The following is a 111,081-nucleotide window of genomic DNA, read 5'->3' as shown; positions in this document are numbered from 1 at the left end:
CATCACCTTCGGCTCGCGTGTGGGCGACAAGTAGGCGTCCGGGCCACGGGCTCAACTGGCTGGATGGGAGGGGCCGCAGGCGGGATTCCGCCTGCGGCCCCTCCCAATATCCGCTTATGCTTCAAGGGTGTTCGATTCGCGGCACATACGGACCTTCCACGAAGTGGTGGCCTCCGGGTCCTACTCGGCTGCCGCGCGCGTCCTGGGGTACACCCAGCCTGCGATCACCCAGCAGATGAAGGCGCTCGAACGCGCCGCCGGAACCCCCCTGTTCACCCGTGTCGGGCGCCGCATGCAGCTCACCGAGGCCGGGGAATCCATGGCCCGGCACGCTGAGTCCATCCTCGGCAGCCTCTCCGCCGCCGAGGCGCAGCTGAAGGCCTACGCCCGGCTGCGCACCGGCCGCGTCCGGCTCTGCGGATTCCCCAGCGCCAACGTCACCCTGGTCCCGGAAGCCCTGAGCGGTCTGGCCAAGGACCACCCGGGCATCCAGGTCGGGCTGCTGGAGGGCGAGCCTCCGGACTCGTTGCGCAGGCTGGAGCGCGGCGAGTGCGACATCACCCTGGCCTTCACCTATCCCGGGCTGCACGAGGAGATCCCGGAGGCAGTGGCGGAGGTCAAGCTGCTGGAGGACCAGCTGACGGTGCTGCTGCCGACCGGGCACCCGCTGGCCCGGCGGCGGGCCGTGCACCTGGCGGACCTCGCCGAGGAGCGGTGGATCGCGGGTTGCCTGCGCTGCCGGGCGAACCTGCTGCACGAATGCGCGGAGCTGGGCTTCGTCCCCGACATCCGCTTCGCCACCGACGACAACCTGGTCGTGCAGAGCCTGGTCGCGCAGGGGCTGGGCGTCGCCATGATGCCCGCGCTGGTACTCCCTTCGCTCTCCCTGACCAAGGTGTGCGGACGACCTCTGGAGCCGGCCGCACGCCGCCACATCTCCGCCTACGTGTACCGCGACCATCTGCGGATCCCGGCGACGGCGGTGGTCCTGGACGCCTTGAGGCAGGCGGCGTCGAACCGGGTCGGCTGCTGACAGGGCCGGAAGATCCCTTCGCCAACCCATAAGCGGGACTTGGGAATTCAGCTCGGAACTGTCGTTGGACGTGATGGGTGGCCTCGCGGACGCTCCCCGTATGACCACCACCACGCCGCCGGCCCGAACGACCGCGAGGATGGCCGCCCTCGTCGATGAGATCCGTACGGTCGTCGAACGGGGTCTGCCCCCGGACCTGACCGCCTACCTGGTCGGTGAGCGGCTCGCCCCGCACCTGGGGATGCCCGGCCTGCTCGCCGCCGAACAGTGCGAGGGTCACTCCGACCGGTACCGGCAGCACGTCCTGCACGCGGAGCCGGACGGCAGCTTCTCGGTGGTGGCCCTGGTGTGGCTGCCGGGTCAGGAGACCGCCATTCACGACCACGTCTCGTGGTGCGTGGCCGGTGTGCATCAAGGCGAGGAGAGCGAGCTCCGCTACCGCCTCGCCCCGGCCACGGCCACCTCCGGAGCCCGGCTGGTGGCGACGGAACACGTGGTCAACGGCCCCGGGGACGTCTGCGGGTTCGCCCCGCCAGGAGACATCCACAAGGTCCGCAACTCCTGTCGCACGAAGGCGATATCCCTCCACGTCTACGGGGCCGACGTCGTCCGCCTGGGCAGCAGCGTCCGCCGCGTCTACACCCTCCCGGTCGACTGATGGCCCTGCTGCACCGCCCGGTGAGGGTGGCGGGCCCGTCGGTTCCAGGCGACGTTTCACGTGAAACATCCACTCCGTGGCCCGGGTTGGGGCTGGCGGCGGCCGGAGTCCTGGTGGCCTGGTCCGTCCACAGGCTGGTTCCGTGGGTCCCGATGCTGACGGCGTCCGTGGTGCTCGGCATCACCGCCGCGCACCTTCCGGGCCTACGGGGCTTCGTACGGGGATCAGCGCGGCCGGGCCTCTCCCTGGCCGGGAGGCGGCTGATGCGGCTCGGCATCGTCCTGCTGGGCCTGGCGCTGGGCCTGGACCAGGTGCTCCGGCTGGGCTGGGCCACAGTGGCGATGGTGGGCGCCGTGGTGGCGGCGACCTTCTTCGGCACCCTCTGGCTGGGCCGCAGGCTCGGCCTCCCGGGCGACCAGCCGCTGCTGATCGCCACCGGATACTCGATCTGCGGCGCCTCGGCCATCGGAGCCGTCAGCGAGGTCTCCGGCAGCGAAGAAGAGGACGTGGCCTCCTCGGTCGCCCTGGTCACCCTCTGCGGGACCCTGGCCATCGCGGTACTTCCGCTGCTCCAGGCCCCGTTGGGGCTCTCCGACCCGGAGTTCGGCCGCTGGGTGGGCGCCAGCGTCCACGACGTCGGCCAGGTGGTGGCGACGGCCCAGACCGCGGGCCCGGGGGCACTAGGCGAAGCGGTGCTGGTCAAGCTGATGCGGGTGGCGATGCTGGCCCCGCTGGTGGCGGCGGTGGCCTTCTCGGCGCGGGCCCGCAAGCGTGGTGTGCGCACACCCTCGGGACGCCGGCCGGCCCCGGTGCCGCTGTTCGTGGCCGGGTTCCTCGCGGCGGCCGCGCTCCGTGCCACGGGGGTACTGCCCGACACAGCGCTGGAATGGGCGCACACCGCACAGGAACTGCTGCTCGCATCGGCCCTGTTCGGGCTGGGTTCCGCGGTCAACCTCCCGGCCCTCTCCCGCACCGGCGGCCGCGCCGCCCTCCTGGGCCTCGCCGCCTGGCTGGTGGTGGCGGGAGTCTCCTACGGAGGCGTCCTCCTCACCTCGTAGCCCAGGAGCACCGGGGACCCCGGGCCGCCTGACCCGGAAATCCGCAGCGCCGCCCACCCCCACCGCCCGGTACTCTGTACCCGCCAGGTGGGTTGCCCGAGCGGCCTAAGGGAACGGTCTTGAAAACCGTCGTGGCGCGAGTCACCGTGGGTTCAAATCCCACACCCACCGCATTGCGGGGCCTCAGGGCCGGCTCAGAAGGGGTGCCACCGATCCGGTGGCACCCCTTCTGCATGCGCCCGCGTCGGCCGTGCCGTCCGCACGGACTCCCGCCTCAGGCGAACCAGACCACCAGGCGCACGCCCTCGGCACCGTGCAGCCCGGCGAGCGTGCGCATGACGCTCCAGAGAGCGCCCCACTCACTGTCCCCGACGGCCTCGCGGCGGCGGAGCCGGCCGATGCGGAAGAGCCGGTCCCCGTCGGGCCACTCCGTGCCTTCTGGGTAGACGCGGCCGGGGTGGTAGAGGGCGAGGGAGTCCTTGGCGCCGGACAGCTCCCCCCATCGATTGAGGTCGTCCACGCTCCGGCCATGAAACGCCCATGTGCCATCGGGGCCTCGGCGGTACTCGTGGACACAGTCGTCGGTCTCGGCGGCGTATTCGTCCCAGTCGGCGGCCTCCAGTTCCGCCCAGCTGATCCACGAGGTGCCTTGATCGGACGGCATGTGATGGGTCAGGGTCACCGGCGATACATCCGGCGGCAAGCCGCGGTCGGCCGCGAGCGGCCGGAAAGAGGCGGTGTCGCGGACGCCGAAGAGGGCGCCGAAGGCGGCATAGGAACGGCCGTTGTACAGGTGGTCGATGCTGCAGACCGCGTCCCAGCTGCGGTCGTCCTCGTCCAGCCAGCGGTCCCAGCGACATTCGATGACGCCGAAGATGTCTGTTCCCATACCCGGATCCTCCGGCGTAGGACAGGCCGTACGCCAATGATTTCCGGGGTAGAAATCGTGGCATTGGTTCCTTTGAGTGGTGTTTGTCGGAAGATCGGCGCGCGTCGTGGAGGCGGTGCGGTTGCGCTCGCATCATGACGAATGTATTCAGATCCGCCCGTCGGAACATCGCGAAATGAGGGAACCGTCATGGCTCACCGCAGCACCATCACGTCGATCTGGACCACCGTCCTCGCAGCTCTCGTGGCCCTCTTCGCCTCCCTCGGTTTCGGTGGCAAGGCCGCCCCGGCCGCCGACGCTTCGCTCTCCTCCCCCGTCGCCCCCGTGGCCGCCGCCGCGAGCCGGCCGACCTTCATGGCCCGGCGCACCTGGCGGGCGATGATGCGGGGCGGATCGCTCCCGCCCACCATCAAGCAGCGCATCCGCGCAGAGGCCCACGGCAAGACCCCGTCCGTCCGCCGCTCCAGCACCGCCGCGGCCCTCGCCACCGGTTCCGACTCCGGCTCCCGCTCCGCGTTCGAGTCCGACAGCAGTCACCGTACGGCCGCGGTCGCCGCAGCGGTCCGGGTCGCCGCCGCCCGCCGGGAGATGGCGCTCGCCGCGTAGTCGCACGGTTCGCGCAGGACGGCTCGCGCAGGACGGCTCGAGCAGGGCAACCGTAGGAGCAGGGCGGCAGCAGTAGTACGCGGTCGACGCGACGCAGCCGCCGAGACGTGGCCCGTAGGACGCCGCACGCCGTACGCAGGACACGACGTGCAAGGACCCAATACGCAATACGCAGCACGCAGCACGCAGCACGCAGCACGCAGCACGCAGCACGCAGCACGTACGAGCACGGCAGCAGGCGCTGGAGCCCGGTCGGTCGGTGGAAGCAGGCCGCGACCGCGGATCGCGCCGCGTGGGTGCCCCGGAGCGGGGCACGGTGGGATTGCCCCGGCGGGTGCCGGGGGCGTGCAGGGGGCGCGAAGCTTGGCATTGCAGGGCCGCAGGCCCGGGAGACGGTGGGGTTCCCGGACGGCGCGGCCCTTTTCGGCATGTCCGGGGCCGGCGGGTTGGCGGAACGCTTCGCCTCTTGCGCGGCAGGGGTTTCGCCGGTTCTCGGGGCGCTGACCTGCGGGGGCGGGGGCGCGAATGAGGTTTATCCGATGTTGGTCATGCTTGCGGGGGAATCGTAGGCTCCGGGGTGGTTCGCCGGGGATTCGGTGGGCAACTCTGGTGTCGCGACGCCGCACAGCACGGAACGAACCGAGACAGTCGGCCAACTGCCTTGGAGCAACCCCCACTTCGGTTTCATGGAGGATTCAGACATGGCAAGCATCCGTACCGCCCGCGTCATCGCCGCCGTCGCCGCTCTCCCCCTCGCCGTCGCCCTGTTCGGCGGGGTGGCGTCGGCCGACAACGGCTCCTTCGCGAACGACGGATCGAATGCGAGCGTCGCCAGCATCATCGGCAGCGGCGTCGGCGGCAGCAACCACGGCAACTCCTCCACATCACAGCAGGTGGCCACCGGCTCCGGTGCGTCCAATCAGAACAACACCGCGCAGGTCAACGGCTCGGCCTTCACCGCGATCGAGCAGCACAACTCCAATGTCGCGGTGAACTTCCACCCCTGGTGGTAGATGCGGCGTGAGCCGCGCTGACTGTTGAGGGCGCCTGTGCGACCGGACCGGCTGGGGTCCGGTAGCGCAGGCGCCCTCGGGCGTTTCCCGCCCTTTGTCGCCGCTCCCCGGCCTTGACATCCACCTGGAATCTGACGGACAGTCAGGTCCACTTGATGATGTGATGCCGGGAGGCCAGCGCCGTGCACCTCGCCCCGACCGAAGGCCAGTTGCGGCTCCGTGCCGAGCTGCGGGACTACTTCGGAAACCTGCTGCCGGACGGGGTGCCCCAAGACCCCGCCGAGCAACGCGCACTACTGCGCCGCATAGGCGCCGACGGGCTGCTCGGCCTCGGCTGGCCCGTCGAGTACGGAGGCCAGGGCCGCGGGCCCGACGAGCAGTTCGTGTTCTTCGACGAGGCCTACCGGGCCGGTGCCCCCGTCTCCATGGTCACCCTCAACACCGTCGGCCCGACCCTGATGAAGTACGGGACGCAGGAGCAGAAGGACTACTTCCTGCCCCGGATCCTCAAGGGCGAACTCGTCTTCGCCATCGGCTACTCGGAGCCCGAGGCGGGCACCGACCTCGCCTCCCTGCGCACGAAGGCCGTGCGGGACGGCGAGGAGTGGGTGGTCGACGGGCAGAAGATCTTCACCTCCAACGCCCAGAACGCCGACTGGATCTGGCTCGCCTGCCGCACCGACCCGGAGGCCCCCAAGCACAAGGGCATCTCCATCATCCTGGTGCCGACCGGGAGCCCCGGTTTCGCCTGGACCCCGATCGAGACGGTCGGCGGCCTGACCACGACCGCCACGTACTACGACTCCATCCGCGTGCCCGCCGGCAACCTCGTCGGCCCCGAGCACGGTGGCTGGGGCCTGATCACCAACCAGCTGAACCACGAGCGCGTGGCCCTCGCGGCCATCGGCATGCAGGCCGAGGACTTCTACGAGGGCGCGCTCGACCATGCCCGTACCCCCGACCCGGTCACCGGCGAGCGTCCCGTAGACCGCCCCTGGGTGCAGTCCCGGCTCGCCGAGGCCCACGCGCGCCTGGCCGCCGTACGCCTCCTCAACTGGCGCCTGGTCCAGGACGTCGGTGCCGGCTCTCTGGCCCCCGGCGACGCGAGCGGCGTGAAGTTCCTGGGCACCGAGTCCACCGTCGAGGTGTACCGGATCTGCCAGGAAGTGGTGGGGGAGGAAGCCCTGATCAGAGGGGCCGAGGCCTTCGCGGGCGGCGAGCTGGAGCGGATGAACCGGGCCGCCCAGGTCAACACCTTCGGCGGCGGCGTCAGCGAGGTCCAACGGGAGATCGTCGCGATGATGCGGCTCGGCATGAAGGGGAGGAAGAGATGACCGCCAGCACCACCAGCACTGCAAGCACCGCCGGCACGGCGAGCACTGCCGTCACCGCCGCTGCCGACGAGGAAGGGGCAGCGCGGTTCCACGCGCTGCTGAAGGCCTTCGAAGGGCAGCCCGCCGCCACCGCCGGACAGGGCAGGGACGCGGTCAACGAGCCGATGATCCGCCACTGGTGCGAGGCCATGGGCGACACCAACCCCGCCTATACCGGGCCCGGCGCCATCGCTCCGCCCACCATGCTCCAGGCCTGGACGATGGGCGGACTCTCCGGCCACGCCGGCCGTTCCTCCGCCTACGACGAACTCCTCGCGCTGCTCGACGGCGCGGGCTGCACCTCCGTGGTCGCCACCGACTGCGAGCAGGAGTACCTGCGGCCGCTGCGCCCCGGTGACGCGATCACCTTCGACGCCGTCATCGAGTCGGTGTCGCCGCGCAAGACCACCAAGCTGGGCACCGGGCACTTCGTCACCACCCGCATGGACGTCCGCGCGAACGGCGAGGTGGCCGGTACGCACCGGTTCCGGATCCTCAAGTACGTACCGGCCGCGAAGAAGGCGGCCGAGCAGGTCGTGCAGCAGGCCGCCGCTCAGCCGGCCCGGCCGTCGAAGCGGACCGCCCAGCGTCCCCGCCCCGTGATCAACCGCGACAACCAGGGCTTCTGGGAGGGGGTCCGCGAGCACAAGCTGCTGATCCAGCGCTGCACCGCCTGCGCCACGCTCCGCTTCCCGTGGCTCCCCGGCTGCAACGACTGCGCGAGCCTGGACTGGGACACCGTCGAGGCCTCCGGCGCCGGCACGGTGTTCAGCTACGTCGTCATGCACCATCCGCCGTTCCCGGCCTTCGACCCGCCCTACGCCGTGGCGCTCGTCGAGCTCGCCGAAGGCGTCCGCATGGTCAGCAACATCACCGGAGTCCCGTCCGACAAGGTCCGCATCGGACTGCCCGTACAACTGGAGTTCCTGCGCGTGGACGAGGAACTGGAACTGCCCGTCTTCCGGGGGAGCGAGGCCTGATGGACTTCCACCCCACCGAGGAACAGGCAGCGGCCGCCGGGCTGGCCGCCCAGATCTTCCGCGACATGGCCACCCACGACCGCCTCGCCGCCACCGGCACCGGCAGCGACTCCGAATTGTGGAAGGCCCTCACCACCGCCGGGCTGACCGGCGCCGTCGAGGAGGTCGGCCTGCTCGGCCTGGTGCTCCTGCTGGAGGAGCAGGGCCGCACCACCGCGCAGACCCCGTACGCCGCCACGTGCGTCTACGGGATCCTCGCCCTGACCCGGCACGGCAGCCCCGAACAGCGCGCCCGGCTGCTGCCGGCCCTGGGCTCCGGCGAGGCCGTGGCCACCGGTGCCTTCCCGAACCGCGGCCGGATCACCGCGACGCAGGACGGCCGGCTCACCGGCACCGCCCCCGCCGTGCCCTGGCTGCGCGATGCCACCCACGTGCTGGTCCCGGACGCCTCCGGGACCCTGTGGCTCGTACGGACCGACGCGTCGGGAGTGCACACCTCGGCCGTGGAGACCACCGCGCCCTGGTCGGCCGGGAGCCTGACCCTGGCCGACGCCGAAGCGGAACGCGTCGGGGAGCCGGGCACGGCGGATGCGGCGGAGGCCTACGCCGACGTGCTGGCGGTGGCCCGCATCGCCTTCGCCGGGCTCCAGGCGGGCGTCTGCGCGGGCTCGCTCGCCCGCGCGGTGGAGTACACCTCCACCCGCGAGCAGTTCGGCCGGCCGCTCTCCACGAACCAGGGGGTCATGCTGCGCGCGGCCGACGCGTACATGGACACCGAGGCGATACGGGTCACCGCGTACGAGGCGGCCTGGCGAGTCGACGAGGGGCTCGTGGCGGGCGAGCACGCGCTGACGGCGGCCTGGTGGGCCTCGGAGGCGGGCAAGCGGGTGGTCCACGCGGGCCAGCACCTGCACGGCGGGATGGGCGCCGACCTCGACCACCCCGTCCACCGGCACTTCCTGTGGGGGCGCCAGCTCGACGCGTACCTGGGCTGCGGCAGCGAACTGCTGGCCGAGCTGGGCGCGGTCCTGTCCGGCGCGCCCGCCCGTGCGGGCGGCTCCGGACACTCCGATCACGCACCCGAGGGGGACAGCGCATGAACATCGGCGACACACTGCCGCCGCTGGAGATACCGGTCACCCGCACCCTGATCGTCGCGGGCGCGATCGCCTCCCGCGACTACCAGGACGTGCACCACGACGCGGAGCTCGCGCGGGAGAAGGGCTCCCCGGACATCTTCATGAACATCCTGACCACCAACGGTCTGGTCGGCCGGTACATCACCGACCACCTGGGCCCGTCCGCCGTCCTGCGCAAGGTGGCCATCCGCCTCGGCGCCCCGAACTACCCGGGCGACACGATGACCCTCACCGGCACCGTCACCGCCCTCGACGGGGAGACCGCCGAGATCAGGGTCATCGGGGCCAACGGCATCGGCCACCACGTCACGGGCACCGTCACCGTCACGCTGGACCCCGCGCTGGACCCCGCGCCGGACACCGTGCCGGACCCTCAGGGAGGCACCGCATGAGCGTCCGCACCCGCGACGAGCTCGGCGGGCGTGCCGCCATCGCCGGCATCGGCGCGACCGAGTTCTCCAAGGACTCCGGCCGCAGCGAGCTCAAGCTGGCCGTCGAGGCCGTTCACGCGGCCCTCGACGACGCCGGGCTCACCCCGGCCGACGTCGACGGCATGGTCACCTTCACGATGGACACCAGTCCCGAGATCACGGTCGCCCAGGCGGCGGGGATCGGAGACCTCTCCTTCTTCTCCCGCATCCACTACGGCGGCGGCGCCGCCTGCGCCACCGTGCAGCAGGCCGCCCTCGCCGTCGCCACCGGGGTCGCGGAGGTCGTGGTCTGCTACCGCGCCTTCAACGAACGCTCCGGCCGCCGCTTCGGCTCGGGCGTCCAGCAGCGCGAGCCCTCGGCGGAGGGCGCGGCGCTCGGCTGGTCACTGCCCTGGGGGCTGCTCACCCCCGCCTCCTGGGTGGCCATGACCGCCCAGCGCTACCTGCACACGTACAACCTGACCCCGGAGGCCTTCGGCCACGTCGCGGTCACCGACCGTCGGCACGCCGCGAACAACCCGGCCGCCTATTTCCACGGCAAGCCCATCACCCTCGCCGACCACGCGGCCTCCCGCTGGATCGTCGAACCCCTGCGGCTGCTGGACTGCTGCCAGGAGACGGACGGCGGCCAGGCCATCGTGGTCACCACCGCCGAGCGGGCCCGCGACCTGAGGCAGAAGCCGGCCGTGATCACCGCCGCGGCGCAGGGCGCCGGCCGCCGCCAGGAGGGGATGACCTCCTTCTACCGCGACGACCTCACCGGGCTGCCCGAGATGGACGTGGTCGCCCGTCAGCTGTGGCGGACCAGCGGACTGCGGCCCTCGGACATCGACGTGGGCATCCTCTACGACCACTTCACGCCCTTCGTCCTGATGCAGCTGGAGGAGTTCGGCTTCTGCAAGCCGGGGGAGGCGGCCGATTTCGTGGCCGCGGACGCCCTGCCGATCAACACGCACGGCGGCCAGCTCGGTGAGGCCTACCTGCACGGCATGAACGGCATCGCCGAGGCCGTACGCCAGCTGCGCGGCACCTCCGTCAACCAGGTCGCGCAGGCGGAGTACGCGCTGGTCACGGCCGGTACCGGGGTCCCGACCTCCGGCCTGATCCTCGGCGCCGACGGCTGATCGCCCCGCCCGGAAGCGGAAAGGGGAAGCCCCACCTCCTCCACCTTCAGGAGGTGGGGCGACCCCCGCCCCTACAACCTGAGGCGGACTCGGCTTCGGCACTTGCGGCCGATTCCGCGAAGAGCTCCCGCTCCTAGCGTGGAGGCATGACCACGCCTGTGTGCACGCTCGCCTCGAATCCGACGCCGTACCCGTCGTTCTCGGCGTACGTCCGGACCCGCGGCACGGTCCTGATGCGGACCGCGCGCTCGCTCACCGCGAACCCCTGCGATGCCGAGGACCTGCTCCAGACCGCGCTCGCCAAGACGTACGTGGCCTGGGACCGCATCGAGGACCACCGGGCCCTGGACGGCTACGTCCGCCGGGCCCTGGTCAACACCCGCACCAGCCAGTGGCGCAAGCGCAAGGTGGACGAGTTCGTCTGCGACGAGCTCCCCGAGCCCGAGGAGCCGCCGGCCGCCGACCCCGCCGAGGCACAGGCGCTGCGCGACGCGATGTGGCGCGCGGTGACCCGGCTGCCCGACCGGCAGCGGGCGATGGTGGTCCTGCGGTACTACGAGGACATGAGCGAGGCCCAGACCGCCGAGCTGCTCGGGGTCTCCGTCGGCACGGTCAAGAGCGCCGTCTCCCGGGCGCTCGGCAAGCTCCGCGAGGACCCGGAGCTGACCCCGGTTCGCTGAGCCCGGTTCGCTGGGCCCGATTCGCCGAGCCCGTCGACGTTTCACGTGAAACACCCACCCGTCCGCGCGTTGTTTCACGTGAAACATCGGGCGTGTTCTACCGCTGGGTAGTGACATGCCGACCGGTACGTGCGCAGAATCGGCAGCATCCGTAGCCGCCGCAGCGCCGCAGCGCTCACCGGGAGGACGCTTTGCTGAGCACGATGCAGGACGTACCACTCCTCGTCACCCGCATACTCCAGCACGGGATGACGATCCACGGGAAGTCCCAGGTCACGACCTGGACCGGGGAGGCCGAGCCGCACCGACGCAGCTTCGCCGAGATCGGAATCCGTGCCACTCGCCTGGCCAATGCCCTGCGCGATGAGCTCGGAGTCCAGCAGGACGACCGCGTCGCGACCCTCATGTGGAACAACGCCGAGCACGTGGAGGCGTACTTCGCGATCCCCTCGATGGGGGCCGTCCTGCACACGCTGAACCTGCGGCTCCCTCCCGAGCAGCTGGTCTTCATCGTCAACCACGCCGTCGACCGGGTCGTCCTGGTCAACGGCACCCTGCTGCCGCTGCTCGCGCCGCTCCTGCCGCACCTGCCGACCGTGGAGCACGTCGTCGTCACGGGTGTCGGCGACCGCTCCGTGTTGGAGGGCCTCGACGTGCGCGTGCACGAGTACGAGGAGCTCCTGGCGGGCCGCCCGGACACCTACGCCTGGCCCGAGCTGGACGAGCGCCAGGCCGCGGCCATGTGCTACACCTCCGGCACCACCGGGGACCCCAAGGGCGTCATCTACTCGCACCGGTCGATCTACCTGCACTCGATGCAGGTCAACATGACCGAGTCGATGGGACTGACCGACCGCGACACCACCCTCATCGTGGTTCCGCAGTTCCACGTCAACGCCTGGGGTCTGCCGCACGCCACCTTCATGACCGGCATCAACATGCTGATGCCGGACCGCTTCCTGCAGCCCGCCCCGCTCGCCGACATGATCGAGCGCGAGAAGCCCACGCACGCCGCGGCCGTCCCCACGCTCTGGCAGGGGCTGCTCGCCGAGGTCACCGCCAACCCGCGCGACCTGACTTCGATGAAGCAGGTCACCATCGGCGGCGCGGCCTGTCCGCCTTCCCTGATGGAGGCCTACGACAAGCTGGGCGTCCGGGTCTGCCACGCCTGGGGCATGACCGAGACCTCCCCGCTGGGCACCATGGCCCACCCGCCGGCCGGCCTGACCGCCGAGCAGGAGTGGCCCTACCGGATCACGCAGGGCCGCTTCCCGGCTGGTGTCGAGGCCCGTCTGGTGGGCCCCGGCGGCGACGTCCTGCCCTGGGACGGCGAGTCGGCGGGCGAGCTGGAGGTCCGCGGCACCTGGATCGCGGGCGCCTACTACGGCGGTGCGTCTGGTGAACCGTTGCGGCCCGAGGACAAGTTCAGCGCGGACGGTTGGCTCAAGACCGGTGATGTCGGAGTGATCAGCTCCGACGGCTACCTCACCCTCACCGACCGGGCCAAGGACGTCATCAAGTCCGGCGGCGAGTGGATTTCCAGCGTGGAGCTGGAGAACGCGCTGATGGCCCACCCCGAGGTCGCCGAGGCGGCGGTCGTCGCCGTCCCCGACGAGAAGTGGGACGAGCGTCCGCTGGCCACCGTCGTCCTGAAGGAGGGGGCCACCGTGGACTACGCGGGGCTGCGCGCCTTCCTCGGCCAGTCGATCGCCAAGTGGCAGCTGCCCGAGCGCTGGGCGTTCATCGAGGCGGTGCCGAAGACGAGCGTCGGCAAGTTCGACAAGAAGGTGATCCGCAAGCAGTACGCGGAGGGCGAGCTCGACGTCACCAAGCTCGACTGAGCCCCGCCCCCGGTCGGGGGCTACTGACCCCGCGTGAGCCATGGCCGCAGCAGCTTGCTGACGGCGGGCATGGCCACGTAGGTCATCAGTGAGCTGAAGACGACGGTGAAGGCGGCCGTCCGCAGCACGATGTGCAGATCCACCAGCAACGGGCCGAGCAGCAGGTTGCCCGCGAGCGAGATCGGGAAGATGGCCAGCCCCGAGCTGATCGCCATCTTCCACCGCGGTGGCGCGGGCCGGGCCGTACCCGGCTTCGCGAACCAGGTCTCCATGCCGTGCAGTTCGCGCCGGGCTATCTCGGTGTGGTGGTGACCCAGGCAGTTCGAGAACCACGCGGCGCGCTCGGCGGAGTCCTGCCACCGCTGGAAGGCCGCCTGGTTGCGGAAGCGGTGCACCAGGAACCAGGGCCCACCCTCCACGGCCGGGCGGAACAGCCCGTACCCGAGGTGGTCGGGGAAGGCCGCGGCCGTCTCCAGGATCCCGTGGGCCCAGGCCTCGAAGTTCTCCTCGTGGCCCGGGTCCACCTGCCGGGCTATGAGCAGGCTGACCTCCCCGTTGTCGGCGGGGACGGTCTGCTCGCTCGTGTCGATGATGGCCATGCGGCCAGGATGACTAGTTGGTGCCGATCTTGGCCAGTAGGTCCACGATGCGGCCCTGCACGTCCGCCGTGGTGGACCGCTCGGCGAGGAAGAGCACGCTCTCGCCCGAGGCCAGCCGCGGCAGTTCGGCCGGGTCGATCCCGGTGGCCGTGTAGACGACCAGCGGGGTGTGGTTCAGCTGCCCGTTGGCGCGCAGCCAGTCCACGATCCCGGCCCGGCGGCGGCGCACCTGCATCAAGTCCATCACCACCAGGTTGGGCCGCATCCGCGTGGCCAGTTCCACGGCGTCCGTATCGGCGTCGGCCCGCGCGACCTGCATGCCGCGCCGCTCCAGGGCGGCGGTCAGCGCGGTGGCGATCTCGTCGTGCTCCTCGATCAGCAGCACCCGGGAGGGGTGCTGCTCGCTGTCGCGGGGCGCGAGCGCCTTGAGCAGCACGGCCGGATCGGCGCCGTACGCGGCTTCGCGCGTGGCGTGCCCCAGCCCGGCCGTGACCAGTACGGGAACCTCGGCGGCCACCGCGGCCTGGCGCAGCGACTGGAGGGCGGTCCGGGTGATCGGCCCGGTCAGCGGGTCGACGAACAGCGCGGCGGGGAACGCGGCGATCTGAGCGTCCACCTCCTCGCGGGAGTGCACGATCACCGGACGGTAGCCGCGGTCGCTGAGCGCCTGCTGCGTCTGCACATCGGGGGCGGGCCAGACGAGGAGCCGTCGCGGGTTGTCCAGCGGCTCGGGGGGCAGTTCGTCGTCCACGGGGCGCGGCACGGGCCGGTTGACCACCTCGACGGCGCCACCGGGGCCGTCCAGCGGCTCGGGACCCTCGTCGGAACCGGCCTCGGGGGCTCCTATGGCGAAGGCACGGCCCTGGGGCGCGGGCTCCGCGAGCCGACGTCGGCGGCCGGAGCCGTTCGTGTCGGTCGAGAGACCCTGGCCGAGGGTGCCCAGCGCACGGACGCTGATCGGGTTTCCGGAGGCTTCCGCCGGGGTGTCCTGCGGCTGTCGGGCTCCGGGCACGGCGATCTGCCCGGCCTCGGCCTCGTCCTCGGGGGCGGTACGGGCCGCCGGCACCGGCCAGGCCGGGGTGGCCGGCAGTGCACGGCGCCGCCCGGTCGGATGCGTCTCGGGGTCTACGGGGCCCTGCGCGCCCGTGTCCGGCTGCCCGGCGGGGGCCGCGGGCTCGGCAAGGGGCGCACCCAGCACCCGGCGTCCACGACGCCCACCCGGGGCTTCGCCCTCGGCCTCGGCGGGAGCGGGGCGGGAGCCGGCCATGGCGGGGGCCTGCGGGGGCTCCGGGGCCGAGGCCGCGGACGGGCCGGCGGGCAGCGCGAAACCGCCCTCGGGGGCGATGGGCCGAGCGGCAGCCGGAGCGACCGGGGAGCCCGGAGAGGCAGGGGGCGCGATCGAGGGCGAGGCCGAGGGTGCGGGCGTCGGGCGGAGCCCGGTCGCCGGCACCGGACCACCGGGCTGCTGCGCTCCCGCGGGGCCCAGGGCACGCCGCCGCCCGGCGGGATGCTCGGTCAGCGGGACGGGGGCCAGCGGAACCGGGGGCACCGGCATGGGACCCACCGGCATCGGCGGGAGCGCGGGCACGGAGGTGCCCTGCGGGGGTACGGGCCGCGCGGGGCCGCCGTCGCCCTGGCCGCCGCTGCCCTCGTCGTTGCCGCCGTCGCCGTTCTGGCCGCGGCGCCGCCCGGTCCCGGTGTTGCCTCCGGTGCCGCTCGCGCCACCGCCCAGGCCCGCCGGGTTCACCGGGGACTGAGCGAGCTCGGCGGGAGCGCCGTCGCCCGGCCGGGCCTCGCCGCCCCGGCGCCGCCCGGACGGCAGCGCGAGTGCGCTCCCGCCACCGGCTGCGGCCGCCTGGCCCACGGCCTTGGGCCGGTCTCCGGCGGCGTCCGGACGCGTACCCGCGCCCGTACCGGTGGAGGCGTCGGAATCGGCATCGTCGAGGAAGGAGTCCACGCCGCGCCGGGCGCGGCGGCCACCTGAGATCTTGGCGGGACCGCCCTCGGCCCCGGGCTCCTGCGCGGCGGGCTCCTCGGGCTCGGGGAGGGTGACCATCCCAGCCCCTGCGCCCAGCGGAAGCTCCAGCACGTACGCCCCGCCGGGCGCGCCCGGCACCTCCACCGTCTGCAGCACACCACCGTGCGCGGCCACGATGCCCCGTACGACCGGCTCGTGCACCGGGTTGCCGCCCTCGTACGGGCCGCGCACCTCGATCCGTACGACTTCGCCGCGCTGCGCGGCGGCCACGACGATCGTCGAGTCCATGTAGCCGCTGCCCTGGCGGGTCTTGCCCGTGGCGTCCACCCCGGCGACGTCCGCGATCAGGTGCGCGAGGGCGGTCGCGATCCGCTCCGCGTCCACCTCGGCCTCGATGGTCGGGGCGTGCACGGCGAACTGGGCCCGCCCGGGGCCGATCAGCTCGGTGGCGCCGTCGACGCCGGCCGCGACGACCCCGTCGATCAGCACCTTCTTCTTGGAGAGCCGGTCCGTGCCCGCGTCGAGGCGCTGGAAGCCGAGCACGTTGTCGACCAACGTGGTCATCCGGGAGTAGCCGGCGGCCAGGTGGTGCAGGAGCTGGTTGGCCTCGGGCCACAGCTGTCCCGCGTCGTCGGCGGCCAGCGTGGCCAGCTCCCCGCGCAGTTCCTCCAGGGGGCCGCGCAGGGAGTCGCCGAGGACCGCCAGCAACTGGGCGTGGCGCGCGGCCAGCGCGTCGTAGGAGCGCCGGTCTGTGAAGGTCATGACGGCGCCGACGAGCTGCTCCCCGTCCCGTACGGGGGAGGTGGTCAGGTCCACGGCGACCGGCTGGCCGGTCTTGTTCCACAGCACCTGGCCGCGTACCCGGTGCTTGCGCCCGCTGCGCAGCGTGTCGGCGAGCGGGGACTCCTCGAAGGGGAACGGCGAGCCGTCGGCGCGCGAGTGCTGCACCAGCCCGTGCAGCTCGCGGTTGCCGAGGTCGGTGGCGCGGTAGCCGAGGATCTGGGCCGCGGCCGGATTGACCAGGACGACCCGTCCGTCGGTGTCCGTGCCGACGACGCCCTCGGCGGCGGCCCGCAGGATCATCTCGGTCTGGCGCTGGGAGCGGGCCAGCTCGGCCTCGGTGTCCACGGTCTGCGAGAGGTCCCGTACGACGAGCATCAGCAGCTCGTCGCCGGTGTACGAAGGCTGCGGCTCGCGGTAGGCGTCACGGCCGTCCAGATGGGCGGCGGTGACCTCCACGGGGAACTCGCTGCCGTCGGTTCGGCGCGCGACCATCCGCTTTGGACGGGCACGGCCGCCCTCGTCCTCGCCGGGCCGGCGCATGGAGCCGGGGATCAGCTTGGAGTCGAACTCGGGCAGGAGGTCGAGCACGCCGCGGCCGACGAGCCCGGTACCGGGGCTCTCCATGACCTCGAGGGCGATCGAATTCGCGTTGACGACCGTGCCGTTGGCGTTGACGAGCAACAGCGCGTCCGGAAGAGCGTCGAGTATTGCTGCGAGGCGAGCAGCGCCTCGGGATGGCCTGCTGCTCACGACGAGCTTCCTCCCTGACCACAACTACCGGCATGTCACGGGAGGAGTCTAAGGGCACGGGCCGCCGGTGAGAGGGCTGATGTGCCGTGGATCCCGCTTGACCGCCACATCCTCCCAGGTCAGGAACGCCCACGCGGAAGCACAGGTTCCAACTCGTTCCAACGGCTGATCTCACATCCGTTCGTCCGGCGGAACTGGGAGTCCACTTTGCGGCCGTGCCAGGTTCCGGTGATCCGGGCGGTGGCGGGGCCGCCGTTCTGCATGGTGCAGAGCTGCCGTTTGGCCTCGGGGGCGAAGGGGTCCTTCCCCTCGCGTGCGAGGTCTTCGAGGCGGGCGCAGGCCTCTTCGGCCTGGGGGTGGTTCCCGGCGACCGGGTTGCACTCCAGCCGGTACTGGCCGTCCGCCCGGGGGTTGCCGGTGTCGGCGACGGAGATGGTGAGCCGGTCGGGGGCCGCCAGCAGCCGCCCGAGAGGTGGCAGCGGGGGCAGTGGGCCCACCGCCGCGGCGGCCAGGGCGGAGGTGACGGCGAAAGCGGCGAGACGCAGCATGGGGCACTCCAGGTCGTCCGTACGTCGTACGGCTGACCAACGACGGTCGGGCCCCGACGTTCTGCCCGGAGAAGGCGGGGGAAGCGGACTCGCCGAGAAGGTGCACGGAGAAGGCGCACGGATAAGGCGCACGAAGGGGGCTTAAGGCTTTGCCCTTCGGGCCGCCCTCCTTGTACCGTGGGACCGGATTGGTGACGGGCCCCTGGCCTGTGTCATCATCTGCACGCACCTTCGTACGCGAGGGTGTGCTGGAGGCGTCGCCTAGTCCGGTCTATGGCGCCGCACTGCTAATGCGGTTTGGGGCTTACCCCCCATCGAGGGTTCAAATCCCTCCGCCTCCGCACTTCACGAAGCCCCGGTCCTTGCGGACCGGGGCTTCGGTGCTTTCCGGGTCCGGGCGCGGTCTTCCGGTCCGGTGCCCGGATCAGGGGCCGACGCAGGGCGTTCCGGCCTGGCCGGGGCGCATCACGCACCCAAGCGGATGATCTTCTTCCAGCCCGTTTCTGCAGGTCAGAGCGGGTGGGGCTAATGGATTTCGCGTCCCGGCGAGGTCCATGTATTGTTGTTCTCGCAAGGCCAACGGGGCGCAAAACCCCGGCCAGCCAAGCACTCGTAGCTTAACGGATAGAGCATCTGACTACGGATCAGAAGGTTGCAGGTTCGAATCCTGCCGAGTGCACAGCCCAAGAGGCCCCCCGGTTCACCGGGGGGCCTCTTGCGTTTCCCCTCCTCCTTGCGGATGAGAGCTGGCTCGGGAGAGCTACGGGGTGAGATGGCTCTGTCGGGGGACGCGGGGTGGTGAGGGGTCCGGATACGGTTCTTGGAGATCGATTCACCAGGCAAGCGGGGGGACTCTCATGGGACTGTTTGGAAACGCGCACGCTGTGGACCCGGCGTCGGCGCACCGTGAGTACGCGCGGCTACTCGGGCAGGGGGAGCAGGTGCACGCGGCGTATCTGCTGATCCGCGACACGATCCTGTTCACCGACCGGCGGCTCGTGCTCATCGACAAGCAGGGGCTCACGGGGAAGAAGGTGGAGTACCACTCCATCCCGTACCGGAGCATCACGCACTTCTCGGTGGAGACCGCCGGCCACTTCGATCTGGACGCGGAGCTGAAGATATGGCTCTCCGGCAGCTCGGCGCCGATATCCAAGACCTTCACCAAGGGCGTCGACATCTACGAGGTCCAGGCCATCCTGACGCAGTTCGTCGCCCGGTAGGCCTGATCGGTGGGTTGTGCCGCGCGGGGGAAAACTGCCCGCCACGGCACAGTCCGCAGGCTCAGCGGGTTTCCGGGTCCAGCCAGGGCCTGCGGCCCGGTCCGGTCGGGTGGGTGCCGGTGACGCCCATGACCACCGAATAGAGGCTGGTCTCCGCCGTGATGAAGAGGCGGTTGCGCTTGGCGCCGCCCCAGGTGATGTTGGCGACCGTCTCGGGGATGTTGAGCCGTCCGATCAGGGTGCCGTCGGGGTCGTAGCAGTGGACTCCGTCGTCCATGGCGGCCGCCCAGAGCCGGCCGCCCTCGTCGAAGCGGAGGTTGTCGAAGCGCGCGGCTTCGCGGTCCCCTGTCCGGGCGAAGACCTCGCCGTCGGAGAGTGTGCCGTCATCGCGTACGTCGAAGACCCGGATGGCGCCCTCCCGGGTGTCGGAGACGAAGAGCCGCGTCTCGTCGTTCGAGAAGACGAGGCCGTTCGGGGCGCCGAAGCAGTCGGCGACCAGGCGTACTTCACCGGTGGCGGGGTCGATGCGGTAGACGTTGTTGGAGCCGATCTCGCTCTGTGCGCGATGGCCCTCGTAGTCGCTGGTGATGCCGAAGTCCGGGTCGGAGAACCAGATGGAGCCGTCGGACCTGACGGCCGCGTCGTTCGGGCTGTTGAGCCGCTTGCCCTGCCAGCGGTCGGCGAGCACGGTGACGGTGCCGTCGTGCTCGGTCCGGGTGACCCGGCGGTTGCCCTGCTCGCAGGTGATCAGGCGGGCCTCGCGGTCGAGGGTGTTGCCGTTGGTGTGTCCGGCGGAGCGGCGGAAGACGCTGACGGTGCCGGTCTCCTCGTCCCAGCGAAGCATCCGGTCGTTGGGGATGTCGCTCCAGATCAACTGCCGCCAGGCGGGGAGGTAGACGGGCCCCTCGGCCCAGCGGCAGCCGGTGTAAAGAACCTCCAGGCTGTCGTCACCGTTCATGCACCGACCGGTGCGGAAGCGGTCGTCGAGCATCTCGTACAGCGCGGGGCGCTTGCTGGCCATGCGGACTCTCCCCCTTGGTTCTGAATCTGATTCGGTCTGGAGTGAAGATTGGAAGATCAGATACTGTTGAGGCAAGGGTAATTCGAATGGAGAGTCGTGGATCACATTGATCGGGCCCTGCTGGCACAACTCCAGCAGGAGGCCACCCAGTCCTACGCCGCGCTGGGTGAGGCCGTGGGCCTCTCCGCCGGGGCGGCTCATGAACGGGTCCGCAAACTGCGCGAGCGCGGGGTCATCCGGCGGACGACGATCGAGGTGGATCCGGCGGCGGTCGGCCGCGGGGTGCTCGCCTACGTGATGGTCGACTCCACCGCCTGGATGGGTGACTCGCGGGCCGCCTTCGAAGCCATCGCCGAGATCCAGGAGGCGCACGTGATCGCCGGCAGCGCCTCCGTCATGGTCAAGGTCAGAACGGCCACCACCGATCAGCTGCAGGACGTGCTGCGCCGCCTCTACGCCATCGACGGAGTGAGCGGGACACAGGCCACCGTCGTCCTGGAGACCTTCTTCGAGCGGCCGCTCCCGCTGTGACCTGGTGGTGCACCGGGATCCGGTGGATCGACGGCCGGCCCGCCATCGGCTGGTACGGGCAGGGGCCGGGGCGGGGGGAGCGGAACAGCCCCCTCGTGTACGGGCAGCAGCTCGCCTTCGCCGCGCGCGGTGAGCGCCGGTGCCTCGGCGTCCGGCGGGCCGGGCGGCGGACGCCGTGTCCGACGGCGCGGACCGTGCCGGGCCCGGCCGGGAACGCGCAGTGCCCCGAGTGCGCCCGGCTGGACCGGTCGTTCTCGGTGGCGGCGGACACCAACGCCGCCGATCCGCGCACCTACCGGGTGTACCTCGCCTGGTTCGGGCCGGGCCTGGTCAAGGTCGGGATCACCGCCGAGGAGCGGGGATCCGCCCGACTGCTGGAGCAGGGAGCGGTGACCTGGGCCTGGCTGGGTCGCGGACCGCTGATGGCCACCCGGCGCACGGAGGAGCTGCTCCGGGCCGCCCTCGGGGTGCCCGACCGGATCGCCTACGCCCGCAAGCGGGCCGTCCGGGGCCACCTGCCGCCGGGCCCGGAGAGGGCGGCGGAGGTCGCCGCCCTGCACGCGCGCGCCGCCGCGCTGGAGGGGTGGCCCGAGTCGCTGGAGCGGGTGGAGTGCGAAGTGGCCGATCACGTGGAGGCGTTCGGGATCGCCGCGCTGCCCGCACCCGCCCGGGCGGTCACCGAGATGGTGCCCGGCGGGACCGTCTCCGGGCGGCTCGTCGGTGCGGCCGGACCCGATCTGCACTTCGCCGACGGGCTGGTCGTGGACACCCGGCTGCTCGCGGGCTGGGAGTTGACGGCTCCCGGGGAGACAAGCGCCACCGACGTGCCCGTGGCCGGGATCCCGCCGGTCGCACCGGCCGTGCCCGCCGAGCAGGACGGGTTGTTCTGAGGAGGCCGGACCACCTCCGCGGGCTTCGGTTCCAAGGTCAAAACTTGGATCCCTTTGGGCTCCGGCGCCGGTTTGCGGTGGACATGCCGGGGCCGGTCCGCAGAGGGTGGTGGACATGACCATCCAGCCTGTGCGGGCGTTCGAACCGCCTTATGTCATGAGCGTTTTCACGAGCGTGCGGACCGCTGACGACAGCGGATACCCCGAGACCCTCGACCGGATGAACGAGCTGGTCGCCACCAACCCCGGCTTCCTGGGCTACGAGTCGGCGCGCACCCCCGGCGGACTCGGCATCACGGTCGGCTACTTCCGCGACCACGAGTCCCTCGGCGCCTGGCGCCGGGACCTGGAGCACCAGGCGGCCATGCGGCAGGGCCGCTCCGACTGGTATGAGAGCTACACCCTGCACGTCGCGACCGTAGAGCGGAGCCACGGTTTTGTCCGTGACGACAGCTGAGGCCGTCCGCGCCTTCCGGGAGCGGCTCGGGGTGCCCGGACTGGTCGACGTACACACCCACTTCATGCCCGAGCGGGTCCTGGACAAGGTCTGGGACTACTTCGACGCGGTCGGTCCGCTGACCGGCGTCGAGTGGCCCATCACCTACCGGCACGAGGAGGAGCAGCGGGTGGCGCTGCTGCGGGAGTTCGGGGTCCGGGCCTTCACCTCCATGCTCTACCCGCACAAGCCGGCCATGGCCGCCTGGCTCAACTCCTGGTCCGCGGAGTTCGCCGCCCGCACCCCCGACTGCCTGCACACGGCCACCTTCTTCCCGGAGGAGGGAGTGACGGCGTACGTCCGCCAGGCCGTCGAGGCGGGGGCCCGGATCTTCAAGGCGCACCTCCAGGTGGGCGGCTACGACCCCACCGACGACCGGCTCGACCCGGTCTGGGGGCTGCTGGCCGAAGCGGGGATCCCGATCGTGATCCACTGCGGTTCGGGGCCCGTGCCCGGCAAGTACACCGGACCCGAGCCGATCGCCCGGCTGCTGGCCCGGCACCCCCGGCTGCCACTGGTCATCGCGCACATGGGGATGCCCGAGTACGCAGACTTCCTCGACCTCGCCGACCGGTACACCGAGGTCCGTCTCGACACGACCATGGCCTTCACCGACTTCTCCGAGCAGTTCAGCGGGTTCCCGCCGCAGGACCGGGGCCGGCTCGCGGACCTCGGCGGGCGGATCCTGCTGGGCACCGACTTCCCGAACATCCCCTACCCCTACGAGCACCAGCTCTTCGCCCTCGAACGGCTCGGGCTCGGGGACGACTGGCTGCGTGCCGTCTGCCACGACAACGGCGCCGGGCTCTTCGGCCTGGTCTGAGACGCGCGAGGGGTTTCTCAGGCAATTCACAGGTTCAGGCAAGAACGTTTTCAGGGGCGCCGGACAGCGTGTACGCATGACTGCGACGACCACCTCCCACGCGTCCACGTCCACCAGCAACCCCACGGCTCTCGTCCGGCCCGACGGCCGCCCGTGCCGGGTCCTCGTCGTGGACGACGAGGCCGCCCTGTCCGAACTGCTCTCCATGGCCCTGCGCTACGAGGGTTGCGATGTACGCAGCGCGGGCGACGGGGCGAGCGCGGTGCGCGCGGCACGGGAGTTCAGGCCGGACGTGGTCCTCCTCGACATCATGCTTCCCGACATGGACGGGCTGGCCGTCCTCGGCCGGCTGCGCCGGGAGCTCCCCCACGTGCCGGTGCTCTTCCTGACCGCGAAGGACTCGGTCGAGGACCGTATCGCGGGCCTCACGGCGGGCGGCGACGACTACGTCACCAAGCCGTTCAGCCTGGAAGAGGTCGTGGCCCGGCTGCGCGGCCTGGTGCGCCGCTCCGGCGCGGCGCAGGCCGCGCGCGGCGGCTCGGTCCTGGAGGTGGGCGACCTGCGCCTGGACGAGGACAGCCACGAGGTGACCCGGGACGGTCAGGAAGTCCACCTGACCGCGACCGAGTTCGAGCTGCTGCGCTACCTGATGCGCAACCCGCGCCGGGTGCTGAGCAAGGCGCAGATCCTGGACCGCGTGTGGTCGTACGACTTCGGGGGCCAGGCCAACGTCGTCGAGCTGTACATCTCCTACCTGCGGCGCAAGCTGGAGAGCGGCACCGGCCGGCCGCCGATGATCCACACCCGGCGCGGCGCCGGCTACCTGATCAAGCCGGCCGAGTAATGGCCCTCCGGCTGCCCCGGCTGCCCCGGCTGCCCCGATGGCTCGGACCGCGCGGGAACGGCCGTCGGCCCTGGTCCCTGCGGACCCGGCTGGTCGTTTCGGCGGTGGCCCTGATCGCCGTCGTCGGCGCGGCCATCAGCACCATCACCACCCTCGCCCTGCGCTCGTACCTGGTCGACAAGGTGGACGAACAGCTCAGCGTCTCCGTGGAGATGGCCGGCCGCCCCAACGCGGGCAAGCTCAACCGCGAGGGCGGCCTCGGCCTGGTCCTGGCGCCCGGCTCCCCGCTGAACACGGTCGGGATCCGCCTCGATCCCTCGGGGAAGGTCATCGGCAGTGCCCGCAGTGACCGTAGCGCCGCCGTCGGCGGAGCCGGGATCGACAGCCATCCGATCCTGAGCGATTCCCAGATCTCGGTTCTCGCGGAGGTCGCACGCAAGGCGGCCCACGGCCGATCCGGCCCGGTGGAACTGCACCTGCCCGAGCTCGGCGGCTACCGCGTGCTGGCCTCGCCCGACGGGAACCTCGTGCTCGGCTTCCCGCTCACCGAGGTCGACTCCACCGTGAGCACCCTGATCGCGGTGGAGGTCTGCGTGACCCTCGCCGGGCTGATCGCGGCCTCCCTCGCCGGGCAGGCCCTGGTCGGCGTCGCCCTGCGCCCGCTGCGCCGGGTGGCCGCCACCGCCACCAGGGTCTCCGAACTCCCCCTGCACAGCGGCGAGCCCGCCCTCCACGAACGGGTCCCCGACGCGGAGGCCGATCCCCGTACCGAGGTCGGGCAGGTCGGCGCTGCCATCAACCGGATGCTGGGCCACGTCTCCTCCGCCCTCACCGCCCGCCAGCAGAGCGAGACCCAGGTCCGGCAGTTCGTCGCCGACGCCAGCCATGAGCTGCGCACCCCGCTCGCCTCGATCCGCGGCTACGCCGAACTGACCCGCCGGGGTCGGGAGGAGCCCGGTCCCGACACCCGGCACGCCCTCGGCCGGATCGAGTCCGAAGCCACCCGGATGACCGGCCTGGTCGAGGACCTGCTGCTGCTGGCCCGGCTCGACGCGGGCCGCCCGCTGTCCACCGGCGACACGGACCTGGCTCCGCTCGTCGTGGACGCCGTCAGCGATGCCCGTGCCGCCGGACCCGACCACCACTGGCGCTTGGAACTGCCCGACGAGCCCGCCCCCGTGCACGGCGACCCGGCGCGGATCCAGCAGGTCCTGGTGAACCTGCTGGCCAACGCCCGTACCCACACCCCGCCCGGGACGACCGTCACGGCGCGTGTTTCACGTGAAACATCCCTCGGCGAGCCATCCACCGTTTCACGTGAAACATCCACCATCCGGCTCCGGATCGAGGACGACGGCCCCGGTATCCCGCCCGCCCTGCTGCCCCACGTCTTCGAGCGGTTCGCCCGCGGAGATGCCTCCCGCTCGCGGTCGGCGGGCTCCACCGGCCTGGGACTTGCCATCGTCCAGGCCGTGGTCTCGGCCCACGGCGGCCGGGTCGAGGTCCGCAGCACCCCGGGCCACACCTGTTTCGAGGTCACCCTCCCGCTGGCCCCCGGCGCCCCTGTCTCCGCCCCCGCGGCCACCGACTCACAGACGGAGCACAGGGTCAGCACACAGGGGTGACAGCCCCGGCCGAGAAGGTCGGGGCATGGCAATCGACACCTCTCCCGGAGCCCTCCCGGTGCGGGCGCCCCTCGCACCCGTGCCGGGTGAGCCCGTCCTCGACGTGGTGATCCCGGTCTTCAACGAGGAGAAGGATCTCGGGCCCTGCGTGCGCAGGCTGCACGAGCACCTCACCCGGACCTTCCCGTACCCCTTCCGCATCACGATCGCCGACAACGCCAGCACCGACCGGACCCCCGAGGTCGCGGCGTGGCTCGCCGCCTCGGTCGCCGGGGTGCGCAGCACCCGGCTGGAGGAGAAGGGCCGCGGGCGCGCGCTGCGGACCGTGTGGGGGGACTCCGAGGCACCCGTGCTCGCGTACATGGACGTGGACCTCTCCACCGACCTCAACGCACTGCTGCCGCTGGTCGCCCCGTTGATCTCCGGCCACTCCGACCTCGCCATCGGCACCCGGCTGGCCCCCTCCTCACGGGTGGTCCGGGGAGCGAAGCGCGAGTTCATCTCCCGGGCCTACAACCTGCTCCTGCGCTCCTCGCTCTCGGCCCGCTTCAGCGACGCCCAGTGCGGGTTCAAGGCCATCCGCCGGGAGGTCGCCGAGCGGCTGCTGCCGCTGGTCGAGGACTCCGGCTGGTTCTTCGACACGGAGCTGCTGGTCCTCGCCGAGCGGGCCGGACTGCGGATCCACGAGGTGCCGGTGGACTGGGTGGACGACCCCGATTCCACCGTCCACATCGCCCGCACCGCCGCCGAGGACCTCAAGGGGGTCTGGCGGGTGGGCCGCGCGCTGGCCGTCGGGGCGCTGCCGCTGGACCGGCTCGCCCGCCCCTTCGGCGACGACCCGCGCGATCGCACCGCCCTGCCCGGGGTGCCGCGCGGGCTGGCCCGCCAACTGCTGGGGTTCTGCGTGGTCGGGGTGCTGTCCACCCTGCTCTACCTGCTGCTCTACTCCGCCGCCCGGACCGTCGCGGGACCCCAGCTCGCCAACGCGGCCGCGCTCCTGCTCTCCGCCGTCGCCAACACCGCCGCCAACCGTCGCCTCACCTTCGGGGTGCGGGGCCGGGACCGGGCCGTGCGCCACCAGGCCCAGGGGCTCGTGGTGTTCGCCATCGGGCTCGCCCTGACCAGCGGGTCGCTCGCCGCGCTCGCGGCCGCGGGCGGCCGGCCGCCCCACAGCACCGAACTGGCCGTCCTGGTCACCGCCAACCTCGCCGCCACCGTGCTGCGCTTCCTGCTCTTCCGCGCCTGGGTGTTCCCCGAACGGCGCGCCACTCCCGCCCACACGAAGGACACCCTGCGATGACCACGGCAGCACTGCCGCTCCACCCGCCCGCACCGCCGCTGGCGGCGGCCCGGACGGACATCTCCCGGCCCCGCTGGGAACGCCCGGCCTTCGCCGTCCTGCTGCTCGCCACGGCGGTCCTGCTGCTGTGGGACCTCGGAGCCTCCGGCTACGCCAACTCCTTCTACTCCGCCGCCGCCCAGGCGGGCAGCGAGAGCTGGAAGGCCTTCTTCTTCGGCTCCTCCGACGCGGGCAACTCCATCACCGTGGACAAGCCCCCGGCCGCCCTGTGGCCGATGATGCTGTCCGTCCGGCTCTTCGGGCTCGGCGCGTGGCAGATCCTCGTGCCCCAGGCTCTGATGGGCGTCGGCACCACCGCCGTGCTCTACGCCTCCGTACGCCGCCAGTTCGGTCCGGCGGCCGCACTGATCAGCGGCGCCGTCTTCGCGCTCACGCCCGTCGCCGCGCTGATGTTCCGCTTCAACAACCCCGACGCGCTGCTGACCCTGCTGATGACGGTCACCGTGTACTGCGTGCTGCGGGCCCTCGACGGGGCGCACACCAAGTGGCTCGTCTGGGCCGGGGTCGCGGTCGGCTTCGCCTTCCTGACCAAGACCCTGCAAGCCTTCGTCATCCTGCCGCCGCTCGCCCTGCTCTACGCGGTCTGCGCGCCGACCCGGCTGCGCAGGCGACTCGGGCAGCTGGCGCTGTCCGGGCTCGCGATGGTGGTGGCCGGCGGCTGGTGGGTGGCCATCGTCGAACTGTGGCCCGCGGCCTCCCGCCCGTACATCGGCGGCTCGCAGAACAACTCCTTCCTGGAGCTCACCCTCGGCTACAACGGCCTCGGCCGGATCAACGGCGAGGAGACCGGCAGCGTCGGCGGTGGCGGCGCGCGCGCCGGTGGCGGCGGTGGCGGGGGCATGAGCTGGGGTGAGACCGGCATCGACCGGCTGTTCTCCTCCAACATCGGCGGCCAGATCTCCTGGCTGCTGCCCGCCGCCCTGATCCTGCTCGTCGCGGGCCTCGTGGTGACCTGGCGGGCCCGCCGGGCCACCGACTCGCTGGAGGGCATGGCCCGCGCGGCCTTCCTCGCCTGGGGCGGTGCGCTGCTGATCACCGGGCTGGTCTTCAGCTACATGCAGGGCATCTTCCACGAGTACTACACCGTCGCCCTGGCCCCCTACGTGGCCGCGCTCATCGGCATGGGCATAGCCGTCCTGTGGGAGGAGCGGGGCGGCCGGGCCGCCTCCCTGACCCTGGCCGGAACCCTCGCGGTCACGGCGTACTGGGCGTTCGTGCTGCTCGGGCGCTCCACCGGATACGTGTCCTGGCTGCGCTGGGCCGTGCTCGTCGCCGGACTCGGCACGGCGCTCGTCCTGCCCTTCGCGGCGCGGCTGGGCAAGCGCGCCGCACTCGGTGTGGCGGCCGTCGCCCTGGGGACGGCGCTGGCCGGACCCCTCGCGTACTGCCTGACCACGGTGACCACCGCGCACACGGGGTCGATCGTGACAGCGGGTCCGGCGGTCGCCGGCGGCCGCGGCGGTCCGGGCGGGATGCGCGGCTTCGGGCCGGGAGGCGAAGGCCAGCAGGGCATGCCGCCGCAGGGCATGCCCCAGGGCGGCGGCGCCCCGAACGGCCAGGTTCCCGGCGGCCAGGCCCAGAACGGCCAGGCCCCCGGCGCCGCGGGCAACCGGCCCACCGGCAGCGCCCGCTCCGAGCGGTTCGGCGGCGGCCCCGGCGGGATGGGCGGCGGCATGGGCGGTCTGCTCGGCGGGACGAAGACCAGCGCCGAGGCGAAGGCCGCGCTGCGCGTTGACGCGGACAAGTACACCTGGGCGGCGGCGGCCGTCGGTTCGCAGAACGCGGCGAGCTACCAGCTGGCCTCGGGCGAACCGGTGATGGCGATCGGCGGCTTCAACGGCAGCGACCCGTCCCCGACCCTGGCGCAGTTCAAGGAGTACGTGAAGGCGGGGAAGATCCACTGGTTCATCGGCGGCGGCACCGAAGCCAGCGGCCGGGGCGTCGGCACGGGAGCCGGAGCCGGCGAGACCGGGACCGCGGCCCGTGGCGCAGGCGGGCCCGGCGGGGGCACCAGCAGCGCCATCCAGACCTGGATCCAGGCCAACTTCAAGGCCTCCACGGTCGGCGGAGCCACCTTCTACGACCTCACGTCGCCCACTTCCGGAACCTCGTGACCACCAGGGCGCCGAACCCGACGGGACCCCTGGAATGGACCGGTCGGCCGGGCCGCCCGGGGAGGGCTGGCCCGGCCGGCTCCGGTCGTTGGCCCGGGGCTACCGGGGGGCTGCTCGTGGCCCCGTAGGCCCGTCGGCTACTGCGCCGGGGTTGCCGCCGGGGTCGGCTCCGGGGTGGAGGAGGCGGCCGCCGGGGCGTGGCCCACCGGCTTCGACTTCAGGGCGACCTCCTTGATGAACACCACGAGCACCAGCGCGAGGAGCGCGGTGGGGGCGGCGTAGAGGAAGACGTCGCCGACTCCGTGCCCGTACGCGGACTCGATGACCGCGCGGAACGGCGGGGGCAGCTTGTCGAGGTCGGGGATCCCGCCCCCGCCGGTGCCGCCGTGGCCCATGGCCGCGGCCTTCGGGCCGAGGGCGGTCAGGCCGTCCTGGACGTAGTGGGTGACCCGGTTGGCCATGACCGCGCCGAGCGCGGAGACGCCCATCGCGCCGCCGAGGGAGCGGAAGAAGGTGACGACGGAGCTGGCGGCACCCAGGTCCTCGGGGGCCACCTGGTTCTGGGCGGCGAGGACCAGGTTCTGCATCATCATGCCGAGACCGAGGCCGGTCAGGACCATGAAGACCGCGATGTGCCAGTACTCGGTGTCGGAGCGCAGGGTGCCCAGCAGGCCGAGTCCGGCCGTCAGGAGCACGCCGCCGGAGACGAGCCAGGCCTTCCACTTACCGGTCTTGGTGATCACCTGACCGGAAACCGTGGAGGAGACGAAGAGACCGCCGATCATCGGAATCGTGAGGATTCCGGACATCGTCGGGGACTCACCCCGGGCCAACTGGAAGAACTGGCTGAAAAACACGGTGCCCGAGAACATCGCGATGCCGACGAAGAGCGAGGCGCCCGAGGCGAGGCTGATGGTCTTGTTGCGGAAGAGGCGCAGCGGAATGATCGGGTCGCTCGCCCTGGACTCGACCAGGAGGAAGAGCAGGCCGAGGACGAGGGCGCCGCCGGTCATCGCCGCGGTCTGCCAGGAGATCCAGTCGTACGAGGTGCCGGCCTGCGTCACCCAGATCAGCAGGGACGAGACGGCGCCGCTGATCAGGAAGGCGCCCAGCCAGTCGACCTTGACCTCGCGGCGCACGACGGGCAGGTGCAGGGTGCGCTGGAGGACGATCAGCGCGATGATCGCGAAGGGGACGCCGACGTAGAAGCACCAGCGCCAGCCGAGCCAGCTGGTGTCGGTGATGACCCCGCCGAGCAGCGGTCCGCCGACGGTGGCGACGGCGAAGACCGCGCCGAGGTAGCCGCTGTAGCGGCCGCGCTCGCGCGGGGAGATCATCGCGGCCATCACGATCTGGGCGAGGGCGGAGAGACCGCCGACGCCGATGCCCTGGACCACGCGGCAGGCGATGAGCATCCCGGTGTTCTGGGACATGCCCGCGACCATCGAGCCGAGGACGTAGATCACCAGGGATATCTGGACCAGCAGCTTCTTGCTGAAGAGGTCGGAGAGCTTGCCCCACAGCGGGGTCGCCGCCGTCATCGAGAGCAGGGCCGCGGTGACCACCCAGGTGTACGAGGACTGGGTGCCGCCGAGGTCGCTGATGATCTGGGGCAGGGCGTTGGAGACGATCGTGGAGGACAGGATCGCCACGAACATGCCGAGCATCAGCCCGGAGAGTGCCTTCATGATCTGCGCGTGGGTCATGGGCGCGCTGTCGGACGTGCCATCCGACCGGCCGCCTCCCCGCACACCGGTGGGTGTGGTCGTGGCCATGTTTTTCCTTCTGTCTAGCTGTCTAGAAGCGCGAAGCTCGACCGGAGCCGGGCCAGCAGGGCGTTGAGGTGGTCGATGTCCGCTTCGGTCCAGGCGGACAGGGCCCGCTCCAGCGCTCCGGTGTGGCGGGCGCCGAGCTCGGTGAGGAGCGCGCGGCCGGCCGGGGTGAGGCGCAGGATCCGGCAGCGGGCGTCGCCGGGGTCGGTGTCGCGGGTGATCCAGTGGTGCGCCGCCGCGTGGGCGACGTGGCGGCTGGTCACGGAGATGTCGAGGGCCATGAGTTCGGTGAGGCGGCTGAGCCGCATTTCGCCGTGGCGGTCGAGCACGGTGAGGACGGCCGCGGAGCCGGGCGGGCAGTCGGGGGGCAGGAGCCGGGCGAGGTCGCGGGTGACGGCGCCGGTGCCGGTGAGCTGTCGGGCCAGTTCCGCGTAGCGGGTGGTGGGTGTGGCTGGTGCGGCGGTAGTGGTCGGTGCGCTCACCGGGCGGCCCCCCTTGATGTCGTTGCTTCGGGCAACCATAGAAGCAGATGGTTGTTACAGGCAAATGAATCGGGGGGTGGGGCGGTAAAGGAATGGGAAAACCCGCTAGGGTCCTGCGCATGGCTGCGAATCACAACTCGAACCACAACTCACAGGCCCCCGAGGGTGACTACGACCCCGCGGGCAGCACCCAGATGTTCCGGGCGTTCGTCGACGAGCCGGTACCGGCGCCCGCCGTGCCGGGGTCGCGGATGCAGAACCGCGCGGCGCGCAAGACGGGACCGGGCGTCGGGGTGTGGGCGGCCGTCGCCATCGGCGCGGTGCTCCTGATCGGCGTGGTGGCCTGGCTCGCGCTGGGCTGAGACAGGCCGGGCAGGGCCGCGGCCGAGCAGGGCAGGGCGCGGCCGAGCAGGGTCGGGCGGCGCCGGAGTGCTAGCTCCAGGTGGCCGTGACCTTCTGGGTCTCCACCCGCATGCCCAGGGGGACGCGCCAGGACTCGACGCAGACCGTGTAGGTCTGCGTCTTCGTCGTGTTCGCGGCGATCGGGGCCGGCAGGGGCTGCGTCGAGGTGATCGTGGCCCAGTCGACGCCCAGGGCGCCGATGATGTGCGTCGCGAAGCCGACCGTGCCCGAACGGGCAGCGGTGCCCCCGGTGTTGGTGAACGACACGGTGACCTGTTCGCACCAGCGGTCCGCCGCGGCGGTACGGGTCGGCGCGCCGACGCTCAGCTTCGCCGCCGTGGCCGGAGCGGGAGGCGGCGCCGGGCTGCTGCCGCCGCCGGTGCCGGGCTTGGTCGGAGTGCCGGTGCCGGAGCCGCCGCCGGTGCCCGATCCAGTGCCGGGGCCGGGGCTGGTGGTGGATCCGGGTGTGCCGCTCCCGTTGGTGGGAGGGATCGCACCGGGTGTGGTGCCGGGCCGGTTGTCGGAGCCGCCGGGGGTGTCGGTCGTGGCTCCGCCCGGGGCGGAGCCGCCGGGGGGCTCGGACCCCGGAGTACCGGTCGACGTACTGCTGGAGGATGCGGTGGATCCGGGCGTCGCCGGCGGGAGGGGCTGGAACTCCACCCGGCCCTGCGGCGCGACGTTCTCGCCCGCGCCCCGCTCGGGGACCGCGGCCGCCGCGCCCACGGCCACGTAGCCTTCGCGCGCCGGGCCGCCGCAGCCGGTGAGGGCGGCGGCGGCAGCCGTGCAGCACAGGGTGAGGAGGGCGGCTGACCGCGATGCCTTTCGCATCCGGGCAGTTTTGCTGACGCCTCGTCAATTGTGAAGCGGGTGCGGGAGATTGTCCCCGGCCGCACAGGTCGGCCGGGGGCCGCTATTCGCCGATCAGGCCGACGCGGAGCTGCGCGAGCGTGCGCGTGAGCAGCCGGGAGACGTGCATCTGGGAGATGCCGACCTCCTCGCCGATCTGCGACTGCGTCATGTTCGCGAAGAAGCGCAGCATGATGATCTGGCGCTCCCGGGGCGGGAGTTTGGCCAGCAGGGGCTTGAGCGACTCGCGGTACTCGACGCCCTCCAGTGCGGTGTCCTCGTACCCGAGCCGGTCCGCGAGGGAGCCCTCGCCGCCCTCGTCCTCGGGAGAGGGCGAGTCGAGCGAGGAGGCGGTGTAGGCGTTGCCGACGGCGAGGCCGTCGACCACGTCCTCCTCCGAGACCCCGAGCACGGCGGCGAGCTCCGGCACGGTCGGCGAGCGGTCGAGCTTCTGGGCGAGCTCGTCGCTGGCCTTGGTGAGGGCCAGGCGCAGTTCCTGGAGCCGGCGCGGGACGCGGACGGACCAGGAGGTGTCGCGGAAGAACCGTTTGATCTCACCGACGACCGTCGGCATCGCGAACGTCGGGAACTCCACGCCGCGTTCGCAGTCGAAGCGGTCGATCGCCTTGATCAGGCCGATGGTGCCGACCTGGACGATGTCCTCCATCGGCTCGTTGCGGCTGCGGAAGCGGGCCGCGGCGTACCGCACCAGGGGGAGGTTCAGCTCGATCAGGGTGTCGCGTACGTACGTCCGTTCGGGACTGTCCGCGTCGAGGCCGGCGAGCCGGTGGAAGAGGGAGCGGGAGAGGGTGCGGGTGTCGATCCGGGTGTCGATGGCTTCCGAGCGGTGGGACACTGCCGGCGCCTCACGCTGCTTGACGAGCGTGAGTACCTGTGAGCTGCCCTGGTCTACGGACATGCCACCCCCTTGAGGTCGCGGACGGTCGCGCTTCTCTGCGCGCCCGTCGGAGGAACGCAGCCTCCACCTGAATACCGGAGGCGGGGCTGCGGCAAACGCGGTTCCAGCAGAATGTCACATGTCGGCAACACGCTGTAGCGCCATGTCGACATGTATCTCCAGCGACAGAACGCGTTAGGCCTGCTCTAGGACGGAAAAATCCTGCTCTGCCCCGAACCGCGTAGAACGATCTCCACTCGATCCGGTTAGGCCTCGATCCTGTTTGCGGATCGCAGCCGGGCGAAGCTGCGGGCGAGCAGCCGGGAGACGTGCATCTGGGAGACGCCGAGCTCGGCACTGATCTGCGACTGCGTCAGGTTGTTGTAGTACCGCAGGAGGAGGATCCGCTGCTCGCGCTCGGGCAGTTGTACGAGGAGGTGACGGACGAGGTCGCGGTGTTCGACCCCGGCCAGCTCGGGGTCCTCGTAGCCGAGGCGGTCGAGCAGCCCCGGGAGCCCGTCGCCCTCCTGGGCGGCCTCCAGGGAGGTCGCGTGGTAGCTGCGGCCGGCCTCGATGCAGGACAGGACCTCGTCCTCGCCGATGCGCAGCCGCTCGGCGATCTCCGGGGTGGTCGGGGTGCGGCCGTGGAGGGTGGTGAGGTCCTCGGTGGCGGCGTTGACCTGGACCCAGAGCTCGTGGAGGCGGCGCGGGACGTGGACGGTGCGGACGTTGTCGCGGAAGTAGCGCTTGATCTCGCCCACGACGGTCGGCATCGCGAAGGTCGGGAACTGCACCCCGCGGTCGGGGTCGAAGCGGTCGATCGCGTTGATGAGCCCGATCGTGCCGACCTGGACCACGTCCTCCATCGGCTCGTTGCGGCTGCGGAAGCGGGCCGCCGCGTAGCGGACGAGCGGGAGGTTGGCCTCGATGAGGGCCCCGCGCACCCGGGTGTGCTCCCCGGTGCCCGGCTCCAGCTCCTTCAGCTGCCCGAACAGCACCTGGGTGAGGGCCCGGGTGTCGGCGCCCCGGCTCGGCGGCCTCGGGGCCGCCGGGGGCTCTTCCGGGGCCTCCTGCTGGGGCGGTACGTGGGATTCCTGCTGCGGGGCCGCGCAGTCCTGCGGGGGCTGCGGGTGCTGCGGCTCCCGGTGCTGGTCCGGGAGCTGGTCCGGGATCGGGTCCCGGTGGGGGGCCGGGAGCGGGTCCCGGTGCGGGCTCTGCTGCGAGTCCAGCTGGGATTCCTGCTGGGGCGGCACCTGAGGCGCAGTACTGGCCGGCACGGTCACGCCACCCCTTCACGTCACGTCATCAACTCATCCGTCAAAAGCGGTCATAGCATCACAAGACATGTGCACTGTGTGCAAGCACCGTATATTGCCGTGTTGAGGGCAAGTTGGGCATATCGGGGCATTGTGGTCCGTCTGCGGGAACGCAAAAAGCCCCCCACCCGTCGGAGTGGGGGGCCGGGAAAGTCCGGAAACCGCTTCAGCGTACGGGTTCAGCGCACCAGTTCGGTCATGAACTCGCCGATCGCCGTCGCGGCATCCGAGAGTCCCTGGAAGCCGATTCCCACCATGTCGGCGGCTTTCGTGGGCTGAGTGATGATGACGAAGAGGACGAAGACGGTGAGGGCGCCCGAGATCAGCTTCTTGGTATCCACGTGCGCTGTCGGCCTCCCCAACCGGTCCTGCAAGGTCGGGTGAGTCTAACCGGTCGTGTTCGAACACTCACCTGTCCTTTAAGGACCAATGGCCCGGCGGTCCAGGCCCTTTGCCGGTGTGCCGGGGGCGGGCGGAAGCGCAGACTTGAACACGAGCCCACCGGTTCTGGCAGGAAATCGGTGAGCGAGGGACAGGACCTCACTGCGGGGTCCGAGCCGCAAGCTTCCCCCCTGACTGCGGCTTGGACTGGCAGGTTCCGTCCTCATCGGGGGAAGTGGCTTGTCCCCCCGATGCCACTTCCCCCGTCCCAACCGTCGAAGGTCCCGACTCCGGTCGGGGCCTTCTTCGTGTTTTCCGCTACTCCAGGCCGCCGGCCAGGTCGGTGATCGGCTGTACGGGGGCGATCACGGGGGCGAGCTGGTTCGGGAGCTCCATCAGCTGGTTGAGCTGGTTAGCGCCTGCGGAGACCTGGCCGCCGATCTCCTGCACCGAGGCCGGCGTGGCCCCCGCAGGCATCCCCGGAGCGGCCGTCGGCAGGTCCGGGAGGGTCAGCGGGGAGATGGGGGCGGCGGAGGCGGCGGGTGCCGCGAGGCCAGCGGCGGCCCCCGCGAGGGCGATGGCGGCGAGCATGCGCCGGGTCTTGGTCATGCCGTGACAACGGCCGAGGGGGCGGGCGGTCACGCGGACGTCCCCCACAAGGCACACGTCCGGACCAGTGCGGAACGAGTCCGGGACCGGCGGAGGAACGACGAGAGCCCCGACCCTTGCGGGGCGGGGCTCTCGTTCAGAGCGGTAGCGGTGGGATTTGAACCCACGGATAGCTTGCACCATCACACGCTTTCGAGGCGTGCTCCTTCGGCCGCTCGGACACGCTACCGAGAGAGAGCTTAGCCCAAGGAGACCCGTGCTCTGAAATCCGTTCCCCCGGGAGCGGGACGGCGCGCTCAGAGATCGCGGAAGAAGTCCGTCAGCTGCCGCGCGCACTCCCCCGCGAGCACGCCGCCGATCACCTCGGGACGGTGGTTGAGCCGGCGGTCCCGTACGAGGTCCCAGAGCGATCCGGCGGCGCCCGCCTTCTCGTCGGAGGCCCCGTAGACGACCCGGGCCACCCGCGACTGCACGAGCGCGCCCGCGCACATCACGCACGGCTCCAGGGTCACCACGAGGGTGCACCCCGGGAGCCGCCACTCGCCGAGCGCGGCGGCCGCCCGGCGCAGCGCCAGTACTTCGGCGTGCGCCGTCGGGTCGCCGGTGGCCTCGCGCTCGTTGTACCCGGTGGCGAGGAGTTCCCCGTCCGGGCCCAGCACGACGGCGCCGACCGGCACGTCGCCGGCCGGCACCGCCCGCGCGGCCTCCTGGAGCGCCAGGCGCATGGAGTCCCGCCACGGGTCCCGTACGGGATCGGGTGCGTGCGTGGTGTGGTGGTGCGCGGGGATCACTAGCGGACGGCCTCCAGGACCTCGGTGGCGCCGAGCGAGTCGGCGATCTCCGAGAGCGCGTCGCCGTCCAGGGTCATCAATTGTTTGTGGCTCACCCCTAGGTCGTCGAGCAGCCGGGGGTCGCCGAGCGGGCCGGAAGGCACGGGTTCGGCGCCGGCCCGGACCTCGTCGTCCGAGTCGTCCTCCCCGTCGTCCTCACCGTCCTCACCGGGGTTGTCGTCCGAGTACGAGGCGATGACTTCGTCCTCGCCGTCCTCGGTGCCGTCGAGGTCGAGCTCGTCGAGTTCGTCGTCCTCCTCGTCCTTGCCGAGCAGCTCGTCGGTCAGCATCGAGCCGTAGGAGCTGCGGGAGGCGGCGGAGGCGTTGGACACGTAGAAGCGCGGGTCTTCCTCGCCGTCCACGCGGACGACCCCGAACCAGGTGTCCTCCTGTTCGATGAGGGCAACCACCGTGTCGTCGTCGACAGCGGCGGAACGGGCGAGATCGATCAGATCACTCAGAGACTCGACGTCGTCGAGTTCCAGGTCGCTCGCTTCCCACCCGTCTTCGGTGCGCGCGAGCAGTGCGGCGAAATACACCGTGACTCTCCCACTGGTCATAGGCGTGCCGGTTGGAGGTCCCCCCGGCCGGAGGTGGGTGAGGGGTCGAACGGCCGTCGTGCTCGCCGTTCGTGCCCCGCCCAATCGGCATCGTGGCAGAAACGGAGGCTTTGCGAGAGGTGTTCCGCAGCGTGGCGCTGGCCGCGCGTGTTGTACGGGACTCTCCGCGGACCCGGTCGGGGCCCGGTCGGGGCCCGCGGAGAGCCCGCCCCGAGGCCCCGGACGGGCGGTCACCAGCGGAAGGTGCGCATGCGCATCTGCTGGCGCATGCGGGCCGCGCGGGCCCGTCTGGGCTGGACGCGGTCGCGCAGTTCCCGGGCCTCGTGCAGGTCGCGCAGGAACTGCGCGCGCCGTGCTCTGCGCTGCGCCGTGGTCTCCGGTGTCTCGTGGTCGTCGTCGGGCATGGGTCACCGCCCCTGGATGGTCCGGTCCGGTCCGCCCCCCGCACCCCACCTTCCCCCGGACCGGCCGTTTGATGCCACCTTCCGTCCCAGCTCAGTGCGCTTTGGGTGCCGGTTCCGTCCGAGTCCGGTCGCAGTGCGGTCGGGGTTCAGTCGGATTCCGTCAGCGTCGGGACCACCGCCACCGGTCCGTGGGCGTGCTGGAGCACGGCGTTCGCCACGGAGCCGATCATCAGGGACCGGATGTGCCGGCGCGGGTGGTGGCGGCCGACGACGACCAGCGCCGCCGAGTTCGAGGTGGCGACCAGCCGTCCCGCCGCGTCCCCGGGCACCGCCGCCTGCTCGACGGGGACCTTGGGGTACTTGGCGCGGAACGGCGCCAGCCGCTCCGTCTGGGAGCGCAGCATCTCCCGCTCGGCCGGGACCGCGTTCTCGTCCTCCCCCAGCAGCGCCTCCGGCGGGATCACCGCGAACGGGCTGTCGATCACCGTCGTCGGCGACGGCGGGATGCTGTACGCCGACACCACCTGGACGGTCGTCCCCCGTGCGGCGGCTTCCGCGAACGCGAAGTCCAGTACGTTGTCGGGCGTCTCCGAGGCGTGCAGTCCGAGCACCACCCGGCCCGCGGAGGGCTGGGCCGCGACCTCGACCCCGCGCTCCTCGTGCGCGACCACGACGACCGGGCACGGGGCGCTGGTGGCCACGGCGCGACTGTTGGAGCCGAGCAGCAGGGCGGCGAACCCGCCGCGGCCGCGGGAGCCCATCACCAGCATCCGGGCGCCCTCGCCGATGGCCCGCAGGGCTTCCGGGACGGAGCCCTCCAGGGACTCGTAGTGGACCTCGGAGGGCAGCGGGCGCCCTTCGGCCAGGACGGCCCGTATGCGTTCGCTGACGGGGTCGGGGACCTCGTGCGGCTCGTGGCTGTCCTTGAGCGACGATCGGCGTGCCGCGTAGAGCTGGGCGCTGTCGGGCAGCACGTGGGCGACGAGGAGCCCCGTGTGGTGGCGTAGCGCCGCGGCCCTTGCCCACTCCAGGGCCTTGAGGCTGTGTTCGGATCCGTCTACCGCCGCGACCACCATGGGATTGCTCATCAACCAAGAGTGCTGGGGGTCCGGGCGGGTCGCATCTCCAGGGGTTTCGGGGCGCGGCCGCCGCTTCCGGCACGAAGGGGTGGGCACAGCGCGTAGCCTTTTGGGTGTGGGGCGCGCGATTGCGCCCGTATGTGCAGGTGGTGCGGTCGCGGGCAGAGCGGTCGCACCTGTGCGGTCGCAGGTGGAAAACCGGGCAGCTGAGTCTTGGAGGATGTTGTGCGTTTGCAGGTCGTGGATCACCCGTTGGTGGCGCACAAACTCACCACCCTGCGCGACAAGCGCACCGACTCCGCCACCTTCCGGCGCCTCGCCGACGAGCTGGTCACCCTGCTCGCGTACGAGGCCACCCGGGACGTCCGCACGGAGCAGGCCGACATCGTCACCCCCGTCGGCCCGACCACCGGCGTGAAGCTCTCCCACCCGCGCCCGCTGGTCGTCCCGATCCTGCGCGCCGGTCTCGGCATGCTCGACGGCATGGTGCGGCTGCTGCCGACCGCCGAGGTGGGCTTCCTGGGCATGGTCCGCAACGAGGAGACCCTGGAGGCCTCCACGTACGCGACGCGCATGCCGGAGGACCTCTCGGGCCGCCAGGTCTACGTGGTGGACCCGATGCTGGCCACCGGCGGCACGCTCGTCGCGGCGATCCAGGAGCTGATCAAGCGCGGCGCGGACGATGTGACCGCGGTGGTGCTGCTGGCCGCGCCCGAGGGCGTCGAGGTCATGGAGCGCGAGCTGGCGGGCACCCCGGTGACGGTGGTGACGGCCGCGGTGGACGAGCGGCTCAACGAGCACGGCTACATCGTGCCGGGGCTGGGCGACGCGGGCGACCGGATGTACGGCTCGGCCGAATAGCCCCGTGGGGCGGAACAAGGCGAACGGCGAAGGGCCGGCTCCTCGGAGCCGGCCCTTCGCCGTTCGCTGTTCGTTTCGGGCTCAGGGGTTCAGCACTTCTTGGCGGGCACGGGCTGCGGGTTGGCCAGGACGGCCAGCGCCTTGTCCGCCTCCTCCTTCGGAGTGAGCTCCTTGAAGGCGTCCCCGAGGATCAGGTCGATGTCCGCGGTCTCGCGGGTGTCGGTCTGGTGCGCTGCCCCGGCCAGGTTGGTGCCGAGCACGGAGAAGACCGCCTTGTCGGTCTGCGGCGAGCCGACCAGTATCCCGGCGTCCGGGACCTTCTTGTCGAAGTCGGCGGGGGCGTTGCCGACCTTGCCGATGGCGAAGCCGCGCTTCTTGAGCTCGTCGCCGACCGCCTTGGCGAGGCCCGCGCGCGGGGTCGCGTTGTAGACGTTGACCGTGATCTGGCCGGGCTGCGGGAGCGCGACTTGCGGGGCGGTGGAGGCCGCCGCCGCGGGGCCGGCCTTGGGGGCCGGGGTCGCGCAGTCCTTGGCGGCGGCCGCGGCGCCATGTTTGCCCGAGTCGCCGCGGAACACGTCGATGAGCTGCATGGCCCCGTAAGCGATCAGGGCGAGCCCGACGATCGATCCGAGCACGAGGAGGACGATCCGGCGGCGGCGTCGCGGGCGGGCCATGCGGGGGTAAGCCGCCCCCGTCACGCGGTACTTTCCGCCCATGCCAGGGGGAGTGAGCATGCTCATGTGCGCAGCGTAATGCCGACCGGGGCCGATGCCCACCGAATCATCTGTTCATAGGGCAAGGGCGACCCGAAAGGCGCAACCGGGACGCAACCGGCGCCCGGTGGGGCCCTACGGGGCCGTCGGCGCGGGGTGCTCCCGGCGTGTCTCGCGCCGCTCCGTGGCGCGTCGTTCCAGGTCGGAGGGTCAGCCCAGTTCGAGGACGCGCGCGTGCAGGACCTGGCGCTGCTGGAGCGCGGCGCGGACGGCGCGGTGCAGCCCGTCCTCCAGGTAGAGGTCGCCCTGCCACTTCACGACGTGGGCGAAGAGGTCCCCGTAGAAGGTCGAGTCCTCGGCGAGCAGCGTTTCAAGGTCGAGCTGGCCCTTGGTCGTCACCAGCTGGTCGAGCCGGACCGGGCGCGGGGCGACATCCGCCCACTGCCGGGTGGTTTCCCTGCCGTGGTCGGGGTACGGCCGCCTGTTTCCGATGCGCTTGAAGATCACACGGAAAGCCTACCGGGCCGGTGCCTGCGGGCGCAGCCTTGTGATGACGGTGCAAAGGTGGCAAACAGCGCTATATCGGGAGTGATGAATGAGCGAGAGCACCGACCCCGCGTCCCCGGCAGGCCAGATCGCCGCCGGGTACGCCTTCACCGGACCCGCGCTCGATCTGGGGGCCCTGCTCTGGGACGGGGCCTGCCTGCCGGAGCGGCAGATCCGCATCCCGCTGTCCATGCTCAACCGGCACGGGCTGGTCGCGGGAGCCACCGGCACCGGAAAGACCAAGACGCTCCAGCTCATCGCCGAGCAGCTGTCCGCCAACGGGGTTCCGGTCTTCCTCGCGGACATCAAGGGCGATGTCTCGGGCATTTCCGCGCCGGGCGCGAGCAACGCGAAGATCGAGGAACGGGCCGAGGCCGTGGCCCAGGAATGGGAGGGCTCCGGATTCCCCAGCGAGTTCTATTCGCTGGGCGGGATCGGGCCCGGCATCCCGCTCCGGGCCACCGTGACCAGTTTCGGACCCGTCCTCATGTCCAAGGTGCTCCAGCTCAACCAGACGCAGGAGCAGTCGCTGGGGCTGATCTTCCACTACGCCGACACCAAGGGCCTGGAGCTCATCGACCTCAAGGACCTGCGGGCGGTCGTCGCCTTCCTCGTGTCCGACAAGGGAAAACCGGAGCTCAAGGGAATCGGCGGGCTGTCCACGGTGACCGCCGGGGTGATCCTGCGGGCCCTGACCGCCTTCGAACAGCAGGGCGCCGCGGAATTCTTCGGGGAGCCCGAATTCGACACGAGCGAATTCCTCCGAACGGCGGCGGACGGGCGCGGGCTGGTCTCCGTACTGGAGCTTCCGGCGGTCCAGGACAAACCACAGCTCTTCTCCACCTTTCTGATGTGGCTGCTGGCCGATCTGTACGGGGACCTTCCGGAAGTCGGGGACCTGGACAAACCGAAACTCGTCTTCTTCTTCGACGAGGCACACCTGCTGTTCAACGGAGCCTCCAAGGCATTCCTCGAAGCGATCACCCAGACGGTGCGGCTGATCCGCTCCAAGGGAATCGGCGTCTTCTTCGTGACCCAGACGCCGAAGGACGTACCGGCCGACGTGCTGGCGCAGCTCGGCAACCGGGTCCAGCACGCGCTGCGCGCGTTCACGCCGGACGACGCGAAGGCGCTGAAGGCGACGGTGAAGACCTTCCCGAACTCCGCGTACGACCTGGAGGAGCTGCTGACCCAGCTGGGCACCGGCGAGGCGGTGATCACCGTGCTGAGCGAGAACGGTGCGCCGACCCCGGTGGCCGCTACGAGGCTGCGCGCCCCGCAGTCCCTGATGGGCCCGATCGACGCGGCGGCCCTGGACCAGGCGGTGAAGGCCTCGCTCCTCTACTCGCGGTACGCGGAGCCGGTCGACCGGGAATCGGCGTACGAGAAGATCAGCGCGGAGCAGGCGGCCGCGGAGGCCGAAGCGGAGGCGGCGGCCGCTGCCGCGGAGGCGGCGAAGGCGGAGAAGGCGGCGGCCGTGGCGGCCCGGAACGCGCCGAAGCCGGACCCGTCACTGGCGGAACAGGTGGTGGGCAGCGGGCTGTTCCGCTCGCTGGCCCGGTCGATCGGGACGCAGCTGGGGCGGGAGATCTCGCGGTCGATCTTCGGGACGGCCAGGAAGCGGCGCTGACCTGGCCGTGGTCGGGCTTCAAGGGGCGGGGCTCGAAGTGGTGCGGCGCCGTGGTCGGGCGGTGGCCCGGTGGTGGCGGAAGGCGTACCGGCGGGTCGCCAGGGCTGCGAGACTCGGGGTATGCGGACCGAACTCACCGACACCACCTCCAGCAAGGTCAACCGGGCCCTGCTCGACGCCCGCCGGGCCATCGGCAGCCAGACGATGGGGCTCGTGCTCAACCTCCTCGTCGCCACCGACGAGGAGGGGGCCTACGACGCCGTCCGCGCCGCCTCCGAGGCTTCGCGCGAGCACCCCTGCCGGATCATCGTGGTCATCAAGCGCACGGCGCGCGGCCCGCACCGGCTCCGGCAGAACCGGCTCGACGCCGAGCTGCGGGTCGGCTCCGACGCCGGGTCCGGGGAGATCATCCTGCTGCGCCTGCACGGCACCCTCAACGAGCACGCCGGCTCCGTGGTGCTCCCGCTCCTCGTGCCCGACGCCCCCGTCGTCGCCTGGTGGCCCGCCGATGCTCCCGAGGCACCGGCCCTGGACCCGCTCGGAGCCCTCGCGCAGCGGCGCATCACCGATGCGGAGGCGGCCGACGACCCCGTCGCGACGCTCGACGCGCGGGCCTCGGCCTACGCGCCCGGGGACACCGACCTCGCCTGGACCCGGCTGACGCCGTGGCGCTCGCTGCTGGCCGCCGCCCTGGACCAGAAGCCGCTCCCGGTGACGGCCGCGGCCGTGGAGAGCGAGCCCGGCAATCCGAGCTCCGAACTGCTGGCCCGCTGGCTGGAGGACCGGCTCGGGGTTCCGGTGGAGCGGGTGGCCACCGCGGGACCGGTCATCACCCGGGTCCGGATGACGACCGCCGGCGGGGAGATAGAGGTGGACCGCCCCGACGGGATCCTGGCCACCCTGCTCCTGCCGGGCAGCCCCGACCGCAAGGTGGCCCTGAAGATCCGCAGCAGCGCCGAGCTGATCGCGGAGGAGCTCCGCAGGCTCGACGCCGACGAGGTCTACGCGTCCGCGCTGCGCTTCAGGCGGTCGGCCCAGGCGGCGCTCTCCGCGTAGTGGTTGTCGTAGACCGGCTGGCTGTCGATGATGTCCTGGACGGTGGCCTCGCCGGCCCGGACCCGGCCGAGCAGCCGGTAGTAGTCGAAGCGGCCCATGCCCGGGGTGAAGCCGACGAAGACCTCGGCCGTGCTGTCGGCGGCCGGGGCGAAGGCGTGCTTCACACCGGGCGGGACCGCGAGGAAGTCGCCCTTGGTGAGGGTGTGTATCTCGTCGCCGACGAGGACGTCGAGCCGGCCGTCCGTGACGTGGAAGAACTCGGTCGCCTTGGTGTGGAAGTGCACGGGGGCGCCGGCCGCGCCGACCTCGAAGCTCGCCGTGTTGCAGGTGAGCTCGGCGGTGTCGGTGAGCAGCGTGATGAGGCTGCCGGGGCCGTCGGAGATGGATTCGGCGGTGGTGGCGCGCGTCAGGTTCTCGGTCATGATCACAATTCTAGGGCGGGGGTCTGACAATCCCCGGGGGATTGCAGAGGTCCGGGCGCGTCCATGTCGAACCGTCAATTCCGGTTCGCTCACTGGCTCTTGGCGGCCTTCGCCGCCGCCTTCGCCTCCTGTTTGTGGGCCCGTACCTTCGCCAGGGATTCGGGCCCGGTGATGTCGGCCGCCGACCGGTAGACGTTCGCCGGGCCGTACCCGCCGGCCGCCTCGCGCCACCCCTTCGGGTGCACCCCGAACCGTTTGCCGAGCAGCGCCAGGAAGATCTGGGCCTTCTGCTCCCCGAAGCCGGGCAGCTCCTTCAGCCGCCCCAGCAGTTCGGCGCCCGTGGCCGCGTCGGCCCACACGGCCGCCGCGTCCCCGTCGTAGTGCTCCACGAGGTACGCGCACAGCTGCTGCACCCGCTTCGCCATCGACCCCGGGTAGCGGTGCACGGCGGGCTTCTCGGAGAGCAGCGCGGCGAAGGCCTCCGGGTCGTGGGCGGCGATCGCGTGCGCGTCCAGATCGTCGGAGCCGAGCCGCCGGGCGATCGTGTAGGGCCCGGAGAACGCCCACTCCATCGGAACCTGCTGGTCGAGGAGCATCCCGACGAGAGCGGCGAGCGGGCTGCGGCCGAGCAGCTCGTCGGCCTCGGGCTGCTGGGCGAGCCGGATGGTGGCCGCCCCGAACGTGTCCTTGTCCATGGCTCCAGGGTCCCGCGCGCGGGCTCTCCGCGCGCGATTGTCAGACCCCGCACCTAGCGTGGGAGGCGAGACGGGTCACGTCGTACACGACACAGGAGTCGATCGATCATGGCTGAATTCCCCGAGGGCACACCCTGCTGGGTGGACGCGATGTTCACCGATGTGGAGGGCGCCAAGAGCTTCTACGCCGCGGTGCTGGGCTGGACCTTCGGCGAGTCCAGCAGCGAGTACGGCAACTACACGCAGGCCTACTCCGACGGCAAGGCCGTCGCGGCCGTCGTCCCGCCGATGCCGGGGCAGGAGGGGGCCTCGCAGTGGTGTCTGTACTTCTCCTCGCCCGACGCGGCGGCCACCGCCGGGAAGATCAAGGCCGCGGGCGGCGAGGTGCTGATGGAGCCGATGCAGGTCGGCGCCTTCGGCACGATGGCGATCGCCAAGGAGCCGGGCGGCGCGGTCTTCGGCGTCTGGCAGCCCGGCGAGCACAAGGGCTTCGAGAAGCCCGCCGGTGAGGTGGGCGCGTACGCCTGGGCGGAGGTGTTCACGCGCGACGCGGCCAAGACGGACGGGTTCCTGCCGCAGGTCTTCCCGTACGGCGAGCAGCAGATGGAGGCCGGCGAGAACCCCGAGATGCCCGGCATGGACTTCAAGGTCTTCAACCTGGGCGGCCCGGAGAACGTGGTGCTGGGCCGGATGAAGATGGGCGACGAGTTCCCGCCCGAGATCCCGTCCTACGTCCAGGTCTACTTCGGCGTCCCGGACTGCGACGCGGCGGTCGCCAAGACCCAGGAGCTCGGCGGCATGCTGCACTTCGGCCCGCTGGACAGCCCCTTCGGGCGCTTCGCCGCGCTCACGGACCCGCAGGGCGCGGCCTTCGCGGTGATCGACATGTCCACGACGGTGGGAGAGATGCCGACCTTCGCCTGACCGGTCCCTGCGGGGCCTGCGGGCCTCGGCTTCGCGGCACTAGGCCGCGAAGCCGAGGGCGAAGGCCGCGATCACCGGTGCCATGTAGATCACCGGGAACGCGACGTGCTTGTACGAGCGGGCGCGGAGCACGGTGATCACCGCTCCGCTGTAGTAGAGGACCAGGCCGATGCCCGCCGCGATCCCGATGAGCGGGACGAAGAGGCCGATCAGCAGGCCCAGCGCCCCCGCGGCCTTCGCCAGGCCCAGGAGGGTCCACCAGGTCCGCGGGACCCCGTACTCCTCCAGGGGCTCCACGACCCACGAGGCGCGGGTCAGGAGCGAGTAGCCCGAGAAGGCCGACATGGCGGCGGCGACAACGGCGACGACGGTGGCTGCGGTGTTCATGGCGGGGGCTCCTAGGCGGTCAGTGTGGTGTGGCTTCACTGCACTGACCCGTGGCCGCCCGTGAGTGTGACAGGGGCCGCCGGAAAAGATTTTCAGAGGCCCAGGCTCGGTGGGGACAGGGCGCCGAACCACACGTGGGTGACGGCGCTGACGTAGCGCGCCCCGCACCGGTCCGAGGGGACCACCAGCTGTGCGCCCGCCTCGTCGAGGTCCTCGCCGTCGAGGCGGGTCGCCAGCAGGATCGGGCTGTCGCCGAAGTCGCCGTCCAACTCGGCCCAGGACAGCACCGAATGGTGTCCGTCGCCGCCGCTCACCGCGAGCAGGAACCGCGAACGGTCCTTGCGGCGGCGGGGGTCGAAGGCCGGACCCGCGTCCGCGATGACCTCGCGGAGCAACGGGCCCTCGAACACGTGGTGTTGCGGACCGTTCGTCGCGCAGTCGAAGGTGACCGCGGCCCGGTGCTGTGCCCAGTCCCGCAGGTCCGCGACGCTCAGGGTCGCCGGGTGGTCCAGATCGCCGTGCAGCATGAGTTTGGCCATGGCTGGCTTATGCCCGGCAGTGCGTACCTCAGAACCTCATCTGCGAGGTTGAGAGGTTGATATGAGCCGCAGGTGTGGCTTCATTGGTCGTTTTGGTCTGGCATATTCTGCGACATCCTCTGCCATACGGCATCCCGGAGCAGCGGCATCCGCGTGAAACGGATGCCCGTCGCGTCGCGCAGCGCGTTCGCGAAGGCCGGGCCCACCGGGTTGAAGGGGCTCTCGGACATGGACTTCGCGCCCAGCGGGCCGATCGAGTCCGAGGTCTGCGTGAAGTGGACCTCGGTGCGCGGCACGTCCGCGTACTGCGGCAGCCGGTAGCGGCGGAACGCCGCCGTCGTGACCTCGCCGCGCTCGTCGATCCGTACGGTCTCGAAGAGGGTGGCGCCCAGGGCCTGCGCGACACCGCCCTCCACCTGGCCGAGGCACTGCATCGGGTTCATCACCTTGCCCGCGTCCGCCGAGTGCACGCTGCGCAGGATCTTCATCTCCCCGGTGCCGGGGTCCACGGCCAGCCGGAACCACTGGGCGTTGAACGCCACCGAGCGCGGGGTGCCGCCGAAGTGGCCCTCGCAGCTGATCTCGCTCGCCTTCCCCTTGGCGTGGGCCGCCTCGTAGAGCTCCTTGAGGGTGACGGTCCGGCCCGCGCAGTCGAAGGACTCGGGGCCCAGCAGGCACAGGTGGCGGGCGACGCCCGTGTGCTCGGAGGCGAAGGTCTTCATGCGTTCGGCGAGCGAGGTCGCGGCGAGCAGCACCGCCTTGCCCGCCACCACGGTGCCGGCCGACCCGAAGGCGCCGGTGTCGTGCCGGACCACGTCGGTGTCGGCCTGGCGGACGGTCAGCCGGTCCGCGGTGGTGTTCAGCGCGTCCCCGGCGAGCTGCTTGTGGACGGTGGTGGTGCCGTTGCCGAACTCGGCGGTGCCGACCGCGATGTCGTACGTACCGTCCCGGAGCAGGGTGATCGTGGCGTCGGCGTAGTGGCCGCGGGGCGGGCTCGTGGCGATCATCGACACGGCGGTGCCCTGGCCGGTCACCCAGCCCGGCGGGACCTTCTCGTGACTGGTGTCCTCGGCGATCGCCCTGCGCACCACGGCCAGGCACTCGGCCAGCCCGTAGCTGGCGATGAACAGGTCGTCGTCGTGGCCGATCGGCGTGTGCATGTGGTCGAGCGGGCCGATGATGTTCTTCTCGCGGAACTCCAGGGGGTCCATGCCCAGGCGCCGCGCCACCTCGTCCATCGCCGACTCCAGGGCGAAGGTGGTCTGGCCCAGCCCGTAGCCGCGGAAGGCGCCCGAGGGGACGACGTTGGTGTAGACGGAGTAGGCCTCGACCTTCTTGTGCGGGGCCTTGTAGATCACGAAGGACTCGCCGGCGCTGTGGTACATCACGCCCGGGCCGTGGTTCCCGTAGGCACCGGTGTTGGACACGATGCGCATGGAGATGGCGGTGAGGGTGCCGTCGGCGCGGGCGCCGAGCTTGATCCGGACGGTGAACGGATGCCGGGTACTGGCTCCGTAGAACTGCTCGGCGCGGGTGAACTCCAGCTTCACGGGACGGCGCAGTTTCAGCGCGGCCAGCACCACGATGTCCTCGGCGAACATCTCCTGCTTGCCGCCGAAACCGCCGCCGACCCGGCCCGCGACCACCCGGACCTCGTCCTCGCCGAGCCCGTACAGCGCGCACAGGGCCCGCCGGGTCAGGAAGGGGGTCTGGGTGGAGGAGCGGACGGTGATCCGCTCGCCGGTGCCGTCCTCCTTCGGTTCGAACCAGGCCACGCAGCCGTGGGTTTCGAGGCTGGCGTGCTGGACGCGCTGGGTCCGGAAGGTCTCCTCGTAGACCACCGCGGCCTCGGCGAACCCCTGTTCCACATCGCCGATCTCGCCGTGCACCTCGCCGGCCACGTTGTTCTGGACGCGGGCGATCCGCGCCTCGGGCCCCTTGCCCGCGTGGATGACCGGCGCGCCCGGGGCCATGGCCTCCTCCGGGTCGGTCACGTACGGGAGTTCCTCGTAGGTGACGTGGATCCGGCGGCAGCCCTCCTCCGCGGCGCCCTCGCTGTCAGCGACGACGGCGGCCACGCGCTGCCCGACGAACCGGACCACGTCGTCCAGCAGGCGGGTGTCGTCGGGGTCCTCGTGCGGGTGCTCGTGGCGGGCGCTGGAGTAGAGCACGTCCGGGACGTCCTCGTGGGTGAACACCGCCCGCCCGCCCGGCACGGCCAGCGCCTCGGAGGTGTCGATCGAGGTGATCCGGGCGTGCGGGTGCGAGGCGCGCAGCAGCTTCATGTGCAGCAGCCCGGGCACGTCGATGTCGAAGGTGTAGCGGGCGGTGCCCGTGACCACCTGGGGGGCGGCGGGCGCGGCGAGGTTGCGGCCGACGGCCTTGCCCGCCTCGGGCTCCTCGACGTGCTTCACGCCGCGGACGGCGTCCTCGATGGCGCGGTAGCCGGTGCAGCGGCAGATGTTGCCCTTGAAGGCGCGCGGCAGGTCGTCGAGCTTGCCGTCGCAGTGGGCGGTGCCCTTCTCGGCCTCCAGGGCGGCGGTGGTCATCACGAACCCGTTGGTGCAGAAGCCGCACTGGAAGCCCTGCGCGTCCAGGAACTTGCGCTGCACCGGGTGGAGTTCGCCGTCGGGGTGGGCGAGGCCCTCCAGGGTGGTCACCGAGCGGCCTTCGGCGCGGACGGCCGGGTAGAGGCAGCTGTGCACGGCCTGCCCGTCCACGTGGACCGTACAGGCGCCGCAGTCGCCCTGGTCGCAGCCCTTCTTCACGCCGAACCAGCCGCGCTCGCGCACGTAGGTGCGCAGGCACTGGCCGGCGCGGGGCTCCTCGGTGAAACGCTGCTTGTTGATGTCGATCTCGTAGCTCATCGGAGTCCCTCCGGGGTGTCGGCGCGGTCGTCCGTGTCGTCCTCGCCCGCCAGTTCGCGGCGGACCTCCTCGGCCAGGCGCAGGGCCATGTGGCGGCGCCAGGCGGGCAGGCCGTGGATGTCGTCGTACCACTCGTCGGGGCGGACGGCGGAGTCGATGGCCCCGCGCAGCTCGGCCGCGGTGGGCGGCAGCGCGAACCAGAAGCGGAAGGGGCGGATGGTGGCGGCCGAGACCGTGACGGCGAGCGAGCCGTCCTGGGGGTCGAAGGCGCCGATGACGAGGGCGCCGGAGCGGCCGAGCCCGTAGAGGGAGGCCTGCCGGAAGGCCGTACGGGAGTCCAGGGCGCGGGCGGGCAGCCGCACCGAGCGCAGCAGCTCGCCGTCGCGCAGGTCCTTGACCCCGGCTCCGCGGATGAACTCGGTGACGGGCAGCCGACGGGTGGCGCCGTCCTGGCCCTGGAGGAGGACCGTGCCGTCGAGGGCGGCGGAGAGGGAGACCATCGGCCCGGCGGGGAGGCCGTTGCAGAGGTTCCCGCCGACGGTCGCCATGTTCCAGATCTTGAAGCTGGCGAGGAAGGCCCGGCAGCACTGCTCGAAGAGCGGCGCGGCGGTGGCGGGCAGGGTCCGGCCGAAGCGGGACAGCTCGGTGATGGTGCAGGTGGCGGCGATGTCGAGGGAGCCGTCGGGCTGCCGGGTCAGCGGCGGCCAGCCCATCCGGGAGAGGTCGACCAGACGGCGCAGGTGCGGCTGGGGTTCGGAGAAGAGGTACGTGCCCCCGCCGAGCCAGGCATCGCCGGGACGCCAGGGTTCGCGGCGGCGGGCGTCACGTACGTCTAGCACCGTGTTGAGGTCCATTTTCCGCCGCCTTCGCTGCCTCGTATGTCGTCCCGGGGGGCGGTTTCGTCCGTCCTGATGCCAGTGAAGCAACGGGGTACGGGTCGCGGCGACTGGTCCCGGCCACGGAAAAGAACGAGAGCCGCCGAGATCGTCCTGGTGAATCATCCAAGAGCCCTTCTCTGTGGTTGCCCTTGCATTTACCATGATGAACCTCATATTCGCCTCGCGATTGTGGGCTACCCCCCGCCGCAAGGAGTCCCTGCCGTGCACGTCCTCGATCTGCTCCAGTCCGACAACCTCGGCCTCACCCTGCTCTGGGGCGAAGAGCCCCTTCTCGGCCAGGAGGTCAGCGGGGTGACCTCCACGGACCTCGAGGATCCCGGCCGGTTCCTGGGCCACGGGGAGCTCGTGCTCAGCGGTCTCGTGTGGTGGAAGCCGGGCGCCACGGCCGTCGGCAGGACCGACCGGTTCGTCGCCGCCCTGGCCTCCGCCGGGGCGCGGGCCCTGCTGGCGGGCGAGGAGACCCACGGCAAGGTGCCCGACGAGCTCGTCGCCGCCTGCCGGGCCCACCGGATGCCGCTGGTGGCGGTGCCCGCGAAGACCAGCTTCCGGGCCGTGACCGAGGCGGTCTACCTGCGCCAGTGGGGCGACCTGAGCAGGCGCCCGACCCGGCTCTTCGCGCTTCCCGAGAACGTGCGCGGCGAGCTCAGCCGGCTCCTGGAGGGCGGGGCCGCAGCCGCGGAGCTGCTGGACCGGGCCTGCGCCCACCTGGGCCGGGTGCCCTGCTACCTGCTGACCGCGAGCGGCCGCACGGTGGCCCGTACCCCGTCCGCACCCGCGATACCGGCCCGGCGGGCCTCGCTCGCCAACCTGGCGCGGGGCGGGGTCACCCTGCGGATCGAGGCCGAGAGCTCGCCCTACGACGCCTGGCAGCTGCACGTCCCGGACGCGGACGCGGCGCCGCCGAGGGTGCTGCACGAGATCGCCGAGGTGTTCGCGCAGTACCGCGACGGGGAGACCCGGCGGGGCGCCGGGCGGCGGGCGGCCGGGCGGGAACTGCTCGCACTGGTGGCCTCGGAGGCCGCAGAGCCCGACCAGCTCGGCGCCGCGCTGGTCGCGGCCGGACTGCCCGCGCAGGGCCCGTACCGGGTGGTGGCGGCCACCGACGCGGACGCGTTGGCGGAGGCGCTGCGGCACCTGGACGGGGTGCTGTGGGCGGCGGGGGAGACGGGAGCGGTGCTGTACGAGCCCGCGGAGGCGGAGCAGGAGCCGGATCCGGAACGGCGGGCGGACCAGCGCCCGGACCCGCGCGCCGACCCCGACGCGGTCCCGGCCGAAGACGCCGTCGCGGACCGGCTGCGCGCGCTGTGGCCGCTGCTCCGGGCCTGCGGCGACCCGGAGGCCGACCTGCGGCTCGGCGTCGGCGCGCGGGCGGACTCGGCCGATGGGCTGCGCGTATCACTCAGCCAGGCCCGCTTCGCCCTCACGGCGGCGGACACGGAGGTGCCGGTGCGGGGCGTCGAGCAGCTGGACTCCCTGGCGGAGCTGCTCTCCGGAGTCCCGCCGGAGGTGCGCGGGGTGTTCGGGTCGCGGACGCTGGGGGCGCTGGGCGACGGGATGCTGCGCGAGACGCTGGAGGTGTTCCTCGCCAACAACTGCTCCTGGACGCGCACCGCGGAGGCGCTGCACCTGCACGTGAACACCGTCCACTACCGGATGGAGCGGGTGGAGGCGCTGACCGGGCGCGACCTGTCCCGGCTGGACCACAAGCTGGACCTGTACGCGGCGCTGCGGTGCTAGGCCGTCTCTTTGCCGTTGTCGACTCAGACGAGGTCGACGTGGACGTCCGTGGACTTCACCCGGGCCGTCACGGTGACCCCGACCGCGATGCCGAGCTCCTCGACGGACTCCCGGGTCACGAGGGAGACGATGTGGTGCGGGCCCGACTGGATCTCCACCTGGGCCGCGACCTCGTCGAGCCGGACGGCCGTGACGATCCCGGCGAAGGAGTTGCGCACGGAGGTGGCCGCGGCCTTCTCCGGGACCGGATGCAGCCCGGCGGCACGCTCCTTGGCGAAGGCGGCGAGAACGGCCCCGTCGACGCTCCGGACCCCTTCGGGGCTGCGGGGCGCGGGAAGCCGCCCCCCGTCGGCCCAGCGGCGGACGGTCTCGGGGCTCACGCAGAGCAGGCCCGCGGCCTGCCCGATGGAGTACGACGGCACCTGCGCAGCCTAGCGCTGTGACCGGCGCCGGGCGGGAGTAGCGTCGTAGGTGCGACCAGGCCGCGGCCCACCGCACGGGACCGCGGCACGGAAAGAAGGGTGCCGCCGATGTCCCTGCCGTCCTCCCCCTCCTCCGCGGGCGCTCCGTCCGAGCCGGACGCCCCGTCCCTCCCCTACCTCGTCGGATTCGACGGATCCGTACGCAGCCTCGCCGCCGCCCGCTGGGCCGCGCGGGAGGCGGGGCCGGCGGGGGCCGCGCTGCGGCTGCTCCACGTCGGCCATGCCTGGCCCACCATCCAGCCGATCTCCCCCGAGTTCCAGCCCGTGCTCGGCGAGAGCGCGCGGGCCGCCGAAGGCGTGCTGAGCGCCCTCGCCGAGGAACTGCGCGCCCTGCACCCGGGGCTGACCGTCGAGACGGCCACCGCCGAAGGAGGACCGGCCAGCGAGCTGCCGCGCGCCGCCGCGCACGCCCGGCTGCTCGTCGTCGGAGCCGGCGGGCACAACCACCACGTCCCGCTGCTCGGCTCCACCGCGCTGCACGTCGCCGGGCGCAGCGAGATCCCCGTCGTCCTGATCCGCGAGCCGGCGGCGGCGCCGGCCGCGGCCGCGGAGCGCGGGCAGCGCGGCCGCGGGGTGGTCGTGGGCGTGGACCCGGCCGGCGACTACGAGGCCGTACTCGGCTTCGGGTACGCCTGGGCAGAAGCCCACGGACTGCCGCTGCGCGCCGTGCACGCGGGCCCGGAGCCCGCGCAGTCGCTCGAAGCCGCGGTGGCCAAGGTCTCCGCGGCGTACCCCGGGGTGGCGACCGAGTGCGTCAGCCGTCCCGGGGACCCCGCGCACGTCCTGGTCGACGAGTCCGCGACGGCCGACCTCCTGGTCGTCGGCCGCCGCCACCACCGCCCCCTGCACGGCCTGGGCCCCACGGACCACGCGGTCGCCCACTACGCCCGCGGCCCGGTGGCCCTGATCCCGCACGGCTAATGCCGTGGCCTTGGGTCCACCAGCACACGCCCCGCCCGGCCAACCGGCCAATCGGCCGACCGCCCGAATCCGGGGCCGTGACAGGCTGCCCGCATGAGCTTGAGCGAGGGGAGCGATCCCCGGAACCCGGCGGGCGTCCGCGTGGGTGACATCTATGAGGACTGTTCCTTCCACCCGGTGCTGTGCACCGACATCGAGGACAATTGCGGGCTCGTGCTCAGCGGCGTCTCGCTGATCGACGGCACGTACCCCCGCTCGTGCGACGCGCGCTACTGCGAACCCGTCCTCATCCCGGCGCAGGACGTCATGGCCATCAAGGGAGACCTGGCGGGCTACGCCGCCCGTCGCCAGACCGAGCGGGCGGCCGCTGCCCAGGCCGTCGCCGAGTCCGCCTGAGGCGCCATCTTCCCCGGACCCGAGTGGTTCGCCGGACTCACCGCCGGTAGTTCTGCTTGTCCTCCAGCAGGTCCAGGTCGAAGGCGCCTTCCGCGGCGTACGTACGCAGTCGGGTCAGGGCCAGGGCCTGTCGCCGGTTCTCCAGCACCTCGCGAAGGGCGGCATTCACCGTGTCCTCCGTGGAGCGGGTTCCGAGTGCTCGGGCGACGTCGGCAAGCAGCGCGTCATCGAGATCGATCACGGTCCGGCTCATGAGGGGCACACCCTTCGTTGTCGATGCGGGAAGACGTCCGCATCTCCGAGTGTGCTGCCCCAGACCCGGCGCCACCGGCGGCTACCGCCTCAGGAGGACGATCACCGAGCCCCACATCGTCAGCAGGACGTTGCCCAGGGCGTACGGGACCGTGGTGCCCAGGGCCGGGATCTGGCTGCGGGCGCGTTCCGTCAGGGCGCCGAGGGCGGCGGTCGTGGTCTGGGCGCCGGCCAGGGCGCCGAGGAGGATCGGGAGGGGGAGGCGCTGCACGAAGTGGCCCCAGGCGAAGCCGGTCAGGAGGGGGATTGTGGTGACGGCCGCGCCCCAGAGCAGCAGCGGCCAGCCCGCCTCGCGCAGGCCGGGGACGAAGCTGGGGCCCGCGTTGAGGCCGACGATGGTGACGAACACGCACAGGCCGAGCGTGCCCATCAGCCACTGCGCCGCCGACGGCAGGTTCCCGTAGGTGGGGTACTTCGCCCGGATCCAGCCGAAGACCAGGCCCATCAGCAGTGCCCCGGTGGAGGTGGACAGTGAGAGCGGGGCGCCGGCCGCGTGCAGGGCGGGGATGCCGAGGCAGCCGCCGAGGAAGAGGCCGAGGGCGATCCACACCATGTCGGTGGCGAAGCTGGTCGGGACCGGCTTGCCCAGTTCCCGCGCGGCCTCGTCCACCAGTCGGCGCGGCCCGGTGAGGACCAGGGTGTCCCCGCGTTCCACCGTGCTGTCGAGCCGCACGCGCAGGTCCGTACCGGCCCGCCAGTGTTCCTCGACGAAGACTCCGGGCATGAAGTCCTCGTGGCGCAGGGTGCGGATCGTGCGGCCGCTGCTGTTGCGGTTCGTGATGACCACGTGCAGGGATTCGGTGCGGTAGGCGAGGAGTTCGAAGTCGTCCGTCTCCATGCCGATGTGCGTGCGCGCGTCGTAGGCGACGAGGTCGCCCCGGACCGCGCTGACGGCCAGGACGTCGCCCAGCTCGATGCGGGTGTCCGGGGTGTGGTCGAGGATCTCGCCGGCCCGGCGCAGCCGGGTGATGTAGAGGCGGCGGCCGTGGGCCTTCTGCTCCGCTTCGAACTCGCCGATCGTGCGGCCCGCGAAGGCCGCCACGTCCACGGCGTAGGCGCGCAGCACGTGCTTGTAGTAGCCCTCCCCGGCGTCCGGGTCCGCCTCCGAGGCCTCCAGGTCGGCGGCCAGTACGGCGCTCTCGGCCGCGAGGTCCCTGCGCAGGAGGCGGGGCAGCACCCCGGCGAGGAGCAGGGCGGGCAGGACCGTGCCGAGGGGGTACGTGACCGCGTAGGCGACGGCGACCAGGTGGGACTGGTCGGTGGCCGCGGCGGGGCTCATGCCGGGGATGTGGGAGATGGCGTCGGAGCCGACGCCGATGACGGAGGACTGGGTGAGGCCGCCCCCGAGCAGACCGGCGGAGAGGCCCGGACCGTAGCCGGCGAGGGTGGCGAAGGCCCAGGCGGTGGCGAGGCCGGTGACGCAGACGATGAGGGCCAGGACCACCTGGGGGAGGCCGTCCTTGCGCAGGGCGCGGAAGAACTGCGGGCCGACGTCGTAGCCGAGGGCGAAGAGGAACATCAGGAAGAAGACGGATTTGATCGGGCCGTCGATCTCCACCGCGGCCTGGGAGCCGATGACCAGGCCCGCGACGAGGCAGCCGGTGACGGCGCCCAGCGCGATGGACTTGTACCGGATGCGGCCGAGGAGGAAGCCGGCGGCGATGGTCAGGAAGATCAGCAGCTCGGGGTAGGGGCGGAAGATCTCGGTCCTGAGCCACTCCACCATCCGTGCCCCTCCTCGGTCCGCGCCGCCCGCTGCCCGCTGCCCGCCGCCCGGCATCCCGACCGCCGGCCGATCGCCGGCCGTCTGCCGGCCGTCTGCCGACCGCCGCTGCCCGGCTGCCGGTCGAGCCCGTTCCGGGAAACGTTATGTGGTGGTATGACCCTGCGCATGTCCGGAGTCGGCGGACGGGCCCGCCGCCAGCCTGCGGACCAGCCCGACCAGGGCTTCGCGCTGCTCCTCGGGCCCGGCGCCGGCGGTCTCGGGGGCCACCATCCGGACCAGCTGGGGGAGGTTGAACCAGCCGGCGGTCAGGGCGATCACCGCGTACATGAGGTGGCCGGCGGGCACGTCGCCGGTGAGCGCCCCGGCGTCCTGGGCCTCGCCGATGGCGGCGACCTTCCGGGCGTAGTGGCCGGTCCGCTCGTCCTCGGCAGCCACGGCCTCGCCGCGGTGCAGTCCCTCCCAGGCCAACAGGCGCAGGAAGTGCGGGTTGCGGCGGTGGTAGTCGAAGACCCGGGCGGTGTAGTCGCCCAGGTCGGCCGCGGATTCGCCGGTGAGCGGGACGGCGTCGGCGAGGCGGCTCAGCTCGCATTCGAGGACGGCGCCGAAGAGCGACTCCTTGTTGCCGAAGTACTGGTAGATCCGCTCCTTGTTGACGCCCGCGCGGGTGGCGATCGCGGCCACCCGGGCGGCCTCCGGGCCCTTGGCCGCGAACTCCTCGATGGCGGCGTCGAGCAGGAGCTTCTTGGTGCGTTCGGTGTCCCAGGCCATGGGGGGACCCTATCGCAATCCCAACCGAACGGTTGGAGTTTGGGCCGGGCCGGGCTATTCTCCAACCGTGCGGTTGGAGAATTTCCGCCGCCCGAACTGGGGGAACACCATGTCCGCGAGCACCACCACATCCACCACTTCCACCACTTCCACCACTTCCACTGCGACCACCACTCCCGCCGCGCCCTCCGTGCACCGCCGGGCCCTGATCACCTGGCTGGCGATCTACCCCTCCGTCACCGTCGTCCTGGCCCTGGTCGGCGGGGCCACGGCCGGGCTGCCGCTGCCGGTGCGGACGCTGATCCTGACGGCGATCGTCGTCCCGACCGCCGTCTACGTCCTGGTCCCGGCCCTGGTGAAGGCGAACGCCGCGTTCGTGGGCCGCCGCCGGGGCTGACGGCGCCGGGACCCGGTCGAGAGCAGACCCGCCCTTCGCGGTGCGTTCACGTGCGCGCCTTCGCCGGTACGCGGGGCCGCACTACTCATGACGCGAGCCCCCCGCCCCGCATGCACCGCGATGACCGGAGAAGCCCGTGTCCCGACCTGCCGAGTCCCGACGTCCCTCGTCCCGACGTCCCTCGTCCCGACGTCCCTCGTCCCGACGTTCCGTCCAGCTCGCCGCCGCCCTCGCCGTCACCGGAGTCCTCACGGCCGTGACCCTCACCCAGGCGTACGCCGCCCCGGGCGGCGGGTCCCACGAGGACTCCCGCGACGGCGCCCGGGGCGCCCGCCGCCACACGGCGACCCAGCACGTCCTGTTGGTCTCCGTGGACGGTCTGCACCAGTCGGACCTGGCCTGGTACACGGCCGGGCACCCGCAGTCCGCGCTGGCCCGGCTCGTCGGGTCGGGCGTGCAGTACACGGCCGCGCGGACGACGACGCCCTCCGACTCCTTCCCGGGCATGATCGCCCAGGTCACGGGCGGCGGCCCCGGCACCACCGGGGTCTACTACGACGACAGTTACGACGCCTCGCTGCTCCCCGCGGGCACCACCGACTGCAAGGCCGCGAAGCCCGGCGCCGAGGTGGACCTCACCGAGAACCTCGACCGGAACCCGGCCGCGCTCGACGCGGGACAGGGCCTGGCCGGTCTGCCGGGCAGCATCCTCGCGATGACCGGCCGGCCCGCCGCCCTGCTCGACCCGGCGAAGCTGCCGGTCGACCCCAAGACCTGCAAGCCGCTCGCCCCGCACGCGTACCTGCGGGTCAACACCGTCTTCGAGGTGGCCCGCCAGGCGGGTCTGCGGACCGCCTGGTCCGACAAGCACGCGGCCTACGACATCCTCAACGGCCCCTCGGGCGAGGGCATCCAGGACCTGTTCACTCCGGAGATCAACAGCAAGGCGGCCCCGGACTTCCCGGCCGCCTCCGACTGGACCAAGGACAACCTGGCCACCCAGCAGTACGACGGCTACAAGGTGAAGGCCGTCCTCAACCAGATCGACGGCTACGACCACGGCCGCACCCGCAGGACCGGCACCCCGGCGGTCTTCGGCCTGAACCTCCAGTCCGTCTCCACCGCCCAGAAGCTGCCGAAGTCCAACGGCCTGCAAGGCGGTTACGCGGCCAAGGGCGTCCCCGGACCGCTGCTGGCGAAGAGCCTGGACTTCGTGAACGACCAGATCGGCGCGCTGACCGCCGAGATCCGCGCGCAGCACCTGGAGGGCAGCACCACCGTCATCCTGTCCGCCAAGCACGGCCAGTCCCCGGCCGACCCGGCCGCGCTGACCCGGATCTCCGCCGACCCGCTCGTCGCCGGGCTCAACGCGGCCTGGAAGAAGGCCCGTCCGACCACCGCGGACGGCTCCGCCACCGGCGATCTGGTGGCGCACACGGTGGCCGACGACGGCCTCCTGCTCTGGCTGAACGACCGCTCGGCGGCGGCCGCCCGGTTCGCCGAGGAGTACCTGCTGGCCCAGAACGGCGCCGGCACCGACATCGACGGCAAGTCGAAGGCCTTCACCGCCTCCGGCCTGACCGGGGTCCACGCGGGTGCGGAGGCCGCCCGCTACTACGGCGCCGAGACCGGCGACGCCCGCGTCCCGGACCTCGTGGGCATCGCCCGGTACGGGGTCGTCTACACCGGCGGCACCGGCAAGATCGCCGAACACGGCGGTTCCGCCGCCGACGACCTGGACGTCCCGCTGATCGTCTCGGGCGCCTCGGCCCCCCACGGGGTACGGGTCTCCGCGCCCGTGCAGACCAAGCAGATCGCGCCGACGATCCTGAACCTCCTCGGTCTGGACCCGCGGTCCCTCCAGGCGGTCCGACAGGAGCACACCCGCGTCCTCCCGGTCCGCTGACACCCTCCTGCCCGAAAGCCCCGGCCGAGGCCGGCCGGGGCTCCGCGGGGGTGGGACCCGTTACGCCTCCGGGCGGATCCGGAAGGTGATCGCGGCGGCCGGTTCCGCGCACCGGGCCACGGCCTCGGCGCGGGTCGGGGAGGCAGCGGCGGGGGTGGCGGCGGTCATGCGCAGACTCCTACGGACTGGCTCTGGACGGGGACGCTGGGGTGAACTTCGCGCTCCACGCGCGGCAGGATCTCGGTGAGGTAGACGTCCTGGATGGCCGGGCCCTCCCCGTGCGCCTCCCAGTGCGCGCGGGTCAGCCAGCGCTCGACCAGCACGAACTGCCGCGGATCGGCCTGGGACTGGTACGCCTCCCAGGCGACGCAGCCGTCCTCGGCGAGGCACATCGGGCGCATCCGGTCGAGGGCTTCGGCGACCGCGGCGATGTTCCCGGGGCCGGTGGTACGGATGATGACGATGAGGTCGAACATCACTTCTCCTGAACCGCGACGGCGGCGGCAGTGGCGGCAGTAGCGGCGGCGGCGGTGCGGGCGAGGGCGGGCAGCCACTCGGAGACCGGGGTGAAGCGGTGGCCGAGCGAGGCGGCCCGCTCGGCGGACATTCCGAAATCGGCCGGGCAGGAGAAGGGCGAGAGGTCGGGGTCGCCCGCGGGGTCCTGCTTCTCGACGACATGGGCGCGCAGCCCGGTCGCCGCCTCCACCGCCGCGCAGACGTCGTACACGTCCGCGGTGTCGGGGGAGGTCACGTTGACCGTCCCGGTCATCCCGGTGGTCGCGGCCCGGGCGAGGAAGGTGGCCGCGTCCTCGGCGTGCACCAGGGAGGTCCGGCCGGGGGCGGCGTGCGCCACGATCGGGCGGCCGTCGCGGACCCGGTCCAGGTGGAAGTCGACCCGTCCGGTGAAGTCCCCCTTGGCGGCCAGTACGTGGGCCACCCGGGCGATGACCACCGGCACCCGGGAGGTGGCCAGCAGCGCGGCCTCGGCCTGCCGCTTTCCCTCGCCGTAGTTGGCGCCGAGGTAGGCCGGGTCCTCCCACGGCAGCTCGGTGTCGTAGGCGTAGTGCGCCGTGTCGAGCTCCTCCTCGCGGGCGAAGACGCTCATGGCCGGTGCGGGGATCCGCCAGCGGAAGGTGTCCTTGTTGTACACCTCCATGCTGCTGGTCAGGACGAACTTCCCGGCCCGGTCGCCGAAGGCCTCGGCGGCTTCCACGGCGGCCTTCGAGGTGTAGCACATCTGGTGCACCACGGCGTCGAACCGCTCGCCCGTCACCGCCCAGGCCAGCTCGCCGGGGACGTTCAGGTCGGCGACGAGCCGCCGGACCGAGGTGCCGAAGGGGTCGGGGGTGATCCCCCGGTTGACCACCGTGACGCGGTGGCCCGCGTCGAGGAGTCGTTTCACCAGCAGCTTGCCGAAGAACCGGGTGCCGCCGACCACGCAGACATCAGCCATCTGCCGCTGTCCTCATCTTTCTGGGTACGAAGGGGGGTGGGGGGAAGGGGGTGAGGAGCGACTACTTGGCGGAGACCGCTTCGACGGGCTCCGCGACCTCGGCGGCCTCTGCGGGCTGTGCGGCATCGGTCTGCGGCGCCGGCTCGTCCCGGCTCATCAGGCAGATGACCGCGCAGCCCGCGGCCACGACCGCGGCCACGTACCAGTTGGCGCCGGGGACGCCCCAGGAGAGGGAGAGGTCGAACAGGGCGCCGGCGAGCAGCGAGCCGACCATGTTTCCGGCGCTGCGGAAGAAGTGCATGGCGCCCATGGCCTTGGCGAGCCGGTCCTCGGGGACCCGGCGGGCGACCCAGATGTCGAAGGAGGGTACGAAGAGGATCTCGCCGAGCACCACGGTGAGGCAGCCGACGACGACCCAGGCGGCGCCGCGACCCGCACCGAAGGCCACGAAGGCCACGGTCATGCCGGTCAGTCCGACGGCCATGACGGCCCCGGGGCGCAGGTGCTTGATCAGGAACTTGAACAGCGGGTACTGCAGGACGAGGACGCTCAGCCCGGTGATCCAGAAGGGGGTGGAGGGCGCCCACTGGGTGACGTACTCCTGCATGTGCAGCGGGATGCCGACCACGAAGCCGATCGACAGGAACCAGAAGACCGCGGAGAGGACGAAGTAGCGGGTGGCGCCGCGCACTTCGATGCCCTTGAAGACGGCGGTGCTGAAGAGCGGGCGCTTCTCGGGGGCCGGGGCCGAGGGGTCGGCCTGGGGGCCGAAGCCGTTGCGGGGGATGAAGGAGGAGGCGGCCAGGCAGAAGCCGATGAAGATCGCGAAGACGATGGAGAAGAGGGTGCGCAGGTCCACGTCGGTGAGCAGGGCGCCCAGCAGCGAGCCGCCGAACAGGCCGACCTGGGCCGACATCTGGAAGGTGGAGAACGCCTTGGGCCGCTCGTCCTCGGGGTAGGAGACGAGGATGTTCTTCAGGCCGGGGAAGGCCGTTCCCGAGCCGAAGCCGATGAAGAACGCGAGCGCCCCGTAGACGAGCACGCCGCTGCTGAAGCCCATCGCGCCCAGCGCCGTGGCCTCCAGTGCGGTGCCGAGGAAGACCGCGCCGCGGATGCCGACGCGGGCCGCCGTGCCCTCGTAGAAGAAGGTGGCGAGCAGGCGTCCGACGTAGGTCATGCACATCACGACGCCGGCCCAGAAGCCGCTGTCCGTGCCGCTCAGGGAGGCGACGAGGACGGGGAACCAGATGAAGTTCCCGATGTGGGCGAGGAAGATCCCGGCGTTGACGCCGATCAGTGCTCGTCTGCGTTCGGTGGTCACAGCGCGGCCTTTCCCTTGGTGGTGGTGGCGCGGAGGTCCGCGATGGCCCGTGCGACCGCGGTCCGGTCGACCGGTATTCCGGCCACGACGGTGGCCAGGGGCAGCGCGGAGAGGGGTGTCCCCGCCGCGTGCAGGTTGTAGGTGGCGGCGGCCCCGACGGAGAGGGGGTGGATGCCGGTGGGCGCCCCGCTCATCTCGTCGAAGTAGCGGCGGCCGCCGAGGGTGGCCTGGAGGCGCAGCGGTTCGGCGAGCGCCGGGTCGTCGCCGCGCAGCAGGTCGAGCTCGGAGAGGAAGGAGTAGCCGTGGTAGGCGCCGGTGTTGCCGGAGTCGGTGCCGACCAGGAGGTTTCCCTGCTCCAGGGTGGCCAGGGCGTTGCGGCGCATGTCGGCGAGTGCGGCGGTACGGGTTTCCTGGACCCCGTACTCGATGCCGAAGGGCTGCTCGATGGCCGAGGCGAACTCCCGGTTGCGGGGGTCCTGGGTCTCGGTGAAGCCCTCACGGCCGTACTCGGCGGCGAACTCCTCCCCCGTCATGATCATCGAGCGCAGTCCGGCGAGGGTGGAGACGAAGCGGGCGCCGTCCAGACGCTTCCAGTCGGCCGCGTCCAGGGTGCGGTCGCGCACCGAGTGGGCGAAGAGACGGAACCCGCAGTCGTACGCCCACTGCGTCTCCTGGAGCGTGTTGCAGTCGATCACGGCGGTGATGCCGCGCTCGGCCGCCATCCGGGCGGTGAAGCGCAGCACCTGCTCGGACATCCGGGAGAACCGGACGGGAGAGCCGGGCTGTTCGGTGCCGTCCGTGAACATCACCTTGAGGAAGGTGCCGCCGCGCTCGGCGTTGGAGCGCAGCGCGTGGTCGAGGTCGGCCTCCACGGCGAGCATGTGGACCGGTACGGGGAACTCCACCCCGTGGCCGTAGCGTCCGGCCGCGTCGGTCCTGGCGGTGACCGCGTAGCCGGGGTGGGCGACCTCGGGGTAGGGCCAGGGCGACTGCTGCCGGCCGGCCTCCCAGGCGTCGGCGACGATCGGGAAGCCGAACATGTCGACGACGTGGGTGACCCCGTGGAACAGGTACTGCAGGGCCACGATCCGGGGGTCGTCGGTGCTGTCGTCCCAGTTGGCGGGCAGTGCGACGTGCGCGTGGGTCTCGGTGTAGCCGGGCCACAGCTCGTCCTCGCCGCCCCGGCGGGTGCCGGAGGGCTCGATCCGGGTGAAGACCACGCCCTCGGTGGTGACGTCGAACAGGGCGGCGGGGTCGAGGGCGGGGACGGCCACGCCCCGCAGGGTGGCCGGCACGGGCGCGAGCGGGCCGTCCGTGGCCGTGGTGCCGGTGGCCGGGGTGCTCATCGGGCGACCTCGACCTTCATCCGCAGGTCGATGCTGTCCAGGCCCTCTTCGCAGCGCTTGTTGACCTCGTCGCGGTCGGAGCCGGTGAAGATGATGTGGCCGATCCAGTCGAAGTTGGAGCGGGACAGCCGGGTCACCGGGGTGCCGGGCTTCCGGTAGGCGAGCGCGCTGTGGTAGCCGGGCAGATCGGCCAGCTTGTCGAAGGCGATGGACTCGACCGTGCCGTCGATGGGGGCGCCGAACCAGTGGCCGCCGGCGGTGGTGTCGCCGGGGAAGGCCAGCTCGGGGCGCTCGCCGAGGGCCTGGCGGATGACCTCCAGGTACGGGTCGACGCCGGAGCTGATCTGCATCAGGCTGGGCACGATCCCGCCGATGAGGCGGCCGTTGACCTCGCAGAGCACCGGTCCGTCCGCGCCGAGCAGGAACTCGGTGTGGATGAAGCCGAAGTCCACGCCGAGGCCTTCCAGGACCTGGGTGGTGGCCGCGAAGAGCTCGTCCTGGAGCGGGTGGCCGCGGAAGTAGGTGGCGCCCATCTCGATGAAGTAGGGGAAGCCGCTGAGCGGGCGGTCGGTCAGGCCGAGGTGGACGATCTCGCCGGAGGCCAGGACGCAGGACTCGACCGAGATCAGGTCCCCGGTGACGAACTCCTCGATCAGCAGGTCGGGGATGCGTACGACGCCGCGCCCGTAGTCGGCGACGTCCGCCAGCTCGGCGAGGTAGGCGCGCAGGTCGTCCTCGTCCTTGAGGTGCAGGACGTGCAGGCTGGCCGTGCCGTCGGAGGGCTTGACCACGCAGGGGAAGCCGATCTCGCGGACGGCGGGCTCGATGTCGGCCGGGTCGGCGACGTGGGCGAAGCGCGGCTGGCGCACGCCCTTGCCGTCGAGGGTGAGGCGGGTGAGGTGCTTGTGGCGGGCGTTGCGGGCGCCGTCCACGCTCATGCCCGGCAGGCCCAGGGCCTCGGCCACGGACGCGGTGTGGACGGTGTGGTACTCGCTGTACGTGGTCACGCCGTGGATGGGCTTGCGCTCGTGCAGCTCGCGGGCCAGGGCGGTCAGCTCGTCGATGGAGAAGGCGGTCTCGCTCTTGATCACCTCGCAGTTGGGGTGGGCGTACGCGGCTTCGGCGAGCGGCGAGGCGGCCAGGTAGAAGTCCGGGTCGACCGAGACGAGGGTGACGTCGTGGCCGAGCTCCAGGGCGTTGGCGATGCCGGCGATCCCGTTCGGGTTGCACTCGATCATGAGGATGTGCACGGTGACTCCTGAGTGGTGTGGTGGGTGGGGCTACGGGGCTACGGGTGTTGCTCGTGCTGTGAAGTTCTGGGGTGAGGGCTCAGGCGGCGCCGGCCAGTGACCGGTCGCCCGCCCGGTCCACGGCCGCCAGCACGGCCGGCAGGTCCAGGCCGACCGCGGCCATGACCTCGGCGTGGTCGCCGCCCTCGGAGGGCCAGCTGCGGTTCGCGCTCGCGGCCGTCACCTCGCAGCGGGGCAGCAGCAGCGCGAGGGCCTCGGCGACGCCGCCCTGGGCGCGGTGCTCCTCGACCACGACGAACCGGCGGTGGTGGGCGGCCAGTTCGGCCGCCGCCGCGGTCAGGTGCTCGTGGTCCAGGTAGACCAGGTGGGCGTGGGCGGTGCCGGGGGCCGCGAGGCGGGCCTCCATGGCCAGCCGGGTCCCCTCCTCCCCCACCGAGACCAGGCACACGTCCTCGGATCCGGCCCGGAACTCCCAGTTGACCAGCGGGAGTTCGCCTTCGCGTGGGCCTTCCGCGGCCGAGGTGTCCAGGGACTCGTAGGCCGCGTTGCGCCCCGTGCGGATGTAGTGCGGCTTGCCGGAGCGGACCGCCTCGCGGATCACCGCCCGCATCTCGGCCTCGCCGTAGGGGGCCGCGATGGTCACGCCGGGCACCGAGCGCAGGACCGCGAGGTCCTCCAGGGTGTGGTGGGTGGTGCCGAACCAGGCGCCGGAGACACCCGCGTAGGGGGCCACCACGGTGACCCCGGCGGCGAGGTAGCCCAGGGTGAGCTTGAGGCTCTCCGCCGCACGCAGCGCCGCGAACGGGGCGAAGGTGCTGACGAAGGGCTTGTAGCCGGCGGAGGCGAGCCCCGCCGCCATGTCCACCATCGCGCCCTCGGCGATGCCGAGGTTGAAGAAGCGCTCCGGGTGGGCGAGTTGGAAGGCGTGGCCCTTGCCGCCCAGGTCGGCCTCCAGGCAGAGCAGGGAGGGGTCTTCGGCGCCGAGCAGGGCCAGCTCGTCGCGGTAGGCGTCACGGCCCGAGAGGGTCATTTGATCGCTCGCTTCCACTGGTTGGCCCGCCGGGCGTCGATGCTCACGTAGTGCGAGGCGGCCTTTCCTTCCACGGCCGGCACCCCCTTGCCCTTGACGGTGGCCGCGATCACGGCCAGCGGGCGGGTGGCCGAGGAGCGGTCCCCGGCCAGCAGCTCGGTCAGCTCCGCCAGGTCGTGGCCGTCGGTCTCCACCACGTCGAACCCGAAGGCGGCGAACCGGCCCGCGAGGTCGGGCAGCGGGGAGATGTCGGCCACCATCCCGTCGTTCTGGCCGCCGTTGCGGTCCACGACCAGGACGAAGTTGCCGAGCCGCTGGGCGGCGGCCACCTGGCAGGTCTCCCAGACCAGGCCCTCCTGGAGCTCGCCATCGCCTGCGACGGCGATGCCGAGCCCCGGGAGAGAGCCGATCCGGCGGGCCATCGCCCAGCCGGCGGCGTACGGCACCCCGTGGCCCAGGCTCCCTGTCGGGAACCGGACCCCGGGCACCTTCGGCCCCGGGTGCCCCGTATAGGGGCTGCCCGCGAGGCCGTACAGCGGCGCCGGGTTCTCCGGCAGGATGCCGCTGACGTAGAGGGCCGCGTAGAGCCCGGCGGCGGCGTGCCCCTTGCTCAGCACGACCTCGGTGCCGTCCCCGGCCGAGGCCCGGTGCAGGGCCGCGATCAGGATGTCGAGCACCGACAGGCTGCCGCCGAGGTGGCAGCCGCGCGGGCTCGCGGCCATGTCGACGACGAGGCGGCGGGCCTCGGCGGCGCGGGCGGCCAGGACGCCCTGGAGCTCGTCCCCGGACAGCTCGGCCGGTGCGTCGAGTACGGCCGGTGCGTCGAGTACGGCGGTCATCGACGGCTCCCCTCGGGCAGGGCGAACCAGCGGTTCACCGCGTCGGCGAGCAGTGAGCGTGCGGAGCGGTACTCCATGGAGCCGATGCGCTCCTCGTCGGTGTGGTCGAGGGAGGAGTCCCCGGGCCCGTACGCGACCATCTGTACGCCGCGCCAGGTGGTGGCCAGCGTGTTCATGTCGGAGGTGCCCTTCTTGACCACGTACCGGGGCCGGATGCCGGCCTCGGCGAAGGCCCGGTTGAAGACCTTGACGAGGGATCCCGAACGGCCGCCGGCGTGGCCGGGGGTGGCCCGCAGGACCTCGACCGAGACCTCTTCGCCCGCGTGGCCCAGGGCCAGGGTGCGCAGCAGGTCCAGGTCGGCGGCAGGCGGCACCCGGAAGTTGAGGGTTCCGACGGCCCGGTGCCGGTCGCGGCCGGTCTCGCAGGTGATGTCGATGACGGCGGAGAGCGCGTCGGGCGCCTCCTTGAGGACCGATTCGCGGATCGCGCCGAGTACGTCGATCAGCCGGTCGGGCGCGGACGTGGCGTCCATGCCCGCCGAGTGCCCGCTGGAGACGGAGGCGGTCACCTTGAGCTTGAAGAGTCCGAAGTAGCCCAGGGTCAGGGTCTGCGAGCCGCTGGGCTCGCCGATCACCACGGCTTCGGCCGGGTAGTGGTCGCGGGCGTGGAAGGCGCCCTTGGAGGAGGAGATCTCCTCCTCGACCGCGCCGACCACGACGAGCTGTCCGTCCTCGGGGATGTCCGCGTGGGCGAGCACCTCCAGGAAGCCGGCCAGGCTGCCCTTGGCGTCCACGCTGCCGCGGCCCCACAGTTCGTCCTCGCGCCACTCGGTGGTCCAGTGGTGCGGCACGGTGTCGAGGTGGCCGAGGAGCAGCAGCCGGCGGGGGCCGTCGCCGCGGGTGGCGACGAGGTTGCCGACCTCGTCGATCCGGGCCTCCATGCCGCGCTCGCGGCACCATGCGACGAGGAAGGAGGCGAGCTCCTCCTCGTCCCCGGAGACCGAGGGCACCGCGACGACCTTGGTGAGCAGCCCCAGGTCGGCGGCAGGCTCCCGGACCGGCCAGAAGCGGGTCCAGCCGGAGGGGTCGCGCAGGGTGTGCGGTCCGGTGATGGCCACGTCGGCGCTGCCCTTGAGGGCGATCTCCGCGGCGCGGACCTTCTGCCGCATCCGGCCGCCGGCGTAGCGCGCTCCGTCTCCCGGGTAGGCGTCGGTGAGCGTGGAGGCCGGGTCGGCCGGGTCGGTGAGCAGTCCCGCGGTACCGGTGACCAGGCGCAGGTGGTCGGCGCCCAGGGCGTTGGAGAGGACCGCGGCCAGGACGTCGGCGTCCACGTTGAGCGGGGCGCCGCCGTCCCGGTCGGCGACCGGGGCGGACAGTGCGACCACGTCGTAGGTCTCCAGGAGCGCCCGCAGCCGTACGGTGTCGACCTCGTCGGGCACTCCGGCCCGGTGGTCGCGCACCACGATCGGGCGGTCCTCGGCGGAGAGCGCCTTCAGCGGACGGTTGGCCCGCCCGGTGACCAGGCCGCCGCGGGCCGCGACCGAGGTGAAGACGCTGAGTCCCAGCTCCCGCAGGCCCGCTTCGGCGGCCGGCAGGGTGACCCGCTCGTACGCGTCGACCAGGTGTCCCATCTCTTCCGGCGGGCAGTAGCGCACCTCGTCGCCGTTGGCGAGCCGCAGCTGCGGCATGGGCCGGCCGATCGCCTCGTAGTGGCGCTCGATGCCGGTGGCCCCGCCGGTGACCAGGAGCACCCGGGCGCCGCGGGCCACGAGGGCGGCGATCTCGGCGTGGACGGTGCCGCGGTCGAGGGTGGCGCTGCCCGCCTTGATGACGTAGAGCGGCCGGGTCACGGGGACACCGCCGTGGAGGGCAGGCCAGCCGCCTCGTCGAACCCGCAGATCAGGTTCATGGCCTGGACGGCCTGTCCGGCCGCGCCCTTGAGCAGGTTGTCCAGGGCGGCGACCGCGACGACCTGTCCGTCGCGCACGGCCACCGCGACCTCGGCGATGTTCGAGCCGACGACGGCCTTGAGCATCGGGAAGTCCTGCGGCAGCTTCGGCGCCGGGCGGACCCGGACGAACGGCTTGCCCACGTAGGCCTTGGCGTAGGCCCGCTTGACGTCGAGCGGGGTGACCCCCTCGCGCAGGTCGGCGTAGGCGGTGACCATGATGCCGCGCGCCACGTCGAGGCTGTGGGTGGAGAAGCGCAGGTCCATGGCGGCGCCGGTGAACTCGGCGATGACCTGGCGGATCTCCGGGGCGTGCCGGTGGCCGTGCAGCTTGTGGACCCGGAAGTTGCCGCTGCGCTCGGCCGGCGACTCGCTGGAGCCGCGACCGCCGCCGGAGGAGCCGGTCTTGGCGTCGACGACCACCCGCTCCTCGACCAGCGAGGCGGCGAAGAGGGGGTAGAGGGCGTAGACGGTGCTGACGGCCATGCAGCCGGGCAGGCTGATGAAGCGGCTCTCCGGTACGGAGGGGCTCAGCTCCGGGATGTAGTACGCGAACTCCTCGGACGGCGGGTTCGAGGCGGTCTTCGGGTAGTACGAGGCGACCTCCGCCTCGTCGCGGAGCCGGAAGTCGCCGCCGAGGTTGAGGATCCGCTTGGCGTACGGGGAGATCTGCGGCAGCTGCACGGGAAGCGTGCCGGTGGGCAGGCATCCGAAGGCGATGTCGACGGGCTCGACGTCGGCGAGCTGGGCGAGCGGCCGGAACTTGAGCCCCGCGGCCCGGGGGTGGTTGCGCAGTCCGGGGTGGACGCTGCCGATGGTGGCGCCCGCGGAGCGCTCCGCGGAGAGGAACGCGAGCTCGACCCCGGGGTGCTCCAGGAGCAGGCGGATGACTTCGCCGCCGGTGTAGCCGCTGGCGCCGATGACGGCGACGCGGACCTTGTGCTCAGCCAAGACGGGCCGCCTTCTCGTAGGGGCGGCGGTAGTCGCCGGCCTCGACGAGCTTGCGGATGGCGTCCGGGCGGCGGGCGACCTTCCGGAAGGCGTCGGCGTAGCGCAGGATGCGCTCGTACTCCACGGGGGAGCGCAGCTCGCGGCAGAGCACGAGGGTGCTGTCGAGCATGCCCAGGGTCACCGGGAAGTCCTCGGGGCGGTGGTCGCGCACGGCGCCCGGGTTGAGCGAGAACGGGTAGCCGTTGCCGAAGCCGTCGCGGTGCTGGAACGGCAGGTGGCAGGGGATCGGGGTGTTCTGCCACTCGCGGGCCGGTACGCCCTCGGCGACGAGCAGTTCGTGGACGGCTTCCTTGACCGCGTGGACCGGCAGGTCCTCCAGGCCGACGGCCTCCGGGTGCAGGGTGGTGCGGTACATGTTGTAGGCATGGGTGTGGCCGGCCGGTACGTGCGGCGGGGTGAACAGGCCGGTGTCCTGGAGGACTTCGCCGAGCAGGGTGGCGTTGCGGGCGCGGATCTGGTCGTAGTACGGGAGTCGCTTGAGCTGGCCGGAGCCGAAGGCGGCGGCGACCCAGGACATGCCGTAGTCGATGCCGTGGCGCTCCAGGTAGCGCACCGAGCGCTCGTAGGCCTCCTCGGTGGCGAAGAAGGCGATGCCGCCCTCGCCGCCGAGCGGGAAGTTCTTGTCGGCCATCAGGCTCTGGCCCGCCGCGTCGCCGAAGGAGCCCGCGACCTGCTCGCCGATCTTGGCGGAGTGGGCGTGCGAGGCGTCCTCGACGAGGGCGATGCCGTGGCTGTCGGCCAGGGCGCGCAGCGCGGACACGTCGGCCGGCAGGCCGTGGACGTGTACGGGCATCAGCGCGCGGGTCCGGGGGGTGATCGCGGCGGCGGCCGCGGCCGGGTCCATGCAGTACGTCACCGGGTCGATGTCAACGAACACCGGGACGGCGTGCGCGGCGACGACGGCCTGGGCGGTGGCGATGAAGGTGAACGCCGGGACGATGACCTCGTCACCGGGCTGTACGCCGGCGCCGACGAGGGCCATGTGGAGGCTGGAGGTGCCGCTGGCCGTGGGCAGGGCGTAGTTGGCGCCCACGTACTGGCGATAGGACTCGGCGAAGTCGGCGACGACCTTCTCCGGGGCCTGGCGCTGCGCGAGCATCAGGTTGAAGACGTCTTCCTTGGTGATGATCGGGAAGAGCGTGCGGCGCAGGGACTTGGGGATCATCGCGTCGCCGCCGAGGGCGGCGAGTTCGGCCTCCAGGTCGGCGGCGTCCGGCAGCGGGAGGGGGGCGGACGGGAAATCAGTGATCATGAACGTGCTCCAGACAGGGCGGCGGGTCGCGCCGAGTGAGTCAGGGCCATCCGTGCGCAGGCGGCGACCAGCGGGCTCAGCCGGTAGTTGAACTGCACTCCGGGCACCAGGGAGTCGTCGGCCTCTTCCTGCGTCCACATGGTCCGCAGGTCGTAGGCGCCGAAGATCTTCAGCCGTTCGGCGCGGGCCCACGCCTTCGCGTCGTCGGTCAGGACGGCGGCGGCCGGTCCGAAACCGAGCCCGGTGAGGTCGACGACCAGGGCGGGGGCGGTGGACGCGGCGGCCAGCTCGGGGAGCCGGCCGGCGTTCTCGGCGTCCAGCGCGATCCGGTCGTAGGCGGCGGGCCCGCCGTCGTGGACGACGCCGACGCCGAGCCAGTTCAGGAAGGCGAGCGAGGACTCGTCCTGCTCCGGCAGCGAGATCGTGTCGCCGTGGCCGATGCCCTGGCCGGCGAGGGCCGCGTGGACCGCGCCGGTACGGCTGTTGAGGAGGACGGCCTTGGCGCGTCCGGTCTGCTTGGTCAGCAGTCTTTCGAGGCCGGGTAGTTCCCGGTCGCTCTTCTCGATGCTCATGACCACGCCCGAGGTGAGGACGCGGGTGAGCACCGTAGCGGTGTCGAACAATTCCATGGGGGCTTCTCCGGTAGGGACGGTTGCCGGGTGGGCGGGGCGCACGCGGGCATGGCGGTGCCTTCGCGGATGCGGTTTCGGGTGCAGGTACGGGCCTGCGGCCCCGGAGGGCGGGCCGGAGCGACCCGGTGACCGGGCCCCCGTACGAGGCGAGTGCGAGGCCTCGTACGGGGACCCGTACGGGTTCCGGGGCGCGGCGCGCCCGGTGTCAGACGGCCGAGGCCGCGAGCTGCTGCCCTGAGCGGTTCTCCGAGAGCCCCGGCACGGGGCTCTGCGAGTGCTCCTCGGAGAGCTGCTGCGCGATGTAGGCCGCCAGATGGCCGGCCACATTGACGCCGTGCAGGGCGGAGGAGCGCGCGAACTCGGGGTTCGCGTTCACCTCCAGCACCAGCAGTTCGCCGGTGGTGAGGTCCTCGACCAGGTCCACCCCGTAGAAGCCGGGGCCCAGGGCGTCGACGACCTGACCGCAGAGCTTCTCGATCTCCGGGGTGATCTCGGTGCGGCGGACCTCCGCACCGAGGTGGGTGTTGGTGCGCCAGTCGTCCGACACGCGCTGGATCGCCACCACCGGAGTGCGTCCGACGACCACCACGCGCAGGTCGTGGCCGGGCTTGTCGATGTACTCCTGCACGACCACCGGGAAGAGCTTCCCGCCGGCGTCGGCGGACTCCCGTCCGCCCACCCAGGCGTCCACGCACTCGGCGTTCGCCATCTTGGTGACCCCGCGCCCCCAGGACCCGCTGACCGGCTTCACCACGGACGGCAGTCCGAACGCGGCGACGGTGGAGCGGACCTGGTCGTAGCTGAACGCGTGCCGGGTGACCGGGTGCGGGATGCCGCTGCGGGCGAAGAGCAGGGCCTGGAGGCCCTTGTCGTTGCAGGTCTCGATGGTCGAGGCGCGGTTGAGGGTGGTGACGCCCGCGTGTTCCAGGCGCCGGGAGACGCTGATCGCGTCGCGGTGGGAGAGGTTCCTGATCAAAGCCAGGGCGGGCGGGCCCGAGTGGCCCGCCACCACCTCGGCCAGATCCTCCATCAGCAGCGGTTGTGCCTTCAGTCCCTCGGCGCGCAGCGCGGTGAGAAGGAGCTTCTCGTCCGGGCGCAGCATGGTGACCGAGAGCAGGACCTGGTCGGGGGAAGTCACTCGCCCCAGTCCTCTTCCACCTCGGGGGCGAGGTCCAGGCGGACCGTGGCGTCGGTCTTCTCGACTACCTCGTGCTCCTGGCCGCAGGCCGTGCACTCGGTGATCTCGCCCTTCTCCCAGTCCGCCTGCACCTCGAATTCGGTGTCGCACACGAGGCATTTCGGAGCCGCGATTGCGGTGGTCATTCTTCTCAGTCTCCTTCGGTAAATCGACATGCCGGAACTCGGGATGACGAGTGCGGCAGGATGGCGGCCCGTCGGCGGGGACACCACCATTTCGAGCCGTTCCCCTTCCCCGGGATCACGGGCGAAGGGAAGCTAAAGGGGCTGTGACGTGCCGTGGAGCGGGTGGGGGCGACCTGGTCGTCGCGGCCTCACGCGCCGCTCACCATCGGCGTGGTACCGGCTCAGGCCCAGCCCGGGTCGGCCGGTACGGGCGCCGGCGCCGCGCCGATGTGCGTCGCGTCCTGGGCGGCCACACCCTGGGATCCGACGACTCCGGCCGCTGCCGCGGAGAGCGCCAGTACGGCTGCTCCGGCGGCCAGCGCACCGGTGATGACGCGCATGAATGGGACGTCCTTCATTTCCGTTTCCCCCTACACAGTTACTTGGTGGTTCTCGTGCTGTTGGCCACAAGAAAGAGAATGCCGGTGTGCGCAGGCCGGCGGAAGGGACGCCGGGGGTCATGATCGTGCATTGCGTGAAGCAGAAGGGGACCCGGCATGTGCCGTCTGACGGAGGGCGATCAAGACTCGGACCCCGAGAGGTCCCGCTCATCGGGGGAGGTCTGCGACGAAGGCGTCGAGTACTACCGGGCCGCAGTGCAGAGGGGCCGCGCGGCCCGGGCCGGCGCCCCCGGTTGCCTGCTCGAACTGGGCCTGCTGGCACCAGCGTTGGACGAGCCGGACTTCCTGATACCGATACCGCCCGCCGTGGCCACGGCCACGCTGGCGCACCCCGTGGAACTGCGCATCCTCGAACAGCAGCGGGAGCTGGCCGCCCAACGCGCCCTGCTGTCGCGCATGGAGGGCGTCTACCGGGGCGTGCGCTCGGACGGCAGCGAGGCGGTCCAGCGCCTCACCAGGGCCCCGGTGATCGCCGCCGCCGTCGAGAACGCCGTCCAGGCCGCCGAGACCGAGCTGCTCACCGCGCACCCCGGCGGCGGACGCCCCGAGGAAGTGCTCGCCCAGTCCCTCAAGAACACCCTGGAGGCCTGCCGCCGCGGAGTCCGCCAGCGCACCCTCTACCAGCACACCGTGCGCACGCACGGCCCCACGCTCGACTACATCAAGGCCGTCACCGACGTCGGCGTCGAAGTGCGCACCGTCAACGAGGTCTTCGACCGCCTGATCATCTGCGACCGGTCCGTGGCCTTCATCCCCGACAAGGAGCGCGAGCACCGCGACCACGCGCTCAAGGTCACCGACCCCGGCATCGTGTACTTCCTCGTCTCGGTCTTCGAGCACGCCTGGGACCGCGCCGAACCCGTCGTCTACGAGCCCGACCAGCACCGTCCCAAGGTCCTCACCGACGAGACCCGGCTCCACGTCCTGCGCCTGATGGTCGACGGGTACACCGACGCCGCCATCGCCAGCCGGCTCGGCATGAGCACGCGTACGGTCGCCACCCACCTGAAGCGGATGTCCGACCTCCTCGGCAGCAACAGCCGCGCCCAGCTCGCCTACCTGACCGCCCAGAGCGGCCTCCTGGACGGGCCCAGGCCCCCGGGGTGAGCGGACGCGGAAAGGAGAAGGGCCCCACCGCGAGCGGTGGGGCCCTTCTGCAATGCACTGCCGTGAGAACTCTCGGCTACTCGCTGACCAGCACCGGGATGGAGAGCACCACGCTCACCGCGGTGCCGGACAGGGCGCCCGGGGTCACCGTGAAGGCGATGCCGTCCGGACCCGCCGCGCGGGGGCCGTCGTGGTGCTCGGAGCCCTTGGCGTCCTCGCCCTCCTCCTGGTACTCGAACTTCCCGGTCCCCACGAGGCGGCCGGCCCCGTCGTAGTACGCGGCGTCCACCTCCAGGGCCAGGGTGTCGCTGACGTCGGAGGTGATGGCCACGCGCCCGGTGACGGTCTTCTTGCCCGTGAGGACCAGGCCCGTCAGCTTCACCCGGTCGTTGAACGGGCCCTGTTCCACACGGACCTCGCCCGCCGCGGCCGGCTGCGCGAGGGACGCGGCCGGCGAGGGAGCGCTGCGCGGCGCCGGCATGGCCACCGGGGACACGGAGACGGCGGGTGTGCCGGCACCGGTGTCCGTGCTGCCGGAGCAGCCCGTGGCGAGGGCGATTACTGCGGCGGCGGCCAGCGCGGCGGCCGCGCTGCGGGCGAGGTGTTTCATCGGTTGCTCCTGGTGGGGCAGGGTCAGTGGGCGGAGCGGCCGAACAGCGAGCGGTACATCTTGCCGTACAGCTCGGTGTTGTTCTGGCTCGCGGCGAAAGCGTTTCCGCCCGGACCGTAGGCGTAGATCGGGACGTCGGCACCGGTGTGGTTGCCGGACAGGTAGGTCAGCCAGAGGCTGGCGTCCGCGCTGCCGTCCTTGACGCCGGGGGCGTCGTCGGGGGTACGGAAGGTGGCCGGGGCGAAGTTCTTCGCGTCGGCGGAACCCGCACCGTTGACGATGCCGCTGGAGCGGACCGGGTCCTTCGCGCCGGAGGTCGGGCGCGAGGGGGTGCTGTTGTTCGCCGTGTTGCCCGCGTCGGTGTTGGCGGGCGGCGCGACGGCCTCGGAGTTGGTGTAGGTGCCGTGCTCGATGATGTTGAAGCCGGCGCACTCGTGGTCGGCCGTGACGATCACGAGGGTGTGACCGTCCTTCTTCGCGAAGTCCGTGGCCGCCTTGACCGCGTCGTCGAACGCCTTGACCTCACCGAGCGTCTGCGCGGCGTCGTTGGCGTGCGAGCGCTTGTCGATCTGGGCGCCCTCGATCTGGAGGAAGAAGCCCTTGTTCTTCTTGTTGCGGTCCTGCTGCTTGCGGTCGGTCAGCAGCGAGATCGACTTCTTGGCCATCTCGGCCAGCGTCGGCTCCTGCTTCTGCACGGCGTCCGCGGGCAGACCGGCCTTGGCCTGCTCGACGGTCAGGTTGCCGCGGTTGAAGAGGCCGATGACCTTCTTGCCGTTGGCCTTGTCCAGGTCCGTCTTGGTGGCGACCTTCTGGCTGGCGGCGCTCTGGGCGGGCAGGGCGGCGTCGCCGAAGCTGCCGAGCACCTGGTAGCCCTGGGCCTGGAGGGCCTTCTGGTCGTCCGGCTCGAAGCGGGCGAGGCCGCCGCCGAAGATCACGTCGGCGGTGCCGTTGCGGGCGATCTGCTCGGCGATCGGGGTGATCAGCGTCTTGTCCGCGGGCGCGGCCTCGTACGTACCGTCCTCCTTCTTGGGGAGGCAGGCGGCGTCGGAGTAGACCGGGCCCTGGCAGCCGCGCAGCAGCGCGTGGCTGACCTGGGCCGCCGGGGTGGCGTCGGTGATCTCGGCGGTGGAGACGTTGCCCGTGGCGAAGCCGGCCGCGTGGGCCTGCTCCATCAGCGTGGCGACCTTCTTCTCGTACGAGTCGACACCGAGGGCCGCGTTGTACGTCTTGACGCCCGAGGCCCACGCGGTGGCGGAGCTGGCCGAGTCGGTGACCAGCGAGGGCTTGTCGGTGCCCTTCTCGACGGCGTACGTGGCGACGGCGCCGTAGTTGGGCAGCTTCTCCATGTTCAGCTTGCCGGCGGCACCGTAGAACCGCTCGCGGGCGGCCGTGACGTGCGTGCGGCCCATGCCGTCACCGAGCAGGTAGATGACGTTGCGGATCTCGCCATGCCCCTGGTCGCTGTACTGGGGGGCGGAGTTGGCGCTGACGGCGGTACCGGCGGCCACGGCACAGGTGATGGCCAGGACGGTCAGTGTCTTCACAGATCTGCGGCGCATGTGTGGGAGATCCCCCTCGGGTGGTACGACTCGGGCAAACCGAAGGTAGGAGCGGGGCATGAACACGACCCCCCTAACCAGTGGAGTGCAGTCGAACACCCAGAGGCCTGCACCGGGCCGTTTGCGGTTTCAGAGGCCGAGGTCGGTGAAGAACTGGTAGCTGGTGGGGTCGCCGGGCATCTGCCAGTGGAAGCCCTGGAGGAAGAAGCAGGCGACCAGGTTGCTGGCTGCGAAGACGAAGAGCACGGCCAGGGTGACGGCGCCGGCCCTGCGCAGCGCGGGCGAGGCGAGGCCTGCGTCCAGGGGTTCGGCCACGGGGGTCAGGAACAGGGCGGCCGCGGCGGCCAGCGCGGCGGCGAGGAAGGTGATCAGGGCCCAGGTGTAGAGGTGCAGGCCGAACAGGGCGCCGGCGTAGCCGGGGTCCGGGGGCACGATGTGCATCAGGACCTGTGCGGCGGAGACGGTGCTGCCGATCAGGGCGGCTCCGATGGCCCAGCCCCAGCCCGAGGCCCACTCCCCGGTGGTCACCGGCCCCTTGCGGGACCGGGCGATGATCCAGGCCGGGCCGAGGGCGCTGAGCAGGAAGAACATCCGCTGGAGCAGGCACATGGGGCAGGGGTACTCCCACAGCCCGAACTGGAAGAAGTAGGCGCCGGCCAGGGTGCCGCAGAGGCCGATGACGTAGGCGTGGGCGAACCACAGCCCCAGTCGGTTCGAGGTCTTACTCATGGTGAGGTCTCCTCCTCCTGAACGCGGTGGCTCAGAGGGCGATGTGGAAGGTGTGGGTGATGACGTGGGGGAGGAAGGCGATCGTGGTGACGATCAGGGTTCCCGTCCACAGCAGCATTCGGGACCGGCCCGGCCGGTCGCGGAGCACCGTCATGACGCACAAGAAGATGAGGAGGAAGAGGAGGGTGTACATGGTGTCCCAGCTTCATCGGGGGGATCTTTTCTTGACTCCACCCTCCGCCCGGGAGTTCCGTGCCGGTAGCGGCAACGGATCGATGCATCCATAGAGCCGTTCTATGACCCCGCGGCCACCGCCACCGGGCGCCGCGCGATGGCGTACAGGTCCCGGGCCGGTCCGGCGGGCCGCTGCCCGGCGGGCCACACGGCGCGCAGGGACCGCGCCATGTCGAGACCGGTCACCGTGGTGGTCCTCAGGCTGCCCGAGGCGAGCTCGGCGGAGACGGCGAGCGAGCTGAGGACCGCCGGACCGACACCGGCGGCCGCGGCGTTCTTGATGGCCGTGGTGGAGGAGAGCTCCATCAGCGGTGCGGGCTGCCAGCCGGGGACGCGGGCCGCGACGGCCCGTTCGAAGGAGGTACGGGTCCCCGAGCCGGACTCGCGCTGGATCAGCGGGGTCGCGGCCAGCTCCTCCAGGCTGATGTCGGTGCGCCGCGCCCAGGGGTGGCGGGGCGCGAAGACCACGACGAGGCGGTCCCTGGCCACGAGCCGGCTCTCCAGCCCCTTGGGCGCCCGCGGGCTCTCGATGAAGCCGATGCCGGCCCGCCCTTCCAGGACGGCCCGGGCCACCGTGGCCGAGTTCCCCGGCTCCAGGGTGAGCGTGGTTCCCGGAGTGGAAGTGCGCAGTGCCACCAGCCACTTGGGGAAGAGGTACTCCGCGACGGTCTGGCTGGCGGCCACGTGCAGACGGGAGTCGCGCTGTTCGCGCAGGGTGTCGATGCCCGCGCCGAGCTGCCGGGCCGCCTCGACCACCGGGCCGGCCCACTCGGCGATCAGCGCGCCCGCCGGAGTGGGCCTGGAGCCCAGCGTGGAACGCTCCAGGACCGGCAGGCCGACCAGCTTCTCCAGGTAGCGGATGCGGGAGCTGGCCGACGGCTGGCTGATCCCGTGCGCCTCGGCGGCCCTCCCCAGGCTGCCCAGTTCGATGACGCTGAGCAGCAGGTCCAGGGCCGGGAGATCGGGGACGCGAGGGGGGAGGGGCATAGAGCCAGTCTATGGATGCATCGATCCGTTGCCGCTACCGCGCGGGCGTGGCCCGGCCCGAATGTGGACGCATGAGCACTTTGGCCCTGGCGCCGGAGACCGTGGCCCGCTGGCAGTTCGGCATCACCACCGTCTACCACTTCCTCTTCGTCCCCCTGACGATCTCCCTCGCCGCGATCACCGCAGGCCTGGAGACGGCCTGGGTCCGCACCGGCAAGGAGAAGTACCTCCACGCGACGAAGTTCTGGGGAAAGCTCTTCCTGATCAACATCGCGCTGGGTGTGGTCACCGGCATCGTGCAGGAGTTCCAGTTCGGCATGAACTGGTCCGACTACTCGCGCTTCGTGGGCGATGTCTTCGGGGCGCCGCTGGCCTTCGAGGCGCTGATCGCCTTCTTCCTGGAGTCCACCTTCATCGGGCTGTGGATCTTCGGCTGGGACAAGCTGCCGAAGAAGGTCCACTGCGCCTGCATCTGGCTGGTGTCCCTCGGGACCGTGCTGTCCTCGTACTTCATCCTGGCGGCCAACTCCTGGATGCAGCACCCGGTCGGCTACGCCGTGGACGGCACTGGCGGGAAGGCGCGGCTCACCGACATCTGGGCCGTGCTGACCCAGCACACCACCCTCGTCCAGGCCGGGCACACCCTCTCCGCCTCCTTCCTGACCGGCGGGGCGTTCGTCGTCGGCATCGCCTCCCTCCACCTGTGGCGCGGCCGCCGCACACCGGGCCGGCGGACGGCCGTGATGCGCGCCTCGCTGCGCGTCGGCCTCGCCGTCGCGGCGGTCGCCGGGCTCGCCACCGCCGTCAGCGGCGACAGCCTCGGACAGGTCATGTTCGAGCAGCAGCCGATGAAGATGGCCGCCGCGGAGGCGCTCTGGGACACCAGCGCGCCCGCGCCCTTCTCGGTCTTCGCGGTCGGTGACGTGAGCGAGGGCCGCAACGACGTCGCCATCGAGGTCCCCGGCCTCCTCTCCTTCCTGGCGCACCACGACTTCACCGGATCGGTGCCGGGCATCAACGACACCGCCCGCCAGGAGGCCGCGCTCCACGGAGGCCGGCCCGAGGACTACGTCCCGAGCATCTTCATGACCTTCTGGGCCTTCCGGCTCATGATCGGCTTCGGGATGGTCTCCTTCGCCGGCGCGGTCGCCGGGCTGTGGCTGACCCGGACGAAGCGGTGGCTCGACCCGCGCCTGCGGACCGGCGAGGAGGAGCCCCCGCGGCTGATGGTCACCGCCCGGCGCGAGCTCGGCCCCTTCCTGACCCGGTGGGTGTGGCGGGCCGGAGTCCTCACCCTGGGCTTCCCGCTGATCGCGAACTCCTTCGGCTGGATCTTCACCGAGATGGGCCGCCAACCCTGGGCGGTCTACGGCCTGCTCAAGACCGCCGACGCGGTCTCGCCCGGCGTCTCCACGGCCTCGGCCGCCGTCTCCCTCTCCGTCTTCACCCTGCTCTACGCGGCCCTCGCGGTCGTCGAAGTCCGGCTGATGATCCGCTTCGCCGGGGCCGGGCCGCAGCTCGAGGACGGAGCACCGGATTCGGCTGAGCCCGCCGACCGCCCCGTGACCTTCGCCTACTGACCTGCGCCCACTGACCTCCGCCTGCCGCCCCCGCCCACTGACACCGTGCGCGCACCCGCCTACGTACGAGGGACGACTCCCCATGCAACTCCACGACGTCTGGTTCGTGCTGATCGCCTTCCTGTGGACGGGCTACTTCTTCCTCGAAGGCTTCGACTTCGGCATCGGCGTCCTCACCCGGATCCTCGCCCGCGACGCCGAGGAGCGCGGGGTGCTGCTCGCGACCATCGGCCCGGTCTGGGACGGCAACGAGGTCTGGATGCTCACCGCCGTCGGCGCGACCTTCGCCGCCTTCCCCGACTGGTACGCCGCCCTGTGCAGCGGCTTCTACCTGCCGCTGCTCGCCCTCCTGGTCTGCCTGATCGTGCGCGGAGTCGCCCTCGAATACCGGGCCAAGCGGGCCGACGTGCGCTGGCGCCGCACCTGCGACCGGTGCGTCCTGTGGACCTCTGTGGGATGCGCGTACCTGTGGGGCCTCGTCTTCGCGAACATGGTGCGCGGCGTGCCCATCGGCCCGGACGGGAACTTCACGGGCACCGCCCTGGACCTCCTGCACCCGTACGCGCTGCTGGGCGGCTGCGTCACCCTGTGCCTCTTCACCCTCCACGGGGCGCTCTTCGCCGCGCTCAAGACCACCGGCGCCATCCGCCGCCGCGCCCGCGACCTGGCCCGCAGACTGACCACCCCCACCGTCGTGGCCATGCTGCTCTTCGTCTTCTGGACCCAGATCCACCGCCCGGCGATCCCCGCCTTCATCGTGCTGACGGTGGCCGTCGCCGCCCTGTTCCTCGTGGCGGAGATGACCGAGAAGGCCCGGGAGGGCTGGGCGTTCGCGCTGTCGGGGCTGACGGTGGCGGCCCTGGTCGCGGGGCTCTTCCTCGACCTGTTCCCCGAGGTCATGCCCTCCTCGACCGACCCCGCCTGGAGCCTGACCGTCCAGGGCGCGGCCTCCTCCCCCTACACGCTCACCATCCTGACCTGGGTCGCGGCGTTCGGGGCTCCCGTCGTCATCGCCTACCAGGCGTGGACCTACTGGGTGTTCCGCCGGCGGATCGGCGTCACCCGGCGGCCGGAGCGGGCCGCAGCGCACCGGTGAACAGCCCGCGCAGGGTCAGGGATCCGGCCACCAGCCAGGCCGCCAGCAGGAACGCGTACAGGGCGAGCGCGAGCCAGCGGTAGAGGTCCAGGCCGGTGTGGCGGGCCAGGCCCTCCGCTCCGGTGACGCAGGTGCCCACCGGGAAGGTCAGGGCCCACCAGGTCATCGAGAAGCGCATGCCGCGGCGCCGGGCGTGGACGAGCACGGCGCCCGCGAAGGCGAACCAGAGCAGCGCGAACCCCATCACCGGAACCCCGTAGATCACCGCGAGCATCCGGAAGCCGTCGGTATAAGGGGCCCGGACCACCCCTGGCGCCGCGTCGGCGAACTTGTTCACCGCGGTCGTGGACTGGCCCAGCGGGCCGAGTACGAGGAACAGCGTCGGCGTCAGTGCGAGCGGCAGTCGGGGACCGATGACCAGCCGTGAGAAGACCGCGGGCAGCAGCACGAAGGTCGCCAGCAGGCTCAGCCCGAACATCCCGTAGCAGCCGAGCAGCAGCGCCTCCTGCCACTGACCGGGGGGCAGGTGGGGGATCAGGAGCGGACCGAGGGCCGCCGAAACCATCGGCGCGACGATCGGGAGCAGCCAGACGGGTGACGCGCTGCCGGGTTTGATCTGGTGCCGCTCCACCATCAGATACGGGATCGCGACGGCGGCGAGCAGTCCGACGGCCGTCCCCGCGAGGAACAGCACCGTGTCCACCACGACGGCCGGCCCGGCGCCGATCCAGTCCTTGCCCACCAGCATCGCGCCTCCGCCGACGGCGAGCAGCGCCATCGAGAGGCAGCCGTAGAACGGAGCCACGGCCGGGTCGAGCAGGTGGGCCCTGGCCTGGTCGTGGTGGAACGCCCAGTGCACGGCGCGGGCGCACAGCAGTACCGCCAGCATGACCGCGGACAGGACCCACACCAGCAGACACCCGGTGCGCAGTCCGGGTACGTCCACCGGCAGGGCCACCCCGGCGTTGGCGACGATGGCCGTACCCATCACGGCGGCGTACCAGTTGGGGCCGAGGTGGCGGACGAAGGGCTCCCGGGCGGACGGGGCGCCGTCCGGGACGGAGACGGGGGCTGCCATGCCCACACGGTGTCCCGGGACGGCGACCCCCGCCACCCGGGACGACGCAGGCCCTGCCCGATTCAGCCGTGCTCCTCCTCCTCGGACTCCATGCGCCGGATTCCTTCGTGCGTGAGGGTGACCATCGCGGGGGTGTTGCCCGGTTCCCAGTCGACGACGATCAGGCCGTCGCCCGCCAGATAGGTGCAGGCGGCGGCCAGGTCCTGTTCCGGTACGTGGAGGTCGCGTCGCAGCTGTGCTCCGGTGATGCCGAGGAGGCGGTTGCCTTCGACGGCTTCGTACAGGACCCGGAGCACCTGTTCGCGGTAGGTCTTGCGGTCGCGCAGTGTGGCCATGACCGCGTCCTTTCATGTGTGGTGGGTGGGCTCCAGGGCCCGGGGGACGCTCAGGTCTCGTCGGAGTGGGCGCCGGCGCCGACGGGGGTCCGGCTGGCGGCCAGCCAGGAGCGGGCGGGGCCGGCGGGTGTTGCCGTGTCCACGGTGAGGTGGAGGCGGGTGTCGCCGTCGAGGCCGGGATAGCTGCGCTGTTCCGCGCCGGCGAAGCAGTGGCGAAGCACCTCCGCGACCGCTCGGGCGGCTTCGGGTGTGTGCGCGACGATCCGCACCTCGGCGTGCCCGGGCGACGGCAGTGTCTGGGTCTCGATGTACTTCACGTGGGCGTGTTTCCTTCGGGTCGGGCCAGGAACCGGCGGGTGGGGGCGCCGTGGCGCCCCGTCCGCTGCCCCCGGTCGGAGGAGGTCTCTTCCTCACCGGCCGGCATCTGCGTGGTGGGCTCGACGACTGGTGTCGTCCGGCAGACCGGGAGGTCTCGGCAGGGGGTCGCTGAAGTGGTAGGCCGCGATCCGCGCGTCGTGCTGCGCGTTGAGCAGGTGGATCAGGCGCGCTCCGATGCCGGTCACGAGGATCATCACCGCGATGAGGACGATGGTCTCCACGGAGCTCACCTCCAGCCGTTCCCGGGCAGCGGGAGGTCGCGCCGGTCCATCGGACTCCCGAAGGGGGACATGCAGGCCCCGCCTTCGCTCTCCCAGCCGGATTCCTGGCGCAGGGCGTCGCGGATGCCGCGCCCGATGGCGGCTTCGTTGGCCATCAGGACGCTCGCGGTGAGGACGCTGCCGGGGATCGCGGCGGCGGCCATGAGCCGGGCCGCGGCGGCGGGTTCGGTCTCGGGCGGGATGACGAGGAGGTCCCAGCGGCCGACGGTGTAGGAGAGCAGGATCAGCTTGTCGGGGTCCTGTTCGGTGAACCAGGCCACGTGCAGCGTCCGCCCGTCCGCGGGCACCGTGTGCGGTACGGCGGGCCAGCGGACGGGGTTCACGGTGACGCGCGTGATGCGCCCCCAGGGTTCCTCCAGGGCCGCGGCGAGCGGAGGGAGTTCGGCTTCGAGGTCGCGGGAGCGGGGCCACCAGGCCCCGTCCAACTGGCCGGCGAGCACGGTCTTCGGCGTGAGGGACAAACGGGCCGGAAGCTCTGTGGCGAGATCGCGGGGCGCGGTCCGATCGAGGGCGGTGATCATGATGTGGACCTGCCCCCGGACTGCCCGTCGGCAGCCCGGTTTTTAGGCGATCGCCAGGAATGACACCCGCGTGAAAGCCGGTGCGCGAAGTACTCCCGGTGCTTTCACTGTACGCCTGATCGGTGGACTCTGACCGGCGTGACCAGGCATTTTCCGGTGGGCGGTGGAGCGGGCGGCGGGAGTGTCGCGAAACGACGGCGGGTCACCTGCCGCTGAGCGCCGGTTCGAGGTCGGGCCGGCCCGTCGGCGGCTGGGCGGCTTCGTGCTGCCGGAACAGTCTGCTCGGCCACCACATCCACCGGCCCACGTCCAGGGTCAGCGCGGTGACCAGCACCGAGCGGACGATCAGGGTGTCCAGCAGCACCCCGAACGCCACCGCGAACCCGAGCTCGGCCGCGAACACCAGCGGCAGCGAGGCCATCGCCGCGAAGGTGCCGGCCAGCACCAGACCCGCCGAGGTGATCACGCCGCCGGTGGTGGACAGCCCCGTCAGCGCGCCGCGCCGGGTGCCGTGCAGCAGCGCCACTTCGCGCACCCGGGTGACCAGGAAGATGTTGTAGTCGATGCCGAGCGCGACCAGGAACACGAAGGTCAGGAGCGGGAAGGAGGCCTCCTCCCCGGCGAAGTGGAACACGTGGTGGAACACCAGGCCGCTCACGCCCAGGGCCGCTCCGAACGACAGCACCACCGTCGCCATGAGCAACAGCGGAGCGACGACCGCCCGCAGCAGCAGAGCGAGGACGAGGAGCACCACCACCAGCACGATGGGGATGATCACCTCGGAGTCGCGGGCGGCGGCCTCCTGCGTGTCCAGCATGATCGCCGTGCTGCCGCCGACCTGGGCATCCGCACCCTGGATCCCGTGGACCGCCGTCCTGACCCGCTCGACGGTGCGTAGCGCGTCCTTGCCGCTGGGGTCGTCCTCGAGTTCCCCGAGCATGATGGCCTCGCCGTCCTCGACCACCGGCGCCGAGACGCCGACGACCCCCGGTACGCCGGACAGCGCGGCCTCGACCCGCTCCGCCGAAGCGGCCCCGGCCACGACGACGACGGGGTCGCCCGATCCGGCCGGGAAGTGCTCGGACTGGATCTTCTCGCCCACGGCCGTCTGCGGCGTGCTGGTGAACTGGTCCTTGTTGGAAAGCCCGTCGGCCTTGAGCCCGAGCATCCCGATCGCCATGATCCCGAGGACGAGCGAGGTGCCGATCCAGACGATCCGCGGACGCCGGGAGACGGCGGTGCCGACCCGGTCCCAGACGCCCGCCCTTGTCTCCTCCGCAGATCCGTACGCCGGCCTCACCGGCCAGAAGATCCAGCGGCCGCAGACGACCAGCAGGGCCGGCATCAGCGTGACCATGGCGAGCAGCCCGACGAGGATGCCGACGGCACAGGCCGGCCCGAGCCCCTGGGTGGAGCTGAGGGTGGCCAGCATCAGCAGCGTCAGGCTGACCGCGACGGTCGCGGCGCTGGCGACGATCGCGGGACCGGAGCGGTACAGGGCCTCCGCCATCGCCCCGTGCCGGTCCTCGTGGCGCAGCAGCTCTTCCCGGTAGCGCGAGATGAGCAGGAGCGCGTAGTCGGTGGCGGCGCCGAACACCAATACCGTCAGGATGAAGCTGGTCTGCTTGTTGACGACGAGTCCGGCGTTCTTCGCCAGCAGGTAGATCACCGCCTCCGAGGTGGCCAGGGCGACGCCCACGGTCAGCAGGGGCAGCAGCGGCAGCAGCGGGCTGCGGTAGGTGAGCAGCAGCATCACGACGACCACCAGCGCGGTGATCGTCGTCAGGGCGCCCCCTCCGCTGAACGCCTTGATCGAGTCGGACGCGTGCCCGGCCGGCCCGGTGACGTGGAAGCCGAGGCCGTCGGCGTTCTCCTTGCCGACCTCGGTCATCGCGTCGACGGTCTTGCCGATCCCCGCCCAGCCCGTCTTGTCCTTGCGGACCTGGACCACGGTCTGGACGGCCTTGCCGTCCTCGGCCTTCAGCGGCCCCTGCGGCTGCCCCGCGACGTTGTCCATGCCCGTGAAGGCCTCGGCGTCGGCTCGGGCCTCGGCCATGTCGGCAGGGGTGATACCCCCGGGCCGGTCGTAGATCACGATCGCGGGCACGGTGTCGGCGCGCTGGAAGTTCTCTGCCCGGGCGACGACCTCGGTCGACTCGGCGTCACCGGGCAGCCAGGCCGAGTTGTCGTTCTGCTCGACGTCGCCGAGCCGGCCGGCCAGCATCAGGACCGGGACGAGCAGGGCCGCCCAGAGCGCGAGGACGACCCATTTCCCCACTCGTCCACCGGGCAACGAAGCCAGTTTTCGCATCATGTCGGGTTCTCCCGTCGCGGATGGATTCCGCACTACGAGCGATTCAGGCCCCCGGATTGTGAGGTCCGGCCCCCGGAATGTGACCCACGCCTCATCGGCGGACCCTGACGGCAGCCGAGACGGGGAACGCAAAGAGCCCCACCGCAAGCGGTGGGGCTCTTCAACGTATTGCCCGGTGAGAGCAATGGCGGAGGATACGAGATTCGAACTCGTGAGGGGTTGCCCCCAACACGCTTTCCAAGCGTGCGCCCTAGGCCACTAGGCGAATCCTCCGCGGCAAACAATACAAGACGTTGAGGGGTGCTCGCGAACGTGATCGTTCCGGAGGGGTCCGGGAGGGAGCCGGGAGCGGAGCGGGGGGAGTCCGGGAGGGTCCGCGGAGGGGGGCGGAAGGGTGGGTGGAAGGAGTCGGCTCGATTCCGGGGCCGTCCATCCGCTAGGGTGGGGTCAGCCCCTCACGTGGCGCTATCTCACCCAACTCCCCCAGGGCCGGAAGGCAGCAAGGGTAAGTGGGCTCTGGTGGGTGCGTGGGGGGCGCTTTGCGTTCCGGGGCGGGTGCGGAAGTCCGGTGCGGATCCCCGGCGGAAGCCGGTGAAGACCCTCGGCGGAAGCCGGTGTGAACCCCCGGCAGGAGTCCGTGGTGACAGGCCGGTCCGGGTCGGCGGGCCGCTGTTGTCGGCGGGCCCGGATAACCTCGTAGACGTGTCGTCCCTTGCGCTGTACCGCCGCTATCGCCCCGAGTCGTTCGCCGAGGTCATCGGGCAGGAGCATGTCACTGCCCCGCTGATGCAGGCCCTGCGGAACAACCGGGTCAATCACGCGTACCTGTTCAGCGGTCCGCGAGGCTGTGGCAAGACCACCAGCGCGCGCATCCTGGCACGGTGCCTCAACTGTGAGCAGGGCCCCACGCCCACCCCCTGCGGGGAGTGCCAGTCCTGCAAGGACCTCGCGCGCAACGGGCCGGGCTCCATCGACGTCATCGAGATCGACGCGGCCTCGCACGGTGGTGTGGACGACGCCCGTGACCTGCGCGAGAAGGCCTTCTTCGGGCCCGCCTCCAGCCGGTACAAGATCTACATCATCGATGAGGCGCACATGGTCACCTCGGCGGGCTTCAACGCCCTGCTGAAGGTGGTCGAGGAGCCGCCGGAGCACCTCAAGTTCATCTTCGCGACCACCGAGCCCGAGAAGGTCATCGGGACCATCCGGTCCAGGACGCACCACTATCCGTTCCGGCTCGTGCCGCCCGGCACCCTGCGGGACTACCTCGGCGAGGTCTGCGGCCGCGAGGGCGCGCACGTCGAGGACGGGGTGCTGCCGCTCGTCGTGCGGGCCGGAGCAGGCTCCGTGCGCGACTCCATGTCCGTCATGGACCAGCTGCTGGCCGGCGCCGCCGACCAGGGCGTGACGTACGCCATGGCCACCTCGCTCCTCGGATACACGGACGCCTCCCTGCTGGACTCGGTGGTGGACGCCTTCGCCGCCGGAGACGGGGCCGCCGCCTTCGAGATCGTCGACCGGGTGGTGGAGGGCGGCAACGACCCCCGCCGGTTCGTCGCCGACCTGCTGGAGCGGCTGCGCGACCTGGTGATCCTGGCCGCCGTGCCCGACGCCGGGGAGAAGGGGCTCATCGACGCCCCGGCCGACGTCGTCGAGCGGATGACGGCCCAGGCCTCCGTGTTCGGGGCCGCCGAGCTGTCCCGCGCCGCCGATCTGGTCAACACCGGGCTCACCGAGATGCGCGGCGCCACCTCGCCGCGGCTCCAGCTGGAGCTGATCTGCGCCCGGGTGCTGCTGCCCGCCGCCTTCGACGACGAGCGCTCCTTCCAGGCCCGGCTCGACCGGCTCGAGCGCAGCGGGGTGGCCCCGGCCGCCGCCTCCTTCGCCCCCGCGCCCGCCATGGGCTACGTACCCGGCCCCGAGGCGCACGCCATGGCCCCGGCCGTGCCCGCGCCGGTACGGGCCCCCGCTCCCGTCCAGCAGGCTCCCGTCCAGCAGGCCCCCGCTCCGGTCCAGGCTCCGGCCCCGGTGGCTCCCGCGGAGCCCGCGGCCGCCGCTGTGGCGCCGCCCGCCGCCGCGCCCGGTGCGTGGCCCGGGGCCGCGCAGCCCGGTGGCGGAGCGCCCGGCGCCTGGCCGGGAGCCGCCGCCCCGGCGGCCGCTCCGGCCGCTCCGGCCGCGGGTTCCTGGCCCAGCGCCTCCGCACCGGGAGCAGCGGCGCCCGCGCCCGCTCCGGTCGCCCTCCAGGCCGCCGCGCCCGCGCCGGCCGCCGCCCAGGCTTCGCCCGGCATGGCCGCCGGTGCCGGGCAGGTCCACGCGATGTGGCCGGCCGTCCTGGACGCCGTCAAGAACCGCCGCCGCTTCACCTGGATCCTGCTCAGCCAGAACGCCCAGGTCGCAGGCTTCGACGGCACCACGCTCCAGCTCGGCTTCCCCAATGCCGGAGCCCGCGACAACTTCGCGAGCAGCGGCAGCGAGGACGTGCTCAAGGCGGTCCTCTCGGAGCAGTTCCAGGTCAACTGGAAGATCGAGGCCGTGCTCGGCGGGGGCAACCAGCCCATCGCGCCCGTCTCCGCGTCCTCCTACGGGGCTCCGCCCGCGCCCGCCTACAACCCGCCGGCCCAGGCCCAGCAGTCACCCCAACAGCAGCAGTCGCAGCAGCAGTCACCTCAGCAGCCGCCGCCGCAGCAGTCCCAGCCGCAGCAGTCGTACCAGCAGCAGCCCCCGCAGCAGCAGGCCCCCGCGTACCAGGGGCCCCCGCCGGTCGCGCCCGAGGACGACGTACCGGAGGACGACGATCCGGACCTGGTCGACTCCGCACTGACCGGGCACGAGCTGATCGTGCGCGAGCTCGGAGCCACCGTTGTAGAGGAATATACGAACGAGTAGCCGTCTCATTGGGTGGCCGCACGAAAGGGAATCCGGAGCGCGGGCTACCCTTCATGCCGTGAAGGTCCTCGTCATCGGCGGCGGCGCCCGCGAACATGCCCTGTGCCGCTCTCTGTCCCTCGATCCCGACGTCAACGCGCTGTACTGCGCTCCAGGAAACGCCGGCATCGCCGAGGTGGCCGAGCTCCGCCCCGTCGATGCCCTCGACGGCGAAGCCGTCGCCCGCCTCGCCACCGAGCTCCGCGCCGACCTGGTCGTCGTCGGCCCGGAGGCCCCGCTCGTCGCCGGCGTCGCCGACGCCGTCCGCGCGGTCGGCATCCCCGTCTTCGGCCCGTCCGGCGAGGCGGCCCAGCTGGAAGGCTCCAAGGCCTTCGCCAAGGACGTGATGGCCGCGGCCGGCGTCCCGACGGCACGCAGCTACGTATGCACCACCCCGGAAGAGGTGGACGCGGCCCTCGACGCCTTCGGCGCCCCGTACGTGGTCAAGGACGACGGGCTCGCCGCCGGCAAGGGCGTCGTCGTCACCGACGACCGGGCCGCCGCCCGCGCGCACGCGCTCGGCTGCGACCGCGTGGTCATCGAGGAGTTCCTCGACGGCCCCGAGGTCTCCCTCTTCGCCATCACCGACGGCGTCACCGTGCTGCCGCTCCAGCCCGCGCAGGACTTCAAGCGCGCGCTCGACGGGGACGCGGGCCCCAACACCGGCGGCATGGGCGCGTACTCCCCGCTCCCCTGGGCCGGCCCGAAGCTGGTCGACGAGGTCATGGCCTCCGTCCTCCAGCCCACGGTGGACGAGCTGCGCCACCGCGGCACCCCCTTCTCCGGGCTGCTCTACGCGGGCCTGGCGATCACCTCGCGCGGTGTGCGGGTCATCGAGTTCAACGCCCGTTTCGGCGACCCCGAGACCCAGGTGGTCCTGGCCCGGCTGCAGACCCCGCTCGCGGGCGTGCTGCTGAACTCCGCCAACGGCACCCTGCACGAGCTGCCCCCGCTCAGCTGGCGCGAGGACGCGGCCGTCACCGTAGTCATCGCCTCCCACAACTACCCGGAGACCCCGCGCACCGGGGACCCCATCGAGGGCCTGGCCGAGGTGGCCGAGCTCGACGCCCCGCACGCCTACGTGCTGCACGCCGGGACCCGGCGCGAGGGCGACGCGGTCGTCAGCGCGGGCGGTCGCGTCCTGTCGGTGACGGCGACCGGCTCAGATCTCGCGCAGGCGCGGACCAGGGCGTATAAGGCCGTCGAGCGGATCAAGCTCGACGGTTCGCAGTACCGCACGGACATCGCGGCCAAGGCGGCCGAAGGCCGCTGAACACCCCCTGAACGCCGCTGACCAGCGGGATTTAACGGACGCGGGCCCGGAACGCACTCGGTGCGGCCGGGCCCGCGCGCGTGTTCGCGTGCGAGTGCATCCAGCTGCGTTCGAACGCACCCACCTTTACCCAAAGCCATTCCATCGGGTGATCGTCCGCCGGTCTGCCTGACGGCCGCGCCCGCCCCAACTATGGTGCGGCGCAAGCATTCCGGCTCTCATTCCGGCACTTGGCCCACCGGCATTGCGATGTCAGTGGCGGGTGTCACAGTGGGGGAGTGAGCAAAGCCGCCGCAGGGCAGAGGGGGTGAGGTCCGGCCGTGTCCGGGACAGGTTCGATCGCTGAAGTGGGCACGCCGTCCGCGCGTTCCCGAGCCCTGGCAGTGCTGCGCGTGCGCAGCAGGGCCCTGGCCGTCGGGATGCTGCCCGCCGCCCTCGCGGTGGTGCTGGTGGCCGCCCGGATGACGGGCCGGCTCCTCGGCGACCCCTGGCCCGCGGTGACCCTCGCCGTGTGCGCGGTCGCCGCCCTCGTGCTCCTCGTCGGCGGGACCTTCGCCGCCGTCGTCCTGCGGGCGAGCCCCGCCGTGACCCCGACCGTGCCCCTGTCGGAGGCCTCCGCCCCCGATCTCTACCGGCTCGTGCGGGACCTGGCGGAGCGCATGGACGTCCCGGTGCCCTCCGCGATAGCCCTTACGCCCGACTGCGACAGCTGGCTCGAGGACCGGACCCACCCGGCCCACCGCCGTGCCCGCATGCGCATACCGGGTGCGGCCGCCGGCTCCCCCGGAGCCGGATCCTGTCCCCCGGAATCCGAGCCGGGCGCCGCCCCCGTGCTGGTGATCGGCTCCCCCTTCCTGTGGTGGATGCGCGTCGCGGAGCTGCGGGCCGTGCTCGCGCCCGTCGTCGCCGGTACGGGCCCCTCCGCGCACCCGGACATAGCCGACGCGCGCGGATTCGTACGGGGCCTCGACGCCGCGGTGGACGTGGGCAACAGGCGCTTCCTCGGCTGGATCGCCGCCCCCGCCCGGCTGCTGCTGCGGCTGTGCCGGGTCGACGCCGCCGAGATGGAGCGCGGGGTCGCCGCCGCCGCCTCCGACCGTGCACAGGGTGTGGACTACGGGCTGCGCATCGTCGCCCAGGAACAGGTCGGCCTGGCCTACGCCGGCTGGGACCGGCTGCTGACCCGGGTCGCGCTGCCCGCCTGGCGGATGGGCCGCTGGCCCGCACACCTCGACGCCGGGGTCGTCTCCGCACTGACCGAGCTGTCCCGGCGCGACCGGCTGGCCGACGGATTCACCTCGAGGCTGGGCGAGCGCCCGGCGTGCGATCTGCTGGAGCAGCCCGGGGCTGTGGACGAGGCCGCCTCGCTGCTGGCCGCGCGGCTCTTCCACGGCGGCCCCGCCGAGGCCGGACCGGACTGGTCGCCGGTGGACTGGGCGGCGTATCCGGAGGAGGTCGTCGACCGCAAGTGGCGTACGGAGGCGGGGCGGCTGCTGGCCGCACTGGACGCGCTGTCCGCGCCCGCCGCCTCCACGGTGGAGCGGGTGCTGTCCTTCCTCGCGGACACCGCCGACGGAGAAGCGCTGGCCGGGCGGCTCAGCGGGGACCTGGCGCGGGAGGCCGTACCGGCCGCCGCCGCGCGGGGCGCCGACACCGTGCCGCTGTTCCCCCTGGAGGCCCCGCGCAGCGGCCGGGACCTGCTGACGGACCACGTGGTGGCGCTGGTGTGCTGCGCCGCGGTGGACTCCGCCGGGGCCGCGCCCGGGCTGGACTGGCTGGACGGTCCGGTCCTGCTGGTCGGCGGCGTGCGGCGGGCCGACCTCGCGCCGCGGGTGCTGTCGCTGGTGGAGGACGGGGACTCCGAGCCCCTGCGGGACTGGCTCGCGGAAGTGGGCGTACGCCCCGAGAAGCCGGTCCGGCTCGTCTAGTGCCCCTGGCACCCCTGGCGTCCCGGCGGAAGCACTAACCGGCTCAGGAGTACGGCCACTTCGCGGGGTCTGATGTGCCGCCGACCAACGGCTGAACTTTTCGCGACGAACGGTGACGGACTGAGTGCGTTATGTGATGTGCTGGGACCGGTCCAGGCGTTCGGGGGAGCGAGGGAGGGGAGCGGTATGGGTGCGGAGCAGATCCGGCGTTGGGAGTCAGGTGCGCTCGCGCACGCGGTGACCGATCCCTTCGGGCAGGGACCGCTGCCGTGGTTCCGCGGGAGCGAGCTGTACTACGACGACAACGGGCAGGTCGTGCCCTGGTACGTCGACCCGGCCGTGGCCGCCGGACAGATCCCCCGGGCCCGGAGCAACGGCGGTCCCCGCACCGCCGACGACGTGCACCGGCAGATCAAAGGTTTCGCCTCCACCGGAGCCGTCGCCCCCGGCGAGGCCATCGATTTCCACATCACCGTGGACCCGCCCCAGCAGTTCTCCGTCGACGTCTACCGCATCGGCCACTACGGCGGCGACGGCGCCTCCAAGATCACCACCAGCCCCCGGCTCTCCGGCATCGTCCAGCCCGCCCCCCTCACCGCCGACCGCACCGTCTCCTGCCACCACTGGTGGCTCTCCTGGCGGCTCCAGGTCCCCTCCTACTGGAGCGTCGGGGCGTACGTGGCCGTGCTGACGACCGCCGACGGCTACCGGTCGCACATCCCGTTCACCGTGCGCGACGACCACCCGGCCGATCTGCTGCTCCTGCTCCCCGACATCACCTGGCAGGCCTACAACCTCTACCCGGAGGACGGCCGGACCGGGGCGAGCCTCTACCACGCCTGGGACGAGGAGGGCCGGCTGCTCGGCGAGCGCGACGCCGCCATCACCGTCTCCTTCGACCGGCCCTACGCCGGCGCCGGCCTGCCCCTCCACGTAGGCCACGCCTACGACTTCATCCGCTGGGCCGAGCGCTACGGCTACGACCTCGCCTACGCCGACGCCCGCGATCTGCACGCCGGCCGCGTCGACCCCACCCGCTACCGCGGCCTGGTCTTCCCGGGCCACGACGAGTACTGGTCCGCCCCCATGCGCCGCACCGTCGAGCGCGCCCGCGACCACGGCACCTCGCTCGTCTTCCTCTCCGCCAACACCATGTACTGGCAGGTGGAGCTCTCCCCCTCGCCCTCGGGCATCGACGACCGGCTCCTGACCTGCCGAAAACGCCGCGGCCCCGGCCGCCCCAGCCTCTGGCGCGAAGTCGACCGCCCGGAGCAGCAGTTGCTCGGCATCCAGTACGCGGGACGGGTCCCCGAGCCCGCGCCCCTCGTCGTGCGCAATGCCACGCACTGGCTCTGGGACTCCACCGGCGCCGCCGAGAACGACGAGCTGCCGGGCCTGGTCGCGGGCGAGGCCGACCGCTACTTCCCGCGCACGCAGCTCCCCGAGCACCAGAGCCGGATCCTGCTCGCGCACTCCCCGTACGAGGACGGCGAAGGCCACCTCCGCCACCAGGAGACCTCGCTCTACCGGTCTCCCAGCGGCGCGCTCGTCTTCGCGTCGGGCACCTTCGCCTGGTCTCCGGCGCTCGACCGCCCCGGGCACGTGGACGAGCGGGTGCAGCGGGCCACCGCCAACCTCCTCGACCGGATCTGCAAGCGGGACTGACCGGGGGACGGGCCGGGGGACTGATCGGACCCGTTGTCCGGGGAGTCGGACCGGTGCGGGAGAATGGGCCGCGCGCTCGTACAGAACCACAGGGAGACTCCGTGCCCGGATTCGTCGAAAAGCCCGAGCCGGTGCAGGTGCCCGGCCTCGTCCACCTCCACACCGGCAAGGTCCGCGACCTCTACCGCGATGAGGACGACAACCTCGTCATGGTCGCCAGCGACCGCATCTCGGCCGCCGACTGGGTGCTGCCCACGGAGATCCCGGACAAGGGCCGGATCCTGACCCAGCTCTCCCTGTGGTGGTTCGACCAGCTCGCGGACCTCGTCCCGAACCACGTCCTGGCCACCGAGCTGCCCGCCGGGGCCCCGGCCGACTGGGCGGGCCGCGCCCTGGTCTGCCGCAACCTCGACATGGTCCCCGTCGAGTGCGTGGCCCGCGGCTACCTCACCGGCTCGGGCCTCGCCGAGTACAAGAAGACCCGTACGGTCTGCGGACTCGCCCTGCCCGAGGGGCTCGTGGACGGCTCCGAGCTGCCCGCCCCGATCTTCACCCCGGCCGCCAAGGCCGAGGTCGGCGAGCACGACGAGAACGTCTCCTACGAGGAGGTCGCGCGCACCCAGGGCGCCGAGACGGCGGCCCTGCTGCGCCAGACCACCCTGGCCGTCTACGGCCGGGCCCGGGACATCGCGCGCGAGCGCGGCATCATCCTGGCGGACACCAAGTTCGAGTTCGGTTTCGACAAGGACGGCGCCCTGGTCGCCGCCGACGAGGTGCTGACCCCGGACTCCTCGCGCTTCTGGCCGGCCGACCTGTGGGAGCCGGGCCGCAGCCAGCCCTCCTTCGACAAGCAGTACGTCCGCGACTGGCTGGCCTCCCCGGCCTCCGGCTGGGACTCCAAGGGCGAACTCCCGCCGCCCGCCCTCCCGCAGGCGGTCGTGGAGCAGACCCGCGCCAAGTACGTCGAGGCCTACGAGCGGCTCACCGGCCAGACCTGGGTCTGAGGCCGGCAGCGGCGAAGGAGCCCCGGGAACGGGGCCCCTTCGCCGACTCGGCGCCCGCCCGGCCCCCGGAACGAGAGAAGCCCCCCGGTCCGAGGACCGGGGGGCTTCTTCACTGCAGAGCGGACAACGCGACTCGAACGCGCGACATCCACCTTGGCAAGGTGGTGCTCTACCAACTGAGCTATGTCCGCAGGTGCGCCGTAGCGCGAGAACTACTATACCCAACCCCGGGCCCGTGCGAGACGCACCGCCGTGTGCCGGTTCTCGGCGCCCAGCTTCGAGGCCGCCGAGGAGAGGTAGTTCCGTACGGTCCCCGGGGACAGTGAGGCCCGCTCCGCGATCTCCGCGATCGGCGCCCCGTCACCGGCCAGTTCCAGGACCTCCGCCTCCCGGGCGGTCAGCGGGGAGTCCCCCGCGCTGATCGCGTCGGCTGCCAACTCCGGATCCACGTAACGGCCTCCGGCGTGCACGGTCCGGATCAGCTCGGCCAGCCGCTGCGCCGAGACCGTCTTCGGCGCGAAGGCCCGTACGCCCGCGGCGAGGGCCCGCTTCAGGTGGCCGGGGCGACCGTGACTGGTCACGATCATGGTCTTGCAGTCGGGGAGTTCGGTCCGCAGCGATGTGGCCACGCTCACACCGTCGGCCCCCGGCATCTGCAGGTCCAGCACCGCCACGTCCGGACGGTGGGCCCGCGCCATCGCGAGCGCCTCCGGCCCCGAGGCCGCCTCCGCGACGACCAGCAGATCGTCCTCCAGTCCCAGCAGCGCGGCCAGCGCGCCCCGGATCAGGTGCTCGTCGTCGGCCAGCAGTACGCGTACAGGGCTCATCAGCGTGTCTCCGGTTCCAGGATCGGTTCGGCCGCAGGGCCCGGGATCTGCGCGCGCACCCTGAACCGGCCGCCTTCCACCGGACCGGCCTCCAGCGTGCCGTCCAGCACCGCGAGCCGCTCCCGCAGCCCCGCGAGCCCCGAGCCCGGCGGCCCGGCCGGGACCTTGGGGGCCCCGTCGTTCTCCACCACCAGCGTCAGCGCGCCCGAGGGCGCCGCCGTCAGCCGGATCGAGCAGCTGCGGGCGTCTCCGTGCCGCAGCACGTTGGTCGTCGCCTCGCGCACCACCCAGCCGAGCGCCGACTGGGCCTCGGCGGGAAGGTCGCGGCCCGCGGTGAACTCGACCCGGCAGTCCATCCCGGCCGCGTGGAGCACCCCGCGCGCGCCCTCGAGCTCCACCGCGAGATCCGCCTCCCGGTAGCCGCGGACCACGTCGCGGACCTCCTTCTGGGACTCCCGGGCGATCCGCTGCACCTCGATCATCTGGTCCACGGCCTCCGGGCGTTCGCGCCGGGCCAGCTGTACTGCCAGCTCGCTCTTGAGGGCGATCACCGCGAGGTTGCGGCCCATCACGTCGTGCAGGTCGCGGCCGAAGCGCAGCCGCTCCTCGGCCACCGCGAGCTGCGCCTGGAGCTCGCGGGCACGGTCGAGCTCGTACACCGCGCCGAGCAGCCATCCGGAGAACCCGCAGGCCGCGGAGAGGAAGACGCCGCTCAACAGGACCCCGACCGCGTAGCCGGTGGCCTCGCCGGCCGGGATGCGGAAGGCGAGCGCGGCCACCCCGACGAGGACGGCGGTGGCCGGAGCCACGTAGCGCATCTGCCGGACCTCGCGCAGGCACAGGACGAGCGTGCCGGTGGCGAAGGCGGTCATGCCGACGAGCAGGGTCGCGGCCAGCGGCGCGTCCACGGACGGCACGGTCGCCCGGACGGCCAGGACGGCGAGACAGGCAGCCGCGGTGACGGCGGCGGTGAAGGCCGCGAGCCGTACGGGGCGCTCGCGTCGCCCCACGATCCAGTCGAGGGCCCGGGAGGAGAGGACCCCGACGACCACGGAGTGCGCGCACACCGTCAGGAAGAGCGAGACCCCGAGCGCCGGGGAGGTGTTTTTGGCCATGGACGCCACGGCCGGCAGCCCGATCGAGAAGATCTCGATCAGCACGAAGAAGTGGAACGACCAGCGCGTGTAGAGCTCGACCTTCCCCGCGCTGCTGCGGTTCTTCCACCATCCCGTGAGTTTCATGGCCCCAGTCTCGCGGCGGGACGCCGGACCCGGCCATGACACATGTCATCGGGTTTCGGGTATCCGGGCGGAGATCGGTCCGCTATCCGGGCATACGAAGAAGGCCCCGATCAATGATCAGGGCCTTCATACGCTGAGCGGACGACGCGACTCGAACGCGCGACATCCACCTTGGCAAGGTGGTGCTCTACCAACTGAGCTACGTCCGCATGCTTCCCACGACAAAACTGCCGTGCGATGCGTGCATCACTCTACCTGATCCACAACCGTGGTCGGTAAAGCCTGCAGAGCGGGTGACAGGGATCGCACACTGCGCCTTCCCCCTGGAAGGAGGATGTTCTGCTACTGAACTACACCCGCACGACTTCGGGGTTTGACCTTGCGGCCTCGCCCCTCGGCGTGATCCACACACTAGCGGACCAGTAGGGGTGGATGGCAAATCGGCCCTCAGTGAGCCGCGTTGTACTCCTCGTAGACCTTCTTGGGGATCCGGCCGCGCGGCGGGACGTCGAGCTGGTTGGACCGGGCCCAGGCCCGGACGACCGCCGGGTCGGGGGCGATGGCGGTGTGCTTGAACGCCTTCCCGGAACGGGACTGGCGGCGGCCGGCCGCCACGAACGGGGCGAGGCTCTTCCGCAGTTTCTTTGCGTTGGCCACATTGAGGTCGATCTCGTACGACTTACCGTCCAGCCCGAAGACGACCGTTTCCGATGCTTCTCCGCCATCGATGTCGTCGGAGATCGTGACTACTACGCGCTGCGCCACGGATATCGGTCCCTTCGTGCGACCCCCGCTCCCCCGCTGGAGAGCTGGGATGGAGCGGTGATGTCGCCTGTGTGGATGTTTCGGAGCAATGCAACTTTCCGCCCCCGTCACGCAGCGGAAAATGCCCACGCATCGGAGGATTCCTTTGTACCCCGATTCTCATTGCATTGCGAAGCCCAGTTAATTATCTCCGCGTGTCCCGCCGCAATGCCGGACGCGTGGTTTTCCGGCGGATTTTGCGAAGCGTTGGTGAAGCCGAAACGACGTGGAGGATCGCACAAGAGAGATATCTACCCGCGTAGAAATTTCCTACAGGTACGCTGAGGGAACCGCCTTCGCACCAACCACCTCATCGGGAGTGCCAGTGGCACGCGTCGTAGTCGACGTCATGCTCAAGCCGGAGATCCTCGACCCCCAGGGCCAGGCGGTGCAGCGTGCACTACCGCGCCTGGGCTTCGAGGGAATCGCCGACGTCCGCCAGGGGAAGCGCTTCGAACTGGAGGTGGAGGGACCGGTCGACCAGGCCGCCCTCGACCGCATCCACAAGATGGCCGAAACCTTCCTCGCCAACACCGTCATCGAAGACTTCACCGTGAAGGTCGAGGCCTGACGGTGACCACTCGCATCGGAGTCGTCACGTTCCCCGGAACGCTCGACGACCGTGACTCGCTGCGCGCCATCCGCCTCGCGGGGGCCGAGCCGGTCTCGCTCTGGCACCGCGACAAGGACCTGCACCAGGTCGACGCGGTCGTCCTCGCGGGCGGCTTCTCCTACGGGGACTACCTGCGCGCCGGGGCCATCTCCCGGTTCTCGCCGGTGATGGAGACCATCATCGAGCAGGCCAAGGGCGGCATGCCCGTCCTCGGCATCTGCAACGGCTTCCAGATCCTCACCGAGGCCCACCTGCTGCCGGGGGCGATGCTCCGGAACAACCACCTGCACTTCATCTGCCGCGACCAGAAGCTCCGGGTGGAGAACGCGGAGACCGCGTGGACCGGCGACTACACCGCCGGCCAGGAGATCTCCGTACCGCTCAAGAACATGGACGGCCGCTACGTGGCCGAAGAGCGCGTGCTGGACGAACTGGAGGCCGAAGGCCGAGTGGCCTTCCGCTACGTCGTCCGCGGCGAAGCCGCTGATGGATGCGGTAACCCGAACGGTTCGCTGCGCGACATCGCCGGCATCACCAACGCCGCGGGCAACGTCGTCGGCCTCATGCCGCACCCCGAGCACGCGGTCGAGCCGCTGATCGGGACGGGCCGCACCGACGGCCTCCCGTTCTTCACCTCGGTCCTGAAGAAGCTGGTCAACGCATGAGCCTCGACACGGTCAAGAACGCCACGGAGACCCCGGACTCGGCGCAGCCCTGGAAGGAGCTCGGCCTCAAGGAGGACGAGTACGCCCGCATCCGGGAGATCCTCGGCCGCCGGCCCACCGGCGCCGAGCTCGCCATGTACTCGGTCATGTGGTCCGAGCACTGCTCGTACAAGAGCAGCAAGGTCCACCTGAAGCAGTTCGGCGAGAAGGTCCCCCAGAACGACGCGATGCTCGTCGGCATCGGCGAGAACGCCGGCGTCGTCGACGTGGGCCAGGGCTACGCGGTCACCTTCAAGGTCGAGTCGCACAACCACCCCTCGTACATCGAGCCCTACCAGGGCGCGGCCACCGGCATCGGCGGCATCGTCCGCGACATCCTCGCCATGGGCGCCCGCCCGATCGCGGTCGTCGACCCGCTGCGCTTCGGCGCGGCCGACCACCCCGACACCAAGCGCGTCCTGCCGGGCGTGGTCGCGGGCATCGGCGGCTACGGCAACTGCCTGGGCCTGCCGAACATCGGCGGCGAGGTCGTCTTCGACGCCTGCTACCAGGGCAACCCGCTCGTCAACGCCGGCTGCATCGGCGTGATGAAGCACGAGGACATCCACCTCGCCAAGGCCTCCGGCCCCGGCAACAAGGTCATCCTCTACGGCGCCCGCACCGGCGGCGACGGCATCGGCGGCGTCTCGGTCCTCGCGTCCGAGACCTTCGACGACACCAAGCCCACCAAGCGCCCCGCCGTCCAGGTCGGCGACCCCTTCCAGGAGAAGCTCCTCATCGAGTGCACCCTGGAGATCTTCCAGGAGAAGCTGGTCGCGGGCATCCAGGACCTCGGCGGCGCCGGGCTCTCCTGCGCCACCTCCGAGCTGGCCTCCGCCGGTTCCGGCGGCATGCGCGTGGACCTGGACACCGTCCCGCTGCGCGACGCGACGCTCTCGCCCGAGGAAATCCTCATGAGCGAGTCGCAGGAGCGCATGTGCGCGATCGTCGAGCCGCAGTACGTGGACCGCTTCATGGAGATCTGCGAGAAGTGGGACGTGATCGCCACCGTCATCGGTGAGGTCACCGACGGCGAGCAGCTGGAGATCTACTGGCACGGCGAGCTGATCGTGGACGTGCCCCCGGGCACCGTCGCCCACGAGGGCCCGACCTACCACCGCCCCTACGCCCGCCCCTCCTGGCAGGACGCCCTGCAGGCCGACGACGCGGGCAAGCTGCCCCGCCCGGCGACCTCCGAGGAGCTGCGCGCACAGGTCCTGGCCCTGGTCTCCTCGCCGAACCAGGCGTCGAAGTCCTGGATCACCGACCAGTACGACCGCTTCGTGCAGGGCAACACGGTGCTCTCGCAGCCCGAGGACGCCGGCATGGTCCGCATCGACGAGGAGACCAACCTCGGCGTCGCGATGGCCACCGACGGCAACGGCCGCTTCGCCAAGCTCGACCCGTACACGGGCGCGCAGCTCGCGCTGGCCGAGGCGTACCGCAACGTCGCCGCGACCGGCGCCAAGCCGCTCGCCATCTCCGACTGCCTGAACTTCGGCTCGCCGGAGGACCCGGACGTCATGTGGCAGTTCGCCGAGGCCACCCGCGGTCTCGCCGACGGCTGCCTGGAGCTGGGCACCCCGGTCACGGGCGGCAACGTCTCCCTCTACAACCAGACCGGCGACATCGCGATCCACCCGACCCCGGTCGTGGCGGTCCTCGGTGTGATCGACGACGTCAACCGCCGTACGCCGATGGCGTTCGCGGAGGCCGGCCAGCTGCTGTACCTGCTCGGCGACACCGCCGAGGAGTTCGGCGGCTCCGCCTGGTCCGAGGTCGTCCACCAGCACCTGGGCGGCATGCCGCCCAAGGTGGACCTGGGCCGCGAGAAGCTGCTCGGCGAGATCCTGATCTCGGCCTCGCGCGACGGCATGATCGACGCCGCGCACGACCTGTCCGACGGCGGCGTGATCCAGGCGCTCACCGAGTCCTGCCTGCGCGGCGGCAACGGTGCGCGGATCGTGGTCCCGGAGACCCTGGACGCCTTCACCTTCCTGTTCTCCGAGTCCGCGGGCCGGGCCATCGTGGCCGTCCCGCGCAGCGAGGAGCTCCGCTTCACCGACATGTGCGGTGCGCGGGGCCTGCCGGCGACCCGGATCGGTGTGGTGGACGGCGAGGAGATCGAGGTCCAGGGCGAGTTCACGCTCCCCCTGACCGAGCTCCGCACCGCCCACGAGGCGACGATCCCGGCGCTGCTCGCCTGAGCCGCCATTTTTCGAGCCCCCGTCCGGAACTGTTCCGGGCGGGGGCTCGTCCGTTCCGGCAAGGAGCCCGCGCCGACGGCGGTGGCGGGGCCGACGGGGGAACGGGGCGCAGATGGCGCAGAGTCGGGGCCGATGGCTCCTCGGGGTCGGGATACCGGTGATCGTGGCCGCCATGGGGGTGGGCGGCTGGTTCCTCTACGACAACTCCGGGGACCGCGCGCAGAGCCGGGCGGAAATCATCGAGAACTGTCAGGGACTGGTCGATCCGGATGCGGTGATGGGGTTCGGCATGCCCAAGGTGGAGGCGGGCGCCACGGCGGACCAGGCGTGTGTGCTGCTGCGTGCGGTGACGTTCGAGGGCCAGGAGCAGATGGAGGAGTTCGCCTCCCTCAAGGTGGAGGCCTCCAAGGACGCCGAACCGGGCGCGAGCCGGTTCGACTACGACGCCCGCAGCGTCGTGGCGATCGCGCGGTGCGCCGACCCCGCCAGGTCCGGCGGAGTGACCGCCCTGCGGGCGACCGCCGCCACCGAAGGCGACTCCCCGGGCCGCGGCAGGCCCGGCTTCCTGTCGGGACTGGCCCGCGAGGCGGCCCTGCGCGCGGCGGCGAAGGCCGGCTGCGAGACCACCCTGCCTGCGGCCCCGAAGGTCTGACGGCGGCCGGATTCCGTGCGGCGTAGGGTCGGCCCATGCCTCCCGCCAAGAAGAAGCCGCGCACCTACGATCCCGCCCGGACCCGCGAGGCCGTCCTCGCACAGTTCGGTCATGTCCGGGACGCCGTACGGGGGTTGGACCCCGAGCAGCTCGCCCGGCCGAGCGGGGTCGGGGACTGGTCCGTCGCCGAACTCGCCGCGCACATCGCGTGGATCGCCGACTCGCTGGCCGGCGGCCTCGCCCGGCCGCCCGCCGCCGTCGCCGAACTGCCCGCCGCCGAATGGCCCTTCGCGACGGCCTCCCTGGCCGGGAAGATCGCCGAGGCGGCCAAGGAGACCCTGGAGGGCGCCCCGCTCTCCGAGCTCTACGACCGGGCCGGCGCCCGCCTGGCCGAGGCCCTCGAGACGCACCCCGGCAGCCGGGTGCTGGACCTGTGGATCGGGGCCATGACCCTGGCCGACTTCCTGGTCACCCGCACCGTCGAGCTCGTGGTCCACACCGACGACCTGCGCCGCGCCACCGGGCTGGACATCCCGGTCGACCGCCAGGCCCTGGCCGCCTGCACCCGGCTGCTCGCCGACGCCCTCGCGATCAAGGCGCCGGGCGGGGCGGTGGAGTTCCGGGTCCCGCCCTTCGCGGTGGTCCAGTGCGTCGAGGGCCCCCGGCACACCCGCGGCACCCCGCCGAACGTGGTGGAGACCGACCCGCTGACCTGGATCCGCCTCGCCACGGGCCGCACGACCTGGGCCGAGGCCCTGGACGGCGCCCAGGTCAGGGCCAGCGGCGAGCGTGCCGACCTCTCGGCGCTGCTCCCCCTGATGAGCTGACCGGGGAACCACTGCGGCCCGGCCCGCGTCCCACCGGCATGCGCCCGCTCCGGCTCCTCCTCGCCCCCCTGACCGCGGCCCTCGCCCTGACGGCCACCGTCTCCTGCGCCACCGCCGAACCGCGCACCGGGCCCGGGAACGTGGTCACCCTGAGCGCGGAGCCCCGTACGCCCGACGCGCCGCTGCTCGCCACCCGGTGGACCGTGGACTCCCTCGTCGGGCGGGAGACGGCCTCACCGCTTCCCGCCGGCGTCGAGGGCAAGGCCTGGTTCACCCTGGCCGCCGACGGCACCGCGAGCGGCGGCCTCGGCTGCAACCGGTTCACCGCCAAGGCCGTCGTCCAGGGGCCGCTGCTCACCTTCGGGCCCCTCGCCACCACCCGGATCGCCTGCGAGGGCCCGGCCGGTGAGGTGGAGCGGGAGCTGACCGGGCTGTTCGGCGGCGGCCCGCTCACCGTGGAGATCAAGGGCGACGCCCTCACCCTGACCGCGACCGCCGACGGGGAGATCAAGGGCGTCACCGCCCGGGCGGCCTCGGCCGTGGAGTGATCCCGCCCCGGACGGGGCGGCTTTCCACAGGCTGTGGACCGCCCCGGCCGCAGCGCCGTACGGAGATCAGCCCGGGTACGGGAGCAGCCCCGAGTCCGTCTTCTCCCAGGCCGCCCGCAGCTCGGCCAGCCGGGCCGGTTCCAGCGCCGCCCTGTCGGCCTGTTCGCGGATGTCCCCGGCCAGGTTGAAGAGCTGGTCGCGGCCCGCCTTGCCGCGGTAGTACTTCCAGTCGCCGCGGCGCAGCGCCCGCTCCCCGCGGACCCGCCAGAAGAGGTTCCGCTCGGCGATCTTCTCGCCCCGCAGCAGGTATCCGGCCAGGCTGACCCCGTCCAGCGGGTACGCCGGGTTCGCGCGGGCCCCGGCCAGCTCCAGCAGGGTCGCCGTCCAGTCCGGGGTGAAGACCGGGACGTGGCTGACCTGGCCGCCGTCCAGCCGGGCGGGCCAGCGCACGATGTTCGGGACCCGGATCCCGCCCTCCTGGAGGGAGGCCTTGTTGCCCGAGAGCGGCCAGTTGTAGGAGAAGCGCTCGCCGCCGTTGTCGCTGGAGAAGAAGACCAGGGTGTCCTCCTCCTGGCCGGAGCGCTTCAGGGCCTTCAGCACCTCGCCGACCGAGCGGTCGAGGTCCTCCACCATCTGCTTGTACTTCTCGATCGAGCCGCCGTCCTGGTGCCACAGGGCCCGTGAGTCGCCCGCCTTGATCCGCCGCTCCACCTCGGCGCTCTGCGCGGTGTCCCCGTCGGCGATCCACGGCCAGTGCGGGGTGGTGAAGTTGAGGTTCAGCAGCCACGGCTTGTCCCCGTGGTCGCGGGAGACGTACTCGCTCGCCCGCTCGGTCAGGATCCGGGTGTAGTACCGCAGGTCCTTGTACTCGGCGTCGCCCTCGTAGAGGTCGTACTCCCCGCCCAGACCGAGCTTGGAGTAGTACTCCAGGGCTCCGCCGAAGTTCCCGAAGAACTCGTCCCAGCCGGACTTGGTCGGGCTGTAGTCGGGCAGGTAGCCGCAGTGCCACTTGCCGATCAGCGCCGTCGCGTAGCCGGAGCCCCGCAGCAGCGAGGCCAGCGTGGGGTGGGTGGGCTCCAGCCCGGCCGTCTTGTCGGCTATCGGCTCGGCGAGCCCGCCCTTGGTGCGGCCCGGGTAGCGCCCGGTGTACAGGCTGAAGCGGGTCGGGGAGCAGGTCGCGGAGCCGGAGTAGGCGTCGGTGAAGCGCACGCCCTGGCGGGCGAGCCTGTCCAGGTTCGGGGTCTTGATGTTCGGGGACCCGTACGAGGACAGGTCGGCCCAGCCGAGGTCGTCCCCGAGGATGAACAGGATGTTCGGGCGGCGGGAGCGGCGACCCCGGTCGGCCCGGAACTCCCGCTCCGAACCGGCGGAAGGGGCGGACGGGGACTCGGCCGCCTCGGCCGGCGAGGCGCCGCCGAGCCCCACGGCCGCGGCTGCGGCGCTCGCTCCGACGGCGCCGCCGAAGGCACGCCGGGACAGCTTGTTCTCGTACGAAGACACAGGTACTCCAGGGCACGGCTCGGCCGCTCGCCCCGGGCGGGCGCGGGACGGCGCGCGGCACGGCAGGGCGGAGCTGGGCGGAGCGGAAATGTGAAAGGGGGAGGAAGAGTTGTGGCTACGCGGAGCAGCGACAGATGGCGCTCGCGACACGGACCAGGTCTACGTGGCGGCGCTCTACGAGGGTGACGGAACGGTCACCGAGGGGCTGCATGGGTCGAGAGACTGTCCGAATGCGGTTGTAGATGTCAACAAGGGCATCCGGATACCGAGACGCCACCCAAAGCGGAGGCCACGTCACCCTCCGTGCTGTGACATTTCCCGGGCGTCCCCAATTCGGACCAGTGGTCGATCTCGCCTACACTCGGGGGCGTGCCTCGTGGTGATGGACGACTCAACCACGACCTGCTCCCCGGCGAAAAAGGCCCCCAGGACGCTTGCGGCGTCTTCGGTGTCTGGGCTCCGGGTGAAGAGGTCGCCAAGCTCACCTACTTCGGACTGTATGCACTGCAGCACCGCGGACAAGAGTCCGCGGGCATCGCTGTGAGCAACGGTTCCCAGATCCTCGTCTTCAAGGACATGGGCCTCGTTTCCCAAGTCTTCGACGAAACCTCTCTCGGCTCGCTCCAGGGTCATATCGCGGTCGGTCACGCCCGCTACTCGACCACCGGAGCCTCCGTCTGGGAGAACGCTCAGCCGACCTTCCGTGCGACCGCCCACGGCTCCATTGCCCTGGGTCACAACGGCAACTTGGTGAACACCGCCGAGCTCGCCGAAATGGTCGCCGACCTCCCCCGTCAGGACGGCCGCGCCACCCAGGTGGCGGCCACCAATGACACCGACCTGGTCACCGCCCTCCTGGCCGGCCAGACGGACGACGACGGCAAGCCCCTGACCATCGAGGAGTCGGCCACCAAGGTCCTCCCGAAGGTGAAGGGCGCCTTCTCGCTCGTCTTCATGGACGAGGGAACGCTCTACACCGCCCGTGACCCGCAGGGCATCCGCCCGCTGGTCCTCGGCCGCCTCGACCGCGGCTGGGTGGTCGCGAGCGAGACCGCCGCCCTCGACATCTGCGGCGCCAGCTTCGTCCGCGAGGTCGAGCCGGGTGAGCTCATCGCGATCGACGAGAACGGTCTGCGGACCTCTCGTTTCGCGGAAGCAAAGCCCAAGGGCTGTGTCTTCGAGTACGTCTACCTGGCGCGCCCGGACACCGACATCGCCGGCCGCAACGTCTACCTCTCGCGCGTCGAGATGGGCCGGCGTCTGGCCAAGGAAGCCCCGGCCGAGGCCGACCTGGTGATATCGACGCCGGAATCGGGCACGCCCGCCGCCGTCGGATACGCCGAGGCCAGCGGGATTCCGTACGGCGTCGGCCTGGTCAAGAACGCCTACGTGGGCCGGACCTTCATCCAGCCCTCGCAGACGATCCGCCAGCTCGGCATCCGGTTGAAGCTGAACCCCCTCAAGGAAGTCATCCGGGGCAAGCGCCTGGTGGTCGTCGACGACTCGATCGTCCGCGGCAACACCCAGCGCGCCCTGGTCAAGATGCTCCGCGAGGCCGGTGCGGCCGAGATCCACATCCGGATCTCCTCCCCGCCCGTGAAGTGGCCCTGCTTCTTCGGCATCGACTTCGCCACCCGCGCGGAGCTGATCGCCAACGGCATGACCGTCGACGAGATCGCCACCTCCATGGGTGCCGACTCCCTCGCGTACATCTCGCTCGACTCGATGATCGAGGCGACCACCATCCAGAAGCCCAACCTCTGCCGTGCCTGCTTCGACGGCGAGTACCCCATGGAGCTGCCCGACCCGCAGCTCCTGGGCAAGCAGCTTCTGGAGACGGAGCTGGCCGGCGGTACGGACGCCGCCGACGCGCTCCGGCGCCCGTAGGGCTCGCAGCCCCGTAGAGCACCCGGTCCCCCTGGGGCCGGTGTGCCCTGCTCAACCTGCGCGGGGCCCTGTCTTTGAAGCTTCTCCCGGGGCCCCGCACCACACGCAGCAACGACACGAAAGCTCTCTCCTGTCATGACAGAGAAGACCACCGGTGCCAGCTACGCAGCCGCGGGCGTGGACATCGACGCGGGAGACCGCGCCGTAGAGCTGATGAAGGAGTGGGTGAAGAAGACGCAGCGCCCCGAGGTACTCGGCGGCCTCGGCGGCTTCGCCGGCCTCTTCGACGCCTCCGCCCTCAAGCGCTACGAGCGCCCCCTGCTGGCCTCCGCCACCGACGGAGTCGGCACCAAGGTGGACATCGCCCGCCGCATGGGCGTGTACGACACCATCGGCCACGACCTGGTCGCGATGGTCATGGACGACATCGTCGTCTGCGGCGCCGAGCCGCTCTTCATGACCGACTACATCTGCGTCGGCAAGGTCCACCCCGAGCGGGTCGCGGCCATCGTCAAGGGCATCGCCGAGGGCTGTGTCCTGGCCGGCTGCGCCCTGGTCGGCGGCGAGACCGCCGAGCACCCGGGCCTGCTGGGCCCGGAGGACTTCGACGTGGCGGGCGCCGGCACCGGAGTCGTCGAGTACGACGCCCTGCTGGGCGCGGACCGTATCCGTACGGGCGACGCCGTGATCGCGATGGCGTCCTCCGGTCTTCACTCGAACGGGTACTCACTGGTCCGCCACGTCCTCTTCGACCGCGCCGGGATGTCGCTGGAGCAGCACGTGGAGGAGCTCGGCCGGACCCTCGGCGAGGAGCTCCTGGAGCCCACCAAGATCTACTCGCTGGACTGCATGGCGCTCACCCGCACCGCCGAGGTGCACGCCTACTCCCACATCACGGGCGGCGGCCTCGCGGCCAACCTGGCCCGGGTGATCCCGGACCACCTGCACGCCACGGTCGACCGCTCGACCTGGGCCCCGGGCGCGATCTTCGACCTGGTCGGCAAGGCCGGGCAGGTGGAGCGCCTGGAGCTGGAGAAGACCCTGAACATGGGCGTCGGCATGATGGCCGTGGTCCCGCAGGAATCGGTGGACGTGGCCCTGACCGCCCTGGCCGACCGGGGCGTCGACGCCTGGGTCGCGGGCGAGATCCAAGGCCGCGGCGACCACGCCGAGGGCGCGACCATGACCGGTGACTACGCGAACTGACGCGAGCGGACAGCACGGAAACCCGGTCCGGGGCAATGCCCTGGACCGGGTTTCGGTGTTTCAGACCTGGTGTGCAGACACCACGAGAGCGTCACGCACCGCGAAAGCGTCAAGCACCGCGACGATGCGCCGACGGACCGGACTCTTCGTCCTCGTCCTCTTCGTCATCGTCGTTGTAGAGCGCCGCGTACTTGGCGTACGGGTCGTCCTCATCTTGATCGTCATCGTCATCGACTTCGACCGGCACGCTGACAGGCAGCGGCGGATCAGTCGGCGATGCGCCCAGCTCATTGGCCAGACGCGACAAGTCAGTCCCGCCGCTGCTGTACTTCAGCTGGCGGGCGACCTTCGTCTGCTTGGCCTTTGCCCGGCCGCGCCCCATGGCTCGACCCCCTCGGTGACGGGGCTCGACGGCCCCAGAGTCTGACACGCGTTCATGGTTCGGAGCGGGCTCTCCGTGGAGAGACCGTCCGTAGGGGTTTAACGGTACCTGCTTCCGCGGCCATACGGTACGTCGCCCGCATGACGCGCCCCGGTGCAGTACCAACAAGGCGCCCCGTCCTCGCTGGTCAGCTGCGATTTTAGCCCTTTCCTGACGGGCGACCCGCCGAAGCGCAGTGAGTTCCGTCTCGCCGCGCCCCGGCGGACACCCCGGAAGCCCCCATAAGAGCCCGATAAGGACGCCTGTGGGGACCCCCGTGCGGACCCCCGTAAGGGACCCGTTGTGGATCAGACCGTGAGCGCGGCGCTGCGGGCGGCCGTGCGCGCGGCGAGGGCCTCGGACATGCGCTGCTCGGCGATCCGGTCGGCGGCGGCCGCCGGCGGGATCCCGTCGGCCTTCGCACGTGCGAAGATCTCCAGCGTGGTGTCGAAGATCTTCGTCGCCTTCGCCTTGCAGCGGTCGAAGTCGAAGCCGTGGAGCTCGTCGGCCACCTGGATGACCCCGCCCGCGTTGACCACGTAGTCCGGCGCGTAGAGGATCCCGCGGTCCGCGAGGTCCTTCTCCACGCCCGGGTGCGCGAGCTGGTTGTTCGCCGCGCCGCACACCACCTTCGCGGTCAGGACCGGCAGCGAGGCGTCGTTCAGGGCCCCGCCCAGCGCGCAGGGGGCGTAGATGTCCAGGCCCGCCACGCGGATCAGGGCCTCGGTGTCGGCGACGGCGGTGACCCGGCCCGCGTGCTTGCCGGTGGCGTGCTTCTCGAGGATCCGCGTCACGGACTCCTCGCGCACGTCCGTGATCACGACCTCGGCGCCGTCCTCCAGCAGGTGCTCGACCAGGTGGTGGCCCACCTTGCCGACGCCCGCCACCCCGACCTTGCGGCCGCGCAGGGTCGGGTCGCCCCACAGGTGCTGGGCGCTGGCGCGCATGCCCTGGAAGACGCCGAAGGCGGTGAGGACCGAGGAGTCGCCAGCGCCGCCGTTCTCGGGGGATCGGCCGGTGGCCCAGCGGGTCTCGCGGGCCACGACGTCCATGTCGGCCACGTAGGTGCCGACGTCGCAGGCGGTCACGTAGCGGCCGCCGAGGGACTCCACGAACCGGCCGTAGGCCAGCAGCAGTTCCTCGGACTTCAGGATGTCCGGGTCGCCGATGATGACGGCCTTGCCGCCGCCGAGGTCGAGCCCGGCGAGCGCGTTCTTGTACGACATGCCGCGCGCGAGGTTCAGCGCGTCACGGACGGCTTCCTCGTCCGAGGCGTACGCGTGGAAGCGGGTGCCGCCGAGGGCGGGGCCCAGGGCGGTGGAGTGGATCGCGATGACGGCCTTGAGGCCGGAGGCTCGGTCCTGGCACAGCACGACTTGCTCGTGGCCGCCCTGTTCCGAACGGAACAGGGTGTGCAGGACGCCGTCGGTCATTTCGGTCACGGTGGTGACTCCCATGGAAGAGATGCGGCGGGAAAGACGCCCGCCCTGCGGGTGGGGGAGGGCGCGCTGGGAGCAGCGTAAGACCTGTGGCGCCCGGTGATCCCACCTGTCCGAGGATCGGAACACTCACGGGGGTACGGAGTACCGGCGCGCGCCGCGGGGGAGGACGAGAGCGTGAGCGAATCCCCCGAGCCCCGGCTGCCCTCCGCACGGTCGACACCGACCGTCCCGTACGCCTCGTACCTGCGCGTCTACGAGCCCCTGGCCGCCTTCCCGGAGCCCGAGCGCACCCACTGGGCCGACTACGCCCGGCGCGGGGCGACGGCGACCGCCCAGGACGAACTGCGCCGGTCGCTGGTGAACTTGGTACGGGTCCCCGTGGTCGGGGTCCCGGCGCACGAGAGCGCGGACGCCTTCACCGCCGAGGTGGACGGGGTGCTGCTCGTCTGCCCGTGGCGCACCAGGCTGCGCGGCTGGCTGGCGCTGGAGGAGCTGTCGGCCGAGTTCCCGCCCTCGGTCCTCGACGCCGTCCTGCCCGCGGTGACCCGGCGCCGGGCCACCGAGGAGTACGAGGCCTGGCGCGGGCGGAACCCCGACGCGCGCCCGTGGATCCGTACGGGGGTGTGGCAGGTGCCGCTGCGCTGGTTCGTGCTGGTGGCCGACGAGGAGCGGGAGTACGTGCCCGGCGAGCGGCTGCGCTACCGGACGCCGATGGTGCAGGCGCGGCGCCGCCTGGCGCGGGCGCTGCGGACCCTGCGCGAGGCGGAGGGCTACGGGATGCTCGCCGAGGGGCTGGTGGAGGTCGGGAGCTGGCTGGAGGAGTTCCACCCGCGCTCGATGGTGGAGCTGGACTACGGCGGCCTGCCGCACGCGCTGCCGGCGGAGCGGCTGGCGGCCGACCACTCGGCACGGGACCTGGCGGCGGGCATCGCGGCGCTGCGGGCCGGGGACCGGGACGGGGCGGCGGAGACGTACGGGGTCCTGGCGGAGCGGTGGCGGGCGGTCCGGGAGAGACTCTTCGCGAACTAGGGCGAAATTCGCCGGGCACGGTTTTCGGTCCGGGTAGCGGGTCGGGGCCCGCGTGTCCATCGGCCGATCGGCGGAGCGCGCCGGTGAACCGGCAGCTCAGGACCGTGATGCCCTCTTTTGGGTCTTTGTTCCGGGACCTACGTCCCGATACGGGCCATTGGCCCAAGCGTGACGGACCGCACTTTCTACACCCTTGCGCCCTTCCCCTACCCTCGTGCCAAAATAGGACAAGGAGTCCGGGGAGGGTTCCTTCCGTCCAACTAAGGGCGGAATGCTCGGCATTGCACTCTACGGGGGGTCTGACGACTCCTGATCGCTCTGTGACTGATCGTCACAGTGGGGTGACTGTCCGTTATGGGACGGTCCATCGGCTTCCGCCGCTGATGAACACCTCGGAGGGCAATTCCATCGGTTTGGCCGTCGAGGCTGGACGGATGGTGTAGTTGTAGTGCCGAGGACAAGCCGTTCGTCCTATAACCGACTCGGCCCGCGTATGTCCATTTCGGGCAACGTGGGCCAAGGTGCAGAATTTAGAGGAAAGAACCGAGATGGTTCGGTTCTCCCGAGGAGGCCGCTCATGACCGCTCGCACCCCTGATGCCGAGCCGCTGCTGACCCCGGCTGAGGTTGCCACGATGTTCCGCGTGGACCCGAAGACGGTCACTCGCTGGGCCAAGGCTGGCAAGCTCACGTCCATCCGCACCCTGGGTGGACACCGCCGTTACCGCGAGGCTGAGGTCCGCGCACTGCTTGCGGGAATTCCGCAGCAGCGCAGCGAGGCCTGAGGTTCCGCAGCACAACTTATTGCCGGGTCGATATCGGGTCCCCCAATCCGATGAGCCCCACATAGCTTCAAACGACCGGACCTGCCCCAACAGGTTCTTCAGTCGTTCGATCGCGCTGGACTCCGCCGGGTCCAGCGCGATCTTTTTTATGCCCTGGTCAGGGTCCTGTCGTACACGTGTGCGGAGTCGGCCGGGGTGGGTGCAATTACACATATTAAATCGAGCAGGCGTATGGGTCCCATAAAAGCGTGCGTCTCAAAAACTCATGTGGTGACTCCCGTCACAGGTGATCACTCTTGTACATCCGGCAATGCACCCCGTAAAGGGATGTCCGGCGCAGAGCGCATCATGCGGACGGGGGATATTTCCGCCCGCTCCGGGCCGGGAGGGCGGCCCACCCTTCGGATGATCCAGAAGAGGGCTCGCGAAGCCCTCTGGCGGGCCCTCAGGGGCTCTTGGGGGCGTCGTACCGGGTTCCGGTGGCCCGGGGGGCCGTTGGGCGGCCCCGAGGGGCAGGCCCGGGGGGCAGGTTCGTGTCGGCCGGGCGGGCCGGGCGGGATGCATCCGGCCCGGAAACGCATCAGGGCCCGCATCCCTGGGGGATGCGGGCCCTGATGTCACTGCGAACCTGACGGGACTTGAACCCGCGACCTCCACCTTGACAGGGTGGCGAGCTAACCAACTGCTCCACAGGTCCTCGATTTGCAGCCGCTGGGCGGCTACGAATCAGACTGTACCGCAGCTCAGGGGGTGCAGTCGAACCCGAT

The 111,081-nt window shown here is 71.7% G+C and carries 111 protein-coding genes, 9 tRNA genes and 1 other RNA gene (2 of these 121 running past the window's edge); 54 read left to right on the top strand and 67 right to left on the bottom strand.

Going from position 1 to position 111,081, the window contains the following annotated elements:
- From OG490_RS18265 to OG490_RS18245, 5 genes are all read left to right on the top strand, one after another.
- Nucleotides 1–34: the end of a S1C family serine protease gene (locus OG490_RS18265; RefSeq protein ID WP_330297360.1), read on the top strand. Its footprint begins 1,532 nt before the window's first position; only the last 34 of its 1,566 coding nucleotides appear in the window; its start codon lies off the left edge, out of view; its stop codon occupies nt 32–34.
- A gap of 93 nt (nt 35–127) precedes the next feature.
- A complete protein-coding gene (locus OG490_RS18260; RefSeq protein WP_330297359.1) occupies nt 128–1,033 on the top strand; it encodes a LysR family transcriptional regulator in 906 nt (301 codons plus the stop codon).
- Between the two features lie 100 nt (nt 1,034–1,133).
- Complete coding sequence (locus OG490_RS18255; RefSeq protein WP_330297358.1) at nt 1,134–1,691, top strand: cysteine dioxygenase family protein; 558 nt, start codon at nt 1,134–1,136, stop codon at nt 1,689–1,691.
- On the top strand, nt 1,691–2,749 hold the full coding sequence (locus OG490_RS18250; RefSeq protein ID WP_330297357.1) for a YeiH family protein: 1,059 nt from the start codon (nt 1,691–1,693) through the stop codon (nt 2,747–2,749). Before OG490_RS18255 ends, OG490_RS18250 begins: the two co-directional genes overlap by 1 nt.
- 86 nt (nt 2,750–2,835) lie before the next feature.
- Nucleotides 2,836–2,920, top strand: a tRNA-Ser gene (locus OG490_RS18245).
- 103 nt (nt 2,921–3,023) lie between these two features.
- Here the strand turns inward: OG490_RS18245 and OG490_RS18240 are convergent.
- Nucleotides 3,024–3,638 carry a hypothetical protein gene (locus OG490_RS18240; RefSeq protein WP_330297356.1) on the bottom strand — a complete coding sequence of 205 codons (615 nt, stop codon included), beginning with the start codon at nt 3,636–3,638 and terminating at the stop codon, nt 3,024–3,026.
- A 189-nt stretch (nt 3,639–3,827) separates the two neighbouring features.
- Here OG490_RS18240 and OG490_RS18235 point away from each other — a divergent pair, with 189 nt between their 5' ends.
- The 9 genes from OG490_RS18235 to OG490_RS18195 all read left to right on the top strand — a co-directional run bounded on the left by OG490_RS18235 (nt 3,828) and on the right by OG490_RS18195 (nt 12,825).
- The gene (locus tag OG490_RS18235; RefSeq protein ID WP_330297355.1) at nt 3,828–4,244 is read left to right on the top strand and encodes a DUF6344 domain-containing protein; all 417 of its coding nucleotides are present in this window, start codon (nt 3,828–3,830) and stop codon (nt 4,242–4,244) included.
- A 701-nt stretch (nt 4,245–4,945) separates the two neighbouring features.
- Nucleotides 4,946–5,257: a hypothetical protein gene (locus tag OG490_RS18230; protein ID WP_214954832.1), complete on the top strand. Its 312-nt coding sequence runs from the start codon at nt 4,946–4,948 to the stop codon at nt 5,255–5,257.
- A gap of 182 nt (nt 5,258–5,439) precedes the next feature.
- A complete protein-coding gene (locus tag OG490_RS18225) occupies nt 5,440–6,591 on the top strand; it encodes an acyl-CoA dehydrogenase family protein (RefSeq protein ID WP_330297354.1) in 1,152 nt (383 codons plus the stop codon).
- Nucleotides 6,588–7,610: a bifunctional MaoC family dehydratase N-terminal/OB-fold nucleic acid binding domain-containing protein gene (locus OG490_RS18220; RefSeq protein ID WP_330297353.1), complete on the top strand. Its 1,023-nt coding sequence runs from the start codon at nt 6,588–6,590 to the stop codon at nt 7,608–7,610. Before OG490_RS18225 ends, OG490_RS18220 begins: the two co-directional genes overlap by 4 nt.
- Entirely contained in the window at nt 7,610–8,710 is a 1,101-nt protein-coding gene (locus OG490_RS18215) for an acyl-CoA dehydrogenase family protein (protein ID WP_330297352.1), read from the top strand. The genes OG490_RS18220 and OG490_RS18215 overlap by 1 nt, the downstream gene beginning before the upstream one ends.
- Nucleotides 8,707–9,141 (top strand): MaoC family dehydratase, encoded by a 435-nt coding sequence (locus OG490_RS18210; protein ID WP_330297351.1) that lies wholly within the window; start codon nt 8,707–8,709, stop codon nt 9,139–9,141. Before OG490_RS18215 ends, OG490_RS18210 begins: the two co-directional genes overlap by 4 nt.
- Nucleotides 9,138–10,304 carry a lipid-transfer protein gene (locus tag OG490_RS18205; RefSeq protein ID WP_330297350.1) on the top strand — a complete coding sequence of 389 codons (1,167 nt, stop codon included), beginning with the start codon at nt 9,138–9,140 and terminating at the stop codon, nt 10,302–10,304. Before OG490_RS18210 ends, OG490_RS18205 begins: the two co-directional genes overlap by 4 nt.
- Nucleotides 10,305–10,450: 146 nt before the next feature.
- Complete coding sequence (locus OG490_RS18200) at nt 10,451–10,984, top strand: SigE family RNA polymerase sigma factor (RefSeq protein WP_330297349.1); 534 nt, start codon at nt 10,451–10,453, stop codon at nt 10,982–10,984.
- 191 nt (nt 10,985–11,175) lie between these two features.
- Nucleotides 11,176–12,825, top strand: a complete 1,650-nt coding sequence (locus OG490_RS18195; protein WP_330297348.1) for a long-chain fatty acid--CoA ligase — start codon at nt 11,176–11,178, stop codon at nt 12,823–12,825.
- A gap of 20 nt (nt 12,826–12,845) precedes the next feature.
- Here OG490_RS18195 and OG490_RS18190 read toward each other — a convergent pair whose 3' ends face one another.
- From OG490_RS18190 to OG490_RS18180, 3 genes are all read right to left on the bottom strand, one after another.
- On the bottom strand, nt 12,846–13,424 hold the full coding sequence (locus OG490_RS18190) for an antibiotic biosynthesis monooxygenase (RefSeq protein WP_330297347.1): 579 nt from the start codon (nt 13,422–13,424) through the stop codon (nt 12,846–12,848).
- A 13-nt stretch (nt 13,425–13,437) separates the two neighbouring features.
- Nucleotides 13,438–16,935, bottom strand: a complete 3,498-nt coding sequence (locus OG490_RS18185; protein ID WP_330297346.1) for a response regulator — start codon at nt 16,933–16,935, stop codon at nt 13,438–13,440.
- A 119-nt stretch (nt 16,936–17,054) separates the two neighbouring features.
- On the bottom strand, nt 17,055–17,483 hold the full coding sequence (locus tag OG490_RS18180) for an SSI family serine proteinase inhibitor (RefSeq protein ID WP_330297345.1): 429 nt from the start codon (nt 17,481–17,483) through the stop codon (nt 17,055–17,057).
- Between the two features lie 250 nt (nt 17,484–17,733).
- On the opposite strand from OG490_RS18180, the gene OG490_RS18175 reads away from it, so the two are divergent.
- The 3 genes from OG490_RS18175 (at nt 17,734) to OG490_RS18165 (ending at nt 18,706) form a co-directional block, all read left to right on the top strand.
- Nucleotides 17,734–17,824, top strand: a tRNA-Ser gene (locus OG490_RS18175).
- 265 nt (nt 17,825–18,089) lie between these two features.
- Nucleotides 18,090–18,162: transfer RNA gene (locus OG490_RS18170), tRNA-Arg, on the top strand.
- Between the two features lie 178 nt (nt 18,163–18,340).
- Entirely contained in the window at nt 18,341–18,706 is a 366-nt protein-coding gene (locus OG490_RS18165) for a PH domain-containing protein (protein ID WP_330297344.1), read from the top strand.
- 61 nt (nt 18,707–18,767) lie between these two features.
- On the opposite strand, the gene OG490_RS18160 is transcribed toward OG490_RS18165, so the two are convergent.
- Nucleotides 18,768–19,727, bottom strand: a complete 960-nt coding sequence (locus OG490_RS18160) for an SMP-30/gluconolactonase/LRE family protein (RefSeq protein WP_330297343.1) — start codon at nt 19,725–19,727, stop codon at nt 18,768–18,770.
- 96 nt (nt 19,728–19,823) lie between these two features.
- On the opposite strand from OG490_RS18160, the gene OG490_RS18155 reads away from it, so the two are divergent.
- The 8 genes from OG490_RS18155 to OG490_RS18120 all read left to right on the top strand — a co-directional run bounded on the left by OG490_RS18155 (nt 19,824) and on the right by OG490_RS18120 (nt 28,410).
- Nucleotides 19,824–20,258, top strand: a complete 435-nt coding sequence (locus OG490_RS18155; protein WP_330297342.1) for an Lrp/AsnC family transcriptional regulator — start codon at nt 19,824–19,826, stop codon at nt 20,256–20,258.
- Nucleotides 20,255–21,148: a DUF2797 domain-containing protein gene (locus OG490_RS18150; RefSeq protein WP_330297341.1), complete on the top strand. Its 894-nt coding sequence runs from the start codon at nt 20,255–20,257 to the stop codon at nt 21,146–21,148. The genes OG490_RS18155 and OG490_RS18150 overlap by 4 nt, the downstream gene beginning before the upstream one ends.
- A gap of 157 nt (nt 21,149–21,305) precedes the next feature.
- A complete protein-coding gene (locus OG490_RS18145) occupies nt 21,306–21,605 on the top strand; it encodes an antibiotic biosynthesis monooxygenase family protein (RefSeq protein ID WP_330297340.1) in 300 nt (99 codons plus the stop codon).
- Nucleotides 21,586–22,467, top strand: coding sequence for an amidohydrolase family protein (locus OG490_RS18140; protein WP_330297339.1), 882 nt, complete (start codon nt 21,586–21,588; stop codon nt 22,465–22,467). Before OG490_RS18145 ends, OG490_RS18140 begins: the two co-directional genes overlap by 20 nt.
- A 76-nt stretch (nt 22,468–22,543) precedes the next feature.
- Nucleotides 22,544–23,311 (top strand): response regulator transcription factor, encoded by a 768-nt coding sequence (locus OG490_RS18135; RefSeq protein ID WP_330297338.1) that lies wholly within the window; start codon nt 22,544–22,546, stop codon nt 23,309–23,311.
- Complete coding sequence (locus OG490_RS18130) at nt 23,311–24,936, top strand: sensor histidine kinase (RefSeq protein ID WP_330297337.1); 1,626 nt, start codon at nt 23,311–23,313, stop codon at nt 24,934–24,936. The genes OG490_RS18135 and OG490_RS18130 overlap by 1 nt, the downstream gene beginning before the upstream one ends.
- A gap of 25 nt (nt 24,937–24,961) precedes the next feature.
- Nucleotides 24,962–26,236 carry a glycosyltransferase gene (locus tag OG490_RS18125; protein WP_330297336.1) on the top strand — a complete coding sequence of 425 codons (1,275 nt, stop codon included), beginning with the start codon at nt 24,962–24,964 and terminating at the stop codon, nt 26,234–26,236.
- On the top strand, nt 26,233–28,410 hold the full coding sequence (locus OG490_RS18120; protein ID WP_330297335.1) for an ArnT family glycosyltransferase: 2,178 nt from the start codon (nt 26,233–26,235) through the stop codon (nt 28,408–28,410). The genes OG490_RS18125 and OG490_RS18120 overlap by 4 nt, the downstream gene beginning before the upstream one ends.
- Before the next feature lie 137 nt (nt 28,411–28,547).
- Here OG490_RS18120 and OG490_RS18115 read toward each other — a convergent pair whose 3' ends face one another.
- Together OG490_RS18115 and OG490_RS18110 are read right to left on the bottom strand one after the other, a co-directional pair.
- A complete protein-coding gene (locus tag OG490_RS18115) occupies nt 28,548–30,185 on the bottom strand; it encodes an MDR family MFS transporter (RefSeq protein WP_330297334.1) in 1,638 nt (545 codons plus the stop codon).
- Nucleotides 30,186–30,199: 14 nt separating this feature from the next.
- On the bottom strand, nt 30,200–30,664 hold the full coding sequence (locus OG490_RS18110; protein ID WP_330297333.1) for a MarR family winged helix-turn-helix transcriptional regulator: 465 nt from the start codon (nt 30,662–30,664) through the stop codon (nt 30,200–30,202).
- Nucleotides 30,665–30,783: 119 nt separating this feature from the next.
- On the opposite strand from OG490_RS18110, the gene OG490_RS18105 reads away from it, so the two are divergent.
- The gene (locus OG490_RS18105) at nt 30,784–31,026 is read left to right on the top strand and encodes a hypothetical protein (RefSeq protein ID WP_330297332.1); all 243 of its coding nucleotides are present in this window, start codon (nt 30,784–30,786) and stop codon (nt 31,024–31,026) included.
- A 70-nt stretch (nt 31,027–31,096) separates the two neighbouring features.
- Here OG490_RS18105 and OG490_RS18100 read toward each other — a convergent pair whose 3' ends face one another.
- From OG490_RS18100 to OG490_RS18055, 10 genes are all read right to left on the bottom strand, one after another.
- Nucleotides 31,097–31,894: a hypothetical protein gene (locus OG490_RS18100; protein ID WP_330297331.1), complete on the bottom strand. Its 798-nt coding sequence runs from the start codon at nt 31,892–31,894 to the stop codon at nt 31,097–31,099.
- Between the two features lie 82 nt (nt 31,895–31,976).
- Complete coding sequence (locus OG490_RS18095) at nt 31,977–32,831, bottom strand: RNA polymerase sigma factor SigF (RefSeq protein WP_330297330.1); 855 nt, start codon at nt 32,829–32,831, stop codon at nt 31,977–31,979.
- 245 nt (nt 32,832–33,076) lie between these two features.
- Nucleotides 33,077–34,087 carry an RNA polymerase sigma factor SigF gene (locus OG490_RS18090; RefSeq protein ID WP_330297329.1) on the bottom strand — a complete coding sequence of 337 codons (1,011 nt, stop codon included), beginning with the start codon at nt 34,085–34,087 and terminating at the stop codon, nt 33,077–33,079.
- A gap of 218 nt (nt 34,088–34,305) precedes the next feature.
- Nucleotides 34,306–34,467 carry a hypothetical protein gene (locus OG490_RS18085; protein ID WP_330297328.1) on the bottom strand — a complete coding sequence of 54 codons (162 nt, stop codon included), beginning with the start codon at nt 34,465–34,467 and terminating at the stop codon, nt 34,306–34,308.
- A 358-nt stretch (nt 34,468–34,825) separates the two neighbouring features.
- The gene (locus OG490_RS18080; RefSeq protein ID WP_330297327.1) at nt 34,826–35,149 is read right to left on the bottom strand and encodes a hypothetical protein; all 324 of its coding nucleotides are present in this window, start codon (nt 35,147–35,149) and stop codon (nt 34,826–34,828) included.
- A 109-nt stretch (nt 35,150–35,258) separates the two neighbouring features.
- Nucleotides 35,259–35,345, bottom strand: a tRNA-Ser gene (locus tag OG490_RS18075).
- Nucleotides 35,346–35,412: 67 nt separating this feature from the next.
- Nucleotides 35,413–35,841 (bottom strand): tRNA adenosine(34) deaminase TadA, encoded by a 429-nt coding sequence (gene tadA, locus OG490_RS18070; RefSeq protein ID WP_330300967.1) that lies wholly within the window; start codon nt 35,839–35,841, stop codon nt 35,413–35,415.
- Nucleotides 35,842–35,906: 65 nt separating this feature from the next.
- Nucleotides 35,907–36,485: a tRNA adenosine deaminase-associated protein gene (locus OG490_RS18065; protein WP_330297326.1), complete on the bottom strand. Its 579-nt coding sequence runs from the start codon at nt 36,483–36,485 to the stop codon at nt 35,907–35,909.
- Nucleotides 36,486–36,736: 251 nt separating this feature from the next.
- Nucleotides 36,737–36,910: a hypothetical protein gene (locus tag OG490_RS18060; protein WP_330297325.1), complete on the bottom strand. Its 174-nt coding sequence runs from the start codon at nt 36,908–36,910 to the stop codon at nt 36,737–36,739.
- 146 nt (nt 36,911–37,056) lie between these two features.
- Entirely contained in the window at nt 37,057–37,998 is a 942-nt protein-coding gene (locus OG490_RS18055; RefSeq protein ID WP_330297324.1) for a universal stress protein, read from the bottom strand.
- 216 nt (nt 37,999–38,214) lie between these two features.
- Here OG490_RS18055 and upp point away from each other — a divergent pair, with 216 nt between their 5' ends.
- Nucleotides 38,215–38,850, top strand: a complete 636-nt coding sequence (gene upp / locus OG490_RS18050; RefSeq protein ID WP_330297323.1) for a uracil phosphoribosyltransferase — start codon at nt 38,215–38,217, stop codon at nt 38,848–38,850.
- An 89-nt stretch (nt 38,851–38,939) separates the two neighbouring features.
- Here upp and OG490_RS18045 read toward each other — a convergent pair whose 3' ends face one another.
- Together OG490_RS18045 and OG490_RS18040 are read right to left on the bottom strand one after the other, a co-directional pair.
- Nucleotides 38,940–39,590 carry a LytR C-terminal domain-containing protein gene (locus tag OG490_RS18045; RefSeq protein ID WP_330297322.1) on the bottom strand — a complete coding sequence of 217 codons (651 nt, stop codon included), beginning with the start codon at nt 39,588–39,590 and terminating at the stop codon, nt 38,940–38,942.
- Between the two features lie 183 nt (nt 39,591–39,773).
- Nucleotides 39,774–40,070, bottom strand: a complete 297-nt coding sequence (locus OG490_RS18040) for a type II toxin-antitoxin system VapB family antitoxin (protein WP_112446725.1) — start codon at nt 40,068–40,070, stop codon at nt 39,774–39,776.
- An 88-nt stretch (nt 40,071–40,158) separates the two neighbouring features.
- On the opposite strand from OG490_RS18040, the gene OG490_RS18035 reads away from it, so the two are divergent.
- Both OG490_RS18035 and opcA read left to right on the top strand, forming a co-directional pair.
- Entirely contained in the window at nt 40,159–41,739 is a 1,581-nt protein-coding gene (locus OG490_RS18035) for a helicase HerA-like domain-containing protein (RefSeq protein ID WP_330297321.1), read from the top strand.
- Nucleotides 41,740–41,859: 120 nt separating this feature from the next.
- A complete protein-coding gene (gene opcA, locus OG490_RS18030) occupies nt 41,860–42,795 on the top strand; it encodes a glucose-6-phosphate dehydrogenase assembly protein OpcA (RefSeq protein ID WP_330297320.1) in 936 nt (311 codons plus the stop codon).
- On the opposite strand, the gene OG490_RS18025 is transcribed toward opcA, so the two are convergent.
- Both OG490_RS18025 and OG490_RS18020 read right to left on the bottom strand, forming a co-directional pair.
- Nucleotides 42,741–43,217, bottom strand: a complete 477-nt coding sequence (locus OG490_RS18025; RefSeq protein ID WP_330297319.1) for a cupin domain-containing protein — start codon at nt 43,215–43,217, stop codon at nt 42,741–42,743. The two genes, opcA and OG490_RS18025, sit on opposite strands and share 55 nt — an antisense overlap.
- Nucleotides 43,218–43,306: 89 nt before the next feature.
- Nucleotides 43,307–43,912, bottom strand: a complete 606-nt coding sequence (locus OG490_RS18020; RefSeq protein WP_330297318.1) for an HhH-GPD-type base excision DNA repair protein — start codon at nt 43,910–43,912, stop codon at nt 43,307–43,309.
- A 108-nt stretch (nt 43,913–44,020) separates the two neighbouring features.
- Between OG490_RS18020 and OG490_RS18015 the strand changes: the two genes are divergently transcribed.
- Nucleotides 44,021–44,836 carry a VOC family protein gene (locus OG490_RS18015; protein ID WP_330297317.1) on the top strand — a complete coding sequence of 272 codons (816 nt, stop codon included), beginning with the start codon at nt 44,021–44,023 and terminating at the stop codon, nt 44,834–44,836.
- Between the two features lie 39 nt (nt 44,837–44,875).
- Here OG490_RS18015 and OG490_RS18010 read toward each other — a convergent pair whose 3' ends face one another.
- From OG490_RS18010 to OG490_RS17995, 4 genes are all read right to left on the bottom strand, one after another.
- Entirely contained in the window at nt 44,876–45,223 is a 348-nt protein-coding gene (locus OG490_RS18010; protein WP_330297316.1) for a DoxX family protein, read from the bottom strand.
- Between the two features lie 92 nt (nt 45,224–45,315).
- Nucleotides 45,316–45,762, bottom strand: a complete 447-nt coding sequence (locus OG490_RS18005; protein ID WP_330297315.1) for a molybdopterin-dependent oxidoreductase — start codon at nt 45,760–45,762, stop codon at nt 45,316–45,318.
- Between the two features lie 80 nt (nt 45,763–45,842).
- Complete coding sequence (locus OG490_RS18000) at nt 45,843–48,629, bottom strand: molybdopterin-dependent oxidoreductase (protein ID WP_330297314.1); 2,787 nt, start codon at nt 48,627–48,629, stop codon at nt 45,843–45,845.
- Nucleotides 48,626–49,483 carry an FAD binding domain-containing protein gene (locus tag OG490_RS17995; protein ID WP_330297313.1) on the bottom strand — a complete coding sequence of 286 codons (858 nt, stop codon included), beginning with the start codon at nt 49,481–49,483 and terminating at the stop codon, nt 48,626–48,628. Before OG490_RS17995 ends, OG490_RS18000 begins: the two co-directional genes overlap by 4 nt.
- A gap of 246 nt (nt 49,484–49,729) precedes the next feature.
- On the opposite strand from OG490_RS17995, the gene OG490_RS17990 reads away from it, so the two are divergent.
- On the top strand, nt 49,730–51,265 hold the full coding sequence (locus OG490_RS17990) for a helix-turn-helix domain-containing protein (protein ID WP_330297312.1): 1,536 nt from the start codon (nt 49,730–49,732) through the stop codon (nt 51,263–51,265).
- Between the two features lie 23 nt (nt 51,266–51,288).
- Here the strand turns inward: OG490_RS17990 and OG490_RS17985 are convergent, their stop codons facing one another.
- Nucleotides 51,289–51,687 (bottom strand): TOBE domain-containing protein, encoded by a 399-nt coding sequence (locus tag OG490_RS17985; RefSeq protein ID WP_330297311.1) that lies wholly within the window; start codon nt 51,685–51,687, stop codon nt 51,289–51,291.
- A gap of 108 nt (nt 51,688–51,795) precedes the next feature.
- On the opposite strand from OG490_RS17985, the gene OG490_RS17980 reads away from it, so the two are divergent.
- Nucleotides 51,796–52,668 carry a universal stress protein gene (locus tag OG490_RS17980; RefSeq protein WP_330297310.1) on the top strand — a complete coding sequence of 291 codons (873 nt, stop codon included), beginning with the start codon at nt 51,796–51,798 and terminating at the stop codon, nt 52,666–52,668.
- 93 nt (nt 52,669–52,761) lie between these two features.
- Nucleotides 52,762–53,064 (top strand): hypothetical protein, encoded by a 303-nt coding sequence (locus OG490_RS17975; protein WP_330297309.1) that lies wholly within the window; start codon nt 52,762–52,764, stop codon nt 53,062–53,064.
- A gap of 37 nt (nt 53,065–53,101) precedes the next feature.
- Here the strand turns inward: OG490_RS17975 and OG490_RS17970 are convergent, their stop codons facing one another.
- The 3 genes from OG490_RS17970 to OG490_RS17960 all read right to left on the bottom strand — a co-directional run bounded on the left by OG490_RS17970 (nt 53,102) and on the right by OG490_RS17960 (nt 55,870).
- The gene (locus OG490_RS17970) at nt 53,102–53,317 is read right to left on the bottom strand and encodes a type II toxin-antitoxin system VapB family antitoxin (RefSeq protein WP_330297308.1); all 216 of its coding nucleotides are present in this window, start codon (nt 53,315–53,317) and stop codon (nt 53,102–53,104) included.
- 81 nt (nt 53,318–53,398) lie between these two features.
- Nucleotides 53,399–55,102 carry an aspartate:alanine exchanger family transporter gene (locus tag OG490_RS17965; RefSeq protein ID WP_330297307.1) on the bottom strand — a complete coding sequence of 568 codons (1,704 nt, stop codon included), beginning with the start codon at nt 55,100–55,102 and terminating at the stop codon, nt 53,399–53,401.
- A gap of 141 nt (nt 55,103–55,243) precedes the next feature.
- Nucleotides 55,244–55,870: a TetR family transcriptional regulator gene (locus tag OG490_RS17960; protein ID WP_330297306.1), complete on the bottom strand. Its 627-nt coding sequence runs from the start codon at nt 55,868–55,870 to the stop codon at nt 55,244–55,246.
- Between the two features lie 67 nt (nt 55,871–55,937).
- On the opposite strand from OG490_RS17960, the gene OG490_RS17955 reads away from it, so the two are divergent.
- Nucleotides 55,938–56,267: a hypothetical protein gene (locus OG490_RS17955; RefSeq protein WP_330297305.1), complete on the top strand. Its 330-nt coding sequence runs from the start codon at nt 55,938–55,940 to the stop codon at nt 56,265–56,267.
- Nucleotides 56,268–56,523: 256 nt separating this feature from the next.
- Nucleotides 56,524–58,173, top strand: coding sequence for an alkaline phosphatase family protein (locus OG490_RS17950; RefSeq protein ID WP_330297304.1), 1,650 nt, complete (start codon nt 56,524–56,526; stop codon nt 58,171–58,173).
- A 164-nt stretch (nt 58,174–58,337) separates the two neighbouring features.
- Here OG490_RS17950 and OG490_RS17945 read toward each other — a convergent pair whose 3' ends face one another.
- The 14 genes from OG490_RS17945 to OG490_RS17880 all read right to left on the bottom strand — a co-directional run bounded on the left by OG490_RS17945 (nt 58,338) and on the right by OG490_RS17880 (nt 71,976).
- Entirely contained in the window at nt 58,338–58,649 is a 312-nt protein-coding gene (locus tag OG490_RS17945) for a putative quinol monooxygenase (RefSeq protein ID WP_330297303.1), read from the bottom strand.
- Entirely contained in the window at nt 58,649–59,626 is a 978-nt protein-coding gene (locus OG490_RS17940; protein ID WP_330297302.1) for an NAD-dependent epimerase/dehydratase family protein, read from the bottom strand. The genes OG490_RS17945 and OG490_RS17940 overlap by 1 nt, the downstream gene beginning before the upstream one ends.
- A gap of 61 nt (nt 59,627–59,687) precedes the next feature.
- Nucleotides 59,688–60,947: an MFS transporter gene (locus tag OG490_RS17935; protein ID WP_330297301.1), complete on the bottom strand. Its 1,260-nt coding sequence runs from the start codon at nt 60,945–60,947 to the stop codon at nt 59,688–59,690.
- Nucleotides 60,944–62,293: a hydrolase gene (locus OG490_RS17930; RefSeq protein WP_330297300.1), complete on the bottom strand. Its 1,350-nt coding sequence runs from the start codon at nt 62,291–62,293 to the stop codon at nt 60,944–60,946. The genes OG490_RS17935 and OG490_RS17930 overlap by 4 nt, the downstream gene beginning before the upstream one ends.
- Nucleotides 62,290–63,543: an ATP-grasp domain-containing protein gene (locus tag OG490_RS17925; protein WP_330297299.1), complete on the bottom strand. Its 1,254-nt coding sequence runs from the start codon at nt 63,541–63,543 to the stop codon at nt 62,290–62,292. Before OG490_RS17925 ends, OG490_RS17930 begins: the two co-directional genes overlap by 4 nt.
- Nucleotides 63,544–63,622: 79 nt before the next feature.
- The gene (locus OG490_RS17920) at nt 63,623–64,573 is read right to left on the bottom strand and encodes a transketolase (RefSeq protein ID WP_330297298.1); all 951 of its coding nucleotides are present in this window, start codon (nt 64,571–64,573) and stop codon (nt 63,623–63,625) included.
- Nucleotides 64,570–65,412, bottom strand: coding sequence for a transketolase (locus tag OG490_RS17915; protein ID WP_330297297.1), 843 nt, complete (start codon nt 65,410–65,412; stop codon nt 64,570–64,572). The genes OG490_RS17920 and OG490_RS17915 overlap by 4 nt, the downstream gene beginning before the upstream one ends.
- Entirely contained in the window at nt 65,409–67,262 is a 1,854-nt protein-coding gene (locus tag OG490_RS17910; protein ID WP_330297296.1) for a M20/M25/M40 family metallo-hydrolase, read from the bottom strand. The genes OG490_RS17915 and OG490_RS17910 overlap by 4 nt, the downstream gene beginning before the upstream one ends.
- Nucleotides 67,259–68,311, bottom strand: a complete 1,053-nt coding sequence (gene argC / locus OG490_RS17905; RefSeq protein WP_330297295.1) for an N-acetyl-gamma-glutamyl-phosphate reductase — start codon at nt 68,309–68,311, stop codon at nt 67,259–67,261. The genes OG490_RS17910 and argC overlap by 4 nt, the downstream gene beginning before the upstream one ends.
- Nucleotides 68,304–69,623: a DegT/DnrJ/EryC1/StrS family aminotransferase gene (locus tag OG490_RS17900; RefSeq protein WP_330297294.1), complete on the bottom strand. Its 1,320-nt coding sequence runs from the start codon at nt 69,621–69,623 to the stop codon at nt 68,304–68,306. The genes argC and OG490_RS17900 overlap by 8 nt, the downstream gene beginning before the upstream one ends.
- Nucleotides 69,620–70,252: a degT/DnrJ/EryC1/StrS aminotransferase gene (locus tag OG490_RS17895; protein ID WP_330297293.1), complete on the bottom strand. Its 633-nt coding sequence runs from the start codon at nt 70,250–70,252 to the stop codon at nt 69,620–69,622. The genes OG490_RS17900 and OG490_RS17895 overlap by 4 nt, the downstream gene beginning before the upstream one ends.
- A 208-nt stretch (nt 70,253–70,460) precedes the next feature.
- Nucleotides 70,461–71,393, bottom strand: coding sequence for a RimK family alpha-L-glutamate ligase (locus OG490_RS17890; RefSeq protein WP_330297292.1), 933 nt, complete (start codon nt 71,391–71,393; stop codon nt 70,461–70,463).
- Nucleotides 71,390–71,578 carry a lysine biosynthesis protein LysW gene (locus tag OG490_RS17885; protein WP_330297291.1) on the bottom strand — a complete coding sequence of 63 codons (189 nt, stop codon included), beginning with the start codon at nt 71,576–71,578 and terminating at the stop codon, nt 71,390–71,392. The genes OG490_RS17890 and OG490_RS17885 overlap by 4 nt, the downstream gene beginning before the upstream one ends.
- 221 nt (nt 71,579–71,799) lie before the next feature.
- Nucleotides 71,800–71,976 carry a hypothetical protein gene (locus tag OG490_RS17880; RefSeq protein ID WP_330297290.1) on the bottom strand — a complete coding sequence of 59 codons (177 nt, stop codon included), beginning with the start codon at nt 71,974–71,976 and terminating at the stop codon, nt 71,800–71,802.
- Nucleotides 71,977–72,114: 138 nt separating this feature from the next.
- Between OG490_RS17880 and OG490_RS17875 the strand changes: the two genes are divergently transcribed.
- The gene (locus tag OG490_RS17875; protein WP_330297289.1) at nt 72,115–73,125 is read left to right on the top strand and encodes a helix-turn-helix transcriptional regulator; all 1,011 of its coding nucleotides are present in this window, start codon (nt 72,115–72,117) and stop codon (nt 73,123–73,125) included.
- Between the two features lie 76 nt (nt 73,126–73,201).
- On the opposite strand, the gene OG490_RS17870 is transcribed toward OG490_RS17875, so the two are convergent.
- The 5 genes from OG490_RS17870 to OG490_RS17850 form a co-directional block, all read right to left on the bottom strand.
- Nucleotides 73,202–73,735, bottom strand: coding sequence for a hypothetical protein (locus OG490_RS17870; protein WP_330297288.1), 534 nt, complete (start codon nt 73,733–73,735; stop codon nt 73,202–73,204).
- Nucleotides 73,736–73,758: 23 nt separating this feature from the next.
- On the bottom strand, nt 73,759–75,294 hold the full coding sequence (locus OG490_RS17865; RefSeq protein ID WP_330297287.1) for an alkaline phosphatase: 1,536 nt from the start codon (nt 75,292–75,294) through the stop codon (nt 73,759–73,761).
- Between the two features lie 129 nt (nt 75,295–75,423).
- Complete coding sequence (locus OG490_RS17860) at nt 75,424–76,023, bottom strand: disulfide bond formation protein B (protein WP_330297286.1); 600 nt, start codon at nt 76,021–76,023, stop codon at nt 75,424–75,426.
- A 31-nt stretch (nt 76,024–76,054) separates the two neighbouring features.
- Complete coding sequence (locus OG490_RS17855; RefSeq protein ID WP_330297285.1) at nt 76,055–76,216, bottom strand: hypothetical protein; 162 nt, start codon at nt 76,214–76,216, stop codon at nt 76,055–76,057.
- Between the two features lie 101 nt (nt 76,217–76,317).
- Nucleotides 76,318–77,244 carry a LysR family transcriptional regulator gene (locus tag OG490_RS17850; RefSeq protein WP_330297284.1) on the bottom strand — a complete coding sequence of 309 codons (927 nt, stop codon included), beginning with the start codon at nt 77,242–77,244 and terminating at the stop codon, nt 76,318–76,320.
- A gap of 71 nt (nt 77,245–77,315) precedes the next feature.
- Here OG490_RS17850 and OG490_RS17845 point away from each other — a divergent pair, with 71 nt between their 5' ends.
- Complete coding sequence (locus tag OG490_RS17845; RefSeq protein ID WP_330297283.1) at nt 77,316–78,824, top strand: cytochrome ubiquinol oxidase subunit I; 1,509 nt, start codon at nt 77,316–77,318, stop codon at nt 78,822–78,824.
- A gap of 82 nt (nt 78,825–78,906) precedes the next feature.
- Nucleotides 78,907–79,920, top strand: coding sequence for a cytochrome d ubiquinol oxidase subunit II (cydB, locus tag OG490_RS17840; RefSeq protein WP_330297282.1), 1,014 nt, complete (start codon nt 78,907–78,909; stop codon nt 79,918–79,920).
- On the opposite strand, the gene OG490_RS17835 is transcribed toward cydB, so the two are convergent.
- The 7 genes from OG490_RS17835 to OG490_RS17805 form a co-directional block, all read right to left on the bottom strand.
- A complete protein-coding gene (locus tag OG490_RS17835; RefSeq protein ID WP_330297281.1) occupies nt 79,883–80,998 on the bottom strand; it encodes a TDT family transporter in 1,116 nt (371 codons plus the stop codon). The two genes, cydB and OG490_RS17835, sit on opposite strands and share 38 nt — an antisense overlap.
- Before the next feature lie 62 nt (nt 80,999–81,060).
- Nucleotides 81,061–81,333, bottom strand: a complete 273-nt coding sequence (locus tag OG490_RS17830; RefSeq protein ID WP_330297280.1) for a hypothetical protein — start codon at nt 81,331–81,333, stop codon at nt 81,061–81,063.
- Nucleotides 81,334–81,383: 50 nt separating this feature from the next.
- Nucleotides 81,384–81,650: a hypothetical protein gene (locus tag OG490_RS17825; RefSeq protein WP_330297279.1), complete on the bottom strand. Its 267-nt coding sequence runs from the start codon at nt 81,648–81,650 to the stop codon at nt 81,384–81,386.
- 93 nt (nt 81,651–81,743) lie between these two features.
- Entirely contained in the window at nt 81,744–81,932 is a 189-nt protein-coding gene (locus OG490_RS17820; RefSeq protein ID WP_330297278.1) for a hypothetical protein, read from the bottom strand.
- A 5-nt stretch (nt 81,933–81,937) separates the two neighbouring features.
- Nucleotides 81,938–82,513 carry a DUF5994 family protein gene (locus tag OG490_RS17815; protein WP_330297277.1) on the bottom strand — a complete coding sequence of 192 codons (576 nt, stop codon included), beginning with the start codon at nt 82,511–82,513 and terminating at the stop codon, nt 81,938–81,940.
- A gap of 202 nt (nt 82,514–82,715) precedes the next feature.
- Nucleotides 82,716–84,827: an MMPL family transporter gene (locus OG490_RS17810; RefSeq protein ID WP_330297276.1), complete on the bottom strand. Its 2,112-nt coding sequence runs from the start codon at nt 84,825–84,827 to the stop codon at nt 82,716–82,718.
- 185 nt (nt 84,828–85,012) lie between these two features.
- Nucleotides 85,013–85,100: transfer RNA gene (locus OG490_RS17805), tRNA-Ser, on the bottom strand.
- A 173-nt stretch (nt 85,101–85,273) separates the two neighbouring features.
- Between OG490_RS17805 and ffs the strand changes: the two genes are divergently transcribed.
- The 6 genes from ffs to OG490_RS17775 all read left to right on the top strand — a co-directional run bounded on the left by ffs (nt 85,274) and on the right by OG490_RS17775 (nt 93,622).
- Nucleotides 85,274–85,372: signal recognition particle sRNA small type (ffs, locus tag OG490_RS17800), an RNA gene on the top strand.
- A 157-nt stretch (nt 85,373–85,529) separates the two neighbouring features.
- The gene (locus tag OG490_RS17795) at nt 85,530–87,713 is read left to right on the top strand and encodes a DNA polymerase III subunit gamma and tau (RefSeq protein ID WP_330297275.1); all 2,184 of its coding nucleotides are present in this window, start codon (nt 85,530–85,532) and stop codon (nt 87,711–87,713) included.
- Nucleotides 87,714–87,771: 58 nt separating this feature from the next.
- Nucleotides 87,772–89,025, top strand: a complete 1,254-nt coding sequence (gene purD, locus OG490_RS17790) for a phosphoribosylamine--glycine ligase (protein ID WP_330297274.1) — start codon at nt 87,772–87,774, stop codon at nt 89,023–89,025.
- Between the two features lie 320 nt (nt 89,026–89,345).
- Nucleotides 89,346–90,953, top strand: a complete 1,608-nt coding sequence (locus tag OG490_RS17785) for a hypothetical protein (RefSeq protein ID WP_330297273.1) — start codon at nt 89,346–89,348, stop codon at nt 90,951–90,953.
- A 186-nt stretch (nt 90,954–91,139) separates the two neighbouring features.
- A complete protein-coding gene (locus OG490_RS17780) occupies nt 91,140–92,618 on the top strand; it encodes a N,N-dimethylformamidase beta subunit family domain-containing protein (protein ID WP_330297272.1) in 1,479 nt (492 codons plus the stop codon).
- 101 nt (nt 92,619–92,719) lie between these two features.
- Complete coding sequence (locus OG490_RS17775) at nt 92,720–93,622, top strand: phosphoribosylaminoimidazolesuccinocarboxamide synthase (RefSeq protein WP_330297271.1); 903 nt, start codon at nt 92,720–92,722, stop codon at nt 93,620–93,622.
- Nucleotides 93,623–93,740: 118 nt separating this feature from the next.
- Here the strand turns inward: OG490_RS17775 and OG490_RS17770 are convergent.
- From OG490_RS17770 to OG490_RS17745, 6 genes are all read right to left on the bottom strand, one after another.
- A tRNA-Gly gene (locus OG490_RS17770) sits at nt 93,741–93,813 on the bottom strand.
- A 24-nt stretch (nt 93,814–93,837) separates the two neighbouring features.
- Entirely contained in the window at nt 93,838–94,449 is a 612-nt protein-coding gene (locus OG490_RS17765; RefSeq protein WP_330297270.1) for a response regulator transcription factor, read from the bottom strand.
- Nucleotides 94,449–95,690, bottom strand: coding sequence for a sensor histidine kinase (locus tag OG490_RS17760; protein ID WP_330297269.1), 1,242 nt, complete (start codon nt 95,688–95,690; stop codon nt 94,449–94,451). Before OG490_RS17760 ends, OG490_RS17765 begins: the two co-directional genes overlap by 1 nt.
- Before the next feature lie 136 nt (nt 95,691–95,826).
- Nucleotides 95,827–95,899: transfer RNA gene (locus tag OG490_RS17755), tRNA-Gly, on the bottom strand.
- Nucleotides 95,900–95,978: 79 nt separating this feature from the next.
- Nucleotides 95,979–96,050, bottom strand: a tRNA-Gly gene (locus OG490_RS17750).
- Between the two features lie 87 nt (nt 96,051–96,137).
- Entirely contained in the window at nt 96,138–96,455 is a 318-nt protein-coding gene (locus OG490_RS17745; protein ID WP_330297268.1) for a histone-like nucleoid-structuring protein Lsr2, read from the bottom strand.
- Nucleotides 96,456–96,813: 358 nt separating this feature from the next.
- Here OG490_RS17745 and purS point away from each other — a divergent pair, with 358 nt between their 5' ends.
- The 6 genes from purS (at nt 96,814) to OG490_RS17715 (ending at nt 102,045) form a co-directional block, all read left to right on the top strand.
- A complete protein-coding gene (gene purS, locus OG490_RS17740) occupies nt 96,814–97,065 on the top strand; it encodes a phosphoribosylformylglycinamidine synthase subunit PurS (RefSeq protein WP_008740952.1) in 252 nt (83 codons plus the stop codon).
- A gap of 2 nt (nt 97,066–97,067) precedes the next feature.
- A complete protein-coding gene (purQ, locus tag OG490_RS17735; protein WP_330297267.1) occupies nt 97,068–97,772 on the top strand; it encodes a phosphoribosylformylglycinamidine synthase subunit PurQ in 705 nt (234 codons plus the stop codon).
- Nucleotides 97,769–100,018: a phosphoribosylformylglycinamidine synthase subunit PurL gene (gene purL / locus OG490_RS17730; RefSeq protein ID WP_330297266.1), complete on the top strand. Its 2,250-nt coding sequence runs from the start codon at nt 97,769–97,771 to the stop codon at nt 100,016–100,018. The genes purQ and purL overlap by 4 nt, the downstream gene beginning before the upstream one ends.
- A 112-nt stretch (nt 100,019–100,130) precedes the next feature.
- Nucleotides 100,131–100,670 carry a hypothetical protein gene (locus OG490_RS17725; protein ID WP_330297265.1) on the top strand — a complete coding sequence of 180 codons (540 nt, stop codon included), beginning with the start codon at nt 100,131–100,133 and terminating at the stop codon, nt 100,668–100,670.
- 35 nt (nt 100,671–100,705) lie between these two features.
- Entirely contained in the window at nt 100,706–101,497 is a 792-nt protein-coding gene (locus OG490_RS17720) for a maleylpyruvate isomerase family mycothiol-dependent enzyme (RefSeq protein ID WP_330297264.1), read from the top strand.
- Nucleotides 101,498–101,535: 38 nt separating this feature from the next.
- Nucleotides 101,536–102,045: an META domain-containing protein gene (locus OG490_RS17715; RefSeq protein WP_330297263.1), complete on the top strand. Its 510-nt coding sequence runs from the start codon at nt 101,536–101,538 to the stop codon at nt 102,043–102,045.
- A gap of 66 nt (nt 102,046–102,111) precedes the next feature.
- On the opposite strand, the gene OG490_RS17710 is transcribed toward OG490_RS17715, so the two are convergent.
- Together OG490_RS17710 and OG490_RS39210 are read right to left on the bottom strand one after the other, a co-directional pair.
- On the bottom strand, nt 102,112–103,545 hold the full coding sequence (locus tag OG490_RS17710; protein ID WP_330297262.1) for a sulfatase-like hydrolase/transferase: 1,434 nt from the start codon (nt 103,543–103,545) through the stop codon (nt 102,112–102,114).
- A gap of 115 nt (nt 103,546–103,660) precedes the next feature.
- Entirely contained in the window at nt 103,661–103,756 is a 96-nt protein-coding gene (locus OG490_RS39210; RefSeq protein ID WP_350325720.1) for a putative leader peptide, read from the bottom strand.
- Between the two features lie 158 nt (nt 103,757–103,914).
- Here OG490_RS39210 and purF point away from each other — a divergent pair, with 158 nt between their 5' ends.
- Both purF and purM read left to right on the top strand, forming a co-directional pair.
- Entirely contained in the window at nt 103,915–105,432 is a 1,518-nt protein-coding gene (gene purF, locus OG490_RS17705) for an amidophosphoribosyltransferase (RefSeq protein WP_330297261.1), read from the top strand.
- A 135-nt stretch (nt 105,433–105,567) separates the two neighbouring features.
- The gene (purM, locus tag OG490_RS17700; RefSeq protein ID WP_330297260.1) at nt 105,568–106,638 is read left to right on the top strand and encodes a phosphoribosylformylglycinamidine cyclo-ligase; all 1,071 of its coding nucleotides are present in this window, start codon (nt 105,568–105,570) and stop codon (nt 106,636–106,638) included.
- Nucleotides 106,639–106,747: 109 nt separating this feature from the next.
- On the opposite strand, the gene OG490_RS17695 is transcribed toward purM, so the two are convergent.
- On the bottom strand, nt 106,748–107,020 hold the full coding sequence (locus tag OG490_RS17695; protein WP_112449218.1) for a DUF3073 domain-containing protein: 273 nt from the start codon (nt 107,018–107,020) through the stop codon (nt 106,748–106,750).
- A gap of 347 nt (nt 107,021–107,367) precedes the next feature.
- Complete coding sequence (locus OG490_RS17690; protein WP_330297259.1) at nt 107,368–108,501, bottom strand: Leu/Phe/Val dehydrogenase; 1,134 nt, start codon at nt 108,499–108,501, stop codon at nt 107,368–107,370.
- Between the two features lie 174 nt (nt 108,502–108,675).
- Here OG490_RS17690 and OG490_RS17685 point away from each other — a divergent pair, with 174 nt between their 5' ends.
- On the top strand, nt 108,676–109,530 hold the full coding sequence (locus OG490_RS17685; protein ID WP_330297258.1) for a hypothetical protein: 855 nt from the start codon (nt 108,676–108,678) through the stop codon (nt 109,528–109,530).
- A gap of 577 nt (nt 109,531–110,107) precedes the next feature.
- Nucleotides 110,108–110,314 (top strand): developmental transcriptional regulator BldC, encoded by a 207-nt coding sequence (gene bldC / locus OG490_RS17680; protein WP_003949541.1) that lies wholly within the window; start codon nt 110,108–110,110, stop codon nt 110,312–110,314.
- Between the two features lie 623 nt (nt 110,315–110,937).
- Here bldC and OG490_RS17675 read toward each other — a convergent pair.
- Together OG490_RS17675 and hrpA are read right to left on the bottom strand one after the other, a co-directional pair.
- Nucleotides 110,938–111,011: transfer RNA gene (locus OG490_RS17675), tRNA-Asp, on the bottom strand.
- A gap of 69 nt (nt 111,012–111,080) precedes the next feature.
- A protein-coding gene (gene hrpA / locus OG490_RS17670) for an ATP-dependent RNA helicase HrpA (protein WP_330297257.1) crosses the window boundary here: on the bottom strand, nt 111,081 shows a 1-nt sliver of it. The gene runs 3,935 nt beyond the window's last position; just 1 of its 3,936 coding nucleotides falls inside the window; its start codon lies off the right edge, out of view — the gene reads right to left on this strand; its stop codon straddles the right edge of the window (only 1 of its three bases is visible, at nt 111,081).

Source organism: Streptomyces sp. NBC_00503, from assembly GCF_036346895.1.
GTDB lineage: Bacteria > Actinomycetota > Actinomycetes > Streptomycetales > Streptomycetaceae > Streptomyces.
Note: the sequence above shows the minus strand (reverse complement) of the source record. Positions and strands in the feature narration are given on the sequence as shown.

Excerpts from the sequence above, each read along its gene's own strand:
- OG490_RS18255 (WP_330297358.1), top strand. The coding sequence starts at position 1,134 with ATGACCACCACCACGCCGCCGGCCCGAACGACCGCGAGGATGGCCGCC.
- OG490_RS18250 (WP_330297357.1), top strand. The coding sequence starts at position 1,691 with ATGGCCCTGCTGCACCGCCCGGTGAGGGTGGCGGGCCCGTCGGTTCCA.
- OG490_RS18240 (WP_330297356.1), bottom strand. The coding sequence starts at position 3,638 with ATGGGAACAGACATCTTCGGCGTCATCGAATGTCGCTGGGACCGCTGG.
- OG490_RS18235 (WP_330297355.1), top strand. The coding sequence starts at position 3,828 with ATGGCTCACCGCAGCACCATCACGTCGATCTGGACCACCGTCCTCGCA.
- OG490_RS18230 (WP_214954832.1), top strand. The coding sequence starts at position 4,946 with ATGGCAAGCATCCGTACCGCCCGCGTCATCGCCGCCGTCGCCGCTCTC.
- OG490_RS18220 (WP_330297353.1), top strand. The coding sequence starts at position 6,588 with ATGACCGCCAGCACCACCAGCACTGCAAGCACCGCCGGCACGGCGAGC.
- OG490_RS18215 (WP_330297352.1), top strand. The coding sequence starts at position 7,610 with ATGGACTTCCACCCCACCGAGGAACAGGCAGCGGCCGCCGGGCTGGCC.
- OG490_RS18210 (WP_330297351.1), top strand. The coding sequence starts at position 8,707 with ATGAACATCGGCGACACACTGCCGCCGCTGGAGATACCGGTCACCCGC.
- OG490_RS18205 (WP_330297350.1), top strand. The coding sequence starts at position 9,138 with ATGAGCGTCCGCACCCGCGACGAGCTCGGCGGGCGTGCCGCCATCGCC.
- OG490_RS18200 (WP_330297349.1), top strand. The coding sequence starts at position 10,451 with ATGACCACGCCTGTGTGCACGCTCGCCTCGAATCCGACGCCGTACCCG.
- OG490_RS18190 (WP_330297347.1), bottom strand. The coding sequence starts at position 13,424 with ATGGCCATCATCGACACGAGCGAGCAGACCGTCCCCGCCGACAACGGG.
- OG490_RS18180 (WP_330297345.1), bottom strand. The coding sequence starts at position 17,483 with ATGCTGCGTCTCGCCGCTTTCGCCGTCACCTCCGCCCTGGCCGCCGCG.
- OG490_RS18165 (WP_330297344.1), top strand. The coding sequence starts at position 18,341 with ATGGGACTGTTTGGAAACGCGCACGCTGTGGACCCGGCGTCGGCGCAC.
- OG490_RS18160 (WP_330297343.1), bottom strand. The coding sequence starts at position 19,727 with ATGGCCAGCAAGCGCCCCGCGCTGTACGAGATGCTCGACGACCGCTTC.
- OG490_RS18145 (WP_330297340.1), top strand. The coding sequence starts at position 21,306 with ATGAGCGTTTTCACGAGCGTGCGGACCGCTGACGACAGCGGATACCCC.
- OG490_RS18135 (WP_330297338.1), top strand. The coding sequence starts at position 22,544 with ATGACTGCGACGACCACCTCCCACGCGTCCACGTCCACCAGCAACCCC.
- OG490_RS18130 (WP_330297337.1), top strand. The coding sequence starts at position 23,311 with ATGGCCCTCCGGCTGCCCCGGCTGCCCCGGCTGCCCCGATGGCTCGGA.
- OG490_RS18125 (WP_330297336.1), top strand. The coding sequence starts at position 24,962 with ATGGCAATCGACACCTCTCCCGGAGCCCTCCCGGTGCGGGCGCCCCTC.
- OG490_RS18120 (WP_330297335.1), top strand. The coding sequence starts at position 26,233 with ATGACCACGGCAGCACTGCCGCTCCACCCGCCCGCACCGCCGCTGGCG.
- OG490_RS18115 (WP_330297334.1), bottom strand. The coding sequence starts at position 30,185 with ATGGCCACGACCACACCCACCGGTGTGCGGGGAGGCGGCCGGTCGGAT.
- OG490_RS18105 (WP_330297332.1), top strand. The coding sequence starts at position 30,784 with ATGGCTGCGAATCACAACTCGAACCACAACTCACAGGCCCCCGAGGGT.
- OG490_RS18100 (WP_330297331.1), bottom strand. The coding sequence starts at position 31,894 with ATGCGAAAGGCATCGCGGTCAGCCGCCCTCCTCACCCTGTGCTGCACG.
- OG490_RS18095 (WP_330297330.1), bottom strand. The coding sequence starts at position 32,831 with ATGTCCGTAGACCAGGGCAGCTCACAGGTACTCACGCTCGTCAAGCAG.
- tadA (WP_330300967.1), bottom strand. The coding sequence starts at position 35,841 with ATGCGCCTGGCGCTCCAGGAGGCCGCGCGGGCGGTGCCGGCCGGCGAC.
- OG490_RS18060 (WP_330297325.1), bottom strand. The coding sequence starts at position 36,910 with ATGCCCGACGACGACCACGAGACACCGGAGACCACGGCGCAGCGCAGA.
- OG490_RS18055 (WP_330297324.1), bottom strand. The coding sequence starts at position 37,998 with ATGAGCAATCCCATGGTGGTCGCGGCGGTAGACGGATCCGAACACAGC.
- OG490_RS18045 (WP_330297322.1), bottom strand. The coding sequence starts at position 39,590 with ATGAGCATGCTCACTCCCCCTGGCATGGGCGGAAAGTACCGCGTGACG.
- OG490_RS18035 (WP_330297321.1), top strand. The coding sequence starts at position 40,159 with ATGAGCGAGAGCACCGACCCCGCGTCCCCGGCAGGCCAGATCGCCGCC.
- opcA (WP_330297320.1), top strand. The coding sequence starts at position 41,860 with ATGCGGACCGAACTCACCGACACCACCTCCAGCAAGGTCAACCGGGCC.
- OG490_RS18025 (WP_330297319.1), bottom strand. The coding sequence starts at position 43,217 with ATGACCGAGAACCTGACGCGCGCCACCACCGCCGAATCCATCTCCGAC.
- OG490_RS18020 (WP_330297318.1), bottom strand. The coding sequence starts at position 43,912 with ATGGACAAGGACACGTTCGGGGCGGCCACCATCCGGCTCGCCCAGCAG.
- OG490_RS18015 (WP_330297317.1), top strand. The coding sequence starts at position 44,021 with ATGGCTGAATTCCCCGAGGGCACACCCTGCTGGGTGGACGCGATGTTC.
- OG490_RS18010 (WP_330297316.1), bottom strand. The coding sequence starts at position 45,223 with ATGAACACCGCAGCCACCGTCGTCGCCGTTGTCGCCGCCGCCATGTCG.
- OG490_RS18005 (WP_330297315.1), bottom strand. The coding sequence starts at position 45,762 with ATGGCCAAACTCATGCTGCACGGCGATCTGGACCACCCGGCGACCCTG.
- OG490_RS18000 (WP_330297314.1), bottom strand. The coding sequence starts at position 48,629 with ATGAGCTACGAGATCGACATCAACAAGCAGCGTTTCACCGAGGAGCCC.
- OG490_RS17995 (WP_330297313.1), bottom strand. The coding sequence starts at position 49,483 with ATGGACCTCAACACGGTGCTAGACGTACGTGACGCCCGCCGCCGCGAA.
- OG490_RS17980 (WP_330297310.1), top strand. The coding sequence starts at position 51,796 with ATGTCCCTGCCGTCCTCCCCCTCCTCCGCGGGCGCTCCGTCCGAGCCG.
- OG490_RS17975 (WP_330297309.1), top strand. The coding sequence starts at position 52,762 with ATGAGCTTGAGCGAGGGGAGCGATCCCCGGAACCCGGCGGGCGTCCGC.
- OG490_RS17970 (WP_330297308.1), bottom strand. The coding sequence starts at position 53,317 with ATGAGCCGGACCGTGATCGATCTCGATGACGCGCTGCTTGCCGACGTC.
- OG490_RS17965 (WP_330297307.1), bottom strand. The coding sequence starts at position 55,102 with ATGGTGGAGTGGCTCAGGACCGAGATCTTCCGCCCCTACCCCGAGCTG.
- OG490_RS17960 (WP_330297306.1), bottom strand. The coding sequence starts at position 55,870 with ATGGCCTGGGACACCGAACGCACCAAGAAGCTCCTGCTCGACGCCGCC.
- OG490_RS17945 (WP_330297303.1), bottom strand. The coding sequence starts at position 58,649 with ATGTTCGACCTCATCGTCATCATCCGTACCACCGGCCCCGGGAACATC.
- OG490_RS17940 (WP_330297302.1), bottom strand. The coding sequence starts at position 59,626 with ATGGCTGATGTCTGCGTGGTCGGCGGCACCCGGTTCTTCGGCAAGCTG.
- OG490_RS17930 (WP_330297300.1), bottom strand. The coding sequence starts at position 62,293 with ATGAGCACCCCGGCCACCGGCACCACGGCCACGGACGGCCCGCTCGCG.
- OG490_RS17920 (WP_330297298.1), bottom strand. The coding sequence starts at position 64,573 with ATGACCCTCTCGGGCCGTGACGCCTACCGCGACGAGCTGGCCCTGCTC.
- OG490_RS17915 (WP_330297297.1), bottom strand. The coding sequence starts at position 65,412 with ATGACCGCCGTACTCGACGCACCGGCCGTACTCGACGCACCGGCCGAG.
- OG490_RS17900 (WP_330297294.1), bottom strand. The coding sequence starts at position 69,623 with ATGATCACTGATTTCCCGTCCGCCCCCCTCCCGCTGCCGGACGCCGCC.
- OG490_RS17895 (WP_330297293.1), bottom strand. The coding sequence starts at position 70,252 with ATGGAATTGTTCGACACCGCTACGGTGCTCACCCGCGTCCTCACCTCG.
- OG490_RS17885 (WP_330297291.1), bottom strand. The coding sequence starts at position 71,578 with ATGACCACCGCAATCGCGGCTCCGAAATGCCTCGTGTGCGACACCGAA.
- OG490_RS17880 (WP_330297290.1), bottom strand. The coding sequence starts at position 71,976 with ATGAAGGACGTCCCATTCATGCGCGTCATCACCGGTGCGCTGGCCGCC.
- OG490_RS17875 (WP_330297289.1), top strand. The coding sequence starts at position 72,115 with ATGTGCCGTCTGACGGAGGGCGATCAAGACTCGGACCCCGAGAGGTCC.
- OG490_RS17870 (WP_330297288.1), bottom strand. The coding sequence starts at position 73,735 with ATGAAACACCTCGCCCGCAGCGCGGCCGCCGCGCTGGCCGCCGCCGCA.
- OG490_RS17865 (WP_330297287.1), bottom strand. The coding sequence starts at position 75,294 with ATGCGCCGCAGATCTGTGAAGACACTGACCGTCCTGGCCATCACCTGT.
- OG490_RS17860 (WP_330297286.1), bottom strand. The coding sequence starts at position 76,023 with ATGAGTAAGACCTCGAACCGACTGGGGCTGTGGTTCGCCCACGCCTAC.
- OG490_RS17855 (WP_330297285.1), bottom strand. The coding sequence starts at position 76,216 with ATGTACACCCTCCTCTTCCTCCTCATCTTCTTGTGCGTCATGACGGTG.
- OG490_RS17850 (WP_330297284.1), bottom strand. The coding sequence starts at position 77,244 with ATGCCCCTCCCCCCTCGCGTCCCCGATCTCCCGGCCCTGGACCTGCTG.
- OG490_RS17845 (WP_330297283.1), top strand. The coding sequence starts at position 77,316 with ATGAGCACTTTGGCCCTGGCGCCGGAGACCGTGGCCCGCTGGCAGTTC.
- cydB (WP_330297282.1), top strand. The coding sequence starts at position 78,907 with ATGCAACTCCACGACGTCTGGTTCGTGCTGATCGCCTTCCTGTGGACG.
- OG490_RS17835 (WP_330297281.1), bottom strand. The coding sequence starts at position 80,998 with ATGGCAGCCCCCGTCTCCGTCCCGGACGGCGCCCCGTCCGCCCGGGAG.
- OG490_RS17830 (WP_330297280.1), bottom strand. The coding sequence starts at position 81,333 with ATGGCCACACTGCGCGACCGCAAGACCTACCGCGAACAGGTGCTCCGG.
- OG490_RS17815 (WP_330297277.1), bottom strand. The coding sequence starts at position 82,513 with ATGATCACCGCCCTCGATCGGACCGCGCCCCGCGATCTCGCCACAGAG.
- OG490_RS17810 (WP_330297276.1), bottom strand. The coding sequence starts at position 84,827 with ATGATGCGAAAACTGGCTTCGTTGCCCGGTGGACGAGTGGGGAAATGG.
- OG490_RS17780 (WP_330297272.1), top strand. The coding sequence starts at position 91,140 with ATGGGTGCGGAGCAGATCCGGCGTTGGGAGTCAGGTGCGCTCGCGCAC.
- OG490_RS17765 (WP_330297270.1), bottom strand. The coding sequence starts at position 94,449 with ATGAGCCCTGTACGCGTACTGCTGGCCGACGACGAGCACCTGATCCGG.
- OG490_RS17760 (WP_330297269.1), bottom strand. The coding sequence starts at position 95,690 with ATGAAACTCACGGGATGGTGGAAGAACCGCAGCAGCGCGGGGAAGGTC.
- purL (WP_330297266.1), top strand. The coding sequence starts at position 97,769 with ATGAGCCTCGACACGGTCAAGAACGCCACGGAGACCCCGGACTCGGCG.
- OG490_RS17725 (WP_330297265.1), top strand. The coding sequence starts at position 100,131 with ATGGCGCAGAGTCGGGGCCGATGGCTCCTCGGGGTCGGGATACCGGTG.
- OG490_RS17720 (WP_330297264.1), top strand. The coding sequence starts at position 100,706 with ATGCCTCCCGCCAAGAAGAAGCCGCGCACCTACGATCCCGCCCGGACC.
- OG490_RS17715 (WP_330297263.1), top strand. The coding sequence starts at position 101,536 with ATGCGCCCGCTCCGGCTCCTCCTCGCCCCCCTGACCGCGGCCCTCGCC.
- OG490_RS39210 (WP_350325720.1), bottom strand. The coding sequence starts at position 103,756 with ATGCAGCCCCTCGGTGACCGTTCCGTCACCCTCGTAGAGCGCCGCCAC.
- purM (WP_330297260.1), top strand. The coding sequence starts at position 105,568 with ATGACAGAGAAGACCACCGGTGCCAGCTACGCAGCCGCGGGCGTGGAC.
- OG490_RS17695 (WP_112449218.1), bottom strand. The coding sequence starts at position 107,020 with ATGGGGCGCGGCCGGGCAAAGGCCAAGCAGACGAAGGTCGCCCGCCAG.
- bldC (WP_003949541.1), top strand. The coding sequence starts at position 110,108 with ATGACCGCTCGCACCCCTGATGCCGAGCCGCTGCTGACCCCGGCTGAG.